The 101,212-nt window shown below is 66.6% G+C and carries 92 protein-coding genes; 43 read left to right on the forward strand and 49 right to left on the reverse strand.

The annotated features are described in order from the left end of the window. Positions 1–146: 146 nt before the first annotated feature. Positions 147–791, reverse strand: coding sequence for a helix-turn-helix domain-containing protein (locus C7402_RS38935; RefSeq protein ID WP_116614328.1), 645 nt, complete (start codon positions 789–791; stop codon positions 147–149). 102 nt (positions 792–893) lie between these two features. Between C7402_RS38935 and C7402_RS38940 the strand changes: the two genes are divergently transcribed. The 4 genes from C7402_RS38940 to C7402_RS38955 are packed head-to-tail and all read left to right on the forward strand — an operon-like array spanning position 894 to position 5,359. After that, complete coding sequence (locus tag C7402_RS38940; protein ID WP_116614329.1) at positions 894–2,180, forward strand: MFS transporter; 1,287 nt, start codon at positions 894–896, stop codon at positions 2,178–2,180. A gap of 25 nt (positions 2,181–2,205) precedes the next feature. After that, the gene (locus C7402_RS38945) at positions 2,206–3,732 is read left to right on the forward strand and encodes an amidase (protein WP_116614330.1); all 1,527 of its coding nucleotides are present in this window, start codon (positions 2,206–2,208) and stop codon (positions 3,730–3,732) included. Positions 3,733–3,734: 2 nt separating this feature from the next. Next, positions 3,735–4,088, forward strand: a complete 354-nt coding sequence (locus tag C7402_RS38950) for a RidA family protein (RefSeq protein WP_112177606.1) — start codon at positions 3,735–3,737, stop codon at positions 4,086–4,088. Between the two features lie 38 nt (positions 4,089–4,126). Then, entirely contained in the window at positions 4,127–5,359 is a 1,233-nt protein-coding gene (locus C7402_RS38955) for an NAD(P)/FAD-dependent oxidoreductase (RefSeq protein ID WP_116614331.1), read from the forward strand. Positions 5,360–5,404: 45 nt separating this feature from the next. Here C7402_RS38955 and C7402_RS38960 read toward each other — a convergent pair whose 3' ends face one another. The 4 genes from C7402_RS38960 to C7402_RS38975 all read right to left on the reverse strand — a co-directional run bounded on the left by C7402_RS38960 (position 5,405) and on the right by C7402_RS38975 (position 10,230). Next, on the reverse strand, positions 5,405–6,241 hold the full coding sequence (locus tag C7402_RS38960) for a MipA/OmpV family protein (protein WP_116614332.1): 837 nt from the start codon (positions 6,239–6,241) through the stop codon (positions 5,405–5,407). After that, positions 6,238–7,143 carry an alpha/beta hydrolase gene (locus C7402_RS38965; RefSeq protein WP_116614390.1) on the reverse strand — a complete coding sequence of 302 codons (906 nt, stop codon included), beginning with the start codon at positions 7,141–7,143 and terminating at the stop codon, positions 6,238–6,240. Before C7402_RS38965 ends, C7402_RS38960 begins: the two co-directional genes overlap by 4 nt. A gap of 16 nt (positions 7,144–7,159) precedes the next feature. Further along, the gene (locus tag C7402_RS38970; RefSeq protein WP_116614333.1) at positions 7,160–7,936 is read right to left on the reverse strand and encodes a DUF4118 domain-containing protein; all 777 of its coding nucleotides are present in this window, start codon (positions 7,934–7,936) and stop codon (positions 7,160–7,162) included. A gap of 329 nt (positions 7,937–8,265) precedes the next feature. After that, positions 8,266–10,230, reverse strand: a complete 1,965-nt coding sequence (locus C7402_RS38975) for a hypothetical protein (protein ID WP_308012649.1) — start codon at positions 10,228–10,230, stop codon at positions 8,266–8,268. Positions 10,231–11,014: 784 nt separating this feature from the next. Here C7402_RS38975 and C7402_RS38985 point away from each other — a divergent pair. The 4 genes from C7402_RS38985 to C7402_RS39000 all read left to right on the forward strand — a co-directional run bounded on the left by C7402_RS38985 (position 11,015) and on the right by C7402_RS39000 (position 15,834). Further along, positions 11,015–11,908 carry a LysR family transcriptional regulator gene (locus tag C7402_RS38985; protein WP_116614392.1) on the forward strand — a complete coding sequence of 298 codons (894 nt, stop codon included), beginning with the start codon at positions 11,015–11,017 and terminating at the stop codon, positions 11,906–11,908. Between the two features lie 94 nt (positions 11,909–12,002). Then, positions 12,003–13,970 (forward strand): aconitase family protein, encoded by a 1,968-nt coding sequence (locus C7402_RS38990; protein ID WP_116614335.1) that lies wholly within the window; start codon positions 12,003–12,005, stop codon positions 13,968–13,970. Positions 13,971–14,020: 50 nt separating this feature from the next. Next, on the forward strand, positions 14,021–15,475 hold the full coding sequence (locus C7402_RS38995; protein ID WP_116614336.1) for an MFS transporter: 1,455 nt from the start codon (positions 14,021–14,023) through the stop codon (positions 15,473–15,475). Between the two features lie 137 nt (positions 15,476–15,612). After that, positions 15,613–15,834, forward strand: a complete 222-nt coding sequence (locus C7402_RS39000) for a hypothetical protein (protein WP_116614337.1) — start codon at positions 15,613–15,615, stop codon at positions 15,832–15,834. A 12-nt stretch (positions 15,835–15,846) separates the two neighbouring features. On the opposite strand, the gene C7402_RS39005 is transcribed toward C7402_RS39000, so the two are convergent. Both C7402_RS39005 and C7402_RS39010 read right to left on the reverse strand, forming a co-directional pair. Next, complete coding sequence (locus tag C7402_RS39005; RefSeq protein WP_116614338.1) at positions 15,847–17,382, reverse strand: amidase; 1,536 nt, start codon at positions 17,380–17,382, stop codon at positions 15,847–15,849. Between the two features lie 117 nt (positions 17,383–17,499). Next, complete coding sequence (locus C7402_RS39010; protein WP_116614339.1) at positions 17,500–18,942, reverse strand: cytochrome P450; 1,443 nt, start codon at positions 18,940–18,942, stop codon at positions 17,500–17,502. A gap of 87 nt (positions 18,943–19,029) precedes the next feature. Here C7402_RS39010 and C7402_RS39015 point away from each other — a divergent pair, with 87 nt between their 5' ends. Then, positions 19,030–19,968 (forward strand): helix-turn-helix domain-containing protein, encoded by a 939-nt coding sequence (locus tag C7402_RS39015; RefSeq protein WP_116614340.1) that lies wholly within the window; start codon positions 19,030–19,032, stop codon positions 19,966–19,968. A gap of 7 nt (positions 19,969–19,975) precedes the next feature. Here C7402_RS39015 and C7402_RS39020 read toward each other — a convergent pair whose 3' ends face one another. Then, positions 19,976–20,959 (reverse strand): aldo/keto reductase, encoded by a 984-nt coding sequence (locus C7402_RS39020; RefSeq protein ID WP_116614341.1) that lies wholly within the window; start codon positions 20,957–20,959, stop codon positions 19,976–19,978. Positions 20,960–21,097: 138 nt separating this feature from the next. On the opposite strand from C7402_RS39020, the gene C7402_RS39025 reads away from it, so the two are divergent. The 3 genes from C7402_RS39025 to C7402_RS39030 are packed head-to-tail and all read left to right on the forward strand — an operon-like array spanning position 21,098 to position 23,534. Beyond that, a complete protein-coding gene (locus C7402_RS39025) occupies positions 21,098–22,021 on the forward strand; it encodes a LysR family transcriptional regulator (protein ID WP_116614342.1) in 924 nt (307 codons plus the stop codon). Then, positions 22,018–22,215, forward strand: a complete 198-nt coding sequence (locus C7402_RS46575; protein WP_133254631.1) for a hypothetical protein — start codon at positions 22,018–22,020, stop codon at positions 22,213–22,215. Before C7402_RS39025 ends, C7402_RS46575 begins: the two co-directional genes overlap by 4 nt. Continuing rightward, on the forward strand, positions 22,212–23,534 hold the full coding sequence (locus tag C7402_RS39030; RefSeq protein WP_112177593.1) for an ATP-binding protein: 1,323 nt from the start codon (positions 22,212–22,214) through the stop codon (positions 23,532–23,534). Before C7402_RS46575 ends, C7402_RS39030 begins: the two co-directional genes overlap by 4 nt. Positions 23,535–23,581: 47 nt before the next feature. On the opposite strand, the gene C7402_RS39035 is transcribed toward C7402_RS39030, so the two are convergent. Then, entirely contained in the window at positions 23,582–23,950 is a 369-nt protein-coding gene (locus C7402_RS39035; protein ID WP_112177592.1) for a cupin domain-containing protein, read from the reverse strand. A gap of 351 nt (positions 23,951–24,301) precedes the next feature. Here C7402_RS39035 and C7402_RS47515 point away from each other — a divergent pair, with 351 nt between their 5' ends. Together C7402_RS47515 and C7402_RS39040 are read left to right on the forward strand one after the other, a co-directional pair. Continuing rightward, positions 24,302–24,550, forward strand: coding sequence for a hypothetical protein (locus tag C7402_RS47515; protein ID WP_133254632.1), 249 nt, complete (start codon positions 24,302–24,304; stop codon positions 24,548–24,550). Next, complete coding sequence (locus C7402_RS39040) at positions 24,513–25,253, forward strand: response regulator (protein WP_112177590.1); 741 nt, start codon at positions 24,513–24,515, stop codon at positions 25,251–25,253. Before C7402_RS47515 ends, C7402_RS39040 begins: the two co-directional genes overlap by 38 nt. Before the next feature lie 17 nt (positions 25,254–25,270). Here the strand turns inward: C7402_RS39040 and C7402_RS39045 are convergent, their stop codons facing one another. From C7402_RS39045 to C7402_RS48085, 15 genes are all read right to left on the reverse strand, one after another. Next, a complete protein-coding gene (locus C7402_RS39045) occupies positions 25,271–26,296 on the reverse strand; it encodes a LacI family DNA-binding transcriptional regulator (RefSeq protein WP_116614343.1) in 1,026 nt (341 codons plus the stop codon). Between the two features lie 15 nt (positions 26,297–26,311). Next, positions 26,312–27,475: a glycerol dehydrogenase gene (locus tag C7402_RS39050; protein WP_116614344.1), complete on the reverse strand. Its 1,164-nt coding sequence runs from the start codon at positions 27,473–27,475 to the stop codon at positions 26,312–26,314. After that, positions 27,472–28,239, reverse strand: a complete 768-nt coding sequence (locus C7402_RS39055) for an SDR family oxidoreductase (RefSeq protein WP_208949074.1) — start codon at positions 28,237–28,239, stop codon at positions 27,472–27,474. Before C7402_RS39055 ends, C7402_RS39050 begins: the two co-directional genes overlap by 4 nt. 1 nt (position 28,240) lies before the next feature. Further along, positions 28,241–29,269: an NAD(P)H-quinone oxidoreductase gene (locus tag C7402_RS39060; protein ID WP_372460580.1), complete on the reverse strand. Its 1,029-nt coding sequence runs from the start codon at positions 29,267–29,269 to the stop codon at positions 28,241–28,243. A gap of 10 nt (positions 29,270–29,279) precedes the next feature. Next, the gene (locus C7402_RS39065; RefSeq protein ID WP_112177586.1) at positions 29,280–29,825 is read right to left on the reverse strand and encodes a 2,4'-dihydroxyacetophenone dioxygenase family protein; all 546 of its coding nucleotides are present in this window, start codon (positions 29,823–29,825) and stop codon (positions 29,280–29,282) included. A 130-nt stretch (positions 29,826–29,955) separates the two neighbouring features. Then, positions 29,956–30,660, reverse strand: coding sequence for an ABC transporter ATP-binding protein (locus tag C7402_RS39070; protein ID WP_116614346.1), 705 nt, complete (start codon positions 30,658–30,660; stop codon positions 29,956–29,958). Continuing rightward, positions 30,644–32,428 carry a branched-chain amino acid ABC transporter ATP-binding protein/permease gene (locus C7402_RS39075; protein WP_112177584.1) on the reverse strand — a complete coding sequence of 595 codons (1,785 nt, stop codon included), beginning with the start codon at positions 32,426–32,428 and terminating at the stop codon, positions 30,644–30,646. The genes C7402_RS39070 and C7402_RS39075 overlap by 17 nt, the downstream gene beginning before the upstream one ends. Positions 32,429–32,446: 18 nt before the next feature. Next, positions 32,447–33,319, reverse strand: a complete 873-nt coding sequence (locus C7402_RS39080) for a branched-chain amino acid ABC transporter permease (RefSeq protein WP_116614347.1) — start codon at positions 33,317–33,319, stop codon at positions 32,447–32,449. Positions 33,320–33,417: 98 nt separating this feature from the next. After that, a complete protein-coding gene (locus tag C7402_RS39085) occupies positions 33,418–34,626 on the reverse strand; it encodes an ABC transporter substrate-binding protein (protein WP_372460579.1) in 1,209 nt (402 codons plus the stop codon). A gap of 205 nt (positions 34,627–34,831) precedes the next feature. Then, positions 34,832–35,746: an alpha/beta fold hydrolase gene (locus C7402_RS39090; RefSeq protein ID WP_116614349.1), complete on the reverse strand. Its 915-nt coding sequence runs from the start codon at positions 35,744–35,746 to the stop codon at positions 34,832–34,834. A gap of 76 nt (positions 35,747–35,822) precedes the next feature. After that, positions 35,823–36,380 (reverse strand): TetR/AcrR family transcriptional regulator, encoded by a 558-nt coding sequence (locus C7402_RS39095; RefSeq protein WP_116614394.1) that lies wholly within the window; start codon positions 36,378–36,380, stop codon positions 35,823–35,825. 141 nt (positions 36,381–36,521) lie between these two features. Further along, positions 36,522–38,576, reverse strand: a complete 2,055-nt coding sequence (gene fusA, locus C7402_RS39100; protein WP_116614350.1) for an elongation factor G — start codon at positions 38,574–38,576, stop codon at positions 36,522–36,524. A gap of 223 nt (positions 38,577–38,799) precedes the next feature. Beyond that, on the reverse strand, positions 38,800–39,573 hold the full coding sequence (locus C7402_RS39105) for a slipin family protein (protein WP_116614351.1): 774 nt from the start codon (positions 39,571–39,573) through the stop codon (positions 38,800–38,802). Next, complete coding sequence (locus C7402_RS39110) at positions 39,570–41,111, reverse strand: NfeD family protein (protein ID WP_116614352.1); 1,542 nt, start codon at positions 41,109–41,111, stop codon at positions 39,570–39,572. The genes C7402_RS39105 and C7402_RS39110 overlap by 4 nt, the downstream gene beginning before the upstream one ends. A gap of 437 nt (positions 41,112–41,548) precedes the next feature. After that, positions 41,549–41,674 carry a hypothetical protein gene (locus tag C7402_RS48085; RefSeq protein ID WP_255217806.1) on the reverse strand — a complete coding sequence of 42 codons (126 nt, stop codon included), beginning with the start codon at positions 41,672–41,674 and terminating at the stop codon, positions 41,549–41,551. Between the two features lie 321 nt (positions 41,675–41,995). Between C7402_RS48085 and C7402_RS39115 the strand changes: the two genes are divergently transcribed. Then, a complete protein-coding gene (locus C7402_RS39115) occupies positions 41,996–42,367 on the forward strand; it encodes a DUF4148 domain-containing protein (protein ID WP_116614353.1) in 372 nt (123 codons plus the stop codon). A gap of 255 nt (positions 42,368–42,622) precedes the next feature. Beyond that, positions 42,623–43,657 (forward strand): 2-hydroxyacid dehydrogenase, encoded by a 1,035-nt coding sequence (locus C7402_RS39120; RefSeq protein ID WP_116614354.1) that lies wholly within the window; start codon positions 42,623–42,625, stop codon positions 43,655–43,657. 17 nt (positions 43,658–43,674) lie between these two features. Here C7402_RS39120 and C7402_RS39125 read toward each other — a convergent pair whose 3' ends face one another. From C7402_RS39125 to C7402_RS39135, 3 genes are all read right to left on the reverse strand, one after another. After that, a complete protein-coding gene (locus C7402_RS39125) occupies positions 43,675–44,097 on the reverse strand; it encodes an organic hydroperoxide resistance protein (RefSeq protein WP_116614355.1) in 423 nt (140 codons plus the stop codon). Positions 44,098–44,202: 105 nt separating this feature from the next. Then, the gene (locus C7402_RS39130) at positions 44,203–44,451 is read right to left on the reverse strand and encodes a DUF4148 domain-containing protein (protein WP_112177574.1); all 249 of its coding nucleotides are present in this window, start codon (positions 44,449–44,451) and stop codon (positions 44,203–44,205) included. Positions 44,452–44,690: 239 nt separating this feature from the next. Next, positions 44,691–46,088: an aminotransferase-like domain-containing protein gene (locus tag C7402_RS39135; RefSeq protein ID WP_116614356.1), complete on the reverse strand. Its 1,398-nt coding sequence runs from the start codon at positions 46,086–46,088 to the stop codon at positions 44,691–44,693. A 169-nt stretch (positions 46,089–46,257) separates the two neighbouring features. Between C7402_RS39135 and C7402_RS39140 the strand changes: the two genes are divergently transcribed. From C7402_RS39140 to C7402_RS39160, 5 genes are all read left to right on the forward strand, one after another. Beyond that, complete coding sequence (locus C7402_RS39140; protein ID WP_112177572.1) at positions 46,258–47,544, forward strand: hydroxymethylglutaryl-CoA reductase, degradative; 1,287 nt, start codon at positions 46,258–46,260, stop codon at positions 47,542–47,544. Positions 47,545–47,755: 211 nt separating this feature from the next. Further along, positions 47,756–48,286 carry a hypothetical protein gene (locus C7402_RS39145; protein ID WP_224045466.1) on the forward strand — a complete coding sequence of 177 codons (531 nt, stop codon included), beginning with the start codon at positions 47,756–47,758 and terminating at the stop codon, positions 48,284–48,286. Next, entirely contained in the window at positions 48,283–49,662 is a 1,380-nt protein-coding gene (locus C7402_RS39150; RefSeq protein ID WP_116614357.1) for a tripartite tricarboxylate transporter permease, read from the forward strand. The genes C7402_RS39145 and C7402_RS39150 overlap by 4 nt, the downstream gene beginning before the upstream one ends. Before the next feature lie 350 nt (positions 49,663–50,012). After that, a complete protein-coding gene (locus tag C7402_RS39155; RefSeq protein ID WP_116614358.1) occupies positions 50,013–51,050 on the forward strand; it encodes an alpha/beta fold hydrolase in 1,038 nt (345 codons plus the stop codon). 13 nt (positions 51,051–51,063) lie between these two features. After that, positions 51,064–51,597, forward strand: a complete 534-nt coding sequence (locus tag C7402_RS39160; RefSeq protein WP_116614359.1) for a cytochrome P460 family protein — start codon at positions 51,064–51,066, stop codon at positions 51,595–51,597. A 226-nt stretch (positions 51,598–51,823) separates the two neighbouring features. Here C7402_RS39160 and C7402_RS39165 read toward each other — a convergent pair whose 3' ends face one another. Then, positions 51,824–52,387 carry a thioredoxin family protein gene (locus C7402_RS39165; protein WP_116614360.1) on the reverse strand — a complete coding sequence of 188 codons (564 nt, stop codon included), beginning with the start codon at positions 52,385–52,387 and terminating at the stop codon, positions 51,824–51,826. A 309-nt stretch (positions 52,388–52,696) separates the two neighbouring features. On the opposite strand from C7402_RS39165, the gene C7402_RS39170 reads away from it, so the two are divergent. From C7402_RS39170 to C7402_RS39195, 6 genes are all read left to right on the forward strand, one after another. Beyond that, positions 52,697–54,559, forward strand: coding sequence for a cytochrome c biogenesis protein DipZ (locus C7402_RS39170; RefSeq protein ID WP_116614396.1), 1,863 nt, complete (start codon positions 52,697–52,699; stop codon positions 54,557–54,559). Between the two features lie 296 nt (positions 54,560–54,855). Next, complete coding sequence (locus tag C7402_RS39175) at positions 54,856–55,227, forward strand: DUF4148 domain-containing protein (RefSeq protein ID WP_116614361.1); 372 nt, start codon at positions 54,856–54,858, stop codon at positions 55,225–55,227. 107 nt (positions 55,228–55,334) lie between these two features. Continuing rightward, positions 55,335–56,123: an alpha/beta fold hydrolase gene (locus tag C7402_RS39180; RefSeq protein ID WP_116614362.1), complete on the forward strand. Its 789-nt coding sequence runs from the start codon at positions 55,335–55,337 to the stop codon at positions 56,121–56,123. A gap of 258 nt (positions 56,124–56,381) precedes the next feature. After that, positions 56,382–57,380: a sensor histidine kinase gene (locus C7402_RS39185; RefSeq protein WP_116614363.1), complete on the forward strand. Its 999-nt coding sequence runs from the start codon at positions 56,382–56,384 to the stop codon at positions 57,378–57,380. Between the two features lie 105 nt (positions 57,381–57,485). Next, the gene (locus C7402_RS39190; RefSeq protein WP_116614364.1) at positions 57,486–58,694 is read left to right on the forward strand and encodes an MFS transporter; all 1,209 of its coding nucleotides are present in this window, start codon (positions 57,486–57,488) and stop codon (positions 58,692–58,694) included. A gap of 42 nt (positions 58,695–58,736) precedes the next feature. Then, the gene (locus C7402_RS39195; RefSeq protein WP_116614365.1) at positions 58,737–60,137 is read left to right on the forward strand and encodes an amidase family protein; all 1,401 of its coding nucleotides are present in this window, start codon (positions 58,737–58,739) and stop codon (positions 60,135–60,137) included. Positions 60,138–60,236: 99 nt separating this feature from the next. Here the strand turns inward: C7402_RS39195 and C7402_RS39200 are convergent, their stop codons facing one another. Further along, on the reverse strand, positions 60,237–60,680 hold the full coding sequence (locus C7402_RS39200) for a winged helix-turn-helix transcriptional regulator (protein WP_112177562.1): 444 nt from the start codon (positions 60,678–60,680) through the stop codon (positions 60,237–60,239). A 136-nt stretch (positions 60,681–60,816) separates the two neighbouring features. Between C7402_RS39200 and C7402_RS39205 the strand changes: the two genes are divergently transcribed. Next, a complete protein-coding gene (locus tag C7402_RS39205; RefSeq protein WP_116614366.1) occupies positions 60,817–62,070 on the forward strand; it encodes an MFS transporter in 1,254 nt (417 codons plus the stop codon). Positions 62,071–62,119: 49 nt separating this feature from the next. Then, positions 62,120–63,478: a pyridoxal phosphate-dependent decarboxylase family protein gene (locus tag C7402_RS39210; protein WP_116614367.1), complete on the forward strand. Its 1,359-nt coding sequence runs from the start codon at positions 62,120–62,122 to the stop codon at positions 63,476–63,478. 194 nt (positions 63,479–63,672) lie between these two features. Here the strand turns inward: C7402_RS39210 and C7402_RS39215 are convergent, their stop codons facing one another. Beyond that, on the reverse strand, positions 63,673–65,253 hold the full coding sequence (locus C7402_RS39215) for a methyl-accepting chemotaxis protein (RefSeq protein WP_116614368.1): 1,581 nt from the start codon (positions 65,251–65,253) through the stop codon (positions 63,673–63,675). A 211-nt stretch (positions 65,254–65,464) separates the two neighbouring features. Further along, the gene (locus tag C7402_RS39220) at positions 65,465–66,748 is read right to left on the reverse strand and encodes a sensor domain-containing diguanylate cyclase (protein ID WP_112177558.1); all 1,284 of its coding nucleotides are present in this window, start codon (positions 66,746–66,748) and stop codon (positions 65,465–65,467) included. Between the two features lie 247 nt (positions 66,749–66,995). Here C7402_RS39220 and C7402_RS39225 point away from each other — a divergent pair, with 247 nt between their 5' ends. Further along, positions 66,996–67,460, forward strand: a complete 465-nt coding sequence (locus C7402_RS39225) for a hypothetical protein (protein ID WP_133254633.1) — start codon at positions 66,996–66,998, stop codon at positions 67,458–67,460. Positions 67,461–67,503: 43 nt separating this feature from the next. Here the strand turns inward: C7402_RS39225 and C7402_RS39230 are convergent, their stop codons facing one another. Together C7402_RS39230 and C7402_RS39235 are read right to left on the reverse strand one after the other, a co-directional pair. Continuing rightward, entirely contained in the window at positions 67,504–67,860 is a 357-nt protein-coding gene (locus C7402_RS39230) for a hypothetical protein (protein WP_224045461.1), read from the reverse strand. 39 nt (positions 67,861–67,899) lie between these two features. After that, positions 67,900–68,286 carry a universal stress protein gene (locus C7402_RS39235; RefSeq protein WP_112177556.1) on the reverse strand — a complete coding sequence of 129 codons (387 nt, stop codon included), beginning with the start codon at positions 68,284–68,286 and terminating at the stop codon, positions 67,900–67,902. A 191-nt stretch (positions 68,287–68,477) separates the two neighbouring features. Here C7402_RS39235 and C7402_RS39240 point away from each other — a divergent pair, with 191 nt between their 5' ends. The 3 genes from C7402_RS39240 to C7402_RS39250 all read left to right on the forward strand — a co-directional run bounded on the left by C7402_RS39240 (position 68,478) and on the right by C7402_RS39250 (position 70,278). After that, positions 68,478–68,840, forward strand: a complete 363-nt coding sequence (locus tag C7402_RS39240; protein WP_224045460.1) for a hypothetical protein — start codon at positions 68,478–68,480, stop codon at positions 68,838–68,840. A 1-nt stretch (position 68,841) separates the two neighbouring features. Beyond that, on the forward strand, positions 68,842–69,720 hold the full coding sequence (locus C7402_RS39245) for a 4-hydroxy-tetrahydrodipicolinate synthase family protein (protein WP_116614370.1): 879 nt from the start codon (positions 68,842–68,844) through the stop codon (positions 69,718–69,720). Positions 69,721–69,843: 123 nt separating this feature from the next. Next, complete coding sequence (locus C7402_RS39250) at positions 69,844–70,278, forward strand: phosphate-starvation-inducible protein PsiE (protein ID WP_112177554.1); 435 nt, start codon at positions 69,844–69,846, stop codon at positions 70,276–70,278. 46 nt (positions 70,279–70,324) lie between these two features. Here the strand turns inward: C7402_RS39250 and C7402_RS39255 are convergent, their stop codons facing one another. From C7402_RS39255 to C7402_RS39295, 9 genes are all read right to left on the reverse strand, one after another. Continuing rightward, entirely contained in the window at positions 70,325–71,152 is an 828-nt protein-coding gene (locus tag C7402_RS39255) for an IclR family transcriptional regulator (protein WP_116614371.1), read from the reverse strand. A 129-nt stretch (positions 71,153–71,281) separates the two neighbouring features. Next, positions 71,282–72,019 (reverse strand): SDR family NAD(P)-dependent oxidoreductase, encoded by a 738-nt coding sequence (locus C7402_RS39260; RefSeq protein ID WP_116614372.1) that lies wholly within the window; start codon positions 72,017–72,019, stop codon positions 71,282–71,284. A gap of 23 nt (positions 72,020–72,042) precedes the next feature. Beyond that, entirely contained in the window at positions 72,043–73,344 is a 1,302-nt protein-coding gene (locus C7402_RS39265; protein WP_112177551.1) for an MFS transporter, read from the reverse strand. A gap of 68 nt (positions 73,345–73,412) precedes the next feature. Next, positions 73,413–74,150 carry an SDR family NAD(P)-dependent oxidoreductase gene (locus tag C7402_RS39270; protein ID WP_116614373.1) on the reverse strand — a complete coding sequence of 246 codons (738 nt, stop codon included), beginning with the start codon at positions 74,148–74,150 and terminating at the stop codon, positions 73,413–73,415. Beyond that, positions 74,147–74,668 (reverse strand): 2,4'-dihydroxyacetophenone dioxygenase family protein, encoded by a 522-nt coding sequence (locus C7402_RS39275; RefSeq protein WP_116614374.1) that lies wholly within the window; start codon positions 74,666–74,668, stop codon positions 74,147–74,149. The genes C7402_RS39270 and C7402_RS39275 overlap by 4 nt, the downstream gene beginning before the upstream one ends. A gap of 182 nt (positions 74,669–74,850) precedes the next feature. Further along, complete coding sequence (locus C7402_RS39280) at positions 74,851–75,282, reverse strand: SRPBCC family protein (RefSeq protein WP_116614375.1); 432 nt, start codon at positions 75,280–75,282, stop codon at positions 74,851–74,853. A gap of 42 nt (positions 75,283–75,324) precedes the next feature. Continuing rightward, entirely contained in the window at positions 75,325–76,440 is a 1,116-nt protein-coding gene (locus tag C7402_RS39285) for an alkene reductase (RefSeq protein WP_116614376.1), read from the reverse strand. A gap of 80 nt (positions 76,441–76,520) precedes the next feature. Then, a complete protein-coding gene (gene dkgB / locus C7402_RS39290; RefSeq protein ID WP_116614377.1) occupies positions 76,521–77,327 on the reverse strand; it encodes a 2,5-didehydrogluconate reductase DkgB in 807 nt (268 codons plus the stop codon). 38 nt (positions 77,328–77,365) lie between these two features. Further along, on the reverse strand, positions 77,366–78,604 hold the full coding sequence (locus tag C7402_RS39295) for an MFS transporter (RefSeq protein ID WP_116614378.1): 1,239 nt from the start codon (positions 78,602–78,604) through the stop codon (positions 77,366–77,368). Between the two features lie 184 nt (positions 78,605–78,788). Between C7402_RS39295 and C7402_RS39300 the strand changes: the two genes are divergently transcribed. Next, complete coding sequence (locus C7402_RS39300) at positions 78,789–79,712, forward strand: LysR family transcriptional regulator (protein ID WP_116614379.1); 924 nt, start codon at positions 78,789–78,791, stop codon at positions 79,710–79,712. 16 nt (positions 79,713–79,728) lie between these two features. Here C7402_RS39300 and C7402_RS39305 read toward each other — a convergent pair whose 3' ends face one another. Further along, a complete protein-coding gene (locus tag C7402_RS39305) occupies positions 79,729–81,534 on the reverse strand; it encodes an eCIS core domain-containing protein (protein WP_116614380.1) in 1,806 nt (601 codons plus the stop codon). 164 nt (positions 81,535–81,698) lie between these two features. On the opposite strand from C7402_RS39305, the gene C7402_RS39310 reads away from it, so the two are divergent. From C7402_RS39310 to C7402_RS39335, 6 genes are all read left to right on the forward strand, one after another. Further along, positions 81,699–82,553 (forward strand): MurR/RpiR family transcriptional regulator, encoded by an 855-nt coding sequence (locus C7402_RS39310; RefSeq protein ID WP_112173650.1) that lies wholly within the window; start codon positions 81,699–81,701, stop codon positions 82,551–82,553. Positions 82,554–82,574: 21 nt separating this feature from the next. Beyond that, positions 82,575–83,807: a diaminopropionate ammonia-lyase gene (locus C7402_RS39315; RefSeq protein WP_116614381.1), complete on the forward strand. Its 1,233-nt coding sequence runs from the start codon at positions 82,575–82,577 to the stop codon at positions 83,805–83,807. Then, the gene (locus tag C7402_RS39320) at positions 83,804–85,093 is read left to right on the forward strand and encodes a M20 family metallo-hydrolase (RefSeq protein WP_116614382.1); all 1,290 of its coding nucleotides are present in this window, start codon (positions 83,804–83,806) and stop codon (positions 85,091–85,093) included. The genes C7402_RS39315 and C7402_RS39320 overlap by 4 nt, the downstream gene beginning before the upstream one ends. 75 nt (positions 85,094–85,168) lie before the next feature. Further along, positions 85,169–86,113, forward strand: coding sequence for an N-carbamoyl-D-amino-acid hydrolase (locus tag C7402_RS39325; RefSeq protein WP_116614383.1), 945 nt, complete (start codon positions 85,169–85,171; stop codon positions 86,111–86,113). 104 nt (positions 86,114–86,217) lie between these two features. Next, positions 86,218–87,552: an MFS transporter gene (locus C7402_RS39330; protein ID WP_116614384.1), complete on the forward strand. Its 1,335-nt coding sequence runs from the start codon at positions 86,218–86,220 to the stop codon at positions 87,550–87,552. Between the two features lie 22 nt (positions 87,553–87,574). Further along, on the forward strand, positions 87,575–88,723 hold the full coding sequence (locus tag C7402_RS39335) for a YgeY family selenium metabolism-linked hydrolase (protein WP_112173655.1): 1,149 nt from the start codon (positions 87,575–87,577) through the stop codon (positions 88,721–88,723). A 6-nt stretch (positions 88,724–88,729) separates the two neighbouring features. On the opposite strand, the gene C7402_RS39340 is transcribed toward C7402_RS39335, so the two are convergent. From C7402_RS39340 to C7402_RS39350, 3 genes are all read right to left on the reverse strand, one after another. Beyond that, on the reverse strand, positions 88,730–91,477 hold the full coding sequence (locus C7402_RS39340; protein ID WP_116614385.1) for a bifunctional diguanylate cyclase/phosphodiesterase: 2,748 nt from the start codon (positions 91,475–91,477) through the stop codon (positions 88,730–88,732). Between the two features lie 8 nt (positions 91,478–91,485). Then, a complete protein-coding gene (locus tag C7402_RS39345; protein WP_112173657.1) occupies positions 91,486–92,268 on the reverse strand; it encodes a substrate-binding periplasmic protein in 783 nt (260 codons plus the stop codon). A 269-nt stretch (positions 92,269–92,537) separates the two neighbouring features. Further along, complete coding sequence (locus tag C7402_RS39350) at positions 92,538–93,890, reverse strand: MFS transporter (protein ID WP_112173658.1); 1,353 nt, start codon at positions 93,888–93,890, stop codon at positions 92,538–92,540. A 284-nt stretch (positions 93,891–94,174) separates the two neighbouring features. Between C7402_RS39350 and C7402_RS39355 the strand changes: the two genes are divergently transcribed. The 3 genes from C7402_RS39355 to C7402_RS39365 all read left to right on the forward strand — a co-directional run bounded on the left by C7402_RS39355 (position 94,175) and on the right by C7402_RS39365 (position 98,380). Then, the gene (locus C7402_RS39355; RefSeq protein ID WP_116614398.1) at positions 94,175–95,170 is read left to right on the forward strand and encodes a LacI family DNA-binding transcriptional regulator; all 996 of its coding nucleotides are present in this window, start codon (positions 94,175–94,177) and stop codon (positions 95,168–95,170) included. 150 nt (positions 95,171–95,320) lie between these two features. After that, the gene (locus C7402_RS39360; protein ID WP_116614386.1) at positions 95,321–97,105 is read left to right on the forward strand and encodes an IlvD/Edd family dehydratase; all 1,785 of its coding nucleotides are present in this window, start codon (positions 95,321–95,323) and stop codon (positions 97,103–97,105) included. Positions 97,106–97,186: 81 nt separating this feature from the next. Beyond that, positions 97,187–98,380 carry a fumarylacetoacetate hydrolase family protein gene (locus C7402_RS39365; RefSeq protein WP_116614387.1) on the forward strand — a complete coding sequence of 398 codons (1,194 nt, stop codon included), beginning with the start codon at positions 97,187–97,189 and terminating at the stop codon, positions 98,378–98,380. Between the two features lie 51 nt (positions 98,381–98,431). On the opposite strand, the gene C7402_RS39370 is transcribed toward C7402_RS39365, so the two are convergent. The 3 genes from C7402_RS39370 to C7402_RS39380 form a co-directional block, all read right to left on the reverse strand. Continuing rightward, positions 98,432–99,547, reverse strand: coding sequence for a succinylglutamate desuccinylase/aspartoacylase family protein (locus C7402_RS39370; protein ID WP_116614388.1), 1,116 nt, complete (start codon positions 99,545–99,547; stop codon positions 98,432–98,434). A gap of 47 nt (positions 99,548–99,594) precedes the next feature. Continuing rightward, the gene (locus C7402_RS39375; protein ID WP_112173662.1) at positions 99,595–100,371 is read right to left on the reverse strand and encodes an ABC transporter substrate-binding protein; all 777 of its coding nucleotides are present in this window, start codon (positions 100,369–100,371) and stop codon (positions 99,595–99,597) included. A 311-nt stretch (positions 100,372–100,682) separates the two neighbouring features. Then, on the reverse strand, positions 100,683–100,976 hold the full coding sequence (locus C7402_RS39380; protein WP_116614389.1) for a hypothetical protein: 294 nt from the start codon (positions 100,974–100,976) through the stop codon (positions 100,683–100,685). Positions 100,977–101,212 lie beyond the last annotated feature (236 nt).

Here is a 101,212-nt window from a genome sequence, read left to right on the forward strand (position 1 = left end):
ACGGGCGTGATGCGCCACGCGGACGCGGGCTACGAGCTTGCGCAGCAAACCGCGCGCGAAGCGGGCCTCAAGCTGCCGATGCTCGGCCGATGAGCGATATGACGCCGCCGCGCCAACGCGGCGGCGTCATGTTCGATCGCGCTCGCTCAGAGCGTTTCGGGCAGCCGATGCGAGTCGTTGTCCACGCAACAAACCAGCACCTCGGCGTCCTGCGCGCCTGTGCTGAGATACACGTGCCCCACGGCGCTGTCGAAATACAGGCTGTCGCCAGGCGAGAGCTTGAAGACCGTGCCGTTCTCGAAGTGCAATTCCAGTTCCCCGCCCAGCAGGAACAGAAACTCCTCTCCGCTGTGCCGGATGTAGTCGGGAAACGCGTCCATCGTGCGGGCGTGAATGCGCCCGCGCATCGGCACCATCCGTTTGCCCGTGAGGTCGTTGGCGATCATGCCGTACTCGTAGTTCGGCGTGTCGTAGATCATCTGCTTGCCCGCGCGCGTGAGCGTAGGCGTCATCGGGCCTGCCGCCTTGCGCTTCCTGCGCCCGAAAATCGTGTCGAAGTCCACGTTCAGCGCGTGCGCGAGCGCCGCGAACTTGTCATAGGTGAGCGCGATGTCGCCGCGCTCGGCCTTCGAGATCGTCGAAACCGCGATTCCCGAAAGCGCCGATAGCTGCATGAGCGTGAGTTCGCGCGCTTTGCGCGCGTCGCGCAGGCGCGCGCCGACCGCCGCGTGGTCGATCTCCGTTGCCGCCTGTTCAGGCGTTTCCTGGTGTCGTGCCGCCGTATTTGCCATGAAAAGTACCGTTCCCGGTTACGGGTTTTGTCGTATACGAGAATTTATTTTTTCTCGTATATGATAACTCGCATCTCGACTCCCTTTTGAAGGAGCAGCGTCGTGGCATCAATCGCATTGGAGAAGGCGGGACTTTCGAAGGGCCAGGTCATTGCCGCGACCACGCTCGGCACGGCGCTCGAGTACTACGATTTCACGATCTACAGTTTCTTCGCGATCCAGATCGGCAAGCTGTTCTTTCCCTCCGCCTCGCCCGTCAACCAGTTTCTGCTCTCCATCGGTCTGTTCGGCGTCGGCTTCGTGGTGCGCCCGCTCGGCGGCATCGTGATCGGCGCCTATGCGGACCGCGCGGGGCGCAAGCGCGCGATGGTGCTGACCATCATGCTGATGGCGCTGAGCTGCGCGCTGATCGCCGGCGCGCCGACCTATGCGGTGGCGGGTCTCGCCGCGCCGCTCATCGTGCTCACGGCGCGCCTCATTCAGGGCTTTGCGGCGGGCGGCGAGTTCGGTCCCGGCACGACGCTGCTCGTGGAATATGCGAGCGACCACACGCGCGCCTTCTTCGCCAGCTGGAACTTCGCGGCCACCGCGCTCGGCCTCGCGCTGGGCGCGGCGGTCGCCACGCTCGTCAACGTGGTGCTGCCGAGAGAAGCCGTGGATGCCTGGGGCTGGCGCCTTCCGTTTCTGCTCGGCATCGTGGCCGCGCCCGTGGGCATGCTGATCCGGCGCCGCCTGGAAGAAACGTTGAGCGCCGCGCCCGCGCACGGCGCGCGCCGCAGCGGCGCGTTGAAGGCCGCGCTCACCACGCACCTCAAGCTCACGATACTCGGCACGTTCGCCGAGCTGGGCGGCTCGGTGTCCATCTACATCACGGCATTCTTCCTGCCGAATCATGCGGTGCGGACCTTGCATCTGTCGTCCACGGCGGCGGTGACGTCGGGCGTGGTCAGCTCGCTCGTACTGTTCGCCGCCGCGCCGCTCGCGGGCAAGCTCGCCGATCGCTACACCCGCAAGCGCGTGCTCGTGATCTCGCGCGTGGTGCTGCTGCTGAGCGTGTACCCGGCATTTGCATGGCTTTCCGCCGCGCCTTCGATGGCGCTGCTGTGCGCGGTCTCCGCGTTTCTTTCGGTGTTCGTGGCCGGGCAGGTCGTGCCCGTGCTCGTGATGATCCCCGAGCTGTTCCCGCGCGAAGTGCGCGCCACGGGCATCGCGCTCACTTATGTTGTGAGCGCATCGATCTTCGGCGGCTTCTCGCCGCTCGTGGCAAGCTGGATCGTCGCGCGCACGGGCAATCCGCTCGCGCCCGCATGGTATGTCGCCGCAGCCTGCGCGATCTCGCTGATTCCGCTAATCTGGCTGCGCGACCGAACCGGCGAAGCCATCGGCTGACGCCACTTCATCAGGAAAACCAACGATGTCCGACAAAACCGAGCTTGTCAGCCTGTCCGCTGTCGAGCTGCGCCGCTTGATCGGTGCGAAGGCCGTTTCGCCCGTGGAACTGCTCGATGCGTGCATCGAGCGCATCGAAGCCGTGAATCCGGCCGTGAACGCGATCACGGCCACCTGTTTCGACGCCGCGCGCGCAGCGGCGAAGGCCGCCGAGCAGGCCGTCATGGACGGCAAGCCGCTCGGCCTGCTGCATGGCCTGCCGCTCGGCGTGAAGGATCTCGAAGACACGGCGGGGCTGCTGACGACCTACGGCACGCCGATGTCGCGCGGCAACGTGCCTGAGCGCGACGTGGTGCTCGTGGAGCGCCTGCGCGCGGCCGGGGCGATTCTCGTGGCCAAGACGAACGTGCCGGAGCTGGGCGCGGGCGCGAACACGCGCAACCCCGTCTGGGGCGCGACGGGCAATCCGTTCAACCCCGAACTCAACGCGGGCGGCTCGTCGGGCGGCTCGGCGGCGGCGCTCGCGTGCGACATGCTGCCCGTTTGCACGGGCTCCGACACGGGCGGCTCGCTGCGCATTCCGGCCGCGAAGTGCGGGGTGGTGGGCTTTCGCCCGTCGCCCGGGCTCGTGCCGAACTCGCGGCGGCTGATCGGCTGGACGCCCATTTCCGTGGTCGGACCGATGGGCCGCGACGTCGCGGAAACGGCGTTGCAGCTCGCCGCCACGGCGGGCGAGTCGGCGGGCGATCCGCTGAGCTATGCGCTCGACGCACAGGCTTTCGCGTTGCCCCCGCACATCGATCCTTCGACGCTGCGCATCGGCTACACCGAGGACTTCGGCTGCTGCGACGTCGATCCGGCCATTCGCGCGGTGTTCCGCGCGCGCGTGGCGGAGCTCAAGCGCATCGTCCATACCTGCGAGCCGGTCGAGTTCGATCTCGGCGACGTGCATCGCTGCTTCGACGTGATCCGCGCGGAAAGCTTCGTCGCAGGCCTGCATGCGGCCTACACGCGCGACCCCGGCGCGCTCGGGCCGAACACGCGCGCGAACTACGAAATGGGCGCGAAGATGTCGCTCGCGGACAGCGCATGGGCCCAGGCCGAGCAAACGCGCATTTTCCAGCGCTTCCAGGCGGCGTTCGCGCGCTACGACGTGATCGTCTCGCCCACCACGCCGGTCACGCCGTTTCTGTGGAGCGAGCTTTATGCTTCGCACATCGACGGCCGCGAGCAGGAGAACTATTACCGCTGGCTCGCGCTCACCTATGTCGTCACGCTCACTACGCACCCGGCGATCGCGCTGCCTTGCGGCGTCGATCACGCGGGCATGCCGTTCGGACTCCAGATCGTCGGGCCGTTCCGTGGCGACATGAAAACGCTGGCCGTCGCGCAGGCGCTCGAAGCGGCGTTTTCGGCGTATCCTGTGCTGCGCCGCCCGCGTCCCGATCTCGCGCGGCTCACGCAACCCAATCCGGCGCTGACGTCCATTGTCACCGCGCCGCCCATTTATCACCCCACCGGTGGCGCCGCCGCCGGGCTTTCGACGGTATGACCATGAGCAACGAAATCAAGAGACTGCAAACCAACGCGCGCATGAGCCAGGTCGTGATCGCCAATGGCGTCGTGTACCTCTCGGGCCAGGTGCCCGATACGGCGGGCGCGCCGATCGACGTCCAGACCACCGAGATCCTCACCCGCATCGACAAGCTGCTCGCTTCGGCGGGCGTGGACAAGACGCGTCTGCTCACCGCGAACGTGTGGCTGAGCGACCCGAAGCACTTCGACGCGTTCAACGCCGTGTGGGACGCCTGGGTGGCGGCCGGTCACGCGCCCACGCGCGCCTGCGTGCAGGCGCTGCTGATGCGCCCGGGCCTCGACGTCGAAGTGGCCGTCACGGCGCTCGCCTGAGCGCTCTCGCCAAAGCGCGGATTCAAGGACATAGCGTAATGAAATTCGACTCGGTCGTGCTTGGCGGCGGGATCGTCGGGGTCTCGGTGGCATTGCAGTTGCAGCGGCGCGGCCTGGCGGTCGCGCTCGTGGACCGCAGGGCGCCCGGCAATGAAACGTCGCACGGCAACGGCGGGCTGATCCAGCGTGAAGGCGTCTACCCCTACGCCTTTCCGCGCGACCTCGCGACGCTCTTGCGCTACGCGGGCAATCGCTCGACGGACGTGCGCTATCACCCGGGGGCCATGCCGCATCTGCTGCCGTTCCTCTACCGCTACTGGCACCATTCGCGCGCCGATCGCCACGCCGCGATCGCGCGCGCGTACGCCACGCTGATCGAGCATTGCGTCATCGAGCATCGCGCGCTGATCGAGGCGGCGGGCGCGCAGGCGCTGCTGCGCACCAATGGCTGGATGAAGGTGTTTCGCAGCGCGCGCGCGATGGACGCCACCGTGGCCGAGGCGCAGCGCTGGCGGCGCGAATACGGCGTTGGGCACGAGGCGCTCGACGCCCAGGCGCTGCGCGCCGCCGAGCCCGCGCTGGGCCACGCGCTGGTGGGCGGCGTGCGCTATACGGATTCCGATTCCGTTAGTGATCCGAATGGACTCGTCACGGCCTATGCGAAACTGTTCGAGCGGTTGGGCGGACGCGTGCTGATGGGCGACGCCGCGACGCTCGAACCGTCGTGGCGCGTCATGACGCAGGACGGACCCGTCACGGCGCAATCGGCCGTGATCGCCATGGGCCCGTGGTCGGGCGACCTCACGGCGCGGCTGGGCTATGACTTGCCGCTCGCGGTGAAGCGCGGCTATCACATGCACTACGCTGCGTTGAACGGTGCGAAGCTGAGCCAGCCGGTGCTCGACGCCGAAGTGGGTTTCCTGATCACGCCGATGGCGCGCGGCATCCGTCTCACGACCGGCGTGGAACTGGGCTTTCGCGATACCGCGAAGACGCCGGTTCAGCTCGAAGCGGTGGAGCCGCTCGCGCGCGGCATTTTTCCGCTCGGTGAGCGCGTCGATGCCGAGCCGTGGCTCGGCCGCCGCCCCTGCACGCCCGACATGAAGCCGGTCATCGGCCCTGCGCCGAAACACGACGGCCTCTGGTTCGCGTTTGGCCACGCGCATCACGGCCTCACGCTCGGGCCGGTCACGGGCCGCCTGATTGCGGAGATGATGACGGGGGCGCCCACCGTGGTCGATCCCCGGCCGTTCCGGGCCGACCGGTTTTGAAGGCCGGAAGAGGGGCTCGACGCGAGCCGGCCCCGCGCCCGGCGCTCAGAACCGGTAGTTCAGCCCCGCGAACGCGGTCAGTTCACGCCGGGACTCGGTAACCGGGCTTCCGGCGGCGTAGCGCTGGAGGCGTCCGAGCGTGGCGTTCACGGAGCCGACCCAGTGCTTCGAAAAGTCGTGCGTCGCGTAGAACGTCATGTGCACATCGCGTATGCCGGAGCCGGTCGCGTAAGCCGGCAGGCCTGACGCCGCGCTTTGCTCGGGCGTCACGCCAAACAGCGTGTGCGTGTAGAGCGCATTGGCCCACGTGAGCCCCGGCCCCACCGAGAACAGCCAGCCCGGCAACGGCAGCGAGGCGTACAGATCCGCGCTCGCCGTCGTTCCCTGCCCGTGACCGCTGATGTCCTGATACACGGCCACGGCGCCCGTGAACGCCCATAGCGTGTAGTCGGCGAACACCCGCAGCTTCGGGCCGTCGTCCACGTTGCTCAGGCCGTGCAGATGCGGGTCGTCCGAGACCGTGCGCGACTGGAAGTCGAAGCTCAGCGAAACGCCCACGTGATAGTTTTCCGCCGTCAGCAGGTTCACGCCGAGCACGTCCGGCCCCTGCGAAAAGATGCGGTCCCGGTACGAGATGTCGAGCGACGGAAACGGATACAGCTTCAGATGGCGCGCGCCCGGATATTCCGGCGCGATATAGACGCCGGGGCCGATCGAGATCTTCCACGGCGAGTCGGCCGTGGTGACGGGCGCGACCGAGGCCGCCGGCGAAGTTGGCGAGATTTGCGCGGTTTGCGGGTCTGTGCCGTCGGCCCACGCATGCGAGGCCGCGGCCAGCGTGAGGAGGCACGCCAGCCCTTGCGCTGCTATGGATGGCTTCACGTATTTTTCCTTCCGACTGCCGCCAGTTGACGCAAACGCCGGGCAAGCGCCTTCGAGACCACGGGCTGGTCCTGCGCGCCGTGTGCCACCTCGCTTTCGCGCAGGAACAAGGCTGTTTCGCGCGCAACGATCTCGCGCTCGTTGTCCGAGGTGATCATGTGATACGAGTCGTCCAGCCACAGCGTGCGCAGGAAATTCGCGCCGATGCGATCGATCACGTAACGCGGATTGCGCGGGCTCGACGTTTCGTCGTCGATCGCGTGGATCACGAGCGTGTCGTTTTCGATGGCGGCGACGTCCTTGCGCGCCGCGCGCGCGAGGCGCAGCGCCTGATGCAGCGCGGGCAGCGCGATCGTGGAGGGGCCGACTTCGCTGAAGTCGTTGCGCTGCATCGCGCGGGCGATCTTCTTGCGCAACGCCTCGTTACGCACACCGAACGGTTCGGCCTCGCGATAGCGGTAGCGGTGGCGTAAGGGCGTGAAGTAAGCCCAGTCGAGCAGGAAGCGATACCAGGGAATCGCCCAGCCGTCGTAAGCGAGCGTGAGCGAGAGCAGGACGAGCGATTGCGCGCCCGGCCGCTCGCGGATCACGCGTAGCGCGAGCGCGCCGCCGATCGACAGGCCGCAGATGGACACGCGCGCGTGGCGCGCGGCCAGTGCGTCGTACTCGCGCACCGCGTGCTCGACCCATTGCTCCATCGGCAACTGGCCCGCGCCCGCGCTATAGCCCTCGATGAGCGGCGCGCACACGGTGAAGCCTTCGCTTTGCAGGTAGCGCGCGAGATAGCGCAGTTCGAGCGGCGAGCTCGACAGCCCGTGCAGCATGAGCACGGCGTGGCCGTCGCCTTCGCAGAAAAAGCGCGTGGACTGGGCGGCCGGCGCGACGCTTGCGGCCGGTTGCATTTCGACGGTCGCCACGTCAGACCTCCGTGCGCAGAACGAGGAAATCGCCCGCATGCGTGGTGAAGCGCTCGCAACTGCAATTGGCGAACTGATACTCCCGCTTGTGCTGCCCGCTGCGCAAGCGCACGCGATGGTGCCCCGGCCACAGGCCGTTGGTGAGGCGCTGGAGGTCTTCGGGATGGAGCGCGTCGAACAACGGGCCAGGCGCGACTTCCGCGGCGGCCGGCAGCGCGCGCGACGGGCTCTGGCCCACGCTCGCCAGTTGGGTGGCGTTGCGCTCCAGCCCCTTGATGAGGATGAAGCCTTCATGGTGCTGCGCAAGGTGGCGCAGCAGTCGATGCGTTTCGTCCACGGCGCGGCGCGCGAGCGCGCGCTCGTTGTCGTGACGCAGCAGCATTTCGTAGCGCGACTGCGCGACCGAGGCGATCAACTGGCCGCGACATTGCTCGCGCCGCAGCCGCTCGATCAGCGTGATCACGATCACCGTGACGAGCGGATACGACACCAGCAGGACCAGATCGTGCAGGTCCAGGTGCGTAAAGTTTTCGTAAGGCGGCACGAACATATAGTCCGCAATGCCGAGGCCGAGCACCATGACGGTCAGCGCGGGCGCGAGGCCGAGAAAGTACTCGACCAGTGAAGCGGCGATGCAAAACGTGGTGCCCGGCATCATCGGGCCCAGAATCGGGTGCAGTACGAAGCGGATCAGACTCGCGGCGGCGAGCGCGCAAGCGGCGAGGCACCACCGGCGCGGGCCTCTCGGCGCCCAAAGACGGGCGTTACGGACTTTCATGGTTTCCCGGAGCGCCCGCCTTCGGGCGGGCCTTGGCATTCGGATCGCGCGCTGGCGCGCATCGACGCTTTAATTTTGACTAGTGTAGGCAATCCGAAAGGAGTGGTCCGGCGAAACGCGGCGCTCGCGATACAGGCAGAGCGCCACCTTCCGTGTCCCAAGGAATGCCGTGCGTCCCGAATGTTACCACCGTTTACAACAGTGTTTGCCAACGTGGAATTGGCCATGCGAACGTTGGGGGCAAGCCCGGCCGTCGTCGTTCGCGGCGCGGGTTCAGGCGCGGATTCAGGTGCAGGACAGCGCGCGACGCCCGAACCCGTCACGCCCAATCAATTGGGCACATACCCCGTGGGCCGCGTGGCGTTGGCGCTCGCCACCGTCGCGTTCGTCGAGACCACGTAGACCGGCGATTCGGTCAGCGTGAGGGCAACGGTGCCGTTGGTGTAGCTCATGGTCGCCGGATTGCCCATCTCGTCGATCACGGTGACCGTGCCGCTCGTGCCGGGCGCATCCACCGCGAGGCTGTACGGCACGCCATAGGTCGAGCTATAGCCGCTCGCCGCGCTCCACACCGCGTTGTTGTGGGTCCACAGCGCCGTGATCACGGCGCCGTTGTTCAACTGCTGGAACGCGTAGGCGTAGACGCCCGAGGGCGTGCCGTTCACGGGGCCGAGCGTGTTGGTGCCGTCGAGAACGCGCGTCATCGCCGCCACGGCCATTGCCGCGGGCTTGGGGCTGATGTTCTGCGCGCCGTATTGCCCGGTGGCGTCGCTCAGGTCGAAGAACGTGCCGTAGCCCACCTTGTCCGGGAAGTCCGCGCCATAGAACACCCAGGTCTGATCGGCGCCTTCGCCGAGCACGATCAGGTGGCTGCGCGCCACCAGCGCGCCTTGCGCGTAGAGGATGTTGGCGCCCGGATAGTTCGGACCGTAGCTTGCGCCGTTGTCATAGCTGATGCCGACTTCGGTCTGGAACAGCTTCATGCCCGGCTTGTAGTCGGCGGCCATTTCGCTGCGCAGCTTGCGCATCTGCCCGATGAGCGAGTCCGAAGCGGTGGACGGATCGCCCGCGAGGCGCTCCGGCGCGTACGAAGGCGAGCTGCCGTTGATGTCGTAGTAGCCGTGCGTCGTCACGCCGTCGATGAGCTGGGCGAAGCCGAGCGGCGCGAGCGTCTTGAGCTGGTCGGCGGTTCCCGAGGGCGCGGTGTCGGTGGGGCCCATCAGCATGGCGTGAGGATCGGTCGAGTGCAGGCCCTGGTAGACGGTCTGGTACAACTGGATGAACTCCGCGTTCGTGCCTTGCCACTGCGAATCCGGCTCCCAGGTGAGCTGGTAGTAGTTGGCCGACTGCTTCGGAAAATAAGTCGTGCGAATGATGTTCGATTCGGTGCCGACCCGGCTCATATAGTCCTGGTAGTACGCGAGATCGGTGGGCAGGCGCGACTCGTCCTCGAACTGGCCGGTCGGGCTCAGCCATGCCGGAATGCCGTCCAGCCGCACGAAGCGCATCACGTTGCCCGTGGTGTAGAACGGGTCGAGGTTGTTGGCGTTCGGATTGAAGGTGTTGCGGCCGTTGGGCTCCATCGTATAGAGCTCGCGATGGTCGTACGTCCACGAGATGCCGAGGCCGGAGAGCACGGAGCCGTTGTCGTCCTCGCCTTGCATGCCGAAGCGGTGCAGGTCCTGGCGCGCGTACGTGACGGCGGGCACGACGCTCGCCAGGTTCGGCAGCACGCCGAAGGTCGCGTTGCCGGCGGGGCGGGTGCCCGCCGAGGGGATCTGGCCGCCGCCGTTGGCCAGCGTGGCCGACACGGCGAAGTAGCCCGCGAGCGTCGAGGTGCAGGTCAAGGTGGTCGTCACGGGGCCGGCCGTCACGGGCAGGCTGCCGCTCGCGGCCACTTTGCCGACATGGTCGGTGATCGACCAGACGAGCGTGTCCGAAGCGGGCGCATTGGTGACGAACGCCACGGGAAACGCGGCGCCCGAGGCGAACATGCGGCCGCTTTGCGCGCTCGGCGTATCGGCGGAGACGAGCGACGTTGCCGAAGCCGCGCTCGACGTGGCGGGCGAGCCGCAGTTCATCGCGCCTGCCGTGACGGCGGGCGAGGTCGAGCCGGCGCCGCTCGCGCCCGTGTTGGCCGTGCTCGCGTTCGTGCTTGCGTTTGTGCTGGGATCGGTGCCCGCGCTGGTGTCCGTGCCTGTGCCCGCACCCGTGGCGGCGGCTGCGTTTGCCGCGCCTGTGCCGCCCGAGCCTGGCGTGTCTGCCGCCGTGTTGGTGGAGTTCGCTGCGTTCACGGCACTGGCGCCACTCGCGCTGCTTGCACCGCTCGCGCCACTCGCGCTGTTCGGCGCGGCCAGGGCATTGGCGTTTGTCGCATCCGTTCCGTTGCCTCCGGAACCGCCGCCGCCACATGCCGCCAGGGCCAGCGACGAAGTCAGGACTACATGAATGAGCTTCATCGATCGAAAAAGACAATACGACGCCCGGCCGGCCAGGGCACGCGTCGCGCGCTCACGGGCAAGCTGAGAGTCAGGAGTTTGAATTTGGGCGGGTGCCGCACATCGGCTGGATGCGCTTCACACCCGTCAACATGCGCCGCGCGATGCGGACAATTCGCGTACAGCGGCGCGAACAACGCCGCTGGGTGCGCCGTCGGTATTTCGGCCTTACGCGGGTTCCCTGAGGGGAGGGAGACGTGCGCAATTCTTGCGGACGAAGATTACGAAGTCACTACTTAAAGTCAGACGCGCGGCGGATATTACCGACAATCCCCCCAGGGTTGTGAAAATCAGACGTAACAAAATGTCACACGAATTGCGACGAGTTGCAATTACCGCCGCTTAGTGAATTTCCGCCAATAGCAAGGTATGAATTACCTTAAAACGCCCGAATCATGCCGGCCGCATTGATTGCCGCAAAAACGGGCTGTTGATGCCTATAACGGCGGACTCGATGCGAACTGAAGGAATAAAAACGGGGTGAATACATAAAATCCATTTACGTAATGCCAACCTTTTAAAATCCTTTCTCTTTAATTCGGGTCTGACTGTAATTGGCGCTACTGTTAATATGGCGGCCATGCGAATCGATCCATACAGCCTCGAACTGTTCATCTCGGTCGTGGAAGAGGGGTCCATTGCCCGCGCGGCCGGGCGCAATCACATTGCGCCTTCGGCGTTGAGCCGGCGCATGGCGGACCTCGAAGCCGCCATGGGACTCGCGTTGCTCATCCGCTCCCCAGCGGGTGTCGAATTGACCGAGGCGGGGCGTCACGCCTTCGCGCGCGCGGTGGCGGTGCACGACCAGTTGCAATCGTTCGCGCGTGAAGTCCAGTCGCTCAGCGGCGAGGTGGCCGGCGTCGTGCGCCTGTTCGCCAATGCGTCGGCCATCGTCGGCTTGCTGCCCGAGCGGCTCAAGGCGTTTCAGGCGCGCTATCCCCTCGTGCAGATCGCACTCACCGAGCAGATCAGCGACGAAGTCGTGCGCGCATGCCTGGAGGACCGGGCCGACGTGGGGATCTCGGCAAGCGGCAAGATCCCCGGCGGCCTCGAATCGTGGCATTTCGCCGACGACCCGCTCATGGTCGTGCTGCCCCCGGACCATGAACTCGCCGCCATGGAGGCGCCCAGGTTCGGCGACGTGCTGCGCTTTGCGCTCGTTGCGCTTCAGGCGGGCGGCTCGCTCGACCAGACGCTCAAGGAGCGCGCCGAGGCGGCCCGCGTGCCGCTGCGCATCTCGGTGACGGTCAACAGTTTCGACGCGCAGTGCCGCATGGTCGAGGCGCGGCTTGGCATCGGCATCGTGCCCACCAGCGCCGCTTCGGCTTTCGCGGGATCGCAGGGCTTCGTGCGCCGGCCGCTAAACGAGCCGTGGGCGCTCGGCCGCAGCCTGCGCCTGCATGCGCTGCGCAAGTCGTCGCGGCTGCGGGCCGTCCAGGCCTTGATCGAGTCGCTCGTGCAACGCGAGGGTTAACGAGGACATCGCGGTTTGCGATGGCCCCGTTGCCAATCGAGCACTTCATTGCGCCCGCCGCCGCCGTCTAGATTTCCGCTCAAGGAGAGATCAGATGGCGACACTGGAATTGAGCGGCCGGATCCTGTTTCTTTGCAAGGACGCCGATGCGGTCGAGCGGCAGGCGCGCGGCGCCGATCTCGCGACGCCCGGGCCGCAAGCGCTGAGAGACGACGTTTCGACCGATGAGATCACGCCCATGAGCGTGCTCACGCGCTTCGACGAGCGCCTTGGCCGCGTGCCCTATGTGGGCTTTCGCGCGGACGGGCGCAACCCGATTGCTATGGACACCGTACGAAACGGCGGCTTTTGCGTGACCGTGGCGGGCAACCGCTACGGCAAGGGATCGTCGCGCGAGCATAGCCCGCTTGCCGAGTTTCGCGCGGGCATCCGGCTCGTGATCGCGCGCAGCTTCGAGCGCATCTACCGCCAGAATGCCGACAACATCGGCTTGTTCACCTCGACGGATTTCGGGCTGATCGAGCGTATCCGGCGCGGCGAGGCGATCGATATCGAAGAACTCGTCGCCTCGCGCGACGGCCTCGCGGCTTCGATCCTGAGAAGCGGCGGCCTGCTGAAATACGGCGCGCAACACATGCGCAGGATCGCGCCCGCGACGTCGAGCGCGAGCGATGCGCCACGCACGCTGGCCGCGAAAATCATCGAGCGCCACGTGCTGCGCACGGAGCACACGGGGGAATCGCCGGCGCCGGGCGCGGGCATGTTCGTCCGGGCGGACTGGCGCTTCATCCACGAGTACTACACAGGCATGGCGACGCACATGCTGCACGCCACCTTCGGCAAGCCGCTGTCGCTGCATCGGCCTGAAACGATCCTCGCGTTCGAAGACCATCTTTCGTATTCGCACAAGAGCGAATTGCACGTGCGCAACGGCCTGCTGCCCGACGTGCGCGAGCTTTCGGCCGCGCACCGCCAGTTCGCCGCCGACTACGGCCTGAAAAATCATGGCTACCTGAGCGAGCTGCCAGGCGAGCGCCGGGAAGGGGTCGAGGGCTCCGAAGGCATTTCCCACGCGATGATGGCCGAGCGCTACGCGCTGCCGGGCCAAGTGGTCGTGGGCACGGATTCGCATACGCCGCATAGCGGGGCGCTCGGGTGCCTCGCGTTCGGCGTGGGCACGACCGACATGGCTAACGCGTTCGTCACGGGTGCGGTGCGCATGACGGTGCCGCAGTCGCTGCGGGTGAATTTTCAGGGTCCCGTGCCCGCCGGGGTGACGGCGAAGGATCTCGTGCTGCATCTGCTCGCGCAGCCTGAAATCCGGGCGGGAGCGGGCGTGGGCAAGGTGTTCGAGTTCGCGGGCTCGGCCGTTGCGCAGTTGAGCACCGACGAGCGCACCACGCTCACGAACATGACGGCCGAACTCGGCGGCTTCACGGGACTCGTCGCCCCCGACGCCGAAACCGTGCGCTTCCTCAAGGCGCGGCGCGGCATCGACTTTGTCGTTGAGCCCTGGATGCAAAGCGATCCGGGCGCGCCCTATGCCGAGGTGATCGACATCGACTGCGCGGCGCTGACGCCCATGCTCGCCGCGCCGGGCGACCCCGGCAACGGCGTGGCGCTGCATGATCTCGCGCAGCGCCCGCAGGTGGACATCGCTTATGGCGGCTCGTGCACGGCGGGCAAGCGCGAGGATTTCGACCACTATCACGAAGTGCTGGCGTGGGCCGCCGCGCGCGGCCTGCGTGTTCCCGCCAGCGTGAAACTCTACTTGCAGTTCGGCACCTCCGATGTGCGCGACTACTGCCGGCAGCGTGGTTATCTCGAAGCCTTCGAGCAGGTCGGCGCGATTCTGCTCGAACCTGCCTGCGGCGCTTGCGCCAATTGCGGGCCGGGGGCCTCCGTGGATGCGGATCAGGTCACGATCAGCGCGATCAACCGTAATTTTCCGGGGCGTTCGGGCCCCGGCCAGGTGTGGCTCGCGAGCCCGCCAACGGTGGTCGCGAGCGCGCTCGCGGGCCGCATCGCTTCATTCGGCGAACTGAAAGAACGGTACCCATGAGCCACCGTGCTCGCCGATAAGTCATTCGAACTACTAAACTGGAGACAAACATGGCCATTCTGGAGGGCGCAGCGAACCTGCGCGACGCCGACCCTGGCGCAAGCGTCGACGCCACCCCGCTTGCCGACGGCGCCGCGATTTACGGCGCACTCTCGGCACGCCTCGACAGGCTTCCCGCCACGCGTGCGGTCTGGAAGCTGATCCTGCTGCTCAGCCTCGGCTTCTTCTTCGAACTGTACGATCTGCTTTTCACGGGTTATGTCGCGCCAGGCCTCGTGAAGAGCGGCATACTGACCTCCACGACGTCCGGGCTTTTCGGCACATCGGGCGTCGCGAGCTTCATTGCCGCGCTGTTTTGCGGCCTGTTTCTGGGCACAGCGGCATGTGGTTTTCTCGCGGACCGCTTTGGCCGGCGCGCGATCTTCACGTGGTCGCTGCTGTGGTACGTGGCGGCGAATACGGTCATGGCGTTCCAGGATACGGCGGGCGGCCTGAACTTCTGGCGCTTTCTGTCCGGCATGGGCATCGGCGTTGAGCTCGTGACCATCGGCACTTACCTCTCCGAACTCGCGCCCAAGCATTTGCGCGGCCGCGCGTTCGCGGTGTGCCAGACCATCGGCTTTTCGGCCGTTCCTGTCGTCGCGTTTCTCTCCTGGCTGCTCGTGCCCAGAGCGATGCTCGGGCTCGACGGCTGGCGCTGGGTTGTGCTGCTGGGCGGCGTGAGCGCGCTATTCGTGTGGTACTTCCGGCGCAATCTTCCCGAGAGCCCGCGCTGGCTGGCAAGCAATGGACGCCTCGACGAAGCCGAAGCGGTGCTCGCCGACCTCGAAGCGAAGGTCTCGCGGCAATACGGCGCGCCGCTGCCCGCGCCCGGTCCGAGCGATCCGGCGCCGCGCAAGGCAGGTTTCGCCGACATGTGGAAGCCGCCCTACGGCCAGCGCACGGCGATGCTCATCGTCTTCCATATCTTCCAGACGGTGGGCTTCTATGGCTTTGCGAACTGGGTGCCCACGCTGCTCGTGAAGCAGGGCATCACGGTCACGTCGAGCCTGCTCTACACCACGGTGATCGGACTCGCCGCGCCGCTCGGCCCGCTGCTCGGCTACTGGATCGCCGATCGTTTCGAGCGCAAGCATGTGATTGTTTGCATGGCGGCCGTCAATATCGTAAGCGGCCTGCTGTTCAGCCAGGCGGCGGCGGCGGTAATGATCGTGACGCTCGGCGTGCTGCTGACACTCGCCGGCAATATCATTTCGTTCACCTATCACACCTATCAGCAGGAGCTCTATCCCACGGCCATTCGCGCGCGTGCCGTGGGTTTCGTCTATTCGTGGAGCCGGCTTTCCGCGGTGTTCAGCTCGTTCGTGATCGCTTTCACGCTCAGGGAGTTCGGCGTGACGGGCGTGTTCGTTTTCATCGCGGGCGCCATGGCGCTCGTGATGGTGGCCATCGGCACGATGGGGCCGCGCACGCTCGGCAAATCGCTCGAAAGCATTTCGCACTGAGCGTTGCGCCGCCCGATCGTGCACGATCGGGCGTACAGGGGGCCGGGAAACTGCATTATCTCAAGCACCGGTCACTCTGCCGGCCCGGCTCATGGCGTGCGTGCTATCTTCGCTGCCGTATCGAAGAGGAGCGCGCGATGGACCGTATTTTCATGACCCGGGAGGAAGCCATCCGGGTTCTGCTCGAAGCCCACGAAGCGGCGACGGGCAACACCCCGGCAACGTTGATCCGCTCGAACGGCACGAAATCGGCGAGGGTGGAAGCGCTGGAGCGCTTGCTGCTCGACGTGCGCGCCGGGCGGGTCGACGAGTTCAGTCTCAACGTGGGCGACAGCACGCGTGTTGCCATCACCGACTAGCCACCTCGCGAGCTAGCCGTTCTGCGCGCGGAAATCAGGAAACGCGCTGCCCGTGAACAGCGGCGGCGCGACGCCCGACCAGGCCGACGCCAGCTGGAAGGCGTCGAGGTCGTCGAAGGTGTTCGCGACGATCTGCATGCCCATCGGCATGCCGCCGGGCCCGATGCCGATCGGCGCCGGGACGACCGGATAGAAACCGAGCAGGTTCCAGACCCAGGTCTGCGCGAACCGCAGGCCCGTGACCGGCTTGCCGTCTATCGTCACCGTGTCCGTTTGCGGGTTCAGGCCGTGCGCCGCGGGAATGAGCGGCGTGGCGAGCGTAGGCATGACGAGCGCGCGCAGGCCGCGCGTAAACACCTTTTCCTGCACGCGTCGCTGATAGTCGTTGAGCAGCGCTTCGGTTGCCACCAGCGCGTCGGGACCGGTCTTGCCCTCCATATGCTCGAACAGCATGCGCGTGTACGGCATGAGCTTGCCGGGGTCCTTGAGCGCCTCGGTGCGCAGGCCGCCCATGCTGGTGGAGAAGAGGCCCGTCATGAAGGTGTCCATGTCCGCCGAGTCGAAGCCGATATCCACACGCTCGACCTCGACGCCGAGTTGCTCGAAGCGCGTCACGGCGCGCTCCATCGCCGCGCGCACGGGCGGATCGAGCGGCGAGAGATGCGGCATGGGATCGTAGGCGATCTTCCAGCCCTTGACCGGCGCATAGCGCGACGGAAAGGCCAGGCGCGGACGCAGCGACGAATGCACGAGCGGATGCGGGCCGACCATCGCGTTGGTGAGCAGATTCAGGTCGTCGAAGGTGCGCGCCATCGGGCCTTCGGACTCGTAGGGCACTTCGCTCGTGGGCACGCGCCCGAACGGCGGCTTGAAGCCATAAAGCCCGCATTGCGAGGCCGGAATGCGAATCGAGCCGCCCATGTCCGAGCCGAGCGCGAGCGTCGTGAAGCCCGCGGCCAGCGCCGCGCCCGATCCGCCCGAGGAACCGCCCGGCGTCCAGGCGAGATTCCACGGGTTGCGCGTGACGCCCCAGAGCGTCGTGGCCGTGGTCATCCACACATAGAACTCGGGCACCGTGGTTTCGATGTGAAAGACCGCGCCCGCCGCGCGCAAGCGCTCGATCACGGGGCCGTCGTCGGTGGCGGGCGGCGCGTCCTTGAGCAGCAACGACCCCATGGTGGTCACCCAGCCCTTCACCGCATACTCGTCCTTGACCGCCACGGTAATGCCTTCGAGCGCGCGCGGGTTGCCGTTGCGATAACGCGCCGCCGACTCGCGGGCCGCCGCGCGCGCCTCATCGTAATGCCGCGTGGTGATGCAGTTGACCTTGTCGTTCCAGGCTTCGATGCGCTTGATCTGCGCTTCGAGCACGTCGACGGGGGAGAGTTCGCGCCTGCGAAAGCGTGAGAGCAAGGCGGTGGCCGGCAACCACGCGGGGTCGTTCGGCAGCGCGGCGGCGGCCGTGCCGTTGGCTTCGGCGGCGGCCGGCAGCATGGCGGCGCTCGCCGCCGCACCCGAGATCCTGAGAAACGCACGTCGATCCGGCATCGCATGGTCTCCTGCTGCGCACGGGCAGCGTGGCGCGCGGCGAGGCGGCCGCGCGAACAGAAACAGCAGCGACTGTATACCGGTACGCGGATTCGTGCGCCTGATCTGGACGCCGCCTTAAGCCGGCGCGAGCGCCAGATGCAGTGGTGTTTGCGGCCGCAACGTCACATTGAGCATGGCGCGCGGGGCCGCCATGCCCTCGGGGACCGAGAGCGTGTAGCGCTGCAACACCATCGCCGCGATCACGGTCATCTCCGTCATCGCCAGATGCTGGCCGAGACACACGCGCGGCCCCGCGCCGAACGGCGACCACGCCCCGCGCTCGGCGTGCCTCGCGTCGCGAGCGAAGCGCTCGGGCTGGAACGCGGCGGGCTCGGGAAACCAGCGCGCATCATGCTGCATGAGTTGCACGGGCAGCATGAACAGGGTGCGCGCCGGGAAGCGCCACGGACCGAGGTTCAGTTCGCGCTGCGCGCGGCGGCTGATGAGCACCGGCGCGGCGGGGTAAAGGCGCAGTGTTTCTTCGAGCGTTTGCGTGAGCCACGGCAACGCGGCGCGCACGTCGCCGCCGGGCGCGCGACCTTGCAGCACCGCGCTCACCTGCGCACGCGCGGCGTCCTGCGCGGCGGGATTCGAGGCCATGCACCATGCCCACCAGGTGAGCGTGGCGGCGGTCGTTTCGTGGCCCGCGAGAAACGTCGTCATGCATTCGTCGCGCACCGCCTGGAGCGGCCACAGGGCGGCGTCGTCACGGTGCAGGCGCAAGAGGCGCGAGAGCAGGTCGTCGGGCCAGGCGCTTTCGGAGCGCGCGAGGCGCGCTTGCAGATGCCGCTCGATGAGATCCTTCAATACGCGGATCGCCCGGCGCTTCGCGCGCTTCCACGGCATCCAGTCGGGCAGGCTGGCGGGCCAGTAGAACTCCGCGTTGGCGGTCTCGCTCGCTACGCGCACGGCGTGCTCGGCCTCGCGCGCGTGTTCGCCGATCTGCGCCGAGAACATCATGCGCATGATGACGTCCATCGTGAGCGAGGTGAGCGCGCTTTCCACGGGCCAGTATGCGTCGCGGGTGGGCCACTGCGCGAGCGCGTCGGCCGTCGCCGCCGCCACGCCCGGCACGAAGGCCTGCACCGCCTTCGGCGCGAAGCCCGGCTGCAACGCCTGGCGCTTGAGGTGCCAGGCGTCGCCTTCGGAGGTCAGCACGCTGTTGCCGTGCAACTGCGCGAAGATGCTCGTGCCGCGCTCCCAGCGGATCAGCGCGTCGTGATGCGTCACCAGCAGTTCGCGCGCGAGTTGCGGGTCGGTCACGACGATCGCGTGCTCGGGGAACGTGCGCACGTGGACGACGTCGCCATGGTCGCGCTGCCATTCGGCGAGCGTGCCCAGCAGGTCGCGCGACATGCGGCGCAGCAGGCGCCAGCCGGTCAGGCCCGCGCGAGGACCGGGCGGCCATGCGCCGGAGGGAACGGGCGCGGGCGACGATGAAGGCGAGTGAGCGTCGCGCACGGCATCGTCGGCGCGCTTCGCATGGAAGGGGCAAGGGGAGGAAGAGGGCGTAGTCATGCGGTGCATTGCACACCTACCGGCGCGTCACGTCTTGAACGCAAACGACATCGACGCTCGCCGCGCGCTCGCCTATACTGCGCGGTCATGTCCACCGTCACGCCTTCCCACTCGATCGTGTGCCCCGAGCGCTGGGCGCGCGCGCCGCGCGTGATGCGCGGTGGTGAGCGCCCGCATGCGCGGCTCTATCCGCCCGCGCCGGCGCTGGAGGGCGCCGTCGTCGCCGTGGCCTGTCGCGACACGCGCGGCTTCGACCTGAACGACGCGCAACGCCTCTCGCACTTCCCGGCTTCGCCGCTCGTGTGTCTGTCGTGGTATCGCGACCTCGATGCGGGGCTCGTGGAGGCAGGCGCGAGCGGGCCGCTGTGGCGGCCGTTCGGCACGGCGTGCACGTTGTCGGGCAGTCAGTCGCGGCCCACCACGAGCTGGGCGCCGACCACCGGCAGCGGCGGCATGGTGTGCTTGAACGCCGATGCGGCGAAGGCCCTGTTCGAGCTGGATCTGGCGCAGGTCCACGACCGCTTTCTGTGCGCGAGTGACGTGCTGGGCCCAGCGTGGTGGCCGCTGCTCGACGCACTGCCTGGCACTGCCGACGATGCGCAAGCGCTCGCGCTTCTGGAGCACCATCTCGCGCCGCGCTGGCAGGCGCTGCGCGGCCGCCTTTCCCCGGTCGCCACGCTGCGCCAGGCGGGCCGCCGCTGGGTGGGGCGTCTCGCGTGGCAGGCGCGCGAATGGGGGCGCACGCATAGCGCGCGCCAGGTCGAGCGCCGCATCAAGGCCTACAGCGGGCGCTCGCTGCGCGAGTGGCAATCGCTCGTGAAGACCGAAGGCGCGTACTTCGCGGCAGCGGAGCGCTTCGCGGCGGGCGTGTCCGTCGACTGGGCGGCGTTCGCCCACGACGAAGGCTTCGCGGACCAGGCGCACCTGAGCCGCACGACCCGCCGCATGACCGGCTTCTCGCCCACCGACTTCGCGCAGCGCTTTGTCGAGGACGAGTCGTTCTGGATGTACCGCTTGTGGGTCTGAGCAGGCCCTAGCGATCCACGCGCTGTTGCATCTGCGCCGGGTAGCGCTCGCCCACCACCTGGATCGCCTTGAGCGCGGCCTCGATGGCGGCGAGGTCGGCGGCGCTCAGTTCGACACTGACCGCACCCACGTTTTCTTCGAGCCGCGAAAGCTTCGTCGTGCCAGGAATCGGCACGATCCACGGCTTTTGCGCGAGCAGCCAGGCGAGCGCGATTTGCGCGCGCGTCGCGCCTTTGCCGTCGGCCAGGCGGCCGAGCACGTCCACCAGCGCCGCATTGGCCTTGCGGTTCTCTTCGGAGAAGCGCGGCACGATGTTGCGGAAGTCACTCTTGTCGAACGACGTGCTCGCGTCGATCGCGCCGGTCAGAAAACCCTTGCCGAGCGGGCTGAACGGCACGAAGCCAATGCCCAGTTCCTCCAGAACCGGCATCACCTTCTGTTCCGGCTCGCGCCACCACATCGAGTATTCGCTTTGCAGCGTGGCCACGGGCTGCACGGCGTGCGCGCGGCGAATGGACTGCTCGCCCGCTTCGGAAAGGCCGAAGTGCTTGACCTTGCCTTCGCTGATCAGATCCTTGACCGTGCCCGCCACGTCTTCCATGGGCACGTTCGGATCGACGCGGTGCTGGTAGAACAGGTCGATGCGGTCGGTCTTCAGGCGCTTCAAGGACGCCTCGGCCACGGCGCGGATGCGCTCGGGGCGGCTGTCCATCGGCTTCTTCGAGTCGCCGTCCTGGAAGCCGAACTTCGTGGCGATCACCACCTGGTCGCGAAACGGCGCGAGCGCCTCGCCGACCAGTTCTTCGTTGACGAAGGGCCCATAGACTTCGGCCGTGTCGAAGAACGTGACGCCGCGCTCGTACGCCGTGCGGATCACGCGAATCGCATCGGCCTTTTCGGTCGCGGGCCCGTAGCCGAAGCTCAAACCCATGCAGCCGAGTCCCAGTGCGGAAACTTCGAGGCCGCCTTTGCCGAGTGTGCGCTTTTGCATGTCTTGCTCCTTTCAGGGGTTGGATGGGCGGTCGCGCCGTTCACGCAGGCGCCGCCGTCTACCCGACAGAGTGTAGGTTGCTGTATGGCGCTCAACAATCCCGCTAAACTTGCATGAGGTATTGAGGAAAATTCATAAATGGTGCGCACTGGCTTATCCGAACTGACGGCCTTCGCGACGATCGCCGAGCAGCGCAGCTTCAGCGGCGCGGCGCGCGTCCTGGGCGTGTCGCCTTCCGCGCTCAGTCATACGGTGCGCAACCTGGAGGCGAAGCTCGGCGTGCGCCTGTTCAACCGCACCACGCGCTCCGTGGCGCTGACCGAGGCGGGCGAGCAGTTGCTCAACCGCGTGCGCCCCGCCATGGCCGACCTCGAAGACGCCGTCAACGACGTGGCGACGGCCGGCAACCGGCCTTCGGGCTCGATCCGCATCAGCGCCTCGGAGTCGGGCGCGCGCCCGCTCATCCACCATGTGCTGCCGGGGTTTCTCGCCCGCTACCCGGAGATCCGCGTGGAGTTCGTGGTCGAGTCGCGGCTCGTGGATATCGTGGCCGGGGGCTTCGACGCGGGCGTGCGCGTGCTCGAAGACGTGCCGCGCGACATGATCGCGATCCGCTTTACGCAGGACATGCGTTTTGGCGCGGTGGCCTCGCCCGGCTACCTCGCGCAACATGCGCCGCCAGGCGCGCCGCACGACCTGGAGCGGCACCGCTGTATCCGTTTTCGCTTCGAGAGCGGCGCGCTGTTTCGCTGGGATTTCGCGCATGGCGGCAAAAGCGCCAGCATCGACGTGGACGGCCCGCTCACGCTCGGCAATCTCAACCTGATGGTCGAGGCGGCGCTTGCGGGCATTGGCGTGGCCTGGGTGCCCGACACGCTCGTGGCCGAGGACGTGGCCGCGGGTCGCCTCGTGCATCTGCTGCCCGAGTGGGGGCCGGTGTTCTCGGGGCTCTGCCTTTACTATCCGGCCAACCGTCATCCGCCCGCCGCGCTGCGCCTGTTCGCGCAGGCCGTGCGCGAGTGGGCCGAGACCGCGCCGCAGCAGGCGCGCGCGAGCCCATGAACCATCACGAAACCCGGCAAAACCGGACCGGCCTGCAATATTTTGTGTCCCGCGCCCGCGCCGATACAGTGGGATACAAAACATCTCGCGGCATGCGGTATAAACCCAGCATTCCCTGCACACGGAGCCCGAACATGCTCGCCGAAGGTTTTGCGGCCCACCGCCGCGCACCGCTTGCGGCGGTGCGGCAATGAGCGCGGCGCTGCACTGGCCGCGCACGTTATTCGCGCGCCTCGCCCTGATTCTCTGCGTCGGCCTCGCGCTCGCGCAGGTGATGTCGTTCACGCTCACGATGACCGAGCGCAACGACGCCACCGCGAACATGATGACCGACTACATCTCGCGCGAAGTCGCCATTTCCGTGGCGCTGCTCGACCATCTGCCCGCGGCCGGGCGCGCGGCGTGGCTGCCCCAGCTCGCACGTCGCACCTACAGCTTCATCCTTGGTCCCGGCACGCCGGGCGAGCCGCCCGACGCAAGCCGTTCGCGCACGGTGGCGTCGGCCATCGCGGCGGGCCTCGCCGACAAGTACGCGCTCACGACCAACTCGGTGCCCGGCAACGGCGAGCGCTTGCAGATCCACCTGCGGCTGTCGGATGGCGCGCCGCTCACCATCGACTATCGCCCCGGTTCCGCGCTGCCCTTATCGGGCTGGCTGCCGGCCGTGCTCGTCGCCCAGCTCGTCGTGCTGGCGGTGTGCTGCTGGTTCGCGGTGCGAACCGCCACGCGGCCGCTGCATGAACTCGCCCGCGTGGCCGACGCGCTCGGCCCCGACCTGAAGGCGGAGCGCCTGGAGGAAGAGGGGCCTTCCGAAGTGGCGCGCGCGGCGCGGGCGTTCAACGCGATGCAGCAGCGCATATCGGCGCACGTGGCCGAGCGCATGCAGATTCTCGCGGCCATCTCGCACGATTTGCAGACGCCGATCACGCGCATGCGCCTGCGCGTGGACCAGATGGACGACGACGCGCAAGCGGGCAAGCTCGCGCAGGATCTGCACGAGATGGAGCAACTGGTGAAAGAAGGCGTGGCCTACGCGCGCACGCTGCACGGCACCGGCGAAGCGCCCGCGCGCGTGGATCTCGACGCGCTGCTCGACAGCCTCGTGTGCGATTACGTGGATGCGGGCTCGCCCGTGACCTTCGAGCGCCGCCTGAACGTGGCGATCGTCACGCGGGTGCAGGCGCTGCGGCGCATTGTCGGCAATCTCGTGGACAACGCGCTCAAGTACGGCGGCACGGCGGCTATCGAAGTGAGCGAGTCGGCGCGGGACAAGACAGTCACGATTTCCGTGCTCGACAGCGGCCCCGGCGTGCCCGACGACGCGCTCGAAAAGGTGTTCGAGCCGTTCTACCGGCTCGAAACGTCGCGCAATCGCGGCACGGGCGGCACGGGGCTGGGCCTCGCGATCTCGCGCCAGCTGGCCGTGGCGATGGGCGCGCAGCTCACGCTGCGCAATCGCCCGGAAGGCGGTCTGGAAGGGCGGCTCGTGCTGGCCGGCGCGGGCAAGGCGTGAGTGACGCCTTCGTGCCGGGTTCGTGCCTGGCGCGTGCCGGGTTGCGTTCACGAAGCGAGCGGGATGAATACGTTGAACTGCCCTTCGTCGGGGTGGCGCGAGCGATGACCCTTGCCCACAGTGTCCTCGCACAGCACGACGGTGCCCGGCTCGCAGTGGCGCGTGTCGCCGTCGCTGGTTTCGAACTCGACCCAGCCGGTCATCCAGATCACGAACTGGCGCACTGGCGTGGTGTGCCAGTCGGCCTCCTTCAGGCCCGCCGGCACCCAGCCGAAGCGCACCGACTTCGCGGGTTCCCACGTCGAAAGATAGATGGGCGGGATGTTGGGAAACAGCTCGAGCGGCGTGAGGGGAATATCCATGTCCTCGAAATGCGACTCGCCCTCGGCGTCGGCATAGATGCGCAGACATTTCATGGGAGACCTCCTGGAGCCGTTTTCGCCACGGCCGTAATTGTCACCGCCGTTTTCATCACCGCCGTATTTGCCGCCGGTATGGCCCGCGCCTGACAACCAGCATAAAAGATGCCGGCCCGGCGGCGGCCGGCAAGCGGCATTGCCGGCCATTTCAGGTCGATTTCAGTTTGACAGGCGGCGTGCCGGATGTGCATCAACGCACATTGTGGCCCCGAATGGGGCAGCGTGTAGAGAATCGCGCGCCGCATGCAATGTCTTGTGTCTGCGCGCCTGGCGGATACAGAGCGATACGGCGCCGCGCGCGGCCTGGGCTATAAAGCAGGGCATCACCTCGATTGAACGGAGAGCAAAATGATCACCGCGGATCACGGCGCGCGGGCCTCGCAAGCACGGCGGCATGAACACGTTTCACCCGATTTCCCTGGCGCGGGACGCATGAAGCGCGTACTCGCCATTCTTTTCTTCGCGGCAAGCGGACTGGCTGCGGAGATCGTGCATCCGGTGTACTGTTCGTGCATCGTGGAAACCCGCTCACGCACAGGGCGCAAGGAGACAAGAACTCATGACGGAAAAGATGGATCACGTGCTGATCGTCGATGACGATCGCGGCATACGTGAACTGGTCGGCGCCTACCTGGAAAAGAACGGCATGCGCGTGTCGCTTGCCGCGAACGGGCGCGAGATGCGCACCGTGCTGGAAAGCGGGGCGCCGGACCTGATCGTGCTCGACCTCATGATGCCCGGCGACGACGGCCTCGTGCTGTGCCGCGAACTGCGCGCGGGCAAGTTCCGCGCCGTGCCCGTGGTGATGCTCACGGCGCGCAACGAGGAAACCGACCGCATCGTGGGCCTGGAAATGGGCGCCGACGACTACCTGCCCAAGCCCTTCGCGGTGCGCGAGCTGTTCGCGCGCATCCGCTCGGTGCTGCGCCGCGCGCGCATGCTGCCGCCCGGCATGGAGGTGAGCGAGTCGGCCCAGTTGCTCGCGTTCGGCGACTGGCGGCTCGACACCACGGCGCGCCATCTGCTCGACGCCGAAGGCACGATCGTGGCGTTGAGCGGCGCGGAGTACCGGCTGCTGCGCGTGTTTCTCGATCATCCGCAACGCGTGCTCACGCGCGACCAGTTGCTGAACCTCACGCAAGGCCGCCAGGCCGACGCGTTCGACCGCTCGATCGACCTGCTCGTGAGCCGCCTGCGCCAGCGCTTGCGCGACGAGGCGCGCGAGCCGCGCTATATCAAGACGTTGCGCAGCGAGGGGTATGTGTTTTCGGCTGCGGTGAATGCGGGCGAGGGGGAGTAAGCGAGGGCCGCAGGCGGCTAGCGCGCTTGCGGCGCGTTGCCGAGACTCTCGCGCTCGATCACCGGCGCTTCCAGCGCCAACTCGGCGCCGACCGCCTTGCCTTCGATCAGCGCCACGACGTGGCGCGCCGCCCGCACGCCGATATCGATCGCGGGCACGTGCACCGTGGTGAGCGGCGGCGTCGTGAGCTGTCCCAGCTCGATGTCGTCGAAGCCTGTCACCGAAAGCTGATGCGGCACGGCAATGCCGCGCGAGCGGCAGGCGTCGAGCACGCCGACCGCCTGGAGGTCGGTCCCGCAGATGATGACGCCAGGCGGCGTCTCGCGCGCATCCCACAAACGCCGCAGCGCTTCGCGCCCGCCTTCGAAAGAAAAGGGCACTTCCACGCGCCATTCCGGATGGAACGCAATGCCGGCCTCCTGCATCGCCGCGAGTGTGCCTTCCGCGCGGGCCCGCACGCGCTCGTTGCCGTCGGCCACGCCCGTGCACAGGGCGATGTGCCGATGCCCGCGCGCGATCACGCGCCTGGCCAGCCGGTACGCGGCGTCGTAGTTCGAGAAGCCCACGCAATGCGCGTAGCGCGTTTCGTCGAGCGACCATGTCAGCACATAAGGGATGTCGTACTGGCGCACGAGATCGAACACGTCGTCGCCATGGTCGGTGCCCACGAGCACGAGGCCGTCGACGCCACGCTCGACGATGCCGCGCAGCACCTCGCTCTCGCGCACGTGCTTGTACTCGTGGCTCGCGATCATCAGCCGGTAGCCATGGTCCCAGAGCGTCTGCTGGAGGTACTGGATGGAGTCGGCGTAGACGGGGTTGTTGAGCGTGGGGTAAATCGCGGCGACCATGCGCGTGCGCCGCGAGGCCAGCGCCTGGGCCGCGCCGTTGCGCACGTAGCCTAGCTGCTCCACGGCCCGTTGCACGCTTTCCAGCGTGGCGGGCTTGACCTGCTCGGGCACGGAAAGCGCGCGCGAGGCGCTGCCGAGCGAAACGCCCGCGAGGCGGGCGACATCAGAAAGCGTGGCGCGGCGTGAAGTCATGGCGCTCCGGTTGGGTTAGTGAGATCGCGCCGGGTCGACGCGGGCGCGCCATGCGCGGCCGAACGCGTCGGCGCGCGCGAGGCCCTCCAGCAGGCGTGGCGCCGTGAGCGGCGGCGTCATATGGCGGCTATAGCTGGCCGCGAGTGTCGCGTCGGCGAGCGTTGCCGCCTGTTGCCGCGTGAGCGCCGCCGGCTGGCCGAGCTGCGCGAGCGTCAGCGGGAGTTCGACAGCGTCGAGTAGCGTAGCCAATCGTTCGATCTCCGTTTGCGGTGCGTTTTCAACGAACAGTTGAACCAGGGTGCCGAACGCCACCAGTTCGCCATGCAGATTAGCGGCCATCGCGGGCACCGCCGTCAAGCCGCGGATCAGCGCATGCGCGAGCGACAAACCGCCGCTTTCGAAGCCGATGCCGCTGTGCAGCACCGTTGCCTCGACGACCTGCTCGACCGCTTCGGTCAGGCGGCCTTCGCTTACGTCGCGCCACGCCTGCGCGCCCGCAGCGTACAGGGTCTCGCGTGTTTGCGCGGCCATGCGCAACGCGGTGGGCAGCGCACGCGTGCCGAATCCGTTCGTGCCTTGCGCGCGCTCGCACTGCGCGACCTCGAAGAACTTGCTGAGCGCGTCGCCGATGCCGGCTGCGAAAAGGCGCTTCGGCGCACGGGCGATCACGTCCGTGTCGACGATGACGGCGTCGGGGTTGCGCGCGAGCATGTCGACGCCCGCCACGCGGTGCTGCTCATCGTAGCGTACGATCAGGCGGCTCGTGGGCGCGTCGCTCGACGCCGCGCTCGGGCAGACGACGATCGGCAGGCGCCGCGCGCGCGCCGCGCCCTTGGCCGAGTCGATCGCCTTGCCGCCGCCGATCGTCACGATCGCGTCGGCCTGGAAGGCGCGCGCCGCCTCGGTTAGCGCGGCGATGGTCGCGGCCGTGCATTCGTGCGCGAAATCCACGCGGGTCCTGGACACGCCGGCCCCGGCCAGGGTGGCGTCCACGGCCGGTGCGAGGGTGGCCGCCACCGAAGCGTCCAGAATTGTACACGCGCGGCGCGCGCCCAATTCGGCCAGCACGGGCCCAAGCGCGGCGAGCGCGCCGGGGCCCTGCACATAGCGCCCGGGAAAGCCGATCGTGCGCCACGGGGGCGCGGACGCGCCCGCTGTCGTTTCAGTTGCAGCGCTCATGTCATCAGCCATCCGCCGGAGACGTCGATCACCTGGCCGGTCACGAAGCTGGCGGCGTCCGAGCTCAGGAACAGGCAGGCCTTCGCGACTTCGTCGGGCGTGCCGAGGCGGCGCAGCGGCGTGACGTCCACTACGCTCTGGTTCGCCTCGGGAGCCACGCCGCGCACCATCGGCGTATTGATGCGGCCCGGCGCGAGCGCGTTGACGGTGATGCCGTACGGGCCGAGTTCGCCGGCCAGATGGCGCGTCATGCCGATCAGCGCGGCCTTGGTTGTCGCGTAGTGCGCGGCCACGATGTCGAGATACGCCTTGCCCGCAACCGACGACATCGCCACGATGCGGCCGAAGCGGCGCTCGACCATGCCGGGTGCGATCAGGCGCGTGAGGTTGAACATGCTGTTCAGGTTCACGTCGACGACCTTGCGCCACTCGCTCGCGTCCATTTGCCAGATCGGCATGGGCTTGCCCGCGTGCTTCGGCGAGATGCCCGCGTTGTTCACGAGTGTGTCGATGGGGCCGAGCGCGGCCTCGATCTCGCGCGTGGCGCGCTCGCATGCCTCGTACTCGCCCACGTCGGCGCAGGCGAAATGCACGCGCTTGCCTTGCGCGCTCAACTCGCGCGCGAGCTCCTCGCCCAATTGCGCGTCGCGGTCGACGATGCCCACCGCCGCGCCATCGTTTGCGTAGCGGCGCACGATCGCCTCGCCAATCCCGCCGTTGCCGGCGCCGCCCGTCACCAGGACGACTCGTTCTTGATGTTGCACGTCACTGATCTCCGATATTCAACATGATCTTGCCGATGTGCGCGCTCGACTCCATGAGCCGGTGGGCGTCGGCGGCTTCGGCGACCGGCAGCACGCGATGGATGATGGGCAGCGCCTCGCCGCGTTCGAGCATCGGCCAGACCTTCGCTTCGAGCGCCTGCGCGATCGCCGCCTTCTGCTCCGCGCTGCGCGCGCGCAGCGTCGAGCCCGTGAAGGTGAGCCGCTTGAGCATGATCGGCATGGCGTCGAGGGTCACGCGGCTGCCTTCGAGGAACGCGATCTGCACGAGACGCCCTTCGAGCGCGAGCGACTTCAGATTGCGTTCGATGTAGTCGCCGCCCACCATGTCGAGGATCATGTCCACGCCGCGTCCTTCGGTCAACCGCGCTACGGCATCCGCGAAATCCTCGTCGCGGTAGTGGATCGCGTGATGCGCGCCCGCTTCGAGGCAAGCCTTCGCCTTCGCCTCGTTGCCGACGGTGACGAACACCGTCGCCCCGGCGGCGCTCGCGAGCTGGATCGCGGTCAGGCCGATGCCGCTCGAGCCGCCGTGAATCAGCACGGTTTCGCCCGCCGCGAGGCGGCCGCGCTCGAACACGTTGGTCCACACCGTGAAGTACGTCTCCGGCAGCGCGGCCGCCTGGAGCAGCGTGAGGCCGCGCGGCACGGGCAGGCAGTGGCGCGAGTCCGTCACGCAGTACTGCGCGTAGCCGCCGCCCGGCACGAGCGCGCATACCGCGTCGCCGACCTTCCAGCGGCTCACGCCGTCGCCCACGGCCGCGATGCGGCCCGACACTTCGAGGCCCAGATGCGGGCAGGCGCCCGGCGGGGGCGGATAGCTGCCCGAGCGCTGCAACACATCGGGCCGGTTCACGCCCGCATAGGCCACTTCGATCAGCACTTCCGAGGGGCCGGGCGCGGGCCGCTCGCGCGTGGCGAGCGTCATGCAGGCCGCGTCGCCGCCCGCGCCGTGGTCGACGTATTGCATGGTGGGCATGGTGGGCATGGTCGCCGCAAGGGTCACCGTCATGGCGCCTCCCTCAGCGAATGATGTTCAGGAGTGCTTCGGGCGGAAGACCGATCGACTCGTAGTGCTTCTTCGTCGTCTCGATCTTCGTGAACACGTCTTCGTAGCCCTGTGCCACGCCGTGAGGATCGACGTAGGTGTAGCCGCCCGTCACGTGGAACCACGTGATCATTTCGGGCACGTCTTCGGGCACGAACAGCGTGTGGGTTTCGCCGGCCGGCTCGAACGCATAGCCGCCTTGCTCGGCGACCCAGTCGTGTTCGAGGTAGTACCAGCGGCCCTTGAGCACCATCGCATGCACCGCGCCGCTATGGCGATGGCGCGAAACCACGCCGCTGCCGCGCACGCGCAGCAGGTTCACGTAATAGCCCTGGCTCGCGCTCAGCACGAGCGGCTTGAACGAAACCGTGGCGGTGGAGGGCACCCAGAGCCTGTCATCTTCGAGCCAGTCGGTCAGCACGCCGCCGTGCACCAGATCCTTCGACATGAAGGGCGCTTGCGGGAGCTGATAGGCGACGACTTGTTCATCGGGCTTGTTGGCGTTGACGGTCGTATTCATGGAGGATTCCTTAGGTTATCAATGTGTGCTTCAGTGTGTGCTTCGATCGATGCCGACGGATCGGCCTGAAAAAACGGTTGTTGAGGTCGGCGGCGCGGCGCACGCGCTCAGTGCCAACCCTGTGCCCCACTCAGTGCCCTAGATACGCGCGCCGCACGTGCGGGCTTTCCAGCAGTTCCGCTCCGCTGCCCGAGAGCGCGATGGTGCCGTTTTCCAGCACGTAGCCGCGATCGGCGAGCTTGAGCGTATGAAAAACGTTCTGTTCGACGAGCAGCACGGTCACGCCGCTGCGCGCGACCGTGCGCACCACCTCGAACATCTGCTCGACGAGCAGCGGCGACAGGCCGAGCGAGGGCTCGTCGAAAATCAGCAGCCGGGGGTCCGCCATCATGCCGCGCGCAATGGCGACCATCTGCTGTTCGCCGCCCGAGAGCGAGCCTGCGTGCTGCGCAAGGCGCTCGCGCACACGCGGGAACAGTTCGAGCACCTTGTCGAGCCGCGCCTCGCGTTGTACGCGCGCCGCCCGCTTGTACGAGCCCATCACGAGATTCTCGTGAACGGTGAGGAAGGGAAAGAGCTGGCGGCCTTCGGGAATCATCGTGATGCCGAGATCGACGATCTGATGCGGCGTCCTGCCCGTGATCGGCCGACCGTCGAACTCGATGCTGCCCGAGCGCGCGGGCACCACGCCGCACAGCGTCTTGAGCGTGGTGGTCTTGCCGGCCCCGTTGGCGCCGACGAGCGTGACGATTTCTCCCGCGTTGACTTCGAGCGACACGCCGCGCAGCACTTCGCTCTTGTTGTAGCCGGCGGTGACGTTATGCAGCTTGAGCATCGCGATACCCCTTGCCCAGATAGGCTTCAATGACTTGCGGATCGTTGACGACGTCGGCCGGATTGCCTTCCTTGAGCATCTTGCCCGCGTTGATCACGACGATGCGATCGGAGAGCGCGAGCGTGGCCTGCATCATGTGCTCGATCATCAGCACCGCTACGCCCGTGTCGCGTACGCGCTTGACCATGTCGATCGAGCGCACGATATCCGATGGATTCAGGCCCGCCATCACTTCGTCGAGCAGCAGGGCGCGCGGCCGCGTGGCGAGCGCCCGCGCGACTTCGAGGCGCTTCATGCCGCCCACCGTGAGGCTGCGCGCCTCGACGTCGAGCAGGGCGCTCAGCTCGGTGGTGTGCGCCACTTCGCGCGCAATCGCTTCGGCTTCGCCGTGATCGCGGGTATGCATGAACGCGCCGAGCATGATGTTCTCCAGCACGGAGAGCCCGGAGAACGGCTGCGCGATCTGGAACGTGCGGCCCACCCCCGCCAGCGCGAACGCATTCGGTGTGCCCGGCCGCGCCCAGCTTCCGTCCGGCATGCGCAGCTTCACCACGCCTTCGTCGGGGCGAATGAAGCCCGAGAGCTGGTTGAACACCGTGGTCTTGCCCGCGCCGTTGGGGCCGATCACACCGAGGATCTCGCCCGCGTGCAGCGTGATGGAAACGTCGTTGGTGGCGGTGAGGCCGCCGAAGCGCTTCATCAGATGCTCGGCCACGAGCAGCGGCTCGCCACGCGGCGCGCTGTGCGCGGCAGCGCTTTGCGGCGCGGCGGGCAGGGCGCGCTCGCGTGCGCCCGGCAGCCGGTCGATCAGCTTGAGCACGCGCGCGCCGAGATGACCTGCGAGGCCGCGCGGGAAGAACAGCACCACCAGCACGAGGACGACGCCGTACACGAAGCCATGCGTACCGTTGCCGAAGGCGCTGAGCCAGCCGCGCGCCAGCTCCGCCGCGGGCAGCACGAGCACGGTGCCGGCGAGCGGGCCCGCCACGCTGCCGAGGCCGCCGATCAGCGCGAACATGGCGATCTGGATCGAGAGTTCGAGCGAGAATGCCGCGGACGGGTCGATGAACGTGAGGTACATCGCGTGAAACGAGCCAATCATGCTGGTGAGCGCCGCCGACACCACGGCCGCCGCGAGCTTGGCCTGCACGGCGTTCACGCCCACGGCGCGCGCGGCATCCTCACGTTCGCGCACGGCGATCAGATAGAAGCCGAAGCGCGAACGGCGGATGCGCCAGGCCACCCAGAGCGTCGCCACGAGAAAGCCGAAGGCGATCAGCAGATAGGCCCACTTTTCGCGGAACACCATCCACTTCAGGCCGATGTTCAGCGGCAGGTTCAGGCCGGCCGAGCCGCCGGTCCAGTCTTCCTCGTGCACCGTGAGCAGCCGGCACACTTCGAGACACGCGATGGTGGCGAGCGAGAAGAACGGGCCGCGCAGACGCAAGGTCGGATACGCGATCACGGCGGCCGCCACGGCGGATACGGCCGCGCCCGCGAACATGCCGAGCCACGGCGTGATGCCGAAGTGGATCACGAGCAGCGTGGCCGTATAGCTGCCGATGCCGTAGAACACCGCATGGCCGAGCGAGAGCTGGCCGGCATAGCCGCCCACGATGTTCCATGCGGTGGCGAGCGCGCCGAACACGCAGACCTGCACGGCGAGGTGGTAGGCGAAGGGCGACTGGAGCGCGAAGGGCACGGCCAGCAGCGCGAGGAGGGCGAGCACGCCGACGTATGCGCGCGGGTGCAGCAGATTGGGGAACATGAGGCCTCGCTGGTTCGCTTATTCGGAGCCGCGACCCAGACCGAACAGGCCGGTCGGACGCAGGATGAGGATCACGAGGAAGATCGCGAAATACACGACTTCCTTCATGTCCGGCGAAATGTAGTAGCCCGCCAGACTGTCGATCAGGCCGATGAACATCGAGCCGACCAGCGCGCCGGGCAGGCTGCCGAGGCCGCCGAGCACCACGATGACGAACGCGGTGAGCACGAAGTACTGCCCCACCGTGGGAAACACCGGGTACTGCGCGGCGAGCAGCCCCGAAGCCAGCCCGACCAGCGCCGAGCCCACGCCGAACGCGAGCACGTAGGTGGCCTTCACGTTCACGCCCATGAGCGAGGCCGCGTAGCGATGCTGGGCGACGGCGCGAAACGCGCGGCCCGTATAGGTGCGTTGCAGGAACAGATGCAGCCCGAGCGCGACGACGAGCGCGACCGCGAACGTGATGAGCTGTCCGCTCACCACATTGATGCCGCCGAATTCGAGCGACGTGGTGCCGAAGGTCACGTCGACGGGGTGCACATCGGCGCCGAAGATCATCAACGCGAGATTCATGAGCGCCGTCGAGATGCCGACCGTGGCGAAGATCTGGATATGGGCGTCCGCGGAAAGCAGCGGCTGGATGATGAACTGCTGGATCAGCGCGCCAATGGCAAACAGCAGGATCGCGGCGGGAATCGCCGAAACGTAGGGGTGCAAACCAAAATGCTGGGCAAGCATCCACACGGCGTACATGCCGATCATCAGCAGTTCGCCGTGCGCGAAGTTCACGACGCGCACGACGCCGAAGATCAGCGTGAGGCCGATGCTGATGATCGCGTAAGCGCCGCCGAGCAGCAGGCCGTTGACGAGAAGTTGGAGAAAGATGGACATTCGCGTTTCCCTGACGCCGCCGCTGCGTGTTCGCGCAGCGGGCGGCGTATTGCGGTGGGGGAAAGACCGGGGCGGCGGTGCGCCCACGGCGGCGGCGATCAGTGCGCGGCGACCGGTTGAGCGTTCGCGACGTTCTCCGGATACACCGTCACGAGCTTGCCGTTCTGCCACTGCATGACGTTGGTGGTGGCGAGTTCGTTCTGGCCGTTCTGCGCGAACCGGAAGCCCCAGCCTGCCGCCGTCGAGCCGGCCGGCTTGCCGTAAGCGAGCACGGCGGCGCGGATCTTGTCCTTGTCGGTCGACTTCGCTGCGGCGAGCGCGTCGAGGAACGCCTTCGCGCCGACGTAGTTCACGAGGCTGTGGCCCGAGCGCGGCGGCGTGCCGAAACGCTTCTGATAGTCGGCCGTGAACTGGGCGAGACCCGGCGCGCCCTTCTCGTTGATCGAGATTTGCGGGAAGTCCACGTCATAGGCGCCGTTCATCAGATTGCCGAGCGCCTTTGCCGTGTCTGTCAGCGAGTAGCCGCCGCCCGCGCCCACCACGGCCTTGGGCTTGAAGCCCGCCTGTGCGGCCTGCTTCATGAACAGGATCGAATCGTTCTGGTAGGACGTCTGTAGCACGATGTCGGCGTTGGCGCCCTTCAGGCGCAAGATCAGCGAGGAGAGATCGACCGCCTTGGCCGAATACGGCAGCACCTGCACCACGTTCAGACCGAGGCGCTTCGCGTCTTCCTTCTGGAAACCGGAGACCATCGAGCCGTAGGGGCCGTCTTCCGCGATGATCGCAATGCGCAGCGTTTTCGGATCGACCTTGAGCTGCGGAGCGATGACCTTCGTCACGGCTTCGAGCGAGCTTTGCGCGAAGTTCTTCGCCGTGGCGTTGCTGCGATACAGATATTTGAAGCCGCGGTCGGTAATGCTGTCCGCCACCGCGCCAAGCTCGAAGTACGGCACGCCGGCCAGTTCGGTGACCTGGGTCGCCGCAGTCGAAACCGACGAAGCATAGCTGCCGAAGATCGCCTGGACGTTTTCCACCGAGGTCAGACGCCGTGCTTCGCCCACTGCCTGGTTCGCATCGACCGCATCGGCCTTCACCAGCACGATCTTGTCGCCGTTGATGCCGCCTGCCGCGTTGCGCTCGTCCACGGCGAGTTCCACGCCGCGAAAGCTCTCGTCGCCCAGCAGGGCCATGCCGCCGGAAAAGGGGAACAGTGCGCCGATCTTGACTTCGCCGGCGTGCGCCGCGGTTGCGCCGAGCGCGGATAAGCAGGCCAGCGCGACGGTCGCGCGCTTCAGGGTCGTAAGCACAGCTTGTCTCCTTGGGGATGAAGGGTAAATTTGAAGCGCTTCATTTTTGTTGGTAAAAAAATTCCGGCAGCCAGGCGGCATAGTGAAATGCCGTTGTTGACGGAACTTTGTCGAATTTGAAGCGCTTCAAATTCTATGAAGCGAACGCATAATGGTCAATCGAGGGTTTGCCCCAGGCGTTCGCTTTGTCATGGCGATCCGGCATTCAGCCAAAGAAGCTTTGTAGCGCCTCCGCAACCGCACCCGGCTGTTCCTCGGGCAGGAAGTGCCCGCAATGGGCGATCGTGACGCCGCGCACGTCGTTGGCGTAAGCGCGCAGCGGAGCGGCCATGTCGGGAATGGAGCCCTGATCGGCGCTGAGCGCGAGAACCGGCATGCGCAGCTTGCCGCGTGCGCTCAGCTCGCGGTTCTGGCGCGCGGAAAGATCGGCCGCGCGATAGTAGGCCAGCCCCGCGCGCAAGCCGCCTTCCTTCGTGAACACGCGCAAATATTCGTCGATGTCGGCCTCGCTGAAGCTTTGCGGATTCGCGGTCTTGCGGCGCAAGAACCAGTCGAGATAGGCGCGCTCCTTACCCGCTATCAGCAACTCCGGAAGATCGGCAATCGCATGGAACGCGAAGTGCCACGTGCGCCACGCGCGTTCGGGCGCGACGGGCAACGCATCGGGCAGTGTGATGCCGGGAATGCCGGCGTCGAGCAGCGCGAGGCGCTGCACTTCGTCGCCGAACAGCGCGGCATAGGGGTAGGCGACCCACGCGCCCACGTCGTGGGCGGCGAGGTGATAGCGGCGCGCGTCGAGCTTGCCGAGCAGCGTATGCAGCGCTGTGGCGAGCGATAGCGTGTCGTAGCCGCCTTGCGGGCGGTCGGAGTCGCCCTGGCCGGGCAGGTCGGGCGCGATCACGCGGTAGCGCTCGCCGATCAGCGCCATGACCTTGCGCCATGCGTATCCGCTTTGCGGATAGCCCGCGAGCAGCACGACGGTTTCGCCGTCCGTCTTGCCGCCGGTGACGTAGTGAAGGCGCGTGCCTTCCACGGTGGCGAAGCGGTGTTCGAAGCAGGGCAGCGCGGCGTCGGGCAGCGACACCGGGCCGTGGTCGACGATGCGGGAAGTTGTGCTCATGGTGAGACTCCTGTTGATTGGGCGAGCGCCGCGGTTTAAATTGGAAATAATCATTTCCTAATTGGCCAAAAAAATTTCAGTCGAGCAAACGCATCGCTTCATCGGCCGAGGCCAGCATGTCGCGCAACGTGCGCCCCGATTTGCCGATCAAGCGAAAGCCATGAAGCAGCGCGAGCAAGGTGCGCGCCATGGCGGCCGCCTGGACTTGCGGCGCGATGGAGCCGTCTTTTTGCCCTTGCTGGAGCAGTTCGCGCAGCATGTCTTCCGTGCGCCGCATGGTGGTTTCGATGCGCGCGGCGATTTCGTCGTCGAAGGTGGCGAGCGCCGTCGCGCTGGAAACGACGAGGCAGCCGCGCCGGCCTTCGCTGCCGTGGGACGATTCCGCGTAGAAATGCAGCATGGCGCGGATTTTCGCGCGCGCGTTTGGCTGCTTGTTGAGCCGATGCCGCAATTCGTCGTTGCGCACGCTGACGTAGTGGTCGAATGCGGCGAGAAAGACGCCGCGCTTGTCGCCGAACGCCTTGTAGAGGCTGCCCGCGGTGAGGCCCGTTGCATCGCTCAGATCGCCCACGGAGGTCGCATGGTAGCCACGCTCGCGGAACACGCGCACGGCGCCGTTCACGACCGTTTCCATGTCGAATTCGCGGGGACGGCCGGGGCTGCGGGCCACCGGTTCGGATTTGTGCTCGGATGCCATGCGGCCCATTATAGGAAATGATCATTTCCTAATCAAGACCCGCTCGGGCGTTCCTGCGGGGTGGCATCGCTTCGGCCACTACTCCGCGCTTTCCCCTCGGCCCTTATGCTGTGCCGCCAGCTTCTCCTGATGCGCGGGCGGCACCGGATCATAGTGGCTCAACTGAATGCTGTAATTCCCATGCCCGCCCGCGAGCGAATTCAGCCGCGACTGGTAATCGTTGAGCTCCGCCAGCGGCACCTTGCCCGCAATCACCATGGCCTGCCCGCCCATCGTGCGCGTGCCGTGCACCTGGCCGCGCCGCGCGGAAAGATCGCCGATGATGTCGCCCATCGTCGCTTCGGGCGTCATCACCTCGATATCGACAATCGGTTCGAGCACGATAGGCTGCGCTTTGAGCACCGCATCGATAAACGCCTTGCGTCCCGCCGTGACGAATGCCACTTCCTTCGAATCGACGGGATGGCTCTTGCCGTCATACACGATCACGCGCACATCCTGCATTGGAAAGCCCGCGAGCGGTCCGCTGTCGATCACCTGCAAAATGCCTTTCTCCACCGCAGGCATGAACTGCGAAGGAATCGCGCCGCCTTTCACGGCGTCCACGAACTCGAAGCCCGCGCCGCGCGGCAGCGGCTCCACGCGCAGCATGACCTCGCCGAACTGCCCTGCGCCGCCCGTCTGCTTCTTGTGGCGGCAGTGGCCCTCGGCCTTGCCGCCTATCGTCTCGCGCCACGCGATCGTGGGCGGGCGCGTGATCACGTCGAGTTTGTACTGATCGGTGAGCCGCTCCAGCATATAGCGCAGATGCAATTCGCCCAGCCCGCGCACCACGGTTTCGTTGGTTCCTTCGGGGTGATCGATCTGCAAGCAAGGGTCTTCGGCAGCGAGCTTTTGCAGCACTTCCCACACGCGCTGTTCGTTGCCGGGGCGCGCCGGTTCGATGGCGAGGCCGTAAATCGGATTCGGAAACTCGGGCGGCGTGAGGTGGATGTTGCCGTCCTCGGGGGCGTCGTGCAGCACGGCGTCGAAGGCGATGTCGTCGGCCTTGGCCACCGCGCAGATATTGCCCGGCCCGGCGCGCTGCACCTCCATATGCTCCTTGCCCTGCAACATGAGCAGATGCGCGACCTTGAACGGCTGCCTCGCGTTGCCGATATAAAGCTGGCTGTCGCGCGTGACGGTGCCCTGATGAATGCGAAACACGGCCACCTTGCCGATATACGGGTCCATCACGATCTTGAACACGTGCGCGAGCACGTGCTTGTCGGCGTCCGGCTCGGCGCGCACGGGTTCCTTGCCTTCCTTGCCGTCGACTTCGCGATAGAACAGCGGCGGGTTGCCTTCGGTCACGTTGGGCAGCAGCCGCACGAACACGTCGAGCAGTTGCGCGATGCCCGCACCTGTCGCCGTGGAGGTGAAGCACACCGGCACCAGATGCCCTTCGCGCAACGCGCGCTCGAACGGCTCGTGCAATTGCTCGGGGCTGATCGCTTCGCCTTGTTCGAGATACAGCTCCATCAACTCGGGATCGAGCTCGATCACCTGGTCGATGAGCGCGTTGTGCGCCGCTTCCACCGAATGGAAATCGGCCTTGCCGGCGGGGTTGAAAAAGCAGTCCACCACATCGCGGCCGCCCTGTGCGGGCAGGTTGATCGGCAGGCAGGTCTTGCCGAAGGTCTCCTGGATCTGCGCGAGCAGCCCCGGCAGATCGACCTTTTCCGCGTCGATGCCGTTTATGACGATCATCCGGCAAAGCTTGCGCTGCTGGGCGTACGCCATCATCCGCGTCGTGGTCATCTCGATGCCCGTGCGCGCATTGATGACGATGGCCGCCGTTTCCACCGCGGGCAGCGTGCCGATCGACATGCCGGCGAAGTCGGGGTAGCCGGGGGTGTCGAGCAGGTAGACGCGGGTGTCGAGGTGGTGGAAGTGGGCGACGGCGGAATTGAGGGAGTGGTGGTATTTGCGTTCGAGGGGATCGAAATCGCAGAGGGCGGTGCCGCGGTTCACGCTGCCTGGCGCGTGAACCGCGCCGCCCTGGTGCAGGAGCGCTTCGGCAAGCGAGGTCTTGCCGCAGCCGGCATGGCCGACCAGAGCGATCGTGCGGATGGCTTGTGGGCTGTAATCCATGGCCGCCGTCGTCCTTGAGTGGATGTTCTGTTCGGCAATTATTGGCGATATTTCTTCGCTCTGCCAGATTCACGCTGCAAAGAAGCGTGCACGAGCGCGCGCAGCACGCAACACAGATGACCACGCACGGGTTTCGCTGCGCTGCAATATTCAGTTGAACTGTTGAATGGTTTTGCGGCTTGCGGTTGGCACGGTACGGTTCGGGGCTGAGGGGACGGATCGCTCAATGTTCGCGCGGCGGGCCCCCGCGTTCGATCAGCGCATTGAGCAGTTCAATGGGCAGCGGGAACACGATGGTCGAGTTTTTATCGGCCGCGATGGTGGTGAGCGTTTGCAGATAACGCAGTTGCATGGCCTGCGGCTGTCGCGCGAGGCACTGCGCGGCCTGGAGCAATTTTTCGGAGGCCTGAAGCTCGCCTTCCGCGTGGATCACCTTCGCGCGGCGCTCGCGTTCGGCTTCGGCCTGGCGCGCGATCGCGCGCACCATCGTTTCGTTGAGATCGACGTGCTTGATCTCGACGTTCGACACCTTGATGCCCCAGGCGTCCGTTTGCGAGTCGAGCGTTTTCTGGATGTCGGCGTTCAGTTGCTCGCGCTCGGCGAGCAGGGCGTCCAGCTCGTTCTTGCCGAGCACGGCGCGCAGCGTGGTCTGCGCGAGCTGGCTCGTCGCATCCATGTAGCGCGCGACCTGGATCACGGCCTTTTCCGGGTCCACCACGCGAAAGTAGACCACGGCGTTGACCTTCACCGACACGTTGTCGCGGGTGATGAGGTCCTGCGAGGGCACGTCGAACACCACGGTGCGCAGGTCGATGCGCACCGCCACCTGGACGACGGGAATGATGAGCACCAGCCCCGGCCCCTTGACCTTCCAGAAACGCCCCAGCATGAACACGACGCCGCGCTCGTATTCCTTGAAGATGCGGATCGACGAGATGGCGAGCAGCACCGCCAGCGCGACCAGAAGCCCCGTGAAGCCGAAGGTGTAGCCAATCATGTGCGTTCTCCCTCGTTTGGATTGACGCTTCGCGTTGCGTCGTGCAGCGGCGTGACGGTGAGCAGCAGGCCGCTGCGCGAGGTCACCCGCACGCGGCTGCCGGCCGCAAGCGGGGCGGCGCATGCCACGTGCCAGCGCTCGCCGTGCACGCGCGCCCAGCCCGTGGCCGAAGGCGCGGGGCCGGGGCGCGGGTCGGGGTGCAGGCCGTCGTCGATCACTTCGCCGATGCTGCCCACCAGCGCCTCCGCGCCGGTCACCACGGGCCGCCGCCGCGCGCGCAGCGCCACGCTCGACACGGTGGCGACGAACGCCGCACCGCCGAGCGCGAGGCCCGCGACGAGCGGGATCGGGATGCCGTAGCCGGGCACGTCGGTATCGATCAGCATGAGCGCGCCGATCGCGAACGCCACGATGCCGCCGAAGCCGAGCACGCCGAAGGTCGGCAGGAACGCCTCCGCCACGAGGCAGGCGAGCCCGAGCAGCACGAGCGCGAGGCCCGCGTAGTTCACGGGCAGCAGTTGCATGGCGAAGAGGCCGACCAGCAAGCACGTTGCGCCCGCCACGCCCGGCAGCACGAAGCCCGGGTTCGCGAACTCGAAGAAGAGGCCGTAAATGCCGATCGTGAGCAGGATCAGCGCGACGTTCGGGTCGGCGATGATCGAGAGGAAATGGTTGCGCCAGTCGGGCGCGACGACTTCGAGCGGCGCATGGGCGGTCGCGAGGCGCACCGTGCCCGCGCTGGTCGTGGCGGTCCGGCCGTCGAGCTGGCGCGCGAGGTCGGCGGGGTCCTGCGCGATCAGGTCGATCACGTGCTGGTCGCGCGCTTCCTCGTCGGAGAGGCTCACCGCTTCGCGCACCGCGCGCTCGCCCCAGGCGGCGTTGCGCCCGCGCAGTTGCGCGAGGCCGCGAATGTAGGCGGCGGAATCGTGCATCACTTTGCGGGTTTCCGTCGAGGCGGCGTCGTCGCCGTGTGCGGCCGAAGCGTCCGCGGGCCCCGAGGCTCCCGACGTGCCGGGTACGCCGGGCGTGCCAGGCTGGCCGCCAGGCGCGCCGCCCGCGCCGATGCCCAGTTGCACCGGCGAGGCCGCGCCGAGGTTGGTGCCCGGCGCCATGGCCGCGAAATGGCTGGCGTAGACGATATAGGTGCCCGCGCTCGCGGCGCGCGCGCCGCCGGGCGCGACGAACGTCGCGACAGGCACCGGCGAAGCGAGGATGGCCTTGATGATCTGACGCATCGACGTGTCGAGGCCGCCGGGCGTATCGAGTTCGAGAATGGCGAGCGGCGCCCGCTCGCGCGCCGCGCGTTCGAGCGTGCGGACGATGAAATCGGCGCTCGCGGGCCCGATCGCGCCGTTCACGGTCATGACGACGACAGGCCGCGTGACGGCAGACGTCGTCTGCGCCGCCGCCACGGCGGCCCACGCGAGGAGCAGCGCGACGAACAGCAAGGCGCGCGCAAGCCGCGCCGCTAGCGGATGGTGCGGATGAAGGTGCGGCGCCTCGTGCACCGCGGCAGGCGAGGGGCGATGATCGCGCATCGGGACGTCCGGGCCGCGCGTGCCGGCGCGCTCCGGTTCGCAGATGGGGCAAGAGCCGATACTTCAAGAGTAGGCGCTTTCCGCGCAAAGCGCGAACCGGCCCGAAAGCCTGCCGGGCGTGGCGCGACAGCGTGGTTGCGCGGTTGCGGAGGCGATCGGGGAATCGGGAATGGGGCGCGCTCTGGATCGTGCGCGCAGGCGGTTACACGGCGAGCGTGTGCCTCATCACGACATGATTGGCAATGCCTGGGAAATGGACGATGGAACCACGCGACGGCGCTGATGGCCGGCGAGGCTGGCTCGCGCCCATGCGTGCGCAAGGTTCCGGCCACACCAGGACGGCGGGCCGATGCGCCGCGCCCGACGCCTCGCTGACCGAGGCGCGGTTGCGCGCGGCTGCATGTTCGACCGCGCGGGGCGGTCGCAGTACGACGCGATTAGTACCAGCGACGCTGGGCTTCAGCGAGCAGTTCGCAGTATTCCAGGTGCCGGTTCAGCGCCTCGACGCTGAGACGACGCAGTCCAGCCAGGATTCGAGCCACATTTTCGACGATTGCACCCATGATTTCCTCTTCGCTAGGGTAGTTACCTAAGGGATAACCCTAATTATAGAGATCTCAGGCGAGATTGCAAGGTGTGACGGGGCAATGTGTGCGGTGCAGCAACACTTTTAATGCGGCCCTTTAATGCCGGAAAGAGGGCCGCGCAAACACAAACGGCCCTTCTTGTATCGCTCTGTATCTGCCGCTGCGCCCGACACGCACGCTTGCAAAAAGCGGCCTGGCCGCAAACAAGCCAGATACATGGCGGCGTTCAAATGTCTCCTACGCAAGGTTGATTCATAACAGTGCGTTAGCCAGTCAACCCACCTCAGGAGAATCACCATGAAGCTTGCTCAATCGTTCGCCGCCGCCGCGCTTGCCGCTCTCGTTGCCGTTCCCGCACTTTCGTTTGCGCAGTCGCAGCAGCCGCTGACCCGCGCCGAGGTGAAGGCCGAACTCGTGCAACTCCAGAAGGCGGGCTACCAGCCGGCCGCCGACAACACGCAATACCCCGCCAACGTGCAAGCCGCGCTGGCTCGCGTGAGCGCCGTGAGCGCTGAAAACGGCGCGGCTGCCGCCGCGTTCGGCGGCGTTGAGCAAGGCGCCACGGCGGCAGGCAGCCGCGCGGCCGCGCACGCCGTGTCGACGCCCTCCCGCGGCGATGTGGCCGGCCAGGACGTGCTGGGTCTCGAACCCATCTACGCGCACTCGTAATGCGCCGGGGCTCACCCGCGAGGCTTGCCCGGTTGCGGCGAGCTTCGCGGCTGTGCCGGGCATGATTGCCCGGTGTGTCCGCATTTTCTTCGAATTAATAAGGATGCCGAACATAATGCGGGTATCAGCCCGCACCGCCTCACGTCAAAATCTCGCACGAGCGCTGCTGGTATGATGGTCTTAACGGCCGGCGCGCCATGCGCTCGCCTGTCATTGCGCGAATCGCGCGCGCCCGTCAGCTCGCATGAGGTCCCCATGTCGAGAACCCCGATCCCCTCTCAAGCTCGCCCACGCATGATCCTGTTCAGCGCCCGCCAGTACGACATCGACACGTTCACCGACGCCAACACGGCGTTCCAGTACGACCTGCACTTCCAGGAATCGCATCTCGACGCCGACACGGCCGTGCTCGCCGACGGCTACGACGTGGTCTGTCCGTTCGTGAACGACACGGTGGACGCCGCCACGCTCGAGCGTCTGCACAAGGGCGGCACGCGCCTCATCGCGCTGCGCTCGGCGGGCTTCAATCACGTCGATCTGCCGGCGGCGCAGCGGCTTGGCATCACGGTCGTGCGCGTGCCCGCGTATTCGCCGCATGCGGTGGCCGAGCATGCGGCCGGGCTGATCCTCGCGCTCAACCGCAAGTTGCCGCGCGCCGTCGCACGCACGCGCGAAGGCGACTTCTCGCTCAACGGACTGCTCGGTTTCGATTTGTATGGCAAGACGGTTGGCGTAGTTGGCACGGGCATTATCGGCCGGTGTTTCGCGCGCGTCATGGCGGGCTTCGGCATGCAGGTGCTCGCCCACGATCCGGGTGAGCCTTCCGCCGAGCTGCTCGCGCTGGGCGCGCGCTATGTGCCGCTCGACGCGCTGCTCGCGCAGTCGGATGTGGTGAGTCTGCATTGCCCGCTGGTGCCGGCCACGCGTCATTTGATCGACAGGAACGCGCTCGCGAAGATGAAGCGCGGCGCCATGCTGATCAATACCGGGCGCGGCGGACTCGTGGAAAGCAGCGCGCTCGTCGAGGCGCTCAAGAGCGGCCAGTTGGGCCACCTCGGCCTCGACGTGTACGAGGAAGAGGGCGGCCTCTTCTTCGAGGATCATTCCGATACGCCGCTACAGGACGACGTGCTCGCGCGCCTCCTGATGTTCCCGAATGTGATCGTCACGTCGCACCAGGCGTTCTTCACGCGCGAGGCGATGAACGAAATTGCGCAGACCACGCTGCGCAATGTGAAGGCCTGGCGTGACGGCGCGCCCTGCAATCTCGTGGACGCGCCGCACGCATAACATCGGTCACGCAACGCTCAGGCTTCGGCCACCGAAAGCGTGACGTCGATATTGCCGCGCGTCGCCTTCGAATACGGGCAGATCTGGTGCGCCGTTTCCACGATGCGTTGCGCCGTTTCGCGATCGACGCCGGGCAGGCTCACGTTCAGGCGTGCGCGCAGCGAGAACGCGTCGTCGGCGTTGACGAGATCGATCTCGGCGTCCACGGCCACGTCGCGCGGCAGCGTCGTGCCGAGCTTGCCCGCCGCGCGACCCATCGCGCCGATGAAGCAGGCCGACCAGCCGGCCGCGAACATCTGCTCCGGGTTCGTGCCCGGCGTGCTCGAACCGGGGGGCGAGAGCTTGACGTCCAGACGGCCGTCGTTGCTGCGCGCCGCGCCGTCGCGGCCGCCGGTGGTGTGGGTCTTGCCGGTGTACAGCACTTTTTCCGCGTTGCTCATGATGGTGATCTCCTGATGGGGGTTTCAGTGAAACGATGGGGGCTCGGTTGCGGTCCGGTTATGGGCGTAGCTGCCGGGTTTAGCTGCCGGGCTCAGTTGCCGGACTTAGCTGCCGCGATAAAGCTGGTTGATCGCGGCAAGCTGGCCGTCGTGCTGCGCCTGCACCAGTTCCTGGCGGACCTGAGCGCGGGTGATCTTCGCGTTCGCGGCGTTGCTGGCGGGCGTCCAGACCTGGCTTGCCTGAACTGACGGTTGCGCGGCGCTCGCCTGGGCGGGCATGGCGGCGAAAACCGGAGCGGCGGCGGCGAAAGTGACGGTGGCGGCAAAGGCGAGGGCGAGCTTCGAGACGTTCATGGTGTTCTCCTGAAAAGGGGGAGGTTGGCAATCCATCCGGTCATCGGTCGCACGCGCCGCGTTACGGTGGGGAAGGTGGGCTTTCCCGGCGGGCGTTCAGCAGATTCCGGCGTTGATGCATTACAACCACCGGAGGTATCTGGCGTGTTTCACGAACGCCGCGTTTTGCAATGGCGTGTATCTGTGCGCGGCGCTTATACATTGCGATACAAACGCGCGCTACACACCCGCCGCGCCGCCTAGGGCGCGAGCGCCTGCAAGGCGCTGACGAAGCGCTTGTCCGTGAGGTAGGCAACATTGAAGCGGCAAAAACCCGAAACCGTATCGGCCCCCGGTGAAAACACGGCGCCCGGCGCGAGAATCACGCCGCGCTCCAGCAGCGCTTTCGCGAGCGGCATCGAATCGGGCCAGCCCGGCAGCGACGCCCAGAGATAGAGGCTCTGGTCGCTCACCTTGAAGATATCCGCGCCGAGCTTGCGCAGCGCGTTGACGGCCGCGTCCGTCGCGCGGCGCAGCTTTTCCTGGAGATGGTTCGTGTGGCGCAGGAAGTGCCCGTCGCTCACGATGGCGTCGACGGTGCGCTCGCAGTATTCTGAACTGCTCACGTGCACGAGCATTTTCACGTCGGCCAGGTCGCTTGCGAGCGCCGTGTTGCAGGCGAGAAAGCCCACGCGCAGCGCGGCGGAAACGGACTTCGAGAAACTGCCGATATAGATGGTGCGCCGCAACTGGTCGAGCGTGGAAATGCGCGTGAGCGAGCGCGGCCGCAGGTCGGCCAGCGCGTCGTTCTCCACGATCACGAGGTCGTGGGCCTCGGCCAGTTGCAGGATGCGATGGGCCTTCGCGGCGCTCGTGTCGGTGGCCGTGGGATTGTGGCCGACCGACTGCGTGAAAAAGAGCCTGGGCCGATGCTCGACGAGGCAGCGTTCGAGCGCGGCGACGTTCGGGCCGTCCACCTCGCGCGGCACGCCCACGATATGCGCGCCGCTGAGCTTGAGGCGGCCGAACAGCGGGTAATAGCCAGGATCGTCGACGAGCACGGTGTCGCCCGGCTTCACGAAATAGCGCAGCACGAGGTCCATGGCCTGGTTCGCGCCATGGGTCAGCACGATCTGCGAGGGCGGCGCCTCGATCTCGTAGCCCGCGAGCTTTTGCTGCAACGACTGGCGCAGCGGCAGATAACCGAAACGGCTGCCATAACGGAACAGCGAAGCGACGCCCGTGCGCACCACGCGCTGGTGGTACTGGTCGAGCCGTGTTTCCTCCAGCCATTCGATGGGCGGAAAGCCTTCGCCCAGATTGAGCACGTCGGGATTCGTCTGCAACTGCTCGCGCATGAGCCACACGGTGTCCATGGCGCGGTCGAGCGAGCGGGCTTCTTCCACTTCCGTCGCCACCTTCACGCGTCGCGCGACATAGAAGCCCGAACCGCGGCGCGGCTCGATCAGCCCGCTTGCCGTGAGCATTTCGAACGCGCTGATCACGGTGTTCTTCGAGCAACCCGAAGCGGCTGCGTATTCGCGGATGGAGGGCAGCCGCGTGCCCGCCGCGAGCACGCCTTCTTCGATCTGTTTGGCGAGGTTGTCCGCCATCGCGCTGGAGAGGCTGGCTTTTGCGCGCTGTGCATGCAGGGTCATCGTCGCGGCCCGAAGAGAGGAAAGTGTTACGGGTACAGTCGAGCAACTGTAGTGCTTAACTGTACCTTTAAAATGGGTACGGCACGCCTATTATTGGACCTTTCAAAAACGGCCGCAAGCGTCGATTGCGCAATGCGGCCTCTCCATTCAAGAGTGAGACGAAAGAGTCATGGTCATTCAATCCGAGCTGCCGAAATTCCGTGCACTGAGCCCTGAAGCGCGCCTCGCGCACATTGGCGAGGCTGTTGGGCTGAGCGAGGCAGAACTCGCGCAACTGGCGCAGCCCGGCGCACTGCCGCTCGCCACGGCCAACGGCATGATCGAGAACGTGATCGGCACGTTCGAGCTGCCGCTCGCCGTGGCCGGCTACTTCCAGATCAACGGCAAGGACGTGATCGTGCCGATGGCCGTGGAGGAACCCTCGATCGTTGCGGCCGCATCGTTCATGGCGAAGCTCGCGCGTGAAGGCGGCGGGTTCCGCACGTCGAGCACGGGGCCGCTCATGCGCGCCCAGGTACAGATCGTGGGCGTGAGCGATCCGTATGGCGCGCGCCTCGCCATCCTCAAGCACAAGGACGAACTGATCGAGCTTGCCAACAGCCGCGACAAGGTGCTGATCGGCCTTGGCGGCGGCTGTCGCGACATCGAGGTGCATGTGTTTCCCGACACGCCGCGCGGCGCCATGATCGTGGCGCACCTGATCGTCGACGTGCGCGACGCGATGGGGGCGAACACGGTCAACACGATGGCGGAGTTCGTGGCCGGGCGCGTGGAGGAGATCACGGGCGGCAAGGTGCGCCTGCGCATCCTCTCCAATCTCGCCGACCTGCGCCTCGCGCGCGCCCACGTGCGCTATTCGCCGCACACGCTCGCCACCAGCGAGTATTCGGGCGAGGAAGTGATCGACGGCGTGATCGAGGCGTATGAATTCGCCGCGATCGATCCGTACCGCGCCGCGACGCACAACAAAGGCATCATGAACGGCATCGACCCGGTGATCGTCGCGACGGGCAACGACTGGCGCGCGGTGGAAGCGGGCGCGCATGCGTTTGCGAGCCGCAGCGGCCGCTATACCTCGCTCACGACCTGGGAAAAGGCGGCCAACGGCGATCTGGTGGGCACGATCGAAATGCCGATGCCGGTCGGACTCGTTGGGGGCGCAACGAAAACGCATCCGCTCGCGCGGCTCGCGCTCAAGATCATGGATGTGAAGTCGGCGCAGGAGCTGGGCGAGATCGCGGTGGCCGTGGGCCTTGCGCAAAACCTCGGCGCGCTGCGCGCGCTCGCGACCGAAGGCATCCAGCGCGGCCATATGGCGCTGCACGCACGCAACATCGCGCTCGCGGCGGGCGCGACGGGCGCCGATATTGACTGGGTAGTCAAGAAAATGATAGCGTCGATGGACGTTCGCACCGACTTCGCCGTGGAAGCCCTGGCGGGTCCGCGCAATGCGTAAGCGACGTCGTCACACAAGCCGCCCTTGAGGTTGTCGCGGCGGTCATCCCTGGCGCAGCGCGGTCCGCCGCGCGCGCGTTGAAGGCGCACATTGAAGAAAGACGTGAAGCGAATTCGCGAACGGAAATCTTTGGCGAGTGCCTTGGGGCAGTAACGGAGGGCGCGCATCATCGCGCGTTTCCCCGCATAACACTCCGTACAGGAGGAGACAAATGGAACAAGCCAGTGGAGGCGTCGCTTCGGCGTCGACGAACGGCCTGCGCTCACGCACGCAAGCGGGTGCGCCGGCGCTCGCCGAAGTGTGGGGCGATACGGTCGATCTCAGGCATCTCGCGTGGTCGGTCGTGCTCGGCGTGGGCATCAGTCTTGGCGCGTTCGAGCTGGGCCGCGTGGCGCTTGCCTCGATCGTTGCGGACGCAGCGATAGCGCGCGCCTATGCGATGCTCATCGGCCTTGGCGGCTGTCTCGCGGCGGGCGCGTTGTGCGCCGTGCTGTTCAAGCCCAAACGAGTCGTGGTCGATCAGGCCGTGGACGAAGCGGACCGCATGGAAGTGCTCAGGCAACTCGCCGAGGAACACGGCGGCATCGGCAAGCTCTCGGACCTGCCCGCGAGCGCGCGCGCGGAGTTGCAGGAGCTTGGCCTGCTCGATCTCTTCGCCGCGGCGGAGTTGGCTGAGGAGGCAGGCACCGCAACGAGACACACGGCGGTGCAAAAAGCGGCGCACGCGGGAGAACGATCATGACCGAACTCCTCCAGGCGCTGCCTGCCGCGCTCATCATGGGGCTGATCGGCGCCGTCGTGTTCGCGGCCATCGGGCTCGTTTCGGGCACCGACGAAACCACGACGCTCGCACCGCTCACCTTGCTGGTCGCGCTGCTCGGCGTGCCGGCCGCCGGCGTGTTCACGTTCTTTCTCGCGGGCGCCGTGGCCAAGCACATGACGCATGCCATTCCCACCGCGCTGCTCGGCATTCCCGGCGACACGATGGCCGCGCCGCTGCTCGGCGAGGCGACGAAACTGCGCGCGCTGGGCGTGCCGCATATCGCGCTGCGCAAGATGATCTCCGGCGCCATCGTGGCGGCGTTCGTCGCGCTGCCGCTCGCCGTGCTGTTCGCGATCATGCTCGCGCCGTTCGGCAAGTTCATTGCGAGCGCGGCGCCGTGGGTATTCCTGCTCGCGGCGCTCGGCATTGCGTGGTCGTCGGCGGGACGCTGGGCGAGCGTGCTTTTGCTGATCCCGTTCGTGCTCCTGATCGTCGGCTTGCAGGCGCTCACCGGTCATTATGGCGTGCACCTGAGCGTGAGCTACTTTCTCGGCATCGCGATTGGACCGCTGATCGCCGATCTGTTCTCCGTGCTCTCGCCGGTGGAGCAGCGGCGCATGCGGCGCGAGAACGTGTCGCGCTTTGCGCTCGCGCCCGACCTCAAGGGGTGGAGCGGTTACTTTCCCAATCCGCTCAAGGTGCTCGACCGGCAGCAAACGGCATGGACCGTGGGCACGGCCGCCGTATCGAGCGCGACCTTCGTGTTCAGCCCCGTCGCGATGACGGTCTTGATGGGGGAAGTCGTGGGCGCGCGCATCCGTCATGCGTACCAGCGGCTGACCACGGTCATCGCCGTGCGTAACGGCGTGACCGAGGCGACCTATATTGCCGAGGCGCTGATTCCGCTGATCGCCTTCGGCCTGCCGCTGAGTCCGGTGGCGGCGGGCCCCGCAGCGCCGCTTTTCAACGCGCCGCCGCGCTTCTCGGTGCACACGGCCACGGGGCAGATCGTCAATCTGCATACGCTCATGACCACGTGGCAGTTTCTCGCGTTCGGCCTGCTGTCCGTGCTGCTTGCCGCGCTGATAGCGTATCCGCTCGCGATGAACTACGCCCACCGCGCCGCCTCGTTTGTCGCGCGCAAGCTCAGCCATGAAGCGATCATCGCGACGTTCGCGGGGCTCATCGTCGTGATCAGCGTGTGGGAAGGGCAGTGGCTCGGGCTCGCCGTGATCCTCACGGTCGGGCTGTTCGGCGGGCTGCTCTCGCGTGTGTTCGCGTTCAATACCGGCGTGCAGTTCATGGGCTACTACGTGGCCGTGCTCAGCGTGCCGCAAATCGTCAGGCTCTTCTGAGTCGACCCGACTGAACGGCGGCGAACAGGCAGACCTTGCGTGTTCGCCGCCGCGTTCCCGCGTATTTCTTCAAGCCTGGGCTCCCGTTCGGCATTGCCGGAATCGCTGCGTGAGCCGCGCTCGCATGGCTTCGCCACGCGCGGTTCACACGCGTTTTTGATTCGCTGTGTGTATGTGCTTGACGCAGACACACTGAGATACAAAGCGATTTTCAGGCTCGGCTATAAATTCACCGAGGCGCTTTTGCCCGCCCGCCACCCGCGCGATCGACCGATCGGCCGGCGTTGGCGAAATCACGAGGCCATGCCGTCCGGGCGCGGCCCGCATGCAGACAACAAGGAGAATTGCTCATGTCAGATCCCGTCAACGTCCGGCGTCGCCGCCTGCTTGGCACCACCCTGGCCGGCCTCACGCTCGCGGACTTCGCATTCGGCGGCATGGCGCACGCGCAGTCGGCCGGGCAGGGCAACACGCGCACGGGCGGCAGCGCGTCGTTCGGCCCGCTCAAGCAGATCGATGCCGGCCTGCTCAACGTGGGCTATGCCGAGGCCGGACCGAAGAACGGCCCGGTGGTGTTCCTGCTGCACGGCTGGCCGTACGACATCTACAGCTATGTGGAAGTCGCGCCGATGCTCGCGGCCGCGGGTTATCGCGTGATCGTGCCGTATCTGCGCGGCTACGGCACCACGCGCTTTCTTTCCCCCGACACGGTGCGCAACGGCCAGCAGGCCGTGACCGCCGTGGATATCGTCGCGCTCATGGACGCCCTGAAGATCGATCAGGCCGTGTTCGGCGGCTACGACTGGGGTGCGCGCACGGCGGACATCATCGCGGCGTTGTGGCCCGAACGCGTGAAGGGGCTCGTTTCGGTGAGCGGCTACCTCATCGGCAGCCAGGAGGCGAACCGCAAGCCGCTGCCGCCGAAGGCCGAACTCCAGTGGTGGTATCAGTTCTACTTCACGACCGAGCGAGGTGCGCAAGGCTACGCCGCGAACCGCGACGCCTTCAACAAGCTGATCTGGCAACTCGCCTCGCCGAAATGGAACTTCGACGACGCGACCTATGCGCGCTCGGCGGCGTCGTTCGACAATCCCGACCACGTGGCCGTGGTGATTCACAACTACCGCTGGCGTCTCGGGCTGGCGCAGGGCGAGTCGAAGTACGACGCCCTCGAACAGCGCCTTGCCGCCGCGCCGCCCATCACGGTGCCGACCATCACGCTGGAAGGCGACGCCAATGGCGCGCCGCATCCCGAGCCCGCCGCCTACGCGAAGAAGTTCACGGGCAAGTACCTGCACAGGAATATCGACGGCGGCATTGGCCACAATCTTCCGCAGGAGGCGCCCAGGGAGTTCGCACAGGCGATCCTGCAAGTCACCCACTTGTGAACGGAGGGCGGCGATGCAAAGCTTGTTCAAGCGTCGCGCGCGTATCGCGCTCGCGGGTATCGTGGGTCTGGCGGGACTCGTGGGCGGCATGGCGGCGTGGGCCGAACAGCACACGCCAACCGAGGCGCTCGCGGCGTCACCGATATACGGCGTGACGATCCCACCGGGCTACCGCAAGTGGGAAATGATCGCGCCCGCTGAGGAAGCCGCGCCGCTTGACGAATTGCGCGTGGTGCTCGGCAATCCGGTGGCGATCAAGGCCATCGAGAATTCGACGCTGCCGTTTCAGGACGGCTCGATACTCGTGAAGCTCGCCTACAAACGCAAGCAGTCCGACGAGTTCGCGCCCGCCACGGTGCCGGGGCAGGCCACGACCGTGCAGGTCATGGTAAAGGACTCGCGGCGCTACGCGTCGACGGGCGGCTGGGGATTCGGGCGCTTCGTGAACGGCGTGCCCGCCGACCTGGCGCAGCATCAAACCTGCTTCGCGTGTCACGCGTCGCGCGTGAAGAATCACGATTTCGTGTTTACGCGCTTCGCGCCTTGATGGTGCGGGGAAAGCGGCGTGACCGTCATGGCACGCCGCGTCGCTTTTTTCACCTGATTTGATCAGGAATCCTTTTCATGTCATCAGGATGAGGATCGTGGAAGGTGATCCATTGCACAGACCAGTTGCGGCTTTCAGCGACTTCCGGCTCGAAACGAGGGAGTCAACTGGAGGGCGCGGCGACGCAACGTGATCAACGCCGCGCCGCCGCGCCCGCGTGCGCCGCTCAACCCTGCTTGCCCTCGATGCCGAGCAACTGGCGGATCTTCTGTTCGGTCTGCGCGTAATTACCCTCGCCGAAATGGGTATAAACGAGCTTGCCGTTCTGGTCGATGAGATAAACCGCCGGCCAGTACTGGTTGCCATAGGCGTTCCACGTCGCATAGCTGTTGTCCTGCGCGACCGGATAGGTAATGCCGTATTGCTGCATGGCTTTCTTCAGGTTGGCGGTGTCGCGTTCGAACGAATACTCGGGCGTATGCACGCCGACCACCACGAGTCCCTTGTCGCGATAGCGGGCGTCGAGCTCCTTGATATGCGGGATCGTGTGCGCGCAGTTGATGCAGTCGAAGGTCCAGAAGTCGACCAGCACGACCTTGCCATGCAACTGCTTGAGGTCGAGCGGCGCGCTGTTGATCCAGTTGTTGAGGCCGGTGAAGTTGGGCGCGCTCGCGCCGGTTTGCAGCGCGGCCGGGCCACCCGACGGTTCGTCGGCGGCGGCGAAGGCGGCGAGCGTGGCGGTGGCGGCGAGGCCGACGGCGACGGCGGCGCTCTTGAGGCGTGAAAGCATGGCGGTTCTCCTGTTGAGTGGACAGACGAGCGTATTGGAACGCGCCCACGTATCTGGCGAATGTCCCGCCAGGCTGCGCTTGAAACATAGTGTGTCACTTCGGAGCCGCGATACGTTGGGATACATTTCGCGCCTCGCGTCGCCTTGCTGCGCCGGGCCCGGCGCGGTTTTGTATCGGCGTGTATCCGCGCGCGGGCGCGACACACGCGCTTGCAAAACGCGCCGTTCGCGGACATGCCCGCGATACACGCGCACGCTGGAATACCGGACATGGCGTGTCCCGCCGACTTTTGTCTGGAGACCGAAATCATGTTGCTCGTCGTCATCGCATTCGTGGGCGGTGCGTTCACCGTGCTGAGCCCCTGCATCCTGCCCGTCGTGCCGTTCGTGTTCGCGCGCTCCGACGAGCCGTTCTCGACCGGCCGCCTGCCGATGCTGCTCGGCCTCGCGGGCACGTTCGCGCTGCTCACGGGGCTCGGCGCCGCCGGCCTGAACGGCGCGGCGCAGTTGAGCCAGTACGGGCGCTGGATCGCGCTCGCGCTTTTCGCGCTGTTCGGCGCGGCGCTGCTCTTTCCCGCGCTCGCCACGCGCCTGGCCGGCCCGCTCACGGCACTCGCCGACCGCTTCATGGCGCGTTCGCAGGAGGGGGGCGCTTCGCGCCGCATCGGCTCCGCCGCGCTGCTCGGCGCGGCCACGGGTCTGCTCTGGGCGCCGTGCGCCGGGCCGATCCTCGGGCTGATCCTGACCGGCGCGGCGCGCCACGGCGTGACCTGGCAAACATGGGCCGCGCTCGCCGCCTACGCCGTGGGCGCCGCAGGGTCGCTTGGCGTGGTGGCCGGTCTCGGCCAGCGCGCGATGGCCTCGCTCAAGCGCTCGCTGGGTCTCGGCGAACATGTGCGCCGTGCGATGGGTGCGCTCGTGCTGCTCACGGTCGGCGCGATCGCGTCTGGCGTGGATACGCGCTTGCTCGCACTCGTGCCGGGCGCGCCGACCAACGGCGTGGAGTCGCGCCTGGTGGCCTTGCTGGCCGCGCCCGCCGCGGCGAAGCCAACGCGGCAAGCGCAGCAAGCCGCTGAATCCACAGAACCGGCGGCTTCAGCGCAGCCCGCGCGCGCCGGAAACGAGGCGCTTTCGAACCGGAACGCGCAGCGACCCCACCTCGTGCGCGTGTCGCTGAGCGCGCCGCAGTCCGCGCTGCCGGTGGAAGGCCGCCTGCCTGCGTTCGACGGCGCGAACACGTGGCTCAATTCCGCGCCTTTGACGCCCGAAGCGCTGCGCGGCAAGGTCGTGGTGGTCAACTTCTGGACCTACTCGTGCATCAACTGTTTGCGAACCTTGCCGTATCTGAAGACGTGGGCCGAGCGTTATCGTGACGACGGCCTCGTCGTGATCGGCGTGCACACGCCGGAATTCGGCTTCGAGCACGACACCGCGAACGTGAAGCGCGCACTGGCGAACCTGGGCATCCGCTACCCCGTGGCCATCGACAACGACTATCGCGTGTGGAACGCGTTCGGTAATCAGTACTGGCCGGCGTTCTATATCGTCGATGGCCAGGGCCGCGTGCGTTATCACCACTTCGGCGAAGGCGGCTACGCGGACGCCGAACAGGCAATCCGGCAATTGCTGGCCGACAACGGCCACGCCGCGCCCGGCGTTGCGCCGCAGCCACCGCAGCCGACAGCGGCAAGCGGTGCGCTCGCACCGGCGGACGAGCGCGATATCGGCTCGGGCGAAACGTACGTCGGATACCGCGAGGCGCAGGGCAACGCCAATACGCCGCGCGTGCAGGCCGATGCCGCCACGGCGTACACGCCGCTCCCGGCGCTCGGCTTGAACGAGTGGGCGTTCGGCGGGCAGTGGAACGTGGGCGCGGAGTCGGCCGTGGCGGCGGCCCCGCAGGCGAGCATCGCCTATCGATTCCACGCGCGCGATCTGCATCTGGTGCTCGCGCCCGGCGCCGACGGCAAGCCCGTGCGCTTTCGCATCAGCATCGACGGCGCGCCGCCGGGCGCCGCGCATGGGGCCGATGTCGCCGCCGACGGCTCGGGCGTCGCCACGGGCGCGCGCCTGTATCAGCTCGTGCGCCAGGCCGGGCCGGTCGCGGATCACACCTTCGAGATCCGCTTCCTCGATCCGGGCGCGCACGTCTACACCTTCACGTTCGGCTGATGCGCCAGCCGCGTCTCGCGCCGCGCCACCGTGCTTTCGCGAGCACGGTGGCGTTTGCATTCCGGCTTGTGTGCTTACGCCCGCACGGCGCCGCCTGAGGGGTTTTGTAGCGCAATGTATCTGCGGGCGATACGGACACGTTCGCATGCAATCGGCCACCGAAACGGAAACACAGCAGATACATCGGGGCGTTCAAATACACCTACGCCAGCTCGATACACCGCTCGCGTTGCACAGAACCCGATTGACCTGAATTGATCCGGTTGCCAGTCCACTTCACATTTTTGGAGAACGTCATGAAAGCCCTCAAGCTCCTCGCCCTTGCCGCACTCGCCGCCGCTCCGGTCCTTTCGTTCGCGCAGTCGAGCCAGCCCGTCACGCGTGCCCAGGTGCGCGCCGAACTGGTTCAACTGCAACAGGCCGGCTACAACCCCGCAGCCGACGAAACGCAATACCCCGCGAACATCCAGGCCGCACTGGTTCGCGTGGAAGCGAATCAGGTCGCGCAGCAAGCCGCTTCGGCCGCGTACGGCGGCGTGGTGGGCGCAACGTCCGCATCGTCTGCATCGTCGGCAGCGGCTGCCGGCACGCATCGTCGCGACGCTTCGGCCGCAAGCGGTGCGCAGGACGACGTTCCCGGTCTCGGCCCGATCTACGCGCACTCGTAATGCGCCCGGCGTCCCGCGTCTGGTTTGCACTCCGTAGCATTGTCGCCAGACGCGCGCGCCCACTCCCACAAAACCCGATCCACCCGACAAGAGAAGAGAGAACAACGATGGCTTCGATCAAGCAGATAGTCGCGTCCGTGGCGATGCTCGGCGGACTGTTCGCGTTGCAGCCGGCGCACGCCGCGCCGCCGCAGGACCTCAAGGGCACCAACGTCGTGCTCGTGCACGGCGCGTTCGCCGACGGCTCCAGCTGGAACCGCGTGATTCCGCTGCTCGAAGCGCGCGGTCTGCATGTGGTGGCGGTGCAAAACCCGCTCAGCTCGCTCGCTGACGACGCCGCGGCCACGAAGCGCGTGATCGACCAGCAGAAGGGGCCGGTCGTGCTGGTGGGCCATTCGTGGGCCGGCGTGGCGATCAGCGAGGCGGGCAACGACGAGAAGGTGAAGTCGCTCGTGTACGTGGTGGCGTTCGCGCCCGATAACGGCCAGTCGATTGCCGATATCACGCAGGGCCAGCCGGCCGCGCCCTGGGCGAGCGAGTTGCGCAAGGACTCGGCGGGCTATCTCACGCTCTCCGACAAGGCGATTCGCGACGACTTCGCGCCCGACCTGACGCCCGCGCAGCAACGTGTGGTCGCGGCGACCCAGGGGCCGTGGTACGGCGGCTGCATCTCGGAGAAGGTCACGCAGGCCGCGTGGCACGCCAAGCCTTCGTACTTCGTGGTGACGGCGCGCGACCGCATGATCGACCCCGCGCTTCAGGAAGCGATGGCCAGGCATATCGGCGCGACCGTCACGCGCGTGAACGGCAGCCACGTGTCGATGCTGAGCCAGCCGAAGGCGGTGGCCGACGCGATCATCGAAGCCGCCGAGCACGCGAAAAGCGACACCCAGTAAGGGCTGTGCCGGGCATGCAAACCAGTCGGGACGGTGCGCCGCGCGGGCGGACAGTCCCGCGTCCGTTTGGTGACACGATTCCCGCTGCGCTAACAAGTGAGTGAAGTGTTCAGGGTACAGTTGGCTGTCTGTAGTGGCTAACTGTACCTTTAAAAAGGGTACGGTGTGCTTATCATGCGTGCATCCGCAGACAGTCGTCGCCGCGGCAACAGGAGAACGAAGATGATCGTGTATCCGGCTGGCCGAAATGACGCTCGAATGGAAGCGCTTCCACACCGGCGCACCGCACCGCAGAAGGCACCCCGGCTGCCTGCCTGGGCCGGTGCCGCCACGGTCTTGATGGCGGCGATGTGCGCGTACTGCGCATACGCCGAAACGCTCGCGCCGTGGTCCGTGCTCGCGCCAATCGGCCTGCCGCTGATTGCGCTGAGCGTGCTGGCAATCGGGCTCGCCGCATTCACGGCGCAGCGCTTCGCCGTGCAGACCGCCGCCATCGCCCGTCTGGCGGCCGCATTCGAGCAGGACAGCCCGGAAGCGGACACCGCGCCGTTGGCCGAGTGCGGCACGGCAAGCGTCGCGCGTCTTGCTCGCGCCATCAATCGCGTGGCGCGTCAGCGCGCGGCGCGCCAGGCCGAACTGCTACATGTGCTCGCCGCCTACGCGCACGATCAGCGCACGCCGCTCACGCGTATGAACCTGCGCTGCGAACTGCTCGACGACGCGCCGCTGCGCGAGGCCCTGCTGCGCGATCTTGCGGAGATGGGGCGCCTCGTCGAGGCGAACCTGTCGTGCGCGAAGCTGCAATGCAGCGCCGAGGAACCGGTGAGCCGCGTGGACGCGGACAGCCTGCTTGACACCCTTGTGGACGACTACCGCGACGCGGGCCGCACCGTGGAGCGGGAAGGGCGCGTGGGGTGTCCCGTCGTGACGTGTCCGCATGCGCTGCGCCGCGTGCTCATGAACCTGATCGACAACGCCTTGCGCTACGGCACCGATGTGCGGCTGTGCGTGCGGGTCGAAGCGCGCCGCCTCGTGCTGGCCGTGGTGGATTCGGGGCCGGGCATCGCGCACGCGCAAATGGATGCCGTCTTCGCGCCCTGGTACCGCGCGCCCGAAACGGCGGCCGCGACCTGCGGCTCGGGGCTCGGCCTCGCCATCGCGCGACGCCTCACGCGGGCCATGCGCGGCGAGCTCCATCTGGAGAACCGCCGCGGCGGCGGCCTCGAAGCGCGGCTCACGCTGCCGCTCGCCGCTTGAACGCGGTCTGAATTCAGCGTGAACGGATATAGGGGCGCTTTCATGTCGCGCAGGGTGCACGGGCTGATAATCTGCTCACTTCCGTCATTGTCCGGAACCACCGCCGTGCGCCCATCCAGTGCTCTCTTCATGCTCGTCGGCGTCCTGCTCGCTTCGGCGGGCTATGGCGCGACGTTCCTGTTCTCGATGCATGTGAGGGCCATCGGCGGCACCGACATCAATACGGGCGTCACGCTCGCGGGCGCGGCGCTCGGCACCTTCGTGGGCGTGTCGCTCACGGGCTGGCTCGCGCACCATGTGGGCGCGGCGCGCATGGCCGCGCTCGCCGCGCTGTGCGTGGGTGCTGGCGTGGTGAGCTTCGCGCTGATCGAAACCGTGAGCCGCTTCGACGTGCTGCCCGGCTTTCTCGTCGGCTTCGGCTGGGGCGCGTTCTGCCTCGCCGCGCCCATGGCGCTCGCCGAGCGCACGAGCGACGCCGACCGCGGCCTCTGGTTCCTGCGCTTCGCAACCGTGCAGATGACGGGCATCGGCGGCACCCCGGCGCTCGCCGCCTTCGCGATCCGCTTCTGGCGCATGCCGCTTGGCGGCGTGCTCTACGTGATTGGCGGCCTGTGCGTGGTCGCGGCCCTGATGCTGGAGATCTTCGGCCGTCTCGCGCCGCATGCGCGCGCGCTGCATGGACAACCCGCCCAGGATGCGCCGCCCGCCGGGCCCGCGAGCGGGCACTGGCTGCGCAACTTCGGCGCGATCGTCCGCACGCGCGCCGTCTACCCCATCGTCATCATCGCGCTGGGCGGCTGCGTCTTCTCGGGCCTCATGACCTTCCAGATGTCGCTCGTGCAGGGCACCGAGGCGAAGGCGGGCACCTTCTTCAGCGTCTACACGATCACGGTCGTGGCGACGCGTTGGCTGCTTTCGCGCCTCGTCATCAAGATGCGCGCCGAAACCGCCACCAAAGTGTTGCTCGCCATGATGGTGCTGGGCAGCGCGGCGATGTTCGTCGTGCCGTACCACGTGTTGTTCCAGTCGGCGGCGGCGGTGCTGCTGGGCACGGGCTACGGGCTCGCCTATCCCATCGTCCAGCTCCAGGCCGTCAACGACTCCGTCGCCGCGCACCGGCGCGCCGCGCTCACGTGGTTCGTCGCGGCGTACTTCGTCGGCGCGTTCGGATTTCCCGCGGTGGGCGGCTGGGTGCTCGTTCACAGCGGCCGTGGCGCGCTGCTGGCGCTGATCGCCGCGTGCGGGCTCGCGGCGCTGGCGCTCGCGGTGCTGCGCGACCGGCGGCGCATTCCGACGCTTTCCGCAAACGCATGAAGCACTCCTTATTGATCCAACTGATAACGAAATGGAGGAAACGTGACTGAACTATGGCGTTTATCGGCAACGGAGCTGGCGCAGCGCATTCGCGCGCGCGAAGTGTCGGCGCGCGAGGCCGCGCAGGCGACGCTGGCGCGCCTCGAAGCCGTCAACCCGCTCATCAACGCGGTGGTCGCCTACCGGCCCGAGTGGGTCTACGAGCAGGCCGACCGCATCGACGCGGCGCTCGCGCGCGGCGAGGATCCGGGCCCGCTCGCGGGCGTGCCCGTGACCACGAAGATCAACGTCGATCAGGCGGGCTTCGCCACGACCAACGGCACGCGCCTGCAACAGGACTTGATCGCGCAGGCCAACAGTCCGGCCGTGGATAACCTCGTGCGCGCGGGCGCCGTGCTGCTTGGCCGCACCAACTCGCCGACCTTCGCGCTGCGCTGGTTCACGAGCAATCAGGTCCACGGGCATACGAAGAACCCGCGCAATGCGTCGCTCACGCCGGGCGGTTCGAGCGGCGGCGCAGCGGCGGCGGTCACGGTCGGCATCGGGCAGATCGCGCTCGGCACCGACATTGGCGGCTCGGTGCGCTATCCGGCCTATGCGTGCGGCGTGCATGGCCTGCGGCCCAGCATCGGGCGCGTGCCCGCGTTCAACGCCTCCTCGCCGGAGCGGCCGATCGGCGCGCAACTGATGTCGGGCGCGGGGCCGCTCGCGCGCACCGTCGACGACCTGCGCCTTGCGCTTGCCGCGCTTGCGGCACCCGACCTGCGCGATCCCTGGTGGTCGCCCGCGCCGCTGGTCGGTCCCGAAACGCCGCTGCGCGCCGCGCTCTGCCTGCGCCCCGGCGGCATGACGATCACAAAGGACGTGGAGGACGCCTTGCTCGACGCGGGCCGCAGACTTGCCGACGCGGGCTGGAGCGTCGAGCAGATCGACGACGTGCCGCTCTTGCGCGACGCGGGCGAAGTGCAGGAGCGCCTGTGGCTTGGCGACGGCTTCCCGGCGCTGGCGGACGCCGTCGCGCGTGACGGCGACCCCGGCGCGCAAGCGGTGGTGGACGGTGTGCGCGCCAAGGTTGCGGCGATGCCCGAGGACGTGGTGACGAAGTCGCTCGTGCGCCGCACGACGCTCACGCGCGAATGGCGCTTGTTTCTCTCGACGTATCCCGTGTTGCTGCTGCCGGTGTCGGGCGAACTGCCGTTTCCGGACAACCTCGACATGCAGGGCGAAGCGGGCTTTCGCCGCGTGTGGGACGCCCAGTTGACCATGCGTGCGCTGCCGGCCATGGGGCTGCCCGGGCTCGTCGTTTCGACGGGCATGGTGAAAGACGTGCCGGTAGGCGTGCAGATCGTCGCCGGACACTTCCGCGAGGACCTGTGCCTGCTGGCGGGCAAGGCCATCGAGGCGCGCGGCGCGCCGCCCGCGCCGATCGATCCGGCGCTGTAAACCCACCGGGCGGGCGCGGCCTGAAAGAGGCCGCGTCTGTTGTCATGGTTGATCGTTGATCAGGAATCCTTGATGAATTGAGGTTTCGTTGATCCTGCCTCACGCGGGCTTCCTGACCTCGGTGTCGTGAAGCGTCAACTCGTCACCGTCGCGGGTTCGCGGCTGCATGGCAAGCAGCGGTTTGCCCGTTGCCTTGTCGATGAGCCACGAATGCTTCTCGCCGCGTGAAAACAGATGGCGTTCGCCCCATTGCTGGAGGGCGACCATGATGGGGAACAGGCTTTCGCCTTTTTTCGTCAGCACGTACTCCTGGTAGGTCGTGCCGTCCGACGCCGGGCGCGTTTCCAGAATCCCTTCCTCGACGAGCCGGCTCAAGCGGCCGGACAGAATATTGCGCGCCACGCCCAGGTTGCGCTGGATGTCGCCGAAGCGGTAAATGCCGTCGAACACGTCGCGCAGGATCAGCAACGACCAGCGGTCGCCGATCAGGTCCACCGACCGCGCGACCGGGCAGGTCTCCTTGTTCATGGATTTGCGTGCCATGGCGATTTCCTTTTGCGTTCGCGCTTGAGTTTGGATGCAAGTCCGGGCTTGAGTCGGTATTTGCCTATGCAGTTGCATTTTAAAACTACCCGTCATACTATTCAATTGGTTTTATTTTGAAACTGGATTGACGCTCATGGACGTGGATTCGATCACGCTCGTAACGCCCTGCGACGGCGACGCCGCCACGCCCCGCGCGGACCTGCCGCGCGGGCTCGTCATGTTGTTCGCGCTCGCGAGCGGTTTGAGCGTGGCCAATGTCTACTACGCACAGCCGCTGCTGGATGCACTGGCGCGCGATTTCGGCATCAGCCGCGCGGCCGTTGGCGGCGTGGTCACGGCCACGCAGGCCGGTTGTGCGCTCGCGCTGCTGCTGCTCGTGCCGTTGGGCGACAGGATGGAGCGCCGCCGGTTGATGATCGCGCAGTTGCTGGCGCTGGTTGGCGCGCTGATTGTCGTGAGCCTCGCGCGGTCCGCGCCGGTGCTGCTGGGCGGCATGCTGTGCGTCGGTTTGCTGGGCACGGCGATGACGCAGGGCTTGATCGCCTACGCCGCCGCTGCGGCCGCGCCCCACGAGCGGGGCCGCGTGGTGGGCGCGGCGGGCAGCGGCGTGTTCATCGGCCTGCTGCTCGCGCGCGTGTTCGCGGGCGGCGTGAGCGATCTGGCGGGGTGGCGCGGCGTGTACGGCTGCGCCGCCGTCGTCATGCTGGCGCTCGTCGTGCCGCTGTGGCGCCGGTTGCCGAACCTGGCGGGCAAGCCCAACGCATCGGGCTCCATCGGCTATGCGCGCCTGATCGGTTCGATGCTGGCGCTATTGCGCGCGAATCGCGTCTTGCAGATTCGCGGCGGGCTCGCGCTGCTGATGTTCGCGACCTTCAACATCTTCTGGAGCGCGCTCGTGCTGCCGTTGAGCGCGCCGCCCTATCATTTTTCTCACACGGCGATCGGCGCTTTCGGGCTGGCCGGCGCGGCGGGTGCGCTCGCCGCCGCGCGCGCCGGGCGCTGGGCCGACCGGGGATGGTCGCAGCGCGTGAGCGCGGCCGCGCTGGCGCTGCTGTTGCTCGCATGGTGGCCGCTTTCGATGCTGGGGCACTCGCTGTGGCTGCTCGTGATCGGCATCGTCTTGCTCGACCTGGGCGGCCAGGCGCTGCACGTGACCAATCAAAGCCTGATTTTTCGCAGCGACGCGCAAACGCACAGCCGCCTCGTGAGCCTCTATATGCTGTTTTACGCGCTGGGCAGCGGGCTTGGCGCGATCGGCACGACCGCGACGTATGCCGTGGCGGGCTGGCATGGGGTCTGCCTGCTGGGCGCCGGCGTGAGCCTGCTCGCGCTGGTGTTCTGGGCCGTCACGCTACGCCACATGCCCGCCACGGCCGCGCGCGCCTGAAGCGCAAGTGAATCGAAGCTCGAACGACAACCTGAAGAGGGCACAACGGATGGACGAACTCAACCTGCTGGCGGACGCCGATGCGCGCGGCCTGCGCTACACCGAAGGCAACGCCACCCGGCGCGTTTTCCCCTCGAACGAGGCCATCGCGGCGCTCGCCGCCTTCGACGAGCCGCTGCCCGCCAACGGACTGCCCGCCGCGCAGACGCTCGAGTTGCTCGATCGCATCGGTTCGGCGGCGACCACGGCTTCGAACGGGCCGCGCTATTTCGGCTTCGTGATCGGCGCGGCGCTGCCCGCGGCCGCGGCGGCCGAGCGGCTCATGCTCGCGTGGGATCAGTGCGCATCGACGTTCGACAATTCGCCGGTGGCGGCCACGCTGGAGCGCATTGCGGGCCGCTGGGTGCTCGACGCGCTCGACTTGCCGCGCGCCAGTGCCGTGGGTTTCGGCACGAGCGCCACGGCCTGCACGCTGGGCGCGCTCGCGAGCGCGAGGCGCGCGCTGCTGGCGCGCCAGGGCTGGGACTTCGACCGCCAGGGGCTGATCGGTGGGCCGGAAATCAAGGTCGTGGTGTCGGAACTCGCGCACATCACGGTGAAAAAAGCGCTGCGCATTCTGGGCTTCGGGCTCGATCGCATCGTGTACGCGAGCGTCGACGAAGACGGCCGCGTGGATGCCGCGCGGCTGCCGCCGCTCGACGCGCGCACGATCCTTTGCCTTCAGGCCGGCGAAGTGAATACGGGCGCCTTCGATCCGTTCGCGCAGATCATTCCGCGCGCGCGAGAGGCGGGCGCCTGGGTGCATGTGGATGGCGCGTTCGGGCTGTGGGCGCGCACTTCGGCGCAGGCCGCGCTCGCCGGATTGACGGCGGGCATCGAAGAGGCCGATAGCTGGACCACGGACGCGCACAAGTGGCTGAACACCCCGTACGACTGCGCGATGGTCATTTGCCGCGACGCCCAGGCGCTCGCCGAGGCCATGAACAGCGACGCGGCGTATCTGTCCGCGAGCGCAGACGCGCAAAAGAATCTCACGCTCGAATTTTCGCGCCGCGCGCGCGGCATTCCCGTGTGGGCGGCGCTGCGCACGCTCGGCCGTGTGGGCGTGGCGCACATGATCGAGCGGCACCATGCCTACGCACGGCGCATCGGCGAGGAACTCGCGCGACTGGGCTTCGAGGTGCTCAACCGCGTCGTGCTGAATCAGGTGCTGTTTCGCTGCGAGACGGATGACGCGACCGTGGCGCTGCGTGGCGCGGTGCAGGCTTCGGGCGAGACCTGGTTCGGCGGCACCACGTGGCAGGGACGGCCCGCGCTGCGCATCAGCGTGTCGTCGTGGCGTACGCAGGAGGAGGATGTGCGGGCGCTGCTGCAACTGCTGGCGAAGCTACGCGGTGAGCTGGTCTGAAAAGTCGGCTGCAAAGTCGGCCGACGCTGCGCCGGGCGCCCGGCCTTTCGTTGCGTCTCAAATGCAACTAACCGCCAAGCCCGCACGCTCGCCGCGAACGCCGTTTCACGGCGCTATCGGCAAGCAGGTGGGTGGCCCGTTTTACCCTGGCGCGCTTTACCCTGGCCCGTTTCACTCGGGCCAGGCGCAACCGCTCAACGCGCCGATAAAGAACCCGTTGCCCGGGTGGCGGCCTCGCCGGGCAGCGCGAACACATTCACCGCTTCGCGCAGCATGACGACCTGATCCTTGAGCGAGTGCGCGGCCGCCGCGGCCTGCTCCACGAGCGCCGCGTTCTGCTGGGTCACCTGGTCCATCTCGCCCACCGCGCGATTGACCTGCTCGATACCGGCCGACTGCTCCGTTGAAGCGTGGCTGATCTCCTGAAGGATCGCACTCACGCGTCCCACCGCCTCGACGACCTCGTGCATGGTCGCGCCCGCGTCGGCCACGAGCGACGCGCCTTGCTGCACGCTCGCCGTCGACGCGTCGATCAACACCTTGATTTCCTTGGCGGCGGTGGCGGAGCGCTGCGCGAGGCTGCGCACTTCGGCGGCGACCACCGCGAAGCCGCGCCCCTGGTCGCCCGCGCGCGCCGCTTCCACGGCGGCGTTGAGCGCGAGGATATTGGTCTGGAACGCAATGCCGTCGATCACGCCGATGATGTCGACGATCTTGCCCGAACTCGACGTGATCGCGTCCATGGTGTGAACGACGTCGTCCACACTCGCGTTGCCGCGCGCGGCCACGTCGGCGGCCTGGCGCGCGAGCGTGGCGGCCTGGTTCGCGCTATCGGCGTTCTGGCGCACGTTCGCGGTCATCTGGTCCATGCTCGACGCGGTCTGCACGAGCGCGGCCGCCTGTTCTTCGGTGCGTTGCGAAAGATCGGTGTTGCCGGCCGCGATTTCCGAAGCGCCCACGTCGATGTTCTCCGTGCCGGCGCGAATCGAGTGCACGGCCTTCACGAGCCCCGTTTGCATCGAGGCGAGCGCGGCGAGCAGGCTCGCGTTGTCGTCGTGGCGCACCGGCACCTGCGCCGTGAGGTCGCCGTCGGCGATGCGGCGCGCCGCGGACACCGCAACGCCGATATCGCCGCCGAGGCTGCGCACCACGCTGCGCGTGACGAGCAGCATGGCGCCGGTCGCGACGCCGCCCAGCACGGCCGTCATCAGCAGCCAGCGCAGCGCGGCGGCGGCGATCGCGCTGTCGATGTCGTCCATGTACATGCCGGTCACGATGTACCAGTCCCAGGCCGCGAAGCGCCGCACGTAGGCCGTTTTCGGCACCGCCTCGGTGCTGCCGGGGCGCGGCCACAAATAGTCGGAGAAGCCGCCCTCGGGGCTCGAATCGGCCACGCGGTTCATGTCGGTGACCACGTGTTTGCCGGCGGGGTCGGTGAAGTCCACCATGCTCTTGCCGATCAGCGCATGGTTCGGGTGCGCGAGCATGGTGGCGTGCGAGTCGTTGATCGCGATATAGCCGTCCTCGCCATAGCGCAGCGCGCCAATGGCTTCCAGCGCTTGCTGCTGCGCCTGCGCCTCGGTCATCTTGTTCTGCTGCGCAAGGTCGTGATAGTGGGCCGCGATGCTGGCCGCGCCGTCGACGATCGATTTGAGCGCCGCGCGACGGTCGGCGAGCATGGAGGCGCGGTTCTGCATGGCGCCCGCGACGACAATCAGGATCAGGCCGATCCAGAGCACCGCGAACATGGCGGCAAGCTTTTGCTTAAGGGTCATTTTTGGGTCTTCTTATCGGAACGGGAATACGCTGTCGCGCGTAAGCGTGCGAGAGAGACGACGCGAGCAGGACTGCATAACGGCAGCAAGCGGCGCTCTCTTGAGGGGTCTTGAGGGGATTTGACCGTAAGGTTGCGAGGGCAACGAACGGAGGTCGCCGCCCGGCGCGGCAAACGCGGGCACGCAGCCGTTTGATCAGACGAAAGCGGGGCTAACCGATTTCCACGCGGTTTCGGCCGCTGTCCTTGGCGCGATAGAGCGCGAGGTCGGCGCGCTTCACGATCGCCGCCACGTCGTGCTCGCCGGGCCGGCGCTCGGTCAGGCCGATGCTCACCGTAAAAGGCACGGGCTTGCCCAGGCGCCACTTATGTTCGAAGCGCTGCTCATCGATTGTCGCGCGCAGGTCTTCGGCAACGGCCGTGGCCTGCGCGATATCGAGGCCCGGCAGCGCGGCGACGAATTCCTCGCCGCCCCAGCGGGCGAATACGCCGATGCGCCGGTCGGCGTCCATCACGACCTTGGCCATGACGCGCAAGACTTCGTCGCCAATATCGTGTCCGTAGCTGTCGTTGATCTTCTTGAAGAAGTCGATATCGAGAATGAAGACCGACAGCTTGCCCTCGGCATCCAGCAGTTTCTCCACCGTATCGGCGAATTCCCTGCGGTTGGGCAGGCCCGTCAATTCGTCGGTCACGGCCTGCTTCTGGAGCAGGTCCATCAACTGAACGCGATCGGCAATGTCGCGAATGACGGCCGTGAATTCGATCAGCCCGCCCACGTTGATTTTCGAAATCGCGATTTCCACGGGCAAAAGCGTGCCGTCGCGATGCAGGCCATAAACGCGGTTGCGCTCGTCCATCTGGCGCGAGCGCACGGGCGAGCGGGCAAACTGATGGACATATTGCGAATGATTGGCGCGGTAGCGCTCGGGTAGCAGCAATGTGATGGGTTGCCCAAGCATTTCCGCAGCCGCGTAGCCGAACAGGTTTTCGGCGGCGCGATTGAACAGCGTGATGCAGTGCTGCTGGTCGATCGTGATGATCGCGTCGTAGGCCGCGTCCACGACCGAACGAAAGCGCGACGTGCTGACTTCGAGTTCGTGCGTGAGCTGCATCTTCGTGGTGATTTCGAGGCCCGTCACCATGATTTCGAGCACCGAAGCCGTGCCTTCGCTGTGCCGCAGCGGCTTGAGCGACAGCCGCCACCAGTGCGTGCCGTCTCTCAGGTCATAGGCCTGTTCGAGCTCCTGGGCGATGCCCGAGTCGAAGCACTCGTTGAGTTTCTGGCGAATCTCGGTGCGCGCGTAATTGGGGATCAACGTGTCGAACGACGCCGGGAACGATTTGATCGCGCCGCGCCTGCCGCCCGTCATTTGCATGAAATGATCGTTGCAGGCGGAGACGACGAACTGGCCCCGTTCGTCGCGTCCGATCATGGCGACGCTGGCGGCAATTTCACCGACGAATTCACGAATCATGCTAGACCAGTCAGCCATCGGTCCTCCGCGATCGGCGTGCTCAATACACAGACGATATAGTAGTCCTCATCGCATGAAACCGTGTTGCGGCATGCGCTGCCTCGCGCAAGCGGGAACGACTCGTGCGCGATGACGCTTGATGATTCAAGGAAGTTTGGGAACGTACGATCGTGCGAGTTCTGTGCGGTGCATAACCAAACCTGGGTCGAATGGTTACGAATCTTCTTGATCCCGGTTAGGCGCCTATCTACATTGAAATAGCGTATTGGCGGCGAAATTGCGGCGAAATCATGCCGCGCGCCGCCAGGCGATTCTTGAATCCCCCGACAATATGAGGAATCGCATGCAGCGGAAATATTCATGGCCCGTATTGCTGCTGTGCCTCGTCGCGGCGCAGGCATTCGGGCAGGCACGCAATACCTATCCTTGCGCCACCCCGCGGCAGCATGCGGACAGCGAGGCGCGCATTGCCGCGATCACGCGCGGCTTCGACTCCCAGCGTATTGGCAGCGATTACGCTTCGGCCGACAACCAGCGCCTCCAGGCGCTCGTCACCATTCGCCGATGTCAGACGAGTTCGCCGTCGGGCATGCGCTGCTCGCGGGAACTGGAGCAGTACACCATCGCGGATCAACAATACCGCTATGCCGCGCAGAACATGGATGCCTATAACACGGCGGCCGCCACCCAGGCGAGAGCGCGCGCGGCGGAGCTTCCGCCTTGCCGGTGAAGGCGGTGAGCGCGGGGGCACGAAGGCTCGGCCAGGCGCAATGCTAGCGGGCGGCGACGACGCCCCCATGCAACTCCACATGCAGCACGACTAGCCAGCGCGAGGGGCAGGCGCAAGCCACGCGCACGGCGCGCCCGGGGCGAATGGCGGCCGGCTGGACGAAGCCCGATTCGCTCGCGCGCGACCATGCATGCCGCGCATCGGAACGTATCCATGCGGCAAGCAGCGCACAGCACATGAAGCAAAAAAAGGCGGTTAGTCCCAGGGCGAAATCGGGATGATTCGAGAACGCGAAAAACGCGAACGCCGAAGTCAAAATGGGATTGATCAAGAGGATCAGCGCACACACGCGCAGCAGCGCGCGTCTTTGCGGATTCCCGGTGCGGGTGGCTCGAAGCATGGTTCGGTCAGGCTCAGACGATGCACGCAGTCGATGCGTTCAATGCAGCAACGTGACCGGCACGCTGCACAGGCGCTTGAGCCGCGTGAGCATCATCCATTTGCGCACGAAGCCGAGATGGCTCGCATCCACGAGAACGATATCGGCGCCGCCGCATTCCACGCAGGCCGCGATGCTGCGCTCGGCCGGGCCCGGCGCGTGGCGCAGGCGGTAGGGCACACCCGCGTCTTCGAGTATCGCGCACGTCGCGCTCAGCGTGTCGCTCAGGCGCCGCTGTCTGCGCTTGCGCAGGTCGGCGCTGACGTCCTGCACGGTCTCGACGACTTCGACTTCGACCATGCCGCGCTCCGCAAAAAGAAACGCGCTGTGGCGCGCGGCTTCGGCGGCGCCATGATGATCGAAGACGGGAATAAGGAGTTTCAACACGAGGTGGCCCGAGTGATTGGCGGATCACAATGATCGTAGCGAAAGCGGCATAAAAAACCTGTAAAAGATCGGCCGCCAATGCGTAAAGGCGATGCAAGGCAAGTGTGTGCCGAGCGCGATCCCGGCGGGCTTCAATCGCATCGCGCGTTTTTTTAACACCAGTTTTATACGCCGCCCACTACGCTAAGGTTGTGTTCACAACCTGCGAGTACCGCCTCATTCTCATGGCTTGCGCAAATCCCATTACGCTTTACGACGAAGCCCCTCGTCCCCGCCCGCGCGCCAAAGTCGTGCCGCTGCGCGCGCCGCGTGCCTGGCTGGAAGTCGTGCTGACCGCAAGCACCGCCGATACCGCGCGCGCCCATCTCGCCACGCTGCTTCATTCGCCGCTCGGCGTGTACGTCGCGCAGACCGGCTTCGAGCGCGGCGTGACGCGCGTGCTGCTCGATATCGCGCCCGAGGATATCGACTTCACCTTGCATACGCTCATGACCACCGTTCCGCAAGCCACGATCGGCGCGTTGCGTGAGCGTATGCCGCGCAAGGAGGCCTGATATGTTCGAAGGAATCTGGTTGCCGATCGTCACGCCCCTGCGCGACGGCGAAGTGGATATCGACGCATTGCAACGCCTGACCGACGAGTCCGTGAGCAGCGGCATTGCCGGTGTCGTCGCGCTCAGCACGACAGGCGAGGCGGCGCTGCTGCGCGGTGTCGAACGTCTTGCGGTCTTGCAGGCGATAACGGATGTGGCGGCAGGACGCGTGCCCGTGCTCGCGGGCCTGGGCGGCAGCGACACGCAAGCGTTCGTGCAGGACGTGCGCAGCCTCGAAAGATGGGACGTGGCGGGCTTTCTTGCGCCGCCGCCGTCATTCGTGTGCCCGGACCAGGCAGGTCTCCTGTGGCACTTCGAGCAGATCGCGGCGGCGACTGCACGACCGGTCGTGCTCTACGACGTGCCGCATCGCACCGGCGTTTCGCTCGAAGTCGACACGGTGCGCCGGCTGGCCGAAATCGACAATATCGTGGCGATCAAGGCTTGCGTGAGCGAGCGCTATGAAGCGCTGGGCGCGCTGCCCATCACGCTGTTGTGCGGCACCGACGAGGCGTTTCTCGAATGCCTGGAAGCGGGAGGCGCGGGGGGCATTCTCGCGAGCGCGCATGTTTGCGCCGACCTGCTGCGCGACGTGCTGGCGCTCAGGAAGGCCGGCTACGGCGACGCGGCGCAGCGCCTGTTCCTGCGCTTCAAACCCGTGCTGCGCCTGTTGTTCACCGCGCCGAACCCCGCCGCGATCAAGGCCATGCTGGCGCTCGACGGGCGCATCTCGCACGAAACGCGCATGCCGATACGGCCCGCTTCGCCCGCGCTCGTCACGCAGCTCGAATTCGCGCGCGCCGTGCTCGACGATCTGCGCGCGGTTGCGCCAGTGGCTTGATTGAGGTGGTTTGATCCGGCCGCCACAGCCGGACCCGATTTCATCTTCGCTTACGCGCGCATTTTCGAATTTTCATTTCGTCGCGGTACTATTCCCTTACCTTGTCATTTGGGAACCGCGAAGATGAAGTACGAGCACGCTCTGCAACGAGCGATCAAGGAGCGCCTTGAACGCGCCATGGAACTGGCCGAACTGTTCGGCCTGTTCATTATCGGCATTGGCACCGTGGCGGCCATGGGCGTGCTGATCTGGCACATGGTGAATTCGGACGGCGTGACGCTGACCGATCTGCTGCTGATGTTCCTCTACCTCGAAATATTCGCGATGGTCGGGCAGTATCTCAAGGCGGGCCAGTTGCCCGTGCGTTTTCCGCTCTACATCGCGATGGTATCGATCGCGCGGGATCTGATCCTGCGCGCGGGCGCGAACACGGAACTCCATTTGCTCGCCTCCGCCGCCGCGATCGTGCTGATCGCACTGGGCGTGCTCATTATCCGCTACGGGCAGGCGCGCTTTCCGAGCAACACCGACGAGCGGCGCGTCGAAGAGGCGAAGTAACGAAGCCGCCGCCGTGGCGCGAGACGCCGCCCGCGCGCCGGGCGGCTCAGCGCGCCGAAACCGGGCCGAGCCGCGCGGCAATCGCGCGGCACGCCGCGAGCAGCGGCTCGACGTAGCTGCGTTGCGCGTCGGCCTCGCGGCGAAACATCGGCATGCTGATGCTCACGCAGCCCACCGCGCGCCCGTCGGCGCCGAGAATCGCCGCGCCGTAACACCAGATCGACTGCTCGTTTTCCTCGCGGTCTTCCGCATAACCACGCTGCGCCGTGAGTTCGATCTCCTCGCGAATCGCGTCGAGATCGGTCATCGTATGCTCGGTGAAGCGCACGCGCGGCGCGTGCTGGAGCAGCGGCTCGCGTTCGGCCGGCGTGAGCGTGGCGAGCCATGCCTTGCCAACCGAACTCGACGTGAGCGTCACGCGCGTGCCGATGCGCGAGGCCATGCGCACGGCGTGCGGACTTTCGAGCTTTTCGATGTAGACCATCGCACCGTCGCTCGGCACGGCGAGATGCACCGTTTCGGAGGTGCTGTTGCGCAGTTCCATGAGCGCGTCGACGGCGGCGATGCGCAGGTCGGAGCGCTCCCAGCTACGGCTTGCGAGGCTCACGAGCCGCGTGCCGAGCGCGAACGTGTTGCCGCCGCCCACCGCCGTGACGAGCCCTTCGGCCTGGAGCGCCGCCACGATGCGATGCACGGTCGGGCGCGGATAGCCGCTCGCCGCTACGAGCTTCGCGATGTTCGGCGGCGTGTCGGCGTCGGCGATGAGCTGAAGCACGGCGATGAACTTCGAAAAGGCGGCGGTGCCGGCGACGGCCTTGGCGTCGCCGGATGCTGTGGAGGCTGAGGAGGATGCGGAGGGTTCTGAGGTCGACATTCGAAAGCTTGCAGGCGCCATGTGGCGTCATTATGCCCGCAATTCCAGGCCCCGGACATCGGCGCGGCGCGTGCGCGCCGAGGTTGCCGGCACACAGGGAATAGCGATCATGCGTCCATCAGGTGCGCGTCACGCGCACAGATAGCCGCCGTCCACCGGCACGATCGCGCCCGTCATGAACGAAGCGGCGGGCGTGCAGAGGAACGCCGCCACGTTCGCGACTTCCTCGGGCCGGCCCCAGCGCTTCATCGGCGTGCGTTCGAGAATGCCTTGCGCGCGGCCGTCGTCGTCCTGTAGCGCCTGCGTGAGCGGCGTGGCGATCCAGCCGGGCGCGAGCGCGTTCACGCGGATATTGTCGCCCGCATAGGCAATCGCGAGCGAGCGCGTGAGCTGCGCCACGCCGCCCTTGCTCGCGCTATAGGCGGGCACGAGGCCGCCGCCGAAAAAGCTCAGCATCGACGCCGTGTTGACGATGCAGCCCGACGACGCCTTCAGCAATTCGCGCGCGCTCGCGCATACGCGCATCGTGCCGTTGAGATTGATGTCGAGCACGCGTTCGAACACCTCGATCTGGTGTTCCTCGCCGCGGCTGATGACGCCCGCGCAATTCACCACGATATCGAGCCGCTCGAAGCCGCCGATCACGCGTGCGACGTCGTCGGCGGAGCGCACGTCGAGCGTCGCGCGCTGCACGGCGGCGTCCAGCGCGTCGGGCGCATCGGGCGTGCTCGATGCCGGCGGCAGACCGGCCGCCACGGTGCGCGCGCCGAGTTGCGCGAGACGGTTGGCGATGGCAGCGCCAATGCCGGAGAGGCCGCCCGTTACGAGGGCGACCTTGCCCTCCAGAAGATTGTTCTTGAATGTCATGGTGTGGAGTGCGAACGAATGAATCAGGTAGGTTGAGTGGCCGCCGCCTGGCGCTCGCCCTGGGGCGTGACTTCCTTGACGACGAAGAGATAGACGAATGCGGCGGCGAACGCCACAGCCGCGCTGATGAGCAGGGCGTTGACGAACGAATGCGTCTGGTCCACCACGATGCCCGTGATGACCGGCGCGAACGAGCCGCCGAAATAGCCGCCGAAATTCTGCATGCTGCCGAGCGAGGCCACGAGATGGCGCGGCGCGGCCACGCTCACGAGCGCCCAGGCGGCGCCGCTCGACATGTTCACGAAGAACATCGCGACCGACACATAGGTGATGGCGAGCGCGGTGCTCGGCGTGTAGGCGGCCGGCACAGTGAACGCGGCCGCGCCGATCAGGCCCACGCACAGCGGCCACTTGCGGCTGCGAATGGGCGCCATGCCGCGATTGAGCAGGTAGTCGGAGATAAAGCCGCTGCTCGCCATGCCGATCGTGCCGAACACATAGGGAATGGCGACGAGCCAGCCCGTGTGCGCGATGCTGATGTGGCGCTCCTTCTCCAGGTAGCCGGGCAGCCAGGTGAGGTAGAGCCACACCATGTAGATCACGCCCATGAAGCCGAAGATCATGCCCCACGTGTTGCGCTGCTTGAGCAGCATGCCCCACTCGGCGAAGCTCAGCGCGCTCTTTTGCGGCGCCTGGGTCGCACCGTCTTCGAGCCACGCCGTTTCCTCGGCGGTGAGCACGACCTGATCGCGGTTGCGATAGACCATGTACCAGCCGATCGAGACGAGCACGCCCAGCACCCCCATGATGATGAACATCGGGCGCCAGCCGAACGTGAGCATCAGCACGGTGAGCAGCGGCGGCGCGATCATCGGCGCGATCGTCGAAGAGGAGACGAACGTGCCCGTCGGCGCGCCGCGCTCGCGCACGGCGAACCATTCATGAATGACCTTGGCCCCGGCGGGGAACAACGGCGCTTCGGCAATGCCGAGCACGACGCGTGCGGCGAGAAAGTGATTGAGCGTCTGGATGAAGCCGCCCGTCACCTGCGCGACCGACCACACGAGCATGCCGAGCCCGAGCATCACGCGCGAGCCGAAACGGTCGAGCATCGCGCCCACCGGCAATTGCGCGAACGCATAGGCGAGTGAAAAGGCCGACAGCAGCAGGCCCATTTCCGAGGCGTTCAGATGCAGCTCCTCGGCCACGGAATGGTTGGCGATGGACAGCGTGCTGCGGTCGAGATAGTTGACGATGCCGGCTATCGTCAGAAAGGCGATGGCGACCGTCTGGGTGCGTTTTAGCCGTTGCGACTTCTTTTGCATGGCTCGTCTCCTTGTGCTGTTGTAATGTGTGCGCCGGGCGGCGGCGCACTATGAATCGGTGCGGCGCATCAATACGTCGCGCGGCCGCCCGAAAGGTCGAATATCGCGCCCGTGCTGAACGTGCAGGAATCCGAACAAAGCCAGAGCGCGAGTTCGGCGACTTCGTCGACGGTGCCGAGGCGCCCGAGCGGGCTTTTGTCGATCATCGTCTGCACGTGCGCCGCCGACATTTGCGCGAGCAGCGGCGTTTCCACGGCGGCGGGCGCAATGCCGTTGACGAGAATGCCCGTTTGCGCGAGCTCCTTGCCAAGCGACTTGGTCAGCGCGATCACGCCCGCCTTCGCGGCGCTGTAGGCGGAGGCGTTCGGCGTGCCTTCCTTGCCAGCGAGCGAGGCCACGTTGACGATGCGCCCGGCTTGCGCGCGGCGCATGACCGGCACGACGTGGCGGCAAACGTGATACGTGCCGACCAGATTGACGTCCACGATGCGCTGCCATTCGGCGGGATCGTAGGCGTCGAGCGGCATGGTCGACCCGGCGAAGCCCGCGTTGTTCACGAGGTAGTCGATGCGCCCGAAGCGCGCGAGCGTTTCGGCAAGCGCGGCCTCGACGGTCTCGGGGCGGGTGACGTCGACTTCCACGTGATGGGGCGCGGCGGCGCTGTCCAGATCGCCGGGCACGCGGTCCCAGTTCACGGTGCGCGCGCCGCCGTGCGCGAAGGCGTTGCTGATCGCGCGGCCAATGCCGCCCGCGGCGCCGGTCACGACGGCTACGCGCCCCGCGAAGTCGTAGCGGGCGCGGCTCATCGGATGAACTGGTCCACGTAGTCTTCGCCAAGGCCCACCGCCGCGTAGTGCTTGCGGCACATGTCGATCTTCGTGAACACGTCCTCGTAGCCCGTGTAGTTGCCCCACGGGTCGCAGTAGAACATCACGCCGTTCACCTGGAAGTAGGTGATCATTTCCTCCACGTCTTCCGGCACGTAAAGCGTGTGCGTTTCGCCGGGCGGCTCGAACACATAGCTGCCTTCGGTGGCTTCCCAGTCGTGCTCCAGATAGCGCCAGCGGCCCTTGAGCACCATGCCGTGCACGGCCTGCGGGTGGCGGTGCCTGCTCAGGACACCTGACTTGCGAACGCGCAACAAATTCATCCAGTAGCCCTGCGCCGTGTTCAGGCAAAGCGGACGGAACCAGACGTTCTCGGCCTGGGGCACCCAGACGCGTTCGTCGGTGGGAATGGCGTGGGGGATGACGATTTCCTGCTGCGCTTCCTTGGGGAACGGAAGCTGGTACGGCGTCATGGGGGAGTAAGTTTTATCCGACATTGTCTGCTCTCGCTTTGTCCACAATATGGACGTTAAGTCCACGATATGGCTAATTGTGCGGGAGAGATTTGATCTCGGTCAATGCCAGGGTTTGCCCGAGGGGCGGGCAACGCCGCGCGAGGCTTCGCGCCGGCGGCCAGCGCGCCGGGCTCGAAGCCTCGATGTGAGCCGTGCGGAACGGGTCAGCCGCCCGTTGCCCCGGCTTCGACGAGCGTCTTGAGGCGATCGAGGCCCGCGCGGTACAGGACCTCGTAGTGCCCGGTGAGCGCGGCGGCGCTTTGCTCGTCGAGCGGCTCGAATTCGCTCGCCCAGGTGGCGCGCGTGTGGGTCGCGTCGATGGCGCTGGCGCTCAGCTTTGCCCTGTAGTTCGTCACCGGATCGGGACCTTCGACGATCGCATAGCGATAGAACGTGCCCGGCGCGCTGTGTTCGAGCAGGTTCTCGACGATGATCGAGCCGTCGATCGCTTCGAGGTGGCGCAGCCGCCCGTCATCGCTGAGCCGCGACGAGCGGACGAATTCGAGCCACGCGGGCAGGCCGTTGAATTCGCCGAGCAGCGCCCAGACCGACTCCACGGGCGCGGCAATATCGATGGATACGCTTACGTTTGCCATAGTGCTGTCCTTCATGAATTCGTGCTTGAGTTCGACCGGGGTTCAGGCCGCCGCTTCGTCGAGCGCCGGATAGTCCGTGAGCCCCTTCGCGCCGCCGCCGAACAACGTTTCGCGATGATGTGCCGCGAGCGGCGCATCAAGGCGCAAGCGCTGCACGAGATCGGGGTTGGCGACGAACGGCCGGCCGAACGCGATGAGGTCGGCCCAGCCCGACGCGATCGCGTCGCGCGCGCGTTCGCCCGTGTACTTGCCCGCATAGATCAGCACACCTGAGTAGGCGGCGCGCAGCTTGTGCTTGAATTCGAGCGGCATGTGCGGCGCGTCGTCCCAGTCGGCTTCGGCGATATGGATGTACGCCACGCCGATTTCGTCGAGCCGTTTTGCCGCCGCGAGATAGGTGGTTTCCGGATCGGCGTCTTCGCAGCCGTTGAGCGTGGTGAGCGGTGCGAGGCGAATGCCCACGCGCTGCGCGTCACCCGTGCCTTCGATCAGCGCGCGCGCGACTTCATCGAGGAAGCGCAGGCGGTTGTCGAGCGAGCCGCCGTATTCGTCGGTGCGCGTGTTCGCGTTCGAGTCGATGAACTGGTTGACGAGATAGCCGTTCGCCGCGTGCAGTTCGACGCCGTCGAAGCCCGCCGCCATGGCGTTGCGCGCCGCCGTGCGGTACTGGTCCACGATTTCGCGAATCTCGTCGATGGCGAGCGCACGTGGTTCGGATGCCTGAACGAAACCCGGCGTGCCTTGCTCGTCGCCGGCGATGAACACGTTCACGCCTTTGGCCTGAAGCGGCGACGACGACACCGGTTGTTCGCCGCCCAGCAGGCTGGTGTGGCTCAGGCGGCCCACGTGCCAGAGCTGCGCGAAGATGCGCCCGCCCCGGGCGTGAACCGCGCTCGTCACCTTGCGCCAACCGTCGATCTGCGACGGCGTGTGAATGCCGGGCGTCCACGCATAGCCCTTGCCGAGCGGCGCGATATACGTGCCCTCGCTCACGATGAGCCCGGCGTCGGCGCGTTGCGCATAGTATTCGGCCATCAGGTCGTTGGCTTCGTCGCCGGGCTGGCTCGCACGCGAGCGCGTCATGGGCGGCATCACGATGCGGTTGGGAAGGGTCAGCGCGCCGAGTTGGAGCGGCTGGAAAAGAGGATCGTGCGTCATCGTCAGGGTTCCTTGTGCGGAGTCGCGGCGCGCCGTGGGACCGAAGGGCCGCGTGAATTCAAACCGGTTGGCCGGGGGCGTCAGTCCCACTGCGCGGCGAGACCTTCGGGGCTCACTTCGCGGCCGTTGCGTTCGAGCGCGGCGATCTGCGCCATGTCTTCGTCGCTCAGTTCCAGTGTTTGCGCGAGCAGATTGCTGGCGAGGTTTTCGCGCTTCGTCGAAGAGGGAATGACCGAATAGCCCAGACGCAGCGCCCAGGCCAGCGCCACCTGGGCGGGCGTGGCATGGCGGCGTTCGGCGATGGCGCGAATGACCGGGTCGCCCAGCACCTTGCCGTAGGCAAGCGTCATGTACGACGTCACGTGAATGCCTTCCTGCTGGAGGAAGCTCACGAGCTTGCCGCTCTGCAAATACGGGCTCAATTCGATCTGGTTGGTCGCGACATTCTCCTTGCCGACCACGGCGATGGCCTGCTTCGTCAGTTCGATATTGAAGTTGGACACGCCGATCTGCTTCGTGAGGCCTTGCGACTTCGCCTCGGCGAGCGCGCTCATGAATTCTTCGAGCGACACGCCGTTATTCGGCGCGGGCCAGTGAATGAGCGTGAGGTCCACTTCGTCGGTGCGCAGCTTTTTGAGGCTGTCCTTGAGGCTCGGCACCAGCTTTTCGCGGGCGTAGTTGTCCACCCAGATCTTGGTGGTGAGGAAAAGATCCTTGCGCGCGACGCCGGAAGCGGCGATCGCTTCGCCCACCTCGGCTTCGTTGCCGTAGATCTGCGCGGTGTCGATGGCGCGATAGCCGACTTCGAGACCGTTGCGCACCGAATCGATGACGATCTGGCCTTGCAGGCGGAACGTGCCGAGGCCGAATGCGGGAATAGTGCTCATGAGGTTCTCCACGAGAGAAAAAGCGATGACGGGTTGACTCAAGCCTTCGCGCCAGTGCGCGAGCGGCGGTTCATGACGATCTGCGCGACCACGAGCGCGACGCCTGCGAGCGCAATGAGCGCACCGACGACCGGCACCGCGCCGTAGCCAAGACCGCCCGAGAGCGCGGCGCCGCCGGCTGCGGCGCCTAGCGCGTTGCCGAGATTGAACGCACCCACGTTGACCGACGAGGCCAGCCCCGGCGCTTCGTGAGCGGCGCGCATCACGCGCATTTGCAGCGGCGGGACGACCGCGAAGGTGGCGATGCCCCACACGAGCAGCGCGACTGCCGCGCCGACATGCGTGGCGGCGAGCACCGGAAACGCGAACATCACGGCGATCAGCAGCGCGAGAAAGCCGAGCAGCGTGCCGTCGAGCGAGCGGTCGGCGAGACGCCCGCCCGCTGCGTTGCCGATGGAAAAGCCCACGCCGATCAGCACGAGCATGGCGGTCACGAAGCCGGGCGTCGCGCCCGTGAGGTGCGTGAGCGTGGGCGTGACGTAGGTGTAGAGCGTGAACATCGCGCCGGCGCCCAGCACCGTGGTGCCAAGCGCGCCGAGTACCACGGGGCGCGTGAGCACGCCGAGTTCCGCGCGCAGGTTGGGCATCTCACCGGGTTCGTCCTTGGGCAGCGCGAACGCGAGACCCGCGATGGCGAGCGCGCCGAGGCCGGCGGTCGCGGCGAACGACATGCGCCAGCCGATCGCCTCGCCAAGCCACGTGGCGGCGGGCACGCCGCCGATGTTCGCGATGGTGAGGCCCATGAACATCGTCGCGACGGCGCTTGCCTGACGCTCGCGCGGCACGAAGCTCGCCGCCACCACCGAGCCGATGCCGAAGAACGCGCCATGATTGAGGCTCGTGACGAGCCGCGCGAGCAGCAGCGTGGTGTAGTCGGGGGCGATTGCCGAAAGCAGGTTGCCGAGCGTGAAGATGCCCATGAGCGCCATGAGCGCGGTGCGGCGGGGCCAGCGCGCGAGGGCGAGCGTCATGAGCGGCGCGCCGAGCATCACGCCGATCGCGTAGGCGCTGATGAGCATGCCGGCCGTCGGGATCGAGACGTGGACGCCTTCGGCGATGACGGGCAGCAGGCCCATGGGCGAGAATTCGGTCGTGCCGATGCCGAACGCGCCCACGGCGAGCGCGAGGAGCGGCAGGGTGGCGCCGCTGCGCGCCACGGGGTTGGCGGGGCGCTCCGGATGGGCCGTAGCGGGTAGACTGAGGTCGCGTTCGAGCATGGCGGTCGTGCCTTTTTTGTGCCTTTTCGTGCCTTTCTGGTGCCGTTTGGCCCGCGTGGGGCCTGGATTGGCATCAAGTCGGCATCAAATTGGCATCAGCAAGTTGGGACCGCTGCATTGTGCGGGAATTACTTTTGACTAAAAACCGGTCTATGGACCAAAGTGTTTTGATTTCAGATCAAGAATGAAGATCACTCTGGACGAACTGCAAGCCTTTGCCACGGTGGTGGACAGCGGGTCCATCACGGCGGCCGCGCAGCAACTGGATCTCACGGTGTCGGCCACGAGCCGCACGCTCGCGCGGCTCGAGGAAAAGCTCAAGACCACGCTCTTGCGCCGGACCACGCGGCGGCTCGAACTCACCGAGGAGGGCAAGGCCTTTCTCCAGAACGCGCGCGCCATCATCGAGTCGGTGGAGGGCGCCGAGGAGCAGATGCTCGCGCGGCGCGAGATGCCCGCGGGGCGCTTGCGCGTGGACGCGGCGTCGCCGTTCATGCTCCACGTGATCGTGCCGCTCGTGCGGGGCTATCGCGAGCGCTATCCGCAGGTGGAGCTGGAGCTCAACAGCAACGAGGGCATCATCGACCTGCTGGAGCGGCGCACCGATGTGGCGATCCGCATTGGCCGGCTCAAGGACTCCACGCTGCACAGCCGCCTGATCGGCAATAGCCGCGTGCGCGTGCTGGCCACGCCGGAGTATCTCGCGGCGCGCGGCCGCCCGACACGCGTGGACGATCTGGAAAAGCACACACTGCTGGGCTTCAATCAACCCGAGTCGCTCAACGTCTGGCCGCTCACGGGCGCCGACGGCGAGCCGCACCGCATCGAGCCCGATGTGTGGTCGTCGAGCGGGGAGACCTTGCGGCAACTGGCGCTCGCGGGCGTGGGCCTGGTCTGCCTCTCGGACTTCATGACGGCCCAGGACCGCGCGAACGGCAGCCTCGTGCAGGTGCTCGCGCGTCAAACCCTGGACGTGCGGCAGCCCATTCACGCTGTTTACTACCGCAATACGGCGATTTCGGCGCGCATCGTGTCGTTCGTCGATTATCTGGTCGAGGCCGTGCACGCGACGGAGTTTGGCGGCGCGGCGCCACGCAAGGGCGCGTGAGCGCCACACGCGCCGCTCACTTGCCTGGCGGCTTCGTGGCGCTCGTGGCGGTGGGCGGCGGAGATTGCATGGGGGGCGCGGGTGCCGCGCCCGACCCCGCAGTTGACCCACCAGCCGAACCGCTCCCCGCAGCGGCGGGCGGCGCGGCTGCCGCGTTGATCTTGGCTTGCGCGGCGGCCGTCGCGCTGCGGATCTCGCCTCCCAGTCCGTCCATGTCGTCGAAGTGCATCACGTCACCGCTTTCTCCGCCGAAATCCACCGCGCCCCAGCGCGACAGCACCTGGCCCATGCCGACGACCACCTCGCGCGGAATCGAGAGGAATCCGCCCGCCGGGTCGGCGAGGCTGAAAGGCCGCGTGCCGGGCGAGGCGTTCGCCGGCGCCTGGAAGTTCTGCACGCCGCTCGGGCCCGTAGCCGGCACGTTGCCGCCTAGCGCCGCATAGTCCTCCCACATCTGCGTGAGCACGGCGTCGGGGCTCGGCGCGCTTTGCTGGGGATGCGTGGTCTTCCAGTCGCCCTTGAGGAACGCGTCGATCGCCGTGGTGCCCCCTTGCATCAGCTTGAAATACGCCTTCACCGCCTCGCTTTCCTTGTTCAGGCGATCGTAGTATTCGCCCCAGCGCTCGCTGCGCGAGAGTTTTGCGCCGGAGAGCGTCGTGCCCGTTTGCGTGATGAGCTTCGGAATCACCGACTGGTGCGGCCCGCCCGCGGGCGCGGGCAGCGTGAGCGGGTCGTTGAGCATGAACTCGGCAATGCGCGTGTAGACCTCCTCCGTTTGCGCGTCGACCTTGCGCTGACCGACGTTGAGCTTCTTGTCGTTGCGGTTTTCGTGCGACAAATAAACGTTGCGCGCACCGTCGATGTCGATGGCGAGCCCCCAGCCGTGCGGCCCCGACTTCGAGCGAAAGCCGCCCACCGAACCGATTCCGTAGCCCTTGGGTTTGGTCGCCCCTGACTTCGTGAACTCGGCGTCGACCTTTTTCTCGGCAGTCCGTAGCTTGGCGAGAAATTCGCTGCGCACGCCACGGTCAATCGAATGGCCGAGGAACGTCGCGGTCGTGTCCATCGACTTGGCGAATGTTTCGTAGTCCGCATAAGGGCCGCCAAGGCCGGGGCCGATCTCCTGCACGATCTGGTCGAAGTCCGGTTTGGGCGGTGGCGGCGGGGGCGATGGCTTCGTGGGCGGCTTGGGCTGGCGGCGCAGTGCGGGCGGCCCGGCCTGCATCGTATGGGCCAGCTCGTGCGCGAGCAGGGCGCGCCCCGCGGGCGAGGACGGCGCGTACTGGCCCGCCGCGAACGCGACGTCGCGCCCCACGGTGTAGGCGAGCGCGCCCACCTCATGCGCGGATTGCGCGGCGCGGGCGTCGGTGTGGATGCGCACGTGGGAGAGGTCGCAGGCAAAGCGCGGCTCGAAGAACTGGCGGGTCGCGCGATCGAGCGGCGCGCCGCCTGAGCGCAGCGCCGGGTGTTGGCCTGGGGCGGCGCGTTCCTGCGGCGCTGCGGGCGGCTCGTGGGCGTCGCGCACTGCCGCCGCTGGCGCGGGCATGTTCAGCACGTGGCTGGCAAGACGGTCGGCGTCGCGCTCCTGCGGGTCGTCGATGCCGCCGAGCGCGAGCTTGGCCCGCATGCCGTACGGCAGCGGTGTCGCCGCGTCGCGCGCGAACACGGGCAGCCCGGCGAGACTGAAGCGGCGTGCAGGCGGCGCGGCCGTCACGACGTTTTCAATCGAATGCCGCCGCGCGCCCACGCCGGCGCCATCGGGCGTTGCGCGGCCGCGTGTGGCGGCGCGCTGCGCGGGCATCGGGGAGGGCGGAGCGAACATGGCGGCACGCGGGCGGGACCGAAAGGAAGGAGAAAGTCTGTCCAAACACTTTAGGTGCCGGGTTCCGCGACTTCAAGCCGCCGCGCGGCCGTTTTAATTTTTCTGTTGACACAGAAGTTTCGTATGCGTACTTTTATGCAACAAAAGTTTCAAAAGGCGATGCCATGACTTCTACGTTGCACGACAGGATTCTCGAGCTTCAGGACCAGTTCACCGAAAGCGAGCGCCGGCTCGCGCAGGTCACGCTCGAATGCATCGGCAACCTCGCCGCGTATACGGGGGCGGAACTCGCGCAGCGCGCGGGCGTTTCGAAGGCGAGCGCCGGGCGCTTCTTCCGCCGCCTCGGCTACGAGAATTTCAACGAGGTGCGCGCGCTCGCGCGCGACGAGGCCGATCGCGGCTCGCCGCTGCACGAACTCGCGCAGGTGGACGGCGCGGCCGCGAATCCGGCTGCGAACCCGGCGGCGCATCACCTCGCCACCGACTTGCAGAACCTGTCGAAGACCTTCGAGCGGCTCGACCCCGCCGACGTGCGCCGCGTGTGCGCGCTGCTCAAGAGCGCGCGCACCGTTTATATCGCGGGCTTTCGCAATGGCCGCGTGGTGGCGCAGTACGCGTGGGCGCTGCTCACGCAGTTGCGCGGCGGCGTGGCGCTCGTGCCCGGCGCGGGCCTGAATCTCGCGGAAGATCTCGCCGATCTCGGCGCGCGCGACGTGCTGCTCGTCATGGACTTCCGCCGCCGCGTGTCGCTGCTGCGCCCCATGGTGGAGCACGCGAACCGCGTGAACGCGAAGGTCGTCATTCTCACCGATCCCACCGCCACGGAACTGCCCGCGCGCTCGGACGTCGTGCTGCGGTGCGTGAATCGCGGCGCGGCGCTGTTCGATTCGTACGTGGCGGCCATCAGCGTCGTGAACCATCTGTGCAGCACGTTTGCGCTCGCGCTCGGCGACACCGCGCGCGAGCGGCTCGAGGGCATCGAGGCGCTGCACGAGCAATACGGCGATCTTCATCGCTGATCCAATCGAAAGGAGACTCACTTGACTCATCCGCTTCCTCACGTCCGGCTTCAGGCCGCGCTCAATCCCGCAGTCGAGCCGCAAGCGCCGTATGGCGACGCGCAGCGCGCCATCCTCGGCGGCGACGCCTGGACGCGCGCACACGCGCAAATCACGCGCTGGCCGGGCTATGCGCCCACGCCGCTCGCGCGCCTCGACGGCCTCGCGCGCGCGGCGGGCGTGGCGCAGATGCTCTACAAGGACGAAGGCGGACGGTTCGGCCTCGGCAGCTTCAAGGCGCTCGGCGGCGCGTACGCGGTGAGCCGCCTGCTGATGCGCGAGATCGCGGCGCGCACGGGTGCGGCGAACGTCGGCATCGACGATCTGCTCGGCGGCCGCTATGCGGACATCACGCGCGAGATCACCGTGACCTGCGCGACCGACGGCAACCATGGGCGCTCCGTGGCCTGGGGCGCGCAGCGTTTTGGCTGCGCCTGCGTGATCTATGTGCACGCCACGGTGAGCGAAGGCCGCAAGGCGGCGATCGAGCATTACGGCGCGCAGGTCGTGCGCACCTCCGGCAACTACGACGACTCGGTGCGCGAGGCCGCTGCCGACGCGGCGCGTCTGAACCGCTTTGTTGTTTCCGATACGTCGTACGAAGGCTATATGGACGTGCCGCGCGACGTGATGCAAGGCTACGCGGTGATGGCCGACGAGGCGATCGATCAATTGCCGGGCGGCGCGTTGCCCACGCATATCTTTCTGCAAGGCGGCGTGGGCGGCTTGGCCGCCGCCGTGTGCGCGCACTTCTGGGAGCGCTTTGGCGAGCGCCGCCCGCGCGTCGTCGTGGTCGAGCCCGACAAGGCCGCGTGCCTGTACGAGAGCGCGCGTGCGGGCAAGCCGGTGGCCGTGCACGGCGATCTCGACACCGTGATGGCCGGCCTGGCATGCGGCGAGGTTTCGCTGCTCGCGTGGTCGATTCTCAAGCCGGGTGCTTTCGGATTCCTCACGATCGACGATGAATCCGCGCTCGATACGGTGCGCCTGCTCGCCTCGGGGCGATACGGCGACGCGCCGATCGTGGCCGGAGAATCCGCGGTGGCGGGGCTCACGGGCTGTCTTGCCGCGCTGGCGGACGAAACGGTGCGCGCGCAACTGGGTCTGGATGCGACGAGCCGCGTGCTGGTGTTCGGCAGCGAAGGCGCGACCGACGCCGCGCTGTATCAGCGCATCGTGGGACGGACCGCCGAGGCGGTGAGGATGGCCGCATGAGCGCCGCGCTCGACACACTCGGCAAGCTCGACAATCCGCGTCATGTCGCGCAGGAGAGCGCTGTGCCGCGCATCGACCTGGCGCGCCTCATCGCCCGCATCGAAGCGCTTGCGCAGGTCGGCGCGATCGCAGGCGGCGGCGTCTGCCGCCTCGCCTTGAGCGACGAGGACCGCCAGGGCCGCGACCTCGTGGCGGGCTGGATGCGCGAACTCGGCCTCGACGTGACGATCGACGCCATCGGCAATGTGGTGGGCGTGCGCGCGGGGCGCGAGGCGCTGCCGCCGGTGATGACCGGCTCGCATATCGACACGGTGCGCACGGGCGGCCGCTACGACGGCAACCTGGGCGTGCTCGCGGGGCTCGAAGTGGTCGCGGCGCTCAACGACGCGGGCGTCGTCACGCGCCGCCCCATTGCCGTGGCGTTCTTCACGAACGAGGAAGGCGCGCGCTTCGCACCCGACATGATGGGCAGCCTCGTGTTCCAGGGCGGCCTCGCGCTCGACGAAGCGTTGCGCACGAAGGGCATCGACGGCACGACGGTCGGCGAGAATCTTGCGCGCATTGGCTACGCGGGGCCGCAGCCGGTGGGCGGCGCGCGCGACGTGCATGCGTTCGTGGAGTTGCATGTGGAGCAAGGGCCGCTGCTGGAGCACGAAGGGCTCACCATTGGCGCGGTGACGGGCGTGCAGGGCATTCACTGGACCGAGTTCGTGGTGGAGGGCACCTCGAATCACGCGGGCACCACGCCGATGGCGCTGCGCCACGACGCGGGCATCGTGGCGATGCAGATTGCCTGCTACGCCCGAGAAGTGGCGCGCGAACTGGGCGGCGGCCAGCTTGCGACGGTGGGGCACGTGAAGCTCACGCCCGACCTCGTCAACGTCATTCCGAACCGCGCCGAGTTCACGCTCGACCTGCGCAATACCGACGCCGACGGGCTCGCACAGGCCGTGCAGCGCGTGTTCGCCTTCGCACAGGAGGCGGCGAGCGCGGAGGGCGTGCGCATCACGCACCGGCCGCTCGCGGACTTCGCGCCGGTTGCGTTCGACGAGCGCATCGTCGCGCGTGTGGAGTCGATCGCGCGCGAGCGCGGCCACAGCGTGCGGCGCATGCCGAGCGGCGCGGGCCACGACGCGCAGATGCTCGCGCGCATGTGTCCGGCGGGCATGATCTTCGTGCCGAGCGTGGGTGGCCTCTCGCACAACGTGGCGGAGTACACGCACGAGCACGATATCGAAGCGGGCGCGGGCGTGTTGCTGGATCTGCTCGTCGAACTGGCCGGCTGAGGATTGCCGCAATTTTGTTTAGTGTCTTTTGAAATTCTATTAGTACACCATAGGGACTATCAGGAGGGTTTTTCCATGTCACGCATCATCAACGTCGCCGCCGCGCAACTCGGACCGATCGAGCGCTCGCATTCGCGCTGCGAAGTCGTCGAAAGACTGCTCGCGCACTTGCGCGAGGCGCATGCGATGGGCTGCCAGCTCGTGGTGTTTCCCGAGCTCGCGCTCACCACATTCTTCCCGCGCTGGTACGCCGAAGATATTGCCGAAATGGACGCGTTTTACGAGCGCCAGATGCCCGGACCCGAAACGCAGATTCTCTTCGACACCGCGAAGAAACTCGGCATCGGCTTCTATCTCGGCTATGCGGAACTCGCGCATGAAGCGGGCCGCGTGCATCGCTACAACACGGCCATTCTGGTTGGCCAGAACGGCGAGATTGTCGGCAAGTACCGCAAGGTGCATTTGCCGGGCCACGCCGCGCACGAGCCGTGGCGCGCTTTCCAGCACCTGGAGAAGTACTACTTCGAGCCGGGCGAGCGCTTCGATGTCTGGCGCGCGTTCGGCGGCGTGCTCGGCATGGCGCTGTGCAACGATCGCCGCTGGCCGGAGACTTATCGCGTGATGGGCCTTCAGGGCGCGGAGATGATCCTGCTCGGCTACAACACGCCGGTCCACAACCCGCCCGCGCCCGAGCACGACGACCTTTCGATGTTCCACAACCATCTCGTGATGCAGGCGGGCGCCTACCAGAACGGCACCTGGGTGGTGGGCGTCGCGAAGGCCGGCAACGAGGCGGGCTGCGAGATGATCGGCGGCACCTGCATCATCGCGCCTTCGGGCGAGATCGTCGCGGCGTGCTCGACCAAGGGCGATGAACTTGCCATTGCGCGCTGTGACCTGAGCCTGTGCGACTCGTACAAGAACACCACGTTCAATTTCGAGCGCCACCGCCGCCCCGAAGCCTATGGGCTGATTACCGAACGCCGCGGGGCTGTCCTGCCCGCTCCACTCGCCGCTTAATACCACAGCAAGCGGCACACGCCCTTCTTGTTACGATGGATGCGAGCGCCTTCGGGCGCCCGCAGGGGGGCGTCTTACCTGAAAAAAGCCGAAGGAGAGCCAAAATGAGTGATTCCCTACAGGTTGCGTCGTCGCCGGGCGCCATGTCCGGTGAGCCCCATGCGGGCGTCGTGAGCGATCACGCGCTCTATCGCAAGGTTGCGCGGCGCCTCTTGCCGTTCCTGATGATGTGCTACGTCGCAGCGTTTCTCGACCGCGTGAACGTGGGCTTTGCGAAGCTACAGATGCTCGCCGACCTGAACTTCAGCGAGACGGTGTACGGGCTCGGCGCGGGAATCTTCTTCATCGGCTATTTTTTGTTCGAAGTGCCAAGCAATGTGTTCATGCACCGCATTGGCGCGCGCAAGACGCTCGCGCGCATCATGATCCTGTGGGGCTGCATTTCCGCGTTGATGATGCTCACGCGCACGCCGTGGCAGTTCTATCTGTTGCGCTTCATGCTCGGCGCGGCCGAAGCGGGTTTTTATCCCGCGATCATTCTTTACCTCACGTACTGGTTCCCTTCGAACCGCCGCGCACAGGTGATCGCGACCTTCATGGCCGCCGTGCCGCTCGCGGGCATCATCGGCGGCCCGCTGTCGGGCGGCATCATGAGCGCGCTGCACAGCCATCACGGCATTGCCGGCTGGCAGTGGATGTTCCTCATCGAGGCGGTGCCGTCCGTCCTGCTCGGCATCGCGGTGCTGGGCTACCTCGACAACCGCATTGCCGACGCGCGCTGGCTCAGCGCCGCCGAGAAGTCGCGCCTCGAACATAACCTGCAAGGCGAACGCAGCACGCGCACCGAGCACGTTTCGCTCTGGCACCTGCTGCGCGACCGCCGCGTGCTGCACATGGCGCTGATCTGCTATTGCACGGTGTCGAGCCTCTCGGGCCTCGCGTTCTGGGTGCCGTCCATCATCAAGTCCACCGGCGTGGTTTCGCTTTTCAACGTGGGCCTGCTCACGGCGATTCCGAACGTCTGCGCGGTGATCTCGATGGTGCTCGTGTGCCGCCATTCGGATGCCACGCGCGAGCGCCGCTGGCACATGATCGTGCCGTTTCTCGTGGGCGGCACGGGCCTCGTGCTGAGCACGCTGTACAGCGACAACCCCGTGTTCGCGGTGGCGATGCTCTCGGTGGCGTCGGCGGGCTGCATGGTGTGTTCGCCGCTGTTCTGGAGCCTGCCCACCGCGTTCCTGGATGGCAAGAGCGCCGCGGCCGGGATTGCGGGCATCAACGCGTTCGCGGGGCTGGCGGCCTTTGCGAGCCCTTACGTGATCGGCTGGTGCAAGGACCTGACCGGCAGCACGAATGCGGGCATGTATTTTCTCGCGAGCTTCACGGTGCTGGGCGCGATTCTCGTGTACCTCACGCCGAGCCGTCTCGTAGACCGTTGAATGATCTTGAGGGAGTGAGGGTATGTTGAGCGATGTAGTGAGGTTGACGCAGGATATGGTGCGCGTGCCGAGCCTTTCGGGCGACGAGGCGCGCGTTTCGGAACTGGTGGCGGGGCGCATGCGCGAAGCCGGCTTCACCGACGTGCGCACGGACCGTAACGGTTCGGTGCTCGGGCTGATCGGTCCTGAGGATGCCGAAGTGGCGCTGCTCTTCGACGGTCATCTCGACGTCGTGCCCGTGGTGGGCGACTGGCGCTTCGACCCGTTCGGCGCGACGCTGCACGAAGGCCGCCTGTACGGACGCGGCAGCACCGACATGAAAGGCGGTGTCGCCGCCGCGATCTGCGGGGTGGCGGCCGCCGCGCGCGAGGGCAAGCTCACGCGGCGCGTGGGCGTTTCGGCCAGCGTGCTCGAAGAGGTGATCGAAGGGCATGCGCTCGGTTCGGTGCTCGACCTGTGCGAGCCCGCGGCCGTGGTGATTTGCGAGCCGTCGAAGCTCGAAGTGAGGACGGGGCAGAAAGGGCGGCTCGAACTGCTGCTCACGCTACACGGCAAGCCCGCGCACGCCGCCTCGCCGCATCTGGGCGTGAATCCGCTGCACGCGGCGGCGCGCGCGCTGCTCGCGCTGGAGGCGCTCACGCTGCCGACCGATCCCGTGCTCGGCCGCGCGCTGCTCGTGCCGACCGATATCGTGTCCTCGCCGTATCCGTCGATCTCGATGATTCCTTCGGCCACGACGATCCGCTTCGATCGCCGCACGCTCAGCGGCGAGAACGCCGACGACGTGCTCGGCGAGGTGCGTGCATGCCTCGCCGCCCACGGCATCGACGGCTATACGCTTAGTATCACTGATGATGCCGTGCAGACCTTCACGGGTCTCGAAGCGCGTCCGTCACGCTGGCTGCCGGCATGGAGCCAGCCCGAGGACGCGCCGCTCGTGAAGCAGGCGTTCGAGGCGTTGACGCGCGCGGGCGTTGCGCCGCGTTCGGGTTGCTGGCCGTTCTGCACGAACGGTTCGGAATCGGCGGGGCGCCGCCGCATTCCGACCATCGGGCTCGGGCCGGGCAACGAGGAGGACGCGCATACGATCGACGAGTCGATCGCGCTCGATCAGCTCGAAGCGGCGAAGGAGGTCTACAAGCAGCTCACGTTGCTCGCGTGCGCTGCGTGAAGTCGACTATTCGGTGAGGCACTGGCGCGCTTCCAGCGCGCCTGTCGTCGCTTCGAATTCCTCGACGCCAACCGGGCGGCAGAACAGATAGCCCTGGTACGCATAGCAGCCCGCCGAGGCGAGGAAGGCGCGCTGCTCCTCGGTTTCGACGCCTTCGGCGATCACGCCGATGCCGAGGCTGTGCGCCAGCGCCACGATGGTTCGCGCGATCACGGCGTCGTTGGGGTCGACGAGCACGTCGCGCACGAAGGAGCGGTCGATCTTGAGCTGCGCGAGCGGCAGGCGCTTCAGGTAGGACAGCGAGGAATAGCCAATGCCGAAATCGTCGAGCGCGAACACGATGCCTTTCGCCTTGAGCGCTTCCATCTTCTCGATGATTTCCTGCACGTTGTTCACCAGCACGCTTTCGGTGAGTTCCAGCTTCAGCCGGTCCGGCCGTGCGCCGGTGCGCTGGAGGGTGGCGAGCACGGTGTCCACGAAATCGGGCTTGTGAAGCTGCTGAACGCTTACGTTGACCGCAATCGTCAAATGTTCGAGATCGGGCCGCTCCGCCCAACGGGCCAACTGCATGCACGCCGCGTGCAGGACCCACGCGCCCAGTTCGGCGATCAGGCCGGTATCTTCCGCCACCGGAATGAAGTCGGCCGGGTAGACAAGGCCGCGCGCGGGATGGGACCAGCGCACGAGCGCCTCGGCGCCGGTCACGCGCTCGCCGTCGATCTGCGCCTGGTAGTGCAGCAGGAACTGATCGTTTTCGATGGCGTCGCGCAACGCCGCCTCCAGCGCCGCGCGCTCCACCACCACGGTTTGCATCTCGGGATCGAACAGGCGCACGGCGTTGCGGCCGCGCTCCTTCGACTTGTACATGGCGAGGTCGGCCTGCTTCATGAGGTCGTCCGTGGACACCTGATAGCCGTTGAACACGGTGGCGCCAATACTTGCCGAGCTGCGGTAGTCGATTTCGTCGAGATGATACGGACTGCCGAGGACCGAAAGGATCGTCTCGCCGAGCGCCTCGGTTTGCCTTGCCGCCTCGCAGCGATCGGGGTTCAGGTTCCCCACGACGACCACGAACTCGTCGCCGCCCACGCGCGCCACGGTGTCGCTGCGCGGAATGCTCGCCGCAAGACGCTTGGCCACTTCCTGCAACAGCAGATCGCCCTTGTCGTGGCCGAGCGTGTCGTTGAGCGTCTTGAAGTGATCGAGATCGATGAACAGCAGCGCGCCGCTCGTGCCTTTGCGCGCGCTCACGGCAAGCGCCTGCCGCAGGTTGTCCAGCAGCAGCGTGCGGTTGGGCAGGCCGGTCAGCGCGTCGTAGAAGGCCAGTTCCTTGATCTTCTCGTCGGCGATCTTGCGCTCGGTGATGTCGCGCCCGCTCGTGCGAAAGCCGATGAATTCACCCCGGGAATCGGTGATCGGAACCCACGAGACGGACAGCCACATGAGCGAGCCGTCCTTGCGGATGCAGCGGAATTCGAGGTTGTCGCCGCGCGATCCTTGCTGCGCGTTGCGGAACTGCGGGGCAACGAGGGCGGCGTCGCCCGGATAGATCACCGTGCAGGCGAAGTCGTCCATGACCATGCACTCGTCGACGGTATAGCCGATGTATTCCTCCACCGCGGAATTGATCCAGCGCGGCTTGCCCTCGGGGGACCACCAGATTTCCCAGTTGACCGTGCAGTCCGCAATGGCGCGGAATTTTTCCTCGTTTTCGCGCAGTTCCTTCGTCATCGAGGAAGCAAGGCGCATGGCGCGGCTGCGGCCCGTGAGCATGAGCCACGTGAGGAGCGCGAGCAGCAGGCTCAGGCCCGTGCCCGTGATGGCGATGAGCGTGGCGCCGTCGCGGCCAAAGCGCGCCTTGAAGCCGTCGCGCGCCGTCATCGTCAGCATCCAGTCATGGCCGCAGACGACGAGATACTCGCGCGCGGTGAGATCCGCGCTCACGTTGTGGCCGGCCGGGCCCGACGTTTTGTAGAGCAGCGCGCCGGGCGACGATTCCACGCCGTCGTAAATCGCGATCGAGAGGCCCGGCGGCTCCTCGCCATACAGGCTCGCGACGACGTCGTGCATGCGAAAGGAGGCGTAGACCCAGCCGAGCAGTTGTTCGCGGCGCTCGGTGGCGTTGTCCGGCATCTGGCCGCCCGCGTACACCGGCATGTACATGACGAAGCCCGGCTTGGCGCCTGGATCGGTGTCGACGGACAGGCGAACCTTGCCGGTGATGGTCGCCATGCCCGTGTCGCGCGCCTGTTCCATGGCGCGGCGCCGGACCGGATCGGCCCACGCGTCGAAGCCGGCCGCCGCGCGATTGGCGCCGATATGCGGCTCGCGCTGGATGATGGGCGCGTAATTGTCGCGCGGGCCATCGGGCTGGATCACATAGTCGGGCAAACCGCGCCGGTGCATGGAGGCGATATGGGCGGCCTTTTGCGTGGCCGGCACCCACTCGACGATGCCGATGGCCTGGATGCCGGAAAAGTTGGCGTCCAGATTGAGCGAGTCGACGTACGCGCGGAACTGGTCGCGATTGACCTCGCCGCTCGCGGCGAAGAGGCTCTGCACGCCGCGCAGCAGCAGTTCGTACGTACCCATGCGCTGCTCGACGCGGCTCACCACGTCGCCGAGCGAAAAGTCGAACTGCGAGAGGATCTCGTGCCGCGTGGCTTGCCGCTCGTGATTCCAGAGCGCCCACGTCACGCCGAGCGCGGCGGCGAGGACCAGTAGCGGGAGCAGAACGAGGCGCGTCCGGTTCATGGCGGTGTCTAGAAAGGGACCATGGAGTCGGCGAGGTCGGGCTTGAAATACTTCGCGAAGATGCGGCGCACCGTGCCGTCCGCGATCATTTCGTTGACCACCGCGCGCCACTTGTCGCGCTCCTCGGGCGTGAGCGCCTTCTTCGACATGATGAGCCCATGCGGGATGGGCGGGTCATCGAACTCCACGATCGTTGTCACGTCCCGAATCTTCTTGTCGTCGATAGCGGGGTAATCGAACGGCTCGATGATCATCCCCTGAATACGCCCGAGCAGCAGCGCCTGATAAAGCGGCTCCAGACCGCCTGCCTGGCTCACGCGATTTTCGGCGGAGAGCGAATCGACCAGACGGTTGGCCGAGTCGCTGTAGCGAAAGCTGCGAATCACGCCAAGCTGAAATTTGTTGTTGTGCTCGAAATCGGCAAGCTGATGGATGCCGGAGTCCTTGCGCACCAGCAGATAATACTTGTTGCTGAAGTACCAGGCGAAATCCGCGTATTGATTGCGCTCGTCGTTGGCAATGCCCGAGAGGCTGAAATCCAGCGCGCCGGACTCGATCAGCTTCCAGATGCGCGCGCGCGACATCAGGCTGACGCGGATCTGGCAGCCGCTGCGGCGCTCCAGTTCATCGGCGAAGTCCTTGTCGATGCCCGTGTCGGTGTCGACGGAGTAGAGCAGGCCGTGGTCGTGTAAGGCTAGCGTAAATGAACGCGTGCAGTCCGGGCCCGCGGCGAAAGCGGTGCCAAGACAGCCGAGCGCCAGCAGCAGGCCTGCGAGGCAATGGCGAATCACGGTGTCTCCGTTTTATGCGAGAGGGATAAAGCCGGTGCGTCAGGCGGAAAACTGTCTTCACGACTTATCGGCAGCGCATTGTAATTCTTGAGACGGCCCCGAATAAATTTTTTGCACGGATTTTGTGCGGCGAACGGGTGCATGGCGAAGTCCGATTTCGTGGCGGCCAAAAAAAAGCGCGTTGACGCAAGGTCAACGCGCGATTGTCGCCTGGGACTTCGTTTATGAGTAGGGCGGCGGAGGATCGAAACGCAATGTTTTCAATCTCCTTAAGCGCCCTCCACCGGGTCACGGTTCAACATGCTCTTCGGAATCGAGAGAATGAGGACGCAACTGACCAGGAGACATGCCCCCAGCGCATACGTGCCGTTGTTGATGTCGCCGGTGAGGTCTTTCGCCACGCTCGTGATCATCGAGCCCGTGAAGCCCGAAAGATTGCCGACCGAATTGATGAGCGCAATGCCTGCCGCCGCCGCCGTGCCCGAGAGAATCTGCCCAGGGAAGGTCCAGAAGATGGGCATCAGGCCTAGAATCGCGCAGGTCGAAATAGTCAGGAATACGATGGAAACCGGCACGCTGTGCGCGAACAGCGCACTCAGGATCAGGCCGACACCGCCGATGCAGGCCGGGATGGCAGCATGCCAGCGGCGCTCGCCCGTCTTGCGCGAGTGCGAGGCGTTCCAGATCATCGCGACGACGGCGCTCAAGTAAGGAATGGCGGTCAGCAGGCCGATGTTGAACGTGCTCTTTACGCCGGATGCCTTGATGATGGAGGGTAGCCAGAACGCGAGGCCATAGAAGCCGGTGTTGAAGGTGAGCAGAATGAACGTGAGCAGCCAGACGCGCGGGCTCTTGAGCGCCGCCGCCACGCTATGCGTCTTCTTCGCGCTTTCCTGCTCCAGATTCCTTTGCAGCACGGCCTTTTCAGCGGCCGTGAGCCACTTCGCGGACTGAATGCCGTCGCCCATGCGAAAGAGCACCACGAAGGCCACGAGGATCGACGGCACGCCTTCGAGCAGCAGCATCCACTGCCAGCCGCCAAGACCGAACGCGCCATGCGTGTTTTCCATCAGCCACCCGGAGATCACGCCGCCGAGCGTGAGGCTCACGGGAATGGCGATCAGGAAGCCCGACATCGCGACGCTCTGGCGGCGCGCGGGAAACCAGTAGTTCAGGTAAAGGATGATGCCGGGAAAGAAACCGGCTTCGCATACGCCCAGCAGGAACCGGAGGATGTAGAACATCGTCGAGGTTTGCACGTGGAAGAAGCTCGCGAGCGGCGAGATGAACGCAAGCGACGAAGACACGATACCCCACGTCACCATGATGCGCGCGATCCAGAAGCGCGCGCCGTAGCGGTGCAGGAGCAGGTTGCTCGGCATTTCGAAGAGGAAATAGCCCCAGAAGAAAATGCTCGCGCCGACGGCGTAGACGCTGTCGCTCAAGCCGAGCGAGTCGAGCATTTGCAGCTTCGCAAAGCCCACGTTGACGCGATCCAGGTACGCGACGACGTAGCACAGCAGCAACAACGGCAGAATGCGCTTGAGTACCTTGCGGTACAGCAGGTCTTCAGCCTCGTTGACGGCGGCTGGGGAGTCCGCGATCTGGGTCAGGGTTGGCATGGGATTGTCTCCATTTGCGTGTGGCTGTTCTCAACTGCGATCTTATGTTACCGATAACATTCGATGGCGTAATAACGCCCGGGAAATTTGTTATCGATAACAAAGTTAGCACGGCGCGCGGTTTTCCCGCAAGCCAGGGGATTCCACCTGGGTGGTCCGCAACGACTGCCTTATGATCGGCGTTCGCCGCCGTGTGCCGTGCAATTCCAACTCTTTCGAACCTGATGGCCCATCTCCGCAATCCTCCGCGTGTCGTCGGCGACGCGCCTTCCGGCCCGCCCCGCATGTCCGATGTCGCGCGCCTTGCGGGCGTATCGAAGATGACGGTTTCGCGCGTGCTCGCCGGGCACAGCGTGGCGCTGGCGACGCGCGAGCGCGTGCAGCAAGCCATCGACGAACTCGGCTACGTGGCGGACGCGGCGGCGGGCGCGCTCTCGTCGGGCCGCTCGGAATTCGTGGCCGTGCTCGTGCCGTCGCTGGCCAGTTCCAACTTCTCCGACACGGTGCGCGGCCTCTCGGCGAGGCTCGAACCGCACGGGCTGCAACTGCTGCTGGGCGACACCGACTATGACCTCGCGCGCGAGGAGCGGCTGGTTCGTTCCATGCTGCGCTATCAGCCGCGCTGCATCGCGCTCACGGGCTCGCAGCATACCGATGGCACGCGGCGCCTGCTCGAACGCTCGCGCATACCCGTGGTGGAAATGTGGGACATGCCGGCGAGACCCATCGACATGGCCGTGGGCTTTTCAAACGTGCGTGCGGCCCGCGAAATGGTGCGATACTTGAAAGATCGCGGCTACCGGAAAATAGGCTTCCTCGGTGGCGCGAGCGACCTCGACCGGCGTGGTCTCGAACGCCTGAAAGGCTACCAGCAGGAGATCCGGGCGCAAGGGCTTGGCGAGCCGCGCGTCATACGCCTCGGCCAGTCGCCGATCACCATGAGCCACGGCGCACCGGCGCTCGACGCGCTGCTCGCGCAATGGCCCGACACCGACGCGGTCATGTGCGTGAGCGACATGTCGGCGTTCGGCGCGATCATGCAATGCCATCGCCGCGGCATCCGCGTGCCGCACGACATGGCCGTGGCGGGTTTCGGCAATTTCGAACTTGCCGCGTGTTGCCAACCGCCGATCACCACGGTGTCCGTCGACGCTTACGGCATCGGCTCGCGCACCGGCGAGCTGCTGCTCGCGGCCACCATGGCGGCTGACCTGCCGCTCAAGCCCGAACACCGCAAGGTCGCGATCGATCATGCCGTCGTAGCCCGGGAAAGCGCGTAGTTCGACCTGGTGCACAGGCGCGGCGGCGCATGATAACATCGAGAAATGTTACCGATAACAGAGCGTTGACGGAACGATAACGGAACGATCGGCAGGGCAGGCAAAAGTGGCCGCCCCAACGTCAGGACAAGGAACAACGGAGCAAGACATATGACCCAGCCCAACGCACGCCGCCTGCGCAGCCAGGAATGGTTCGACGATCCGGCCCACGCCGACATGACCGCGCTTTATGTCGAACGTTTCATGAACTACGGCCTCACGCGCGAAGAACTGCAATCGGGCCGCCCGATCATCGGCATTGCGCAAACGGGCAGCGACCTCGCGCCCTGCAACCGCCACCATATCGAACTCGCGGAGCGTACCAAGGCGGGCATTCGGGACGCGGGCGGCATTCCCATGGAATTCCCCGTTCACCCGCTTGCCGAGCAAAGCCGCCGGCCCACCGCCGCGCTCGACCGCAATCTCGCCTATCTCGGGCTCGTCGAAATTCTGCATGGCTTCCCGCTCGACGGCGTCGTGCTGACCACCGGTTGCGACAAGACCACGCCCGCGTGCCTGATGGCCGCGGCCACGGTCGACATGCCGGCCATCGTGCTGTCCGGCGGCCCGATGCTCGACGGCTGGCACCACGGCCAGCGCGTGGGCTCCGGCACGGTCATCTGGCACGCGCGCAATCTGCTCGCGGCGGGCGAGATCGACTATGAGGGCTTCATGGAGCTGACCACTGCTTCGTCGCCTTCCATCGGCCACTGCAACACCATGGGCACGGCGCTTTCGATGAACAGTCTCGCCGAAGCGCTAGGCATGTCGCTGCCCGGCTGCGCGAGCATTCCGGCGGCCTACCGCGAGCGCGGCCAGATGGCGTATGCAACGGGCAAGCGCATCGTGGACCTCGTGCGCGACGACGTGCGGCCCTCACACATCATGACCAAAGAGGCGTTCGAGAACGCTATCGTCGTCGCTTCCGCGCTCGGTGCGTCCACCAACTGCCCGCCGCACCTCATCGCGATTGCGCGGCACATGGGTGTCGAACTGAGCCTGGAAGACTGGCAGCGCGTGGGCGAGCAGGTGCCGCTCATCGTGAACTGCATGCCGGCCGGCGAATACCTGGGCGAAAGCTTCCACCGCGCGGGCGGCGTGCCCGGCGTGATGCGCGAACTCGACCGCGCGGGCCTCGTGCACCGCGAGTGCCTGACGGTATCGGGCCGCAGCATCGGCGCCATCGCCGACGGCACGCCCGAGCCCGACCGTGAAGTCATCAAGACTACTGACGATCCGCTCAAGCACGGTGCGGGCTTCATGGTGCTCTCGGGCAACTTCTTCGACAGCGCGATCATGAAGATGTCGGTGGTGGGCGACGCGTTCCGCCAAACGTATTTGAGCGAGCCGGGCGCGGAGAACAAGTTCGAGGCGAGGGCGATCGTATTCGACGGCCCGGAAGACTATCACGCCCGCATCAACGACCCGTCGCTCGAAATCGACCAGCATTGCATTCTCGTGATTCGCGGCGCGGGCACGGTGGGCTACCCCGGCAGCGCCGAGGTCGTCAACATGGCGCCGCCCGCGGAACTGGTGCGTCAGGGCATCACGTCGCTGCCCACGCTGGGCGACGGCCGCCAGAGCGGCACGTCGGCGAGCCCGTCCATCCTCAACATGTCGCCGGAGGCGGCCGTGGGCGGCGGGCTTGCGCTTCTGAAAACGGGCGACCGCATTCGCGTGGACCTCAACGCGCGCAGCGTGAATGTGCTGGTCGACGAAGCCGAACTCGCGCGCCGCCGCGAAACCGCGAACTTCGAGATTCCGCCCGCACAAACGCCGTGGCAGGAGTTGTACCGCAAGACGGTGGGGCAACTTTCCACGGGCGGCTGTCTCGAACCCGCCACGCTGTATCTGAAGGTGATCGCCGAGCGCGGCAACCCGCGGCACTCCCACTAAACCCGCATCGGGCCGGCGCGCGACACGCGCGACCGGTCCCGCCGCATCGTCGGCGCCCCTGAACTGGAGACACTGCGCACCATGACTTCGAACTCCCAATCAAACTGGCTTCCCGTCGATGTCGAGCAGGCCCTGCTCGTTGGCCGCGTATGGCGTCGCGCGGGCGAGCATGAAGGACCGTCCGTCGTGCTCGTTCGCCACGGCGAAGTGTTCGATATCACGCGCAGTGCGCCGACCACGGCGGATCTGTTCGATCGCGCGGACCTTGCCGCGTTCGCACGCACGGTGCAGGGCGAATCGCTCGGCCCGGTCGGCAAGCTGATCGAAGCGAACCTGCCCGCCGCGAACCTGCCCGACGGAGCGGCCCCCGCGCTGCGGCTGCTCGCGCCCAATGACGTTCAGGCGATCAAGGCGTGCGGCGTGACGTTCGCGGTGAGCCTCATCGAGCGTGTGATCGAGGAGCAGGCGGGCGGCGACCCCGCCAAAGCCCAGGAGGTGCGCGCAACCATTGCGGCCACGATCGGCACGGATCTTTCGAAGATCAAGCCGGGTTCGCAAGAGGCGATGAAGCTCAAGGCGGAACTCGAACGGCGCGGCGCGTGGTCCCAGTACATGGAAGTGGGCATCGGGCCCGACGCCGAAGTGTTTTCGAAATCGCAGCCCATGTCGGCCGTGGGCTTTGGCGCGGACATCGGGCTTCTGCCCGTATCGAGCTGGAACAACCCGGAACCCGAAATCGTGCTCGCCGTGAACAGCCGTGGCGAGATCGTGGGAGCAACGCTCGGCAACGACGTGAACCTGCGCGACATCGAAGGCCGCTCGGCCTTGCTGCTCGGCAAGTGCAAGGACAACAACGCCTCGTGTGCGATCGGTCCGTTCGTGCGTCTGTTCGACGAGTCGTTCGACCTCGACGCCGTGCGGCGCGCCAGCGTGGCGCTGCGCGTGGAAGGCGCGGACGACGGCTTCGTGCTCGAAGGCGTGAGCCACATGAGCGAGATCAGTCGCGACCCGGCCGATCTCGTCGCGCAGACGTGGGGCCGTCACCATCAGTATCCCGATGGCTTCATGCTGTTTCTCGGCACCATGTTCTCGCCGATCAAGGACCGCGATGCGCAAGGTGGCGGCTTCACGCACCACCTCGGCGACACGGTGACGATCACGACCCCGCAACTCGGTGCGCTGACCAACACCGTGCAGTTGAGCACCGAGATCGCGCCGTGGACCTTCGGCGTGCGCGCGCTTTACCGCAATCTGGCCGCGCGCGGCGTGTTGTGACGCGCGGCAGGGCCAATTAACCGATGCGCAGTTTTGGCTACTGCGCTGTCCTCAATTCGGCAGCAGCGCGCCGGTGCGAAGCGGGGTCGTCCCCGCGATCCACGCCACTTCCATGCCCGCGGTCGCGAAGCGCGCGCGCTGGCGCGCGTACAACACGCCGTTGACCGAACTCGTGAGCGTGACGACGCGATCGCCGAGCGGGTCCACGATGTCGGCAATGGGCTGGCCCGGTTCGACCCGCACGCCCACCGGCGCGCGGAATACGAGCACGCCGGAAACCGGCGCATGCAGCGTCTCGGCGCCCGCGAGCGGCGTGGCCGCGAACTCCAGTGGCGGCAGAGGCGCGGGCGTGCCGTCGATCGCTCCGCGATGCGTGAGGTATTCGACGATCGCGTTCGCGTCGCGCTCGGCGAACGCATAGCTCACGTCGGCTTGGCCGCGCAGCTCGATCGTCACGGAGATCGAGCCGTTCGGAATGGGGTAGCGCTCGCCGTAGCGCGCGCGCAATTCCGACCAGCAGAAGCTGTGGATCTCGTCGAATGGATTGCCGATCGAATTGAGCGCGAAAAGCGACGCTTTCGCGTCAAGGTAGCGCGCGAGCGGCTCGACATCGGGCCACAGTTCGGGGTTCGTGTAGAGATGCAGCGCGGCTTCGAAGTCGCAGTGCAGGTCGAGCACGACATCGGCGTCGCAGGCCAGGCGCTGGAGCGCGAGGCGCTGCGATGCCAGCTCGGTGGTGGGCGTCTGCGCGTCGAGCGCCTCGCGCATGGCCGCGCGCACCGCGAGCAGGTTCTGCTGCGCGTCGTCGCCCAGCCGCGACTCGACGTGCGGGATCACGAGCGTCGCGAGATCATGGAAGTGCCGATTGAAGTTCGACGCCGTACCGCTCTCGAAGCGGCCGAGCATCTGCCCGAGCAGGCGCTGGTTGAGGCCGATCGGATTCGGCACGGGCACGATGACGATTTCGCCGCGCAGCTTGCCCTCGGCCTCCAGCGTGGCCAGCCGTCTGCGCAAGGCCCAGGCGACCAGCATGCCGGGCAGTTCGTCGGCGTGCAGCGACGACTGGATATAGATCTTCTGCGCGCCGCACGGGCCATAGTGATAGCTCGTCAGATGCCGCTCGGTGCCGAGCGCGGGGGAAATCAGCGGATGAGTCTGTATTTGCATGATGGCGTGAGCGCGCCGGGCGCATGCCGGCGCGCGCAATGAGGAGTTCAGGAGCCGTACACGTCGAACGTGAAGTACCTGGCTTCGATCTTCTTGTAGGTGCCGTCCTTGATCATGTCCGCGAGCGCCTTGTCCACCTTGACCTTGAGGTCGGTGTCTTCCTTGCGCAGGCCAATGGCGGCGCCGCTGCCGAGCGCGCCCTTCGGATCGTCGAGATTGCCGCCCGTGAACGCGAAGCCCGCGCCGCGCGCGGTCTTCAGAAAGCCCATGTCGGCCTGCACGGCGTCCTGTAGCGCGGCGTCGAGGCGCCCCGAGATCAGGTCCGCATAGACCTGGTCCTGATCCTGATAAGGCACGATCTTCACGCCGTTCGGCGCCCAGTTGGCCTTTGCGTAGGATTCCTGAATCGATCCCTGCTCTACGCCGACGGTCTTGCCCTTCAAGGCGTCCGCCGTGGGCTGGAGAGGCGAGCCCTTCTTCGCGACGAGACGGGTCGGCGTATGGAAGACCTTCGACGAGAATGCGATTTGCGCCTCGCGCTGCGGCGTCATCGACATCGACGAGAGTACGGCGTCGAACTTCTTCGCCTTCAGCGCGGGGATCATGCCGTCGAACTCGCTTTCGACCCAGACGCATTTTGCGTTCAGGCGTTTGCAGATTTCATTGCCGAGGTCGACGTCGAAGCCGACCAGCTTGCCATCGGCGCTCTTCGATTCAAACGGGGGGTAACTGGCGTCCACGCCAAAGCGGACAGTGGTCCAGTCCTTCGCGCAGGCGGAGGTTGCGATTGCGAGCATCGCCACGCACAGGGCAAGCTTCTTCATTGACGTTGAGTCTCCAATAGGTGTCGTCCACGCTGCCTCGTGGGCGGCGGCCGGGTCAACAGGAGGCTCGCTTGCCTGCCTTGTTGTATAGACAAGATAAGCAATCTCAAATATTGAAAATAGTAGGGTTTTCGCTGACGAGCGAGATGGATTCAGCGTGAAATGCTGGGGATTGGTGCGGAGGAAGGACTGGGAACTGTCGTGGGACGTGCGGCTTAAGTGTTTATTGTATAGACAACTATGGGGTGATGCGAGGTGGAGCGCCTCGCATCCGGCTGGCGGTGCCTGGGTCGCGCGGACCCGTGCGCCGCTCAATCGTCGTCGTCGCCGTGCTTATGCCAGCCACGATGACGGCCGTGGTCGTGCCAGTGGCGTTCGTCCTCGTCGTCGTACCGGTAGCCGTAGCCATAGCCGTAGGCGGGTTGCTGGACATAGACCGGCGGCGGCGCTTCATAAACCACGGGCGGCGCTTCGACCACGGCCGGCGCCACATAGGTCGGGCCGGGAACGCCGAGATACACGCCGATATCGGCATGGGCGAACGCCGCGGTGCTGACGCACGCCCCGGCGAGTCCAGCGAAGAGAGTCAAGGTGAGGCGTTTCATGTGATTGTTTCCACTCGACGGACGCGGTTGTAATTGATGCGGATTCTAGTCGCGCCGGTCGCCAAATAAACTCATGGAATTGTCAATCGTGTAACGGGGGGTAAAACATCGGCCGTTATTGGCGGCTTAGGGGTGCCATAAGGTTCTCTTAAGCTCGAATGTGTTTTGGCGTGGATCGCGGTGTTCTTGAATTCGGAAATACACCCATGAAATCAAGGGGATATTGGAGTGAGGTG

The sequence above is a fragment of the Paraburkholderia unamae genome (genome assembly GCF_003096875.1).
GTDB classification, from domain to species: Bacteria; Pseudomonadota; Gammaproteobacteria; order Burkholderiales; family Burkholderiaceae; genus Paraburkholderia; species Paraburkholderia unamae.

Excerpts from the sequence above, each read along its gene's own strand:
- C7402_RS38935 (WP_116614328.1), bottom strand. The coding sequence starts at position 791 with ATGGCAAATACGGCGGCACGACACCAGGAAACGCCTGAACAGGCGGCA.
- C7402_RS38945 (WP_116614330.1), top strand. The coding sequence starts at position 2,206 with ATGTCCGACAAAACCGAGCTTGTCAGCCTGTCCGCTGTCGAGCTGCGC.
- C7402_RS38950 (WP_112177606.1), top strand. The coding sequence starts at position 3,735 with ATGAGCAACGAAATCAAGAGACTGCAAACCAACGCGCGCATGAGCCAG.
- C7402_RS38955 (WP_116614331.1), top strand. The coding sequence starts at position 4,127 with ATGAAATTCGACTCGGTCGTGCTTGGCGGCGGGATCGTCGGGGTCTCG.
- C7402_RS38965 (WP_116614390.1), bottom strand. The coding sequence starts at position 7,143 with ATGCAACCGGCCGCAAGCGTCGCGCCGGCCGCCCAGTCCACGCGCTTT.
- C7402_RS38970 (WP_116614333.1), bottom strand. The coding sequence starts at position 7,936 with ATGAAAGTCCGTAACGCCCGTCTTTGGGCGCCGAGAGGCCCGCGCCGG.
- C7402_RS38985 (WP_116614392.1), top strand. The coding sequence starts at position 11,015 with ATGCGAATCGATCCATACAGCCTCGAACTGTTCATCTCGGTCGTGGAA.
- C7402_RS38990 (WP_116614335.1), top strand. The coding sequence starts at position 12,003 with ATGGCGACACTGGAATTGAGCGGCCGGATCCTGTTTCTTTGCAAGGAC.
- C7402_RS38995 (WP_116614336.1), top strand. The coding sequence starts at position 14,021 with ATGGCCATTCTGGAGGGCGCAGCGAACCTGCGCGACGCCGACCCTGGC.
- C7402_RS39000 (WP_116614337.1), top strand. The coding sequence starts at position 15,613 with ATGGACCGTATTTTCATGACCCGGGAGGAAGCCATCCGGGTTCTGCTC.
- C7402_RS39005 (WP_116614338.1), bottom strand. The coding sequence starts at position 17,382 with ATGCCGGATCGACGTGCGTTTCTCAGGATCTCGGGTGCGGCGGCGAGC.
- C7402_RS39010 (WP_116614339.1), bottom strand. The coding sequence starts at position 18,942 with ATGACTACGCCCTCTTCCTCCCCTTGCCCCTTCCATGCGAAGCGCGCC.
- C7402_RS39015 (WP_116614340.1), top strand. The coding sequence starts at position 19,030 with ATGTCCACCGTCACGCCTTCCCACTCGATCGTGTGCCCCGAGCGCTGG.
- C7402_RS39020 (WP_116614341.1), bottom strand. The coding sequence starts at position 20,959 with ATGCAAAAGCGCACACTCGGCAAAGGCGGCCTCGAAGTTTCCGCACTG.
- C7402_RS39025 (WP_116614342.1), top strand. The coding sequence starts at position 21,098 with ATGGTGCGCACTGGCTTATCCGAACTGACGGCCTTCGCGACGATCGCC.
- C7402_RS46575 (WP_133254631.1), top strand. The coding sequence starts at position 22,018 with ATGAACCATCACGAAACCCGGCAAAACCGGACCGGCCTGCAATATTTT.
- C7402_RS39030 (WP_112177593.1), top strand. The coding sequence starts at position 22,212 with ATGAGCGCGGCGCTGCACTGGCCGCGCACGTTATTCGCGCGCCTCGCC.
- C7402_RS39035 (WP_112177592.1), bottom strand. The coding sequence starts at position 23,950 with ATGAAATGTCTGCGCATCTATGCCGACGCCGAGGGCGAGTCGCATTTC.
- C7402_RS47515 (WP_133254632.1), top strand. The coding sequence starts at position 24,302 with ATGATCACCGCGGATCACGGCGCGCGGGCCTCGCAAGCACGGCGGCAT.
- C7402_RS39040 (WP_112177590.1), top strand. The coding sequence starts at position 24,513 with ATGACGGAAAAGATGGATCACGTGCTGATCGTCGATGACGATCGCGGC.
- C7402_RS39045 (WP_116614343.1), bottom strand. The coding sequence starts at position 26,296 with ATGACTTCACGCCGCGCCACGCTTTCTGATGTCGCCCGCCTCGCGGGC.
- C7402_RS39050 (WP_116614344.1), bottom strand. The coding sequence starts at position 27,475 with ATGAGCGCTGCAACTGAAACGACAGCGGGCGCGTCCGCGCCCCCGTGG.
- C7402_RS39060 (WP_372460580.1), bottom strand. The coding sequence starts at position 29,269 with ATGACGGTGACCCTTGCGGCGACCATGCCCACCATGCCCACCATGCAA.
- C7402_RS39065 (WP_112177586.1), bottom strand. The coding sequence starts at position 29,825 with ATGAATACGACCGTCAACGCCAACAAGCCCGATGAACAAGTCGTCGCC.
- C7402_RS39070 (WP_116614346.1), bottom strand. The coding sequence starts at position 30,660 with ATGCTCAAGCTGCATAACGTCACCGCCGGCTACAACAAGAGCGAAGTG.
- C7402_RS39075 (WP_112177584.1), bottom strand. The coding sequence starts at position 32,428 with ATGTTCCCCAATCTGCTGCACCCGCGCGCATACGTCGGCGTGCTCGCC.
- C7402_RS39080 (WP_116614347.1), bottom strand. The coding sequence starts at position 33,319 with ATGTCCATCTTTCTCCAACTTCTCGTCAACGGCCTGCTGCTCGGCGGC.
- C7402_RS39090 (WP_116614349.1), bottom strand. The coding sequence starts at position 35,746 with ATGAGCACAACTTCCCGCATCGTCGACCACGGCCCGGTGTCGCTGCCC.
- C7402_RS39095 (WP_116614394.1), bottom strand. The coding sequence starts at position 36,380 with ATGGAAACGGTCGTGAACGGCGCCGTGCGCGTGTTCCGCGAGCGTGGC.
- fusA (WP_116614350.1), bottom strand. The coding sequence starts at position 38,576 with ATGGATTACAGCCCACAAGCCATCCGCACGATCGCTCTGGTCGGCCAT.
- C7402_RS39105 (WP_116614351.1), bottom strand. The coding sequence starts at position 39,573 with ATGATTGGCTACACCTTCGGCTTCACGGGGCTTCTGGTCGCGCTGGCG.
- C7402_RS39110 (WP_116614352.1), bottom strand. The coding sequence starts at position 41,111 with ATGCGCGATCATCGCCCCTCGCCTGCCGCGGTGCACGAGGCGCCGCAC.
- C7402_RS48085 (WP_255217806.1), bottom strand. The coding sequence starts at position 41,674 with ATGGGTGCAATCGTCGAAAATGTGGCTCGAATCCTGGCTGGACTGCGT.
- C7402_RS39115 (WP_116614353.1), top strand. The coding sequence starts at position 41,996 with ATGAAGCTTGCTCAATCGTTCGCCGCCGCCGCGCTTGCCGCTCTCGTT.
- C7402_RS39120 (WP_116614354.1), top strand. The coding sequence starts at position 42,623 with ATGTCGAGAACCCCGATCCCCTCTCAAGCTCGCCCACGCATGATCCTG.
- C7402_RS39125 (WP_116614355.1), bottom strand. The coding sequence starts at position 44,097 with ATGAGCAACGCGGAAAAAGTGCTGTACACCGGCAAGACCCACACCACC.
- C7402_RS39130 (WP_112177574.1), bottom strand. The coding sequence starts at position 44,451 with ATGAACGTCTCGAAGCTCGCCCTCGCCTTTGCCGCCACCGTCACTTTC.
- C7402_RS39135 (WP_116614356.1), bottom strand. The coding sequence starts at position 46,088 with ATGACCCTGCATGCACAGCGCGCAAAAGCCAGCCTCTCCAGCGCGATG.
- C7402_RS39140 (WP_112177572.1), top strand. The coding sequence starts at position 46,258 with ATGGTCATTCAATCCGAGCTGCCGAAATTCCGTGCACTGAGCCCTGAA.
- C7402_RS39145 (WP_224045466.1), top strand. The coding sequence starts at position 47,756 with ATGGAACAAGCCAGTGGAGGCGTCGCTTCGGCGTCGACGAACGGCCTG.
- C7402_RS39150 (WP_116614357.1), top strand. The coding sequence starts at position 48,283 with ATGACCGAACTCCTCCAGGCGCTGCCTGCCGCGCTCATCATGGGGCTG.
- C7402_RS39155 (WP_116614358.1), top strand. The coding sequence starts at position 50,013 with ATGTCAGATCCCGTCAACGTCCGGCGTCGCCGCCTGCTTGGCACCACC.
- C7402_RS39160 (WP_116614359.1), top strand. The coding sequence starts at position 51,064 with ATGCAAAGCTTGTTCAAGCGTCGCGCGCGTATCGCGCTCGCGGGTATC.
- C7402_RS39165 (WP_116614360.1), bottom strand. The coding sequence starts at position 52,387 with ATGCTTTCACGCCTCAAGAGCGCCGCCGTCGCCGTCGGCCTCGCCGCC.
- C7402_RS39170 (WP_116614396.1), top strand. The coding sequence starts at position 52,697 with ATGTTGCTCGTCGTCATCGCATTCGTGGGCGGTGCGTTCACCGTGCTG.
- C7402_RS39175 (WP_116614361.1), top strand. The coding sequence starts at position 54,856 with ATGAAAGCCCTCAAGCTCCTCGCCCTTGCCGCACTCGCCGCCGCTCCG.
- C7402_RS39180 (WP_116614362.1), top strand. The coding sequence starts at position 55,335 with ATGGCTTCGATCAAGCAGATAGTCGCGTCCGTGGCGATGCTCGGCGGA.
- C7402_RS39185 (WP_116614363.1), top strand. The coding sequence starts at position 56,382 with ATGGAAGCGCTTCCACACCGGCGCACCGCACCGCAGAAGGCACCCCGG.
- C7402_RS39200 (WP_112177562.1), bottom strand. The coding sequence starts at position 60,680 with ATGGCACGCAAATCCATGAACAAGGAGACCTGCCCGGTCGCGCGGTCG.
- C7402_RS39205 (WP_116614366.1), top strand. The coding sequence starts at position 60,817 with ATGGACGTGGATTCGATCACGCTCGTAACGCCCTGCGACGGCGACGCC.
- C7402_RS39210 (WP_116614367.1), top strand. The coding sequence starts at position 62,120 with ATGGACGAACTCAACCTGCTGGCGGACGCCGATGCGCGCGGCCTGCGC.
- C7402_RS39215 (WP_116614368.1), bottom strand. The coding sequence starts at position 65,253 with ATGACCCTTAAGCAAAAGCTTGCCGCCATGTTCGCGGTGCTCTGGATC.
- C7402_RS39220 (WP_112177558.1), bottom strand. The coding sequence starts at position 66,748 with ATGGCTGACTGGTCTAGCATGATTCGTGAATTCGTCGGTGAAATTGCC.
- C7402_RS39230 (WP_224045461.1), bottom strand. The coding sequence starts at position 67,860 with ATGCTTCGAGCCACCCGCACCGGGAATCCGCAAAGACGCGCGCTGCTG.
- C7402_RS39245 (WP_116614370.1), top strand. The coding sequence starts at position 68,842 with ATGTTCGAAGGAATCTGGTTGCCGATCGTCACGCCCCTGCGCGACGGC.
- C7402_RS39250 (WP_112177554.1), top strand. The coding sequence starts at position 69,844 with ATGAAGTACGAGCACGCTCTGCAACGAGCGATCAAGGAGCGCCTTGAA.
- C7402_RS39255 (WP_116614371.1), bottom strand. The coding sequence starts at position 71,152 with ATGTCGACCTCAGAACCCTCCGCATCCTCCTCAGCCTCCACAGCATCC.
- C7402_RS39260 (WP_116614372.1), bottom strand. The coding sequence starts at position 72,019 with ATGACATTCAAGAACAATCTTCTGGAGGGCAAGGTCGCCCTCGTAACG.
- C7402_RS39265 (WP_112177551.1), bottom strand. The coding sequence starts at position 73,344 with ATGCAAAAGAAGTCGCAACGGCTAAAACGCACCCAGACGGTCGCCATC.
- C7402_RS39270 (WP_116614373.1), bottom strand. The coding sequence starts at position 74,150 with ATGAGCCGCGCCCGCTACGACTTCGCGGGGCGCGTAGCCGTCGTGACC.
- C7402_RS39275 (WP_116614374.1), bottom strand. The coding sequence starts at position 74,668 with ATGTCGGATAAAACTTACTCCCCCATGACGCCGTACCAGCTTCCGTTC.
- C7402_RS39280 (WP_116614375.1), bottom strand. The coding sequence starts at position 75,282 with ATGGCAAACGTAAGCGTATCCATCGATATTGCCGCGCCCGTGGAGTCG.
- C7402_RS39285 (WP_116614376.1), bottom strand. The coding sequence starts at position 76,440 with ATGACGCACGATCCTCTTTTCCAGCCGCTCCAACTCGGCGCGCTGACC.
- dkgB (WP_116614377.1), bottom strand. The coding sequence starts at position 77,327 with ATGAGCACTATTCCCGCATTCGGCCTCGGCACGTTCCGCCTGCAAGGC.
- C7402_RS39295 (WP_116614378.1), bottom strand. The coding sequence starts at position 78,604 with ATGCTCGAACGCGACCTCAGTCTACCCGCTACGGCCCATCCGGAGCGC.
- C7402_RS39300 (WP_116614379.1), top strand. The coding sequence starts at position 78,789 with ATGAAGATCACTCTGGACGAACTGCAAGCCTTTGCCACGGTGGTGGAC.
- C7402_RS39305 (WP_116614380.1), bottom strand. The coding sequence starts at position 81,534 with ATGTTCGCTCCGCCCTCCCCGATGCCCGCGCAGCGCGCCGCCACACGC.
- C7402_RS39310 (WP_112173650.1), top strand. The coding sequence starts at position 81,699 with ATGACTTCTACGTTGCACGACAGGATTCTCGAGCTTCAGGACCAGTTC.
- C7402_RS39320 (WP_116614382.1), top strand. The coding sequence starts at position 83,804 with ATGAGCGCCGCGCTCGACACACTCGGCAAGCTCGACAATCCGCGTCAT.
- C7402_RS39325 (WP_116614383.1), top strand. The coding sequence starts at position 85,169 with ATGTCACGCATCATCAACGTCGCCGCCGCGCAACTCGGACCGATCGAG.
- C7402_RS39330 (WP_116614384.1), top strand. The coding sequence starts at position 86,218 with ATGAGTGATTCCCTACAGGTTGCGTCGTCGCCGGGCGCCATGTCCGGT.
- C7402_RS39335 (WP_112173655.1), top strand. The coding sequence starts at position 87,575 with ATGTTGAGCGATGTAGTGAGGTTGACGCAGGATATGGTGCGCGTGCCG.
- C7402_RS39340 (WP_116614385.1), bottom strand. The coding sequence starts at position 91,477 with ATGAACCGGACGCGCCTCGTTCTGCTCCCGCTACTGGTCCTCGCCGCC.
- C7402_RS39350 (WP_112173658.1), bottom strand. The coding sequence starts at position 93,890 with ATGCCAACCCTGACCCAGATCGCGGACTCCCCAGCCGCCGTCAACGAG.
- C7402_RS39355 (WP_116614398.1), top strand. The coding sequence starts at position 94,175 with ATGTCCGATGTCGCGCGCCTTGCGGGCGTATCGAAGATGACGGTTTCG.
- C7402_RS39360 (WP_116614386.1), top strand. The coding sequence starts at position 95,321 with ATGACCCAGCCCAACGCACGCCGCCTGCGCAGCCAGGAATGGTTCGAC.
- C7402_RS39365 (WP_116614387.1), top strand. The coding sequence starts at position 97,187 with ATGACTTCGAACTCCCAATCAAACTGGCTTCCCGTCGATGTCGAGCAG.
- C7402_RS39370 (WP_116614388.1), bottom strand. The coding sequence starts at position 99,547 with ATGCAAATACAGACTCATCCGCTGATTTCCCCCGCGCTCGGCACCGAG.
- C7402_RS39375 (WP_112173662.1), bottom strand. The coding sequence starts at position 100,371 with ATGAAGAAGCTTGCCCTGTGCGTGGCGATGCTCGCAATCGCAACCTCC.
- C7402_RS39380 (WP_116614389.1), bottom strand. The coding sequence starts at position 100,976 with ATGAAACGCCTCACCTTGACTCTCTTCGCTGGACTCGCCGGGGCGTGC.